Source organism: Aquabacterium sp. G14 (genome assembly GCF_037482285.1).
Taxonomy (GTDB): domain Bacteria; phylum Pseudomonadota; class Gammaproteobacteria; order Burkholderiales; family Burkholderiaceae_C; genus Aquabacterium.
Window position 1 is genome coordinate 1 of sequence record NZ_JBBEYB010000003.1, and the last position, 113,272, is coordinate 113,272.

At 63.6% G+C, this 113,272-nt stretch carries 104 protein-coding genes and 1 tRNA gene (1 of these 105 cut by a window edge); 66 read left to right on the forward strand and 39 right to left on the reverse strand.

Annotated elements, in window-relative coordinates; translation table 11 throughout:
- The 5 genes from WIT60_RS04445 to WIT60_RS04465 form a co-directional block, all read right to left on the reverse strand.
- Positions 1–1,276, reverse strand: a 1,276-nt coding sequence (locus WIT60_RS04445) for an Ig-like domain-containing protein (RefSeq protein ID WP_339582747.1), incomplete at its 3' end; no start/stop codon positions are given.
- Between the two features lie 287 nt (positions 1,277–1,563).
- Positions 1,564–3,006: an HlyD family type I secretion periplasmic adaptor subunit gene (locus WIT60_RS04450; protein ID WP_339582748.1), complete on the reverse strand. Its 1,443-nt coding sequence runs from the start codon at positions 3,004–3,006 to the stop codon at positions 1,564–1,566.
- Between the two features lie 19 nt (positions 3,007–3,025).
- A complete protein-coding gene (locus WIT60_RS04455) occupies positions 3,026–5,206 on the reverse strand; it encodes a type I secretion system permease/ATPase (protein ID WP_339582749.1) in 2,181 nt (726 codons plus the stop codon).
- Between the two features lie 21 nt (positions 5,207–5,227).
- Positions 5,228–5,773 (reverse strand): NUDIX hydrolase, encoded by a 546-nt coding sequence (locus WIT60_RS04460; protein ID WP_339582750.1) that lies wholly within the window; start codon positions 5,771–5,773, stop codon positions 5,228–5,230.
- Positions 5,774–5,832: 59 nt separating this feature from the next.
- Positions 5,833–6,342 carry a chorismate--pyruvate lyase family protein gene (locus WIT60_RS04465; protein ID WP_339582751.1) on the reverse strand — a complete coding sequence of 170 codons (510 nt, stop codon included), beginning with the start codon at positions 6,340–6,342 and terminating at the stop codon, positions 5,833–5,835.
- A 154-nt stretch (positions 6,343–6,496) separates the two neighbouring features.
- On the opposite strand from WIT60_RS04465, the gene pgeF reads away from it, so the two are divergent.
- Positions 6,497–7,339, forward strand: coding sequence for a peptidoglycan editing factor PgeF (pgeF, locus tag WIT60_RS04470; RefSeq protein WP_445207648.1), 843 nt, complete (start codon positions 6,497–6,499; stop codon positions 7,337–7,339).
- Here pgeF and WIT60_RS04475 read toward each other — a convergent pair.
- Positions 7,271–7,672: a hypothetical protein gene (locus tag WIT60_RS04475; protein WP_445207649.1), complete on the reverse strand. Its 402-nt coding sequence runs from the start codon at positions 7,670–7,672 to the stop codon at positions 7,271–7,273. The two genes, pgeF and WIT60_RS04475, sit on opposite strands and share 69 nt — an antisense overlap.
- A gap of 397 nt (positions 7,673–8,069) precedes the next feature.
- Between WIT60_RS04475 and WIT60_RS04480 the strand changes: the two genes are divergently transcribed.
- The 3 genes from WIT60_RS04480 to phbB are packed head-to-tail and all read left to right on the forward strand — an operon-like array spanning position 8,070 to position 11,769.
- Positions 8,070–9,761: a PHA/PHB synthase family protein gene (locus WIT60_RS04480; RefSeq protein ID WP_445207658.1), complete on the forward strand. Its 1,692-nt coding sequence runs from the start codon at positions 8,070–8,072 to the stop codon at positions 9,759–9,761.
- Between the two features lie 47 nt (positions 9,762–9,808).
- Positions 9,809–10,987 carry an acetyl-CoA C-acetyltransferase gene (locus tag WIT60_RS04485; protein WP_339582753.1) on the forward strand — a complete coding sequence of 393 codons (1,179 nt, stop codon included), beginning with the start codon at positions 9,809–9,811 and terminating at the stop codon, positions 10,985–10,987.
- Between the two features lie 44 nt (positions 10,988–11,031).
- Positions 11,032–11,769 carry an acetoacetyl-CoA reductase gene (gene phbB, locus WIT60_RS04490; protein ID WP_339582754.1) on the forward strand — a complete coding sequence of 246 codons (738 nt, stop codon included), beginning with the start codon at positions 11,032–11,034 and terminating at the stop codon, positions 11,767–11,769.
- 110 nt (positions 11,770–11,879) lie between these two features.
- Here phbB and WIT60_RS04495 read toward each other — a convergent pair whose 3' ends face one another.
- Together WIT60_RS04495 and lexA are read right to left on the reverse strand one after the other, a co-directional pair.
- Entirely contained in the window at positions 11,880–12,200 is a 321-nt protein-coding gene (locus tag WIT60_RS04495; RefSeq protein WP_339582755.1) for a hypothetical protein, read from the reverse strand.
- Between the two features lie 122 nt (positions 12,201–12,322).
- Complete coding sequence (gene lexA / locus WIT60_RS04500) at positions 12,323–13,027, reverse strand: transcriptional repressor LexA (protein ID WP_339582756.1); 705 nt, start codon at positions 13,025–13,027, stop codon at positions 12,323–12,325.
- 98 nt (positions 13,028–13,125) lie between these two features.
- On the opposite strand from lexA, the gene WIT60_RS04505 reads away from it, so the two are divergent.
- Complete coding sequence (locus WIT60_RS04505) at positions 13,126–14,166, forward strand: asparaginase (protein ID WP_339582757.1); 1,041 nt, start codon at positions 13,126–13,128, stop codon at positions 14,164–14,166.
- A gap of 148 nt (positions 14,167–14,314) precedes the next feature.
- On the opposite strand, the gene WIT60_RS04510 is transcribed toward WIT60_RS04505, so the two are convergent.
- Complete coding sequence (locus WIT60_RS04510) at positions 14,315–15,064, reverse strand: SDR family oxidoreductase (protein WP_339582758.1); 750 nt, start codon at positions 15,062–15,064, stop codon at positions 14,315–14,317.
- 69 nt (positions 15,065–15,133) lie between these two features.
- Here WIT60_RS04510 and WIT60_RS04515 point away from each other — a divergent pair, with 69 nt between their 5' ends.
- Genes WIT60_RS04515 through WIT60_RS04525 form a run of 3 tightly spaced genes read left to right on the forward strand, consistent with a single transcriptional unit; the run spans position 15,134 to position 19,786 of the window.
- The gene (locus WIT60_RS04515) at positions 15,134–16,351 is read left to right on the forward strand and encodes an efflux RND transporter periplasmic adaptor subunit (RefSeq protein WP_339582759.1); all 1,218 of its coding nucleotides are present in this window, start codon (positions 15,134–15,136) and stop codon (positions 16,349–16,351) included.
- Between the two features lie 4 nt (positions 16,352–16,355).
- Positions 16,356–18,338 carry a MacB family efflux pump subunit gene (locus tag WIT60_RS04520; RefSeq protein ID WP_339582760.1) on the forward strand — a complete coding sequence of 661 codons (1,983 nt, stop codon included), beginning with the start codon at positions 16,356–16,358 and terminating at the stop codon, positions 18,336–18,338.
- A gap of 23 nt (positions 18,339–18,361) precedes the next feature.
- Positions 18,362–19,786, forward strand: a complete 1,425-nt coding sequence (locus WIT60_RS04525; RefSeq protein ID WP_339582761.1) for an efflux transporter outer membrane subunit — start codon at positions 18,362–18,364, stop codon at positions 19,784–19,786.
- Here the strand turns inward: WIT60_RS04525 and WIT60_RS04530 are convergent.
- Both WIT60_RS04530 and WIT60_RS04535 read right to left on the reverse strand, forming a co-directional pair.
- Positions 19,774–20,046, reverse strand: a complete 273-nt coding sequence (locus WIT60_RS04530; protein ID WP_339582762.1) for a DUF2789 domain-containing protein — start codon at positions 20,044–20,046, stop codon at positions 19,774–19,776. The genes WIT60_RS04525 and WIT60_RS04530 overlap by 13 nt on opposite strands.
- Positions 20,047–20,139: 93 nt before the next feature.
- Complete coding sequence (locus tag WIT60_RS04535; RefSeq protein WP_339582763.1) at positions 20,140–21,018, reverse strand: universal stress protein; 879 nt, start codon at positions 21,016–21,018, stop codon at positions 20,140–20,142.
- Between the two features lie 101 nt (positions 21,019–21,119).
- Here WIT60_RS04535 and WIT60_RS04540 point away from each other — a divergent pair, with 101 nt between their 5' ends.
- Positions 21,120–21,809: a glutathione S-transferase family protein gene (locus WIT60_RS04540; protein ID WP_339582764.1), complete on the forward strand. Its 690-nt coding sequence runs from the start codon at positions 21,120–21,122 to the stop codon at positions 21,807–21,809.
- 3 nt (positions 21,810–21,812) lie between these two features.
- Here the strand turns inward: WIT60_RS04540 and WIT60_RS04545 are convergent, their stop codons facing one another.
- Together WIT60_RS04545 and WIT60_RS04550 are read right to left on the reverse strand one after the other, a co-directional pair.
- Complete coding sequence (locus tag WIT60_RS04545) at positions 21,813–22,604, reverse strand: PaaX family transcriptional regulator C-terminal domain-containing protein (protein WP_339582765.1); 792 nt, start codon at positions 22,602–22,604, stop codon at positions 21,813–21,815.
- Positions 22,605–22,720: 116 nt separating this feature from the next.
- Entirely contained in the window at positions 22,721–23,236 is a 516-nt protein-coding gene (locus WIT60_RS04550; RefSeq protein WP_339582766.1) for a hemerythrin domain-containing protein, read from the reverse strand.
- Positions 23,237–23,379: 143 nt separating this feature from the next.
- Between WIT60_RS04550 and moaA the strand changes: the two genes are divergently transcribed.
- From moaA to WIT60_RS04620, 14 genes are all read left to right on the forward strand, one after another.
- A complete protein-coding gene (gene moaA / locus WIT60_RS04555) occupies positions 23,380–24,360 on the forward strand; it encodes a GTP 3',8-cyclase MoaA (protein ID WP_339582767.1) in 981 nt (326 codons plus the stop codon).
- A gap of 67 nt (positions 24,361–24,427) precedes the next feature.
- Complete coding sequence (locus tag WIT60_RS04560; protein WP_339582768.1) at positions 24,428–26,470, forward strand: type IV pili methyl-accepting chemotaxis transducer N-terminal domain-containing protein; 2,043 nt, start codon at positions 24,428–24,430, stop codon at positions 26,468–26,470.
- Positions 26,467–27,213, forward strand: coding sequence for a response regulator (locus WIT60_RS04565; RefSeq protein ID WP_339582769.1), 747 nt, complete (start codon positions 26,467–26,469; stop codon positions 27,211–27,213). Before WIT60_RS04560 ends, WIT60_RS04565 begins: the two co-directional genes overlap by 4 nt.
- 98 nt (positions 27,214–27,311) lie before the next feature.
- Positions 27,312–28,574, forward strand: a complete 1,263-nt coding sequence (locus WIT60_RS04570; RefSeq protein ID WP_339582770.1) for an MFS transporter — start codon at positions 27,312–27,314, stop codon at positions 28,572–28,574.
- 22 nt (positions 28,575–28,596) lie between these two features.
- Positions 28,597–30,048 carry a NarK family nitrate/nitrite MFS transporter gene (locus WIT60_RS04575; protein ID WP_339582771.1) on the forward strand — a complete coding sequence of 484 codons (1,452 nt, stop codon included), beginning with the start codon at positions 28,597–28,599 and terminating at the stop codon, positions 30,046–30,048.
- Positions 30,049–30,081: 33 nt separating this feature from the next.
- Positions 30,082–33,906, forward strand: coding sequence for a nitrate reductase subunit alpha (locus tag WIT60_RS04580; protein WP_339582772.1), 3,825 nt, complete (start codon positions 30,082–30,084; stop codon positions 33,904–33,906).
- Positions 33,903–35,426 (forward strand): nitrate reductase subunit beta, encoded by a 1,524-nt coding sequence (gene narH / locus WIT60_RS04585; protein ID WP_339582773.1) that lies wholly within the window; start codon positions 33,903–33,905, stop codon positions 35,424–35,426. Before WIT60_RS04580 ends, narH begins: the two co-directional genes overlap by 4 nt.
- 2 nt (positions 35,427–35,428) lie before the next feature.
- Complete coding sequence (gene narJ, locus WIT60_RS04590) at positions 35,429–36,151, forward strand: nitrate reductase molybdenum cofactor assembly chaperone (protein ID WP_339582774.1); 723 nt, start codon at positions 35,429–35,431, stop codon at positions 36,149–36,151.
- Positions 36,148–36,849 carry a respiratory nitrate reductase subunit gamma gene (gene narI, locus WIT60_RS04595; protein WP_339582775.1) on the forward strand — a complete coding sequence of 234 codons (702 nt, stop codon included), beginning with the start codon at positions 36,148–36,150 and terminating at the stop codon, positions 36,847–36,849. Before narJ ends, narI begins: the two co-directional genes overlap by 4 nt.
- Positions 36,850–36,863: 14 nt before the next feature.
- Positions 36,864–37,655, forward strand: coding sequence for a peptidylprolyl isomerase (locus tag WIT60_RS04600; RefSeq protein ID WP_445207650.1), 792 nt, complete (start codon positions 36,864–36,866; stop codon positions 37,653–37,655).
- A 4-nt stretch (positions 37,656–37,659) separates the two neighbouring features.
- Positions 37,660–38,361: a carbonic anhydrase gene (locus WIT60_RS04605; protein ID WP_339582776.1), complete on the forward strand. Its 702-nt coding sequence runs from the start codon at positions 37,660–37,662 to the stop codon at positions 38,359–38,361.
- 131 nt (positions 38,362–38,492) lie between these two features.
- Positions 38,493–39,188, forward strand: a complete 696-nt coding sequence (locus WIT60_RS04610; protein ID WP_339582777.1) for a Crp/Fnr family transcriptional regulator — start codon at positions 38,493–38,495, stop codon at positions 39,186–39,188.
- Positions 39,189–39,367: 179 nt separating this feature from the next.
- Positions 39,368–40,222 (forward strand): nidogen-like domain-containing protein, encoded by an 855-nt coding sequence (locus WIT60_RS04615; RefSeq protein ID WP_339582778.1) that lies wholly within the window; start codon positions 39,368–39,370, stop codon positions 40,220–40,222.
- 144 nt (positions 40,223–40,366) lie between these two features.
- Complete coding sequence (locus tag WIT60_RS04620; protein WP_339582779.1) at positions 40,367–40,627, forward strand: hypothetical protein; 261 nt, start codon at positions 40,367–40,369, stop codon at positions 40,625–40,627.
- A gap of 10 nt (positions 40,628–40,637) precedes the next feature.
- Here the strand turns inward: WIT60_RS04620 and WIT60_RS04625 are convergent, their stop codons facing one another.
- Together WIT60_RS04625 and WIT60_RS04630 are read right to left on the reverse strand one after the other, a co-directional pair.
- Positions 40,638–42,209 (reverse strand): methyl-accepting chemotaxis protein, encoded by a 1,572-nt coding sequence (locus WIT60_RS04625; protein WP_339582780.1) that lies wholly within the window; start codon positions 42,207–42,209, stop codon positions 40,638–40,640.
- Positions 42,210–42,221: 12 nt separating this feature from the next.
- Positions 42,222–42,674 carry a putative zinc-binding protein gene (locus tag WIT60_RS04630; protein ID WP_339582781.1) on the reverse strand — a complete coding sequence of 151 codons (453 nt, stop codon included), beginning with the start codon at positions 42,672–42,674 and terminating at the stop codon, positions 42,222–42,224.
- Positions 42,675–42,989: 315 nt separating this feature from the next.
- On the opposite strand from WIT60_RS04630, the gene ubiU reads away from it, so the two are divergent.
- From ubiU to WIT60_RS04680, 10 genes are all read left to right on the forward strand, one after another.
- The gene (gene ubiU, locus WIT60_RS04635) at positions 42,990–44,003 is read left to right on the forward strand and encodes a ubiquinone anaerobic biosynthesis protein UbiU (RefSeq protein WP_339582782.1); all 1,014 of its coding nucleotides are present in this window, start codon (positions 42,990–42,992) and stop codon (positions 44,001–44,003) included.
- 12 nt (positions 44,004–44,015) lie between these two features.
- Positions 44,016–44,918, forward strand: a complete 903-nt coding sequence (locus tag WIT60_RS04640; protein ID WP_339582783.1) for a U32 family peptidase — start codon at positions 44,016–44,018, stop codon at positions 44,916–44,918.
- Complete coding sequence (gene ubiT, locus WIT60_RS04645; protein ID WP_339582784.1) at positions 44,915–45,340, forward strand: ubiquinone anaerobic biosynthesis accessory factor UbiT; 426 nt, start codon at positions 44,915–44,917, stop codon at positions 45,338–45,340. Before WIT60_RS04640 ends, ubiT begins: the two co-directional genes overlap by 4 nt.
- On the forward strand, positions 45,330–46,673 hold the full coding sequence (locus WIT60_RS04650; protein WP_339582785.1) for an NnrS family protein: 1,344 nt from the start codon (positions 45,330–45,332) through the stop codon (positions 46,671–46,673). Before ubiT ends, WIT60_RS04650 begins: the two co-directional genes overlap by 11 nt.
- Positions 46,674–46,864: 191 nt before the next feature.
- The gene (locus WIT60_RS04655) at positions 46,865–47,767 is read left to right on the forward strand and encodes a LysR family transcriptional regulator (protein WP_339582786.1); all 903 of its coding nucleotides are present in this window, start codon (positions 46,865–46,867) and stop codon (positions 47,765–47,767) included.
- A gap of 185 nt (positions 47,768–47,952) precedes the next feature.
- Entirely contained in the window at positions 47,953–48,888 is a 936-nt protein-coding gene (locus WIT60_RS04660; RefSeq protein WP_339582787.1) for an AEC family transporter, read from the forward strand.
- Between the two features lie 309 nt (positions 48,889–49,197).
- Complete coding sequence (locus WIT60_RS04665) at positions 49,198–50,208, forward strand: HlyD family secretion protein (RefSeq protein ID WP_339582788.1); 1,011 nt, start codon at positions 49,198–49,200, stop codon at positions 50,206–50,208.
- Positions 50,209–50,215: 7 nt separating this feature from the next.
- Positions 50,216–52,957, forward strand: coding sequence for a ribosome-associated ATPase/putative transporter RbbA (gene rbbA, locus WIT60_RS04670; protein WP_339582789.1), 2,742 nt, complete (start codon positions 50,216–50,218; stop codon positions 52,955–52,957).
- Between the two features lies 1 nt (position 52,958).
- Positions 52,959–54,083, forward strand: coding sequence for an ABC transporter permease (locus WIT60_RS04675; protein ID WP_339582790.1), 1,125 nt, complete (start codon positions 52,959–52,961; stop codon positions 54,081–54,083).
- 30 nt (positions 54,084–54,113) lie between these two features.
- Positions 54,114–55,706 (forward strand): TolC family protein, encoded by a 1,593-nt coding sequence (locus tag WIT60_RS04680; RefSeq protein WP_339582791.1) that lies wholly within the window; start codon positions 54,114–54,116, stop codon positions 55,704–55,706.
- A 9-nt stretch (positions 55,707–55,715) separates the two neighbouring features.
- On the opposite strand, the gene WIT60_RS04685 is transcribed toward WIT60_RS04680, so the two are convergent.
- The 4 genes from WIT60_RS04685 to WIT60_RS04700 form a co-directional block, all read right to left on the reverse strand.
- Positions 55,716–56,120: a ribonucleotide reductase subunit alpha gene (locus tag WIT60_RS04685; protein ID WP_339582792.1), complete on the reverse strand. Its 405-nt coding sequence runs from the start codon at positions 56,118–56,120 to the stop codon at positions 55,716–55,718.
- An 88-nt stretch (positions 56,121–56,208) separates the two neighbouring features.
- A complete protein-coding gene (locus tag WIT60_RS04690) occupies positions 56,209–58,020 on the reverse strand; it encodes a M24 family metallopeptidase (protein ID WP_445207659.1) in 1,812 nt (603 codons plus the stop codon).
- A 217-nt stretch (positions 58,021–58,237) separates the two neighbouring features.
- Positions 58,238–59,674, reverse strand: a complete 1,437-nt coding sequence (locus WIT60_RS04695; RefSeq protein ID WP_339582794.1) for an NAD(P)/FAD-dependent oxidoreductase — start codon at positions 59,672–59,674, stop codon at positions 58,238–58,240.
- Positions 59,675–59,880: 206 nt separating this feature from the next.
- Positions 59,881–61,146 (reverse strand): GNAT family N-acetyltransferase, encoded by a 1,266-nt coding sequence (locus WIT60_RS04700; protein ID WP_339582795.1) that lies wholly within the window; start codon positions 61,144–61,146, stop codon positions 59,881–59,883.
- On the opposite strand from WIT60_RS04700, the gene WIT60_RS04705 reads away from it, so the two are divergent.
- Positions 61,145–62,854, forward strand: coding sequence for an NAD+ synthase (locus WIT60_RS04705; RefSeq protein ID WP_339582796.1), 1,710 nt, complete (start codon positions 61,145–61,147; stop codon positions 62,852–62,854). The genes WIT60_RS04700 and WIT60_RS04705 overlap by 2 nt on opposite strands.
- A 142-nt stretch (positions 62,855–62,996) precedes the next feature.
- Positions 62,997–63,335, forward strand: coding sequence for a P-II family nitrogen regulator (locus tag WIT60_RS04710; RefSeq protein WP_300155166.1), 339 nt, complete (start codon positions 62,997–62,999; stop codon positions 63,333–63,335).
- A gap of 72 nt (positions 63,336–63,407) precedes the next feature.
- On the opposite strand, the gene WIT60_RS04715 is transcribed toward WIT60_RS04710, so the two are convergent.
- The 5 genes from WIT60_RS04715 to WIT60_RS04735 form a co-directional block, all read right to left on the reverse strand.
- Entirely contained in the window at positions 63,408–64,022 is a 615-nt protein-coding gene (locus WIT60_RS04715; protein ID WP_339582797.1) for an LOG family protein, read from the reverse strand.
- Entirely contained in the window at positions 64,022–64,576 is a 555-nt protein-coding gene (locus WIT60_RS04720) for an RDD family protein (protein ID WP_339582798.1), read from the reverse strand. Before WIT60_RS04720 ends, WIT60_RS04715 begins: the two co-directional genes overlap by 1 nt.
- Positions 64,577–64,691: 115 nt before the next feature.
- Positions 64,692–65,462: a DUF3106 domain-containing protein gene (locus WIT60_RS04725; protein ID WP_339582799.1), complete on the reverse strand. Its 771-nt coding sequence runs from the start codon at positions 65,460–65,462 to the stop codon at positions 64,692–64,694.
- 101 nt (positions 65,463–65,563) lie between these two features.
- Positions 65,564–66,217, reverse strand: a complete 654-nt coding sequence (locus WIT60_RS04730; protein WP_339582800.1) for a DUF3619 family protein — start codon at positions 66,215–66,217, stop codon at positions 65,564–65,566.
- A complete protein-coding gene (locus tag WIT60_RS04735; protein ID WP_339582801.1) occupies positions 66,214–66,897 on the reverse strand; it encodes an RNA polymerase sigma factor in 684 nt (227 codons plus the stop codon). Before WIT60_RS04735 ends, WIT60_RS04730 begins: the two co-directional genes overlap by 4 nt.
- A gap of 282 nt (positions 66,898–67,179) precedes the next feature.
- Here WIT60_RS04735 and WIT60_RS04740 point away from each other — a divergent pair, with 282 nt between their 5' ends.
- From WIT60_RS04740 to ilvC, 3 genes are all read left to right on the forward strand, one after another.
- Entirely contained in the window at positions 67,180–68,919 is a 1,740-nt protein-coding gene (locus WIT60_RS04740; RefSeq protein WP_339582802.1) for an acetolactate synthase 3 catalytic subunit, read from the forward strand.
- 182 nt (positions 68,920–69,101) lie between these two features.
- Positions 69,102–69,593 carry an acetolactate synthase small subunit gene (gene ilvN / locus WIT60_RS04745; RefSeq protein WP_339582803.1) on the forward strand — a complete coding sequence of 164 codons (492 nt, stop codon included), beginning with the start codon at positions 69,102–69,104 and terminating at the stop codon, positions 69,591–69,593.
- Between the two features lie 87 nt (positions 69,594–69,680).
- Positions 69,681–70,697: a ketol-acid reductoisomerase gene (gene ilvC, locus WIT60_RS04750; protein ID WP_339582804.1), complete on the forward strand. Its 1,017-nt coding sequence runs from the start codon at positions 69,681–69,683 to the stop codon at positions 70,695–70,697.
- A 121-nt stretch (positions 70,698–70,818) separates the two neighbouring features.
- On the opposite strand, the gene WIT60_RS04755 is transcribed toward ilvC, so the two are convergent.
- Together WIT60_RS04755 and WIT60_RS04760 are read right to left on the reverse strand one after the other, a co-directional pair.
- Complete coding sequence (locus tag WIT60_RS04755; RefSeq protein WP_339582805.1) at positions 70,819–72,222, reverse strand: bifunctional enoyl-CoA hydratase/phosphate acetyltransferase; 1,404 nt, start codon at positions 72,220–72,222, stop codon at positions 70,819–70,821.
- A gap of 129 nt (positions 72,223–72,351) precedes the next feature.
- The gene (locus tag WIT60_RS04760; protein ID WP_339582806.1) at positions 72,352–72,891 is read right to left on the reverse strand and encodes a GNAT family N-acetyltransferase; all 540 of its coding nucleotides are present in this window, start codon (positions 72,889–72,891) and stop codon (positions 72,352–72,354) included.
- A 143-nt stretch (positions 72,892–73,034) separates the two neighbouring features.
- Between WIT60_RS04760 and WIT60_RS04765 the strand changes: the two genes are divergently transcribed.
- From WIT60_RS04765 to xerD, 3 genes are all read left to right on the forward strand, one after another.
- Positions 73,035–73,784 carry a hypothetical protein gene (locus WIT60_RS04765; protein ID WP_339582807.1) on the forward strand — a complete coding sequence of 250 codons (750 nt, stop codon included), beginning with the start codon at positions 73,035–73,037 and terminating at the stop codon, positions 73,782–73,784.
- Between the two features lie 188 nt (positions 73,785–73,972).
- Positions 73,973–74,545 carry a chalcone isomerase family protein gene (locus tag WIT60_RS04770; RefSeq protein WP_339582808.1) on the forward strand — a complete coding sequence of 191 codons (573 nt, stop codon included), beginning with the start codon at positions 73,973–73,975 and terminating at the stop codon, positions 74,543–74,545.
- Positions 74,532–75,476 carry a site-specific tyrosine recombinase XerD gene (gene xerD, locus WIT60_RS04775; protein ID WP_445207651.1) on the forward strand — a complete coding sequence of 315 codons (945 nt, stop codon included), beginning with the start codon at positions 74,532–74,534 and terminating at the stop codon, positions 75,474–75,476. The genes WIT60_RS04770 and xerD overlap by 14 nt, the downstream gene beginning before the upstream one ends.
- Before the next feature lie 33 nt (positions 75,477–75,509).
- Here xerD and WIT60_RS04780 read toward each other — a convergent pair whose 3' ends face one another.
- Together WIT60_RS04780 and WIT60_RS04785 are read right to left on the reverse strand one after the other, a co-directional pair.
- Entirely contained in the window at positions 75,510–76,331 is an 822-nt protein-coding gene (locus tag WIT60_RS04780; RefSeq protein WP_339582809.1) for a ferritin-like domain-containing protein, read from the reverse strand.
- Positions 76,332–76,380: 49 nt separating this feature from the next.
- Positions 76,381–77,223 carry an undecaprenyl-diphosphate phosphatase gene (locus WIT60_RS04785; RefSeq protein WP_339582810.1) on the reverse strand — a complete coding sequence of 281 codons (843 nt, stop codon included), beginning with the start codon at positions 77,221–77,223 and terminating at the stop codon, positions 76,381–76,383.
- A 132-nt stretch (positions 77,224–77,355) separates the two neighbouring features.
- Between WIT60_RS04785 and WIT60_RS04790 the strand changes: the two genes are divergently transcribed.
- Genes WIT60_RS04790 through WIT60_RS04810 form a run of 5 tightly spaced genes read left to right on the forward strand, consistent with a single transcriptional unit; the run spans position 77,356 to position 81,200 of the window.
- Positions 77,356–78,960, forward strand: coding sequence for a protein adenylyltransferase SelO (locus WIT60_RS04790; RefSeq protein ID WP_339582811.1), 1,605 nt, complete (start codon positions 77,356–77,358; stop codon positions 78,958–78,960).
- Positions 78,957–79,361 carry a peptide-methionine (R)-S-oxide reductase MsrB gene (gene msrB, locus WIT60_RS04795; RefSeq protein ID WP_339582812.1) on the forward strand — a complete coding sequence of 135 codons (405 nt, stop codon included), beginning with the start codon at positions 78,957–78,959 and terminating at the stop codon, positions 79,359–79,361. Before WIT60_RS04790 ends, msrB begins: the two co-directional genes overlap by 4 nt.
- A gap of 41 nt (positions 79,362–79,402) precedes the next feature.
- Positions 79,403–80,050, forward strand: a complete 648-nt coding sequence (locus tag WIT60_RS04800; RefSeq protein WP_339582813.1) for a septation protein A — start codon at positions 79,403–79,405, stop codon at positions 80,048–80,050.
- Between the two features lie 24 nt (positions 80,051–80,074).
- The gene (locus tag WIT60_RS04805; RefSeq protein ID WP_339582814.1) at positions 80,075–80,350 is read left to right on the forward strand and encodes a BolA family protein; all 276 of its coding nucleotides are present in this window, start codon (positions 80,075–80,077) and stop codon (positions 80,348–80,350) included.
- 28 nt (positions 80,351–80,378) lie between these two features.
- Positions 80,379–81,200, forward strand: a complete 822-nt coding sequence (locus WIT60_RS04810; protein ID WP_339582815.1) for a peptidylprolyl isomerase — start codon at positions 80,379–80,381, stop codon at positions 81,198–81,200.
- Between the two features lie 101 nt (positions 81,201–81,301).
- Here WIT60_RS04810 and trmB read toward each other — a convergent pair whose 3' ends face one another.
- Entirely contained in the window at positions 81,302–82,039 is a 738-nt protein-coding gene (gene trmB, locus WIT60_RS04815; protein ID WP_339582816.1) for a tRNA (guanosine(46)-N7)-methyltransferase TrmB, read from the reverse strand.
- 122 nt (positions 82,040–82,161) lie between these two features.
- On the opposite strand from trmB, the gene WIT60_RS04820 reads away from it, so the two are divergent.
- Positions 82,162–82,235, forward strand: a tRNA-Gly gene (locus WIT60_RS04820).
- Between the two features lie 51 nt (positions 82,236–82,286).
- Here WIT60_RS04820 and WIT60_RS04825 read toward each other — a convergent pair.
- From WIT60_RS04825 to WIT60_RS04840, 4 genes are all read right to left on the reverse strand, one after another.
- A complete protein-coding gene (locus WIT60_RS04825; RefSeq protein WP_339582817.1) occupies positions 82,287–84,095 on the reverse strand; it encodes a PHA/PHB synthase family protein in 1,809 nt (602 codons plus the stop codon).
- 77 nt (positions 84,096–84,172) lie between these two features.
- Complete coding sequence (locus WIT60_RS04830; protein WP_339582818.1) at positions 84,173–85,651, reverse strand: NAD-dependent succinate-semialdehyde dehydrogenase; 1,479 nt, start codon at positions 85,649–85,651, stop codon at positions 84,173–84,175.
- 69 nt (positions 85,652–85,720) lie between these two features.
- Complete coding sequence (locus tag WIT60_RS04835) at positions 85,721–86,794, reverse strand: porin (protein WP_339582819.1); 1,074 nt, start codon at positions 86,792–86,794, stop codon at positions 85,721–85,723.
- A gap of 165 nt (positions 86,795–86,959) precedes the next feature.
- Positions 86,960–88,492: a BCCT family transporter gene (locus WIT60_RS04840; protein ID WP_339582820.1), complete on the reverse strand. Its 1,533-nt coding sequence runs from the start codon at positions 88,490–88,492 to the stop codon at positions 86,960–86,962.
- A 263-nt stretch (positions 88,493–88,755) separates the two neighbouring features.
- Between WIT60_RS04840 and alaS the strand changes: the two genes are divergently transcribed.
- The 6 genes from alaS to dut all read left to right on the forward strand — a co-directional run bounded on the left by alaS (position 88,756) and on the right by dut (position 96,559).
- Positions 88,756–91,383: an alanine--tRNA ligase gene (gene alaS / locus WIT60_RS04845; protein WP_339582821.1), complete on the forward strand. Its 2,628-nt coding sequence runs from the start codon at positions 88,756–88,758 to the stop codon at positions 91,381–91,383.
- A gap of 182 nt (positions 91,384–91,565) precedes the next feature.
- Complete coding sequence (locus tag WIT60_RS04850) at positions 91,566–92,450, forward strand: metal-dependent hydrolase (protein WP_339582822.1); 885 nt, start codon at positions 91,566–91,568, stop codon at positions 92,448–92,450.
- Between the two features lie 73 nt (positions 92,451–92,523).
- On the forward strand, positions 92,524–93,588 hold the full coding sequence (locus tag WIT60_RS04855; RefSeq protein WP_339582823.1) for a helix-turn-helix domain-containing protein: 1,065 nt from the start codon (positions 92,524–92,526) through the stop codon (positions 93,586–93,588).
- 197 nt (positions 93,589–93,785) lie between these two features.
- The gene (locus WIT60_RS04860) at positions 93,786–94,808 is read left to right on the forward strand and encodes an AraC family transcriptional regulator (protein ID WP_339582824.1); all 1,023 of its coding nucleotides are present in this window, start codon (positions 93,786–93,788) and stop codon (positions 94,806–94,808) included.
- A gap of 72 nt (positions 94,809–94,880) precedes the next feature.
- A complete protein-coding gene (coaBC, locus tag WIT60_RS04865; protein ID WP_339582825.1) occupies positions 94,881–96,113 on the forward strand; it encodes a bifunctional phosphopantothenoylcysteine decarboxylase/phosphopantothenate--cysteine ligase CoaBC in 1,233 nt (410 codons plus the stop codon).
- Positions 96,110–96,559, forward strand: coding sequence for a dUTP diphosphatase (dut, locus tag WIT60_RS04870; protein ID WP_339582826.1), 450 nt, complete (start codon positions 96,110–96,112; stop codon positions 96,557–96,559). Before coaBC ends, dut begins: the two co-directional genes overlap by 4 nt.
- An 87-nt stretch (positions 96,560–96,646) precedes the next feature.
- Here dut and WIT60_RS04875 read toward each other — a convergent pair whose 3' ends face one another.
- The gene (locus WIT60_RS04875; RefSeq protein ID WP_339582827.1) at positions 96,647–97,168 is read right to left on the reverse strand and encodes an FKBP-type peptidyl-prolyl cis-trans isomerase; all 522 of its coding nucleotides are present in this window, start codon (positions 97,166–97,168) and stop codon (positions 96,647–96,649) included.
- Between the two features lie 137 nt (positions 97,169–97,305).
- On the opposite strand from WIT60_RS04875, the gene WIT60_RS04880 reads away from it, so the two are divergent.
- The 3 genes from WIT60_RS04880 (at position 97,306) to WIT60_RS04890 (ending at position 99,461) form a co-directional block, all read left to right on the forward strand.
- Positions 97,306–98,541 (forward strand): JmjC domain-containing protein, encoded by a 1,236-nt coding sequence (locus tag WIT60_RS04880; protein ID WP_339582828.1) that lies wholly within the window; start codon positions 97,306–97,308, stop codon positions 98,539–98,541.
- A gap of 27 nt (positions 98,542–98,568) precedes the next feature.
- On the forward strand, positions 98,569–99,120 hold the full coding sequence (locus WIT60_RS04885) for a hypothetical protein (protein ID WP_339582829.1): 552 nt from the start codon (positions 98,569–98,571) through the stop codon (positions 99,118–99,120).
- A gap of 116 nt (positions 99,121–99,236) precedes the next feature.
- Positions 99,237–99,461, forward strand: coding sequence for a hypothetical protein (locus WIT60_RS04890; RefSeq protein ID WP_339582830.1), 225 nt, complete (start codon positions 99,237–99,239; stop codon positions 99,459–99,461).
- Between the two features lie 164 nt (positions 99,462–99,625).
- Here the strand turns inward: WIT60_RS04890 and bamC are convergent, their stop codons facing one another.
- The 5 genes from bamC to fliE all read right to left on the reverse strand — a co-directional run bounded on the left by bamC (position 99,626) and on the right by fliE (position 103,508).
- Positions 99,626–100,771, reverse strand: a complete 1,146-nt coding sequence (gene bamC / locus WIT60_RS04895; RefSeq protein ID WP_339582831.1) for an NlpB/DapX family lipoprotein — start codon at positions 100,769–100,771, stop codon at positions 99,626–99,628.
- A gap of 58 nt (positions 100,772–100,829) precedes the next feature.
- Positions 100,830–101,711 (reverse strand): 4-hydroxy-tetrahydrodipicolinate synthase, encoded by an 882-nt coding sequence (gene dapA / locus WIT60_RS04900; RefSeq protein ID WP_339582832.1) that lies wholly within the window; start codon positions 101,709–101,711, stop codon positions 100,830–100,832.
- 63 nt (positions 101,712–101,774) lie between these two features.
- A complete protein-coding gene (locus WIT60_RS04905; protein ID WP_339582833.1) occupies positions 101,775–101,909 on the reverse strand; it encodes a hypothetical protein in 135 nt (44 codons plus the stop codon).
- Between the two features lie 5 nt (positions 101,910–101,914).
- Positions 101,915–103,135: an MFS transporter gene (locus WIT60_RS04910; RefSeq protein WP_339582834.1), complete on the reverse strand. Its 1,221-nt coding sequence runs from the start codon at positions 103,133–103,135 to the stop codon at positions 101,915–101,917.
- A gap of 22 nt (positions 103,136–103,157) precedes the next feature.
- The gene (gene fliE / locus WIT60_RS04915) at positions 103,158–103,508 is read right to left on the reverse strand and encodes a flagellar hook-basal body complex protein FliE (RefSeq protein ID WP_339582835.1); all 351 of its coding nucleotides are present in this window, start codon (positions 103,506–103,508) and stop codon (positions 103,158–103,160) included.
- Positions 103,509–103,717: 209 nt separating this feature from the next.
- Here fliE and fliF point away from each other — a divergent pair, with 209 nt between their 5' ends.
- From fliF to WIT60_RS04965, 10 genes are all read left to right on the forward strand, one after another.
- Positions 103,718–105,451, forward strand: coding sequence for a flagellar basal-body MS-ring/collar protein FliF (fliF, locus tag WIT60_RS04920; protein ID WP_339582836.1), 1,734 nt, complete (start codon positions 103,718–103,720; stop codon positions 105,449–105,451).
- A gap of 15 nt (positions 105,452–105,466) precedes the next feature.
- Positions 105,467–106,462 carry a flagellar motor switch protein FliG gene (gene fliG / locus WIT60_RS04925; protein ID WP_339582837.1) on the forward strand — a complete coding sequence of 332 codons (996 nt, stop codon included), beginning with the start codon at positions 105,467–105,469 and terminating at the stop codon, positions 106,460–106,462.
- Positions 106,449–107,501, forward strand: a complete 1,053-nt coding sequence (locus WIT60_RS04930; protein ID WP_339582838.1) for a FliH/SctL family protein — start codon at positions 106,449–106,451, stop codon at positions 107,499–107,501. The genes fliG and WIT60_RS04930 overlap by 14 nt, the downstream gene beginning before the upstream one ends.
- Positions 107,498–108,919, forward strand: a complete 1,422-nt coding sequence (gene fliI / locus WIT60_RS04935) for a flagellar protein export ATPase FliI (protein ID WP_339582839.1) — start codon at positions 107,498–107,500, stop codon at positions 108,917–108,919. The genes WIT60_RS04930 and fliI overlap by 4 nt, the downstream gene beginning before the upstream one ends.
- A gap of 41 nt (positions 108,920–108,960) precedes the next feature.
- Positions 108,961–109,443: a flagellar export protein FliJ gene (gene fliJ, locus WIT60_RS04940; RefSeq protein ID WP_339582840.1), complete on the forward strand. Its 483-nt coding sequence runs from the start codon at positions 108,961–108,963 to the stop codon at positions 109,441–109,443.
- A 10-nt stretch (positions 109,444–109,453) separates the two neighbouring features.
- Complete coding sequence (locus tag WIT60_RS04945) at positions 109,454–110,830, forward strand: flagellar hook-length control protein FliK (RefSeq protein ID WP_339582841.1); 1,377 nt, start codon at positions 109,454–109,456, stop codon at positions 110,828–110,830.
- 138 nt (positions 110,831–110,968) lie between these two features.
- The gene (locus WIT60_RS04950) at positions 110,969–111,607 is read left to right on the forward strand and encodes a flagellar basal body-associated FliL family protein (protein WP_339582842.1); all 639 of its coding nucleotides are present in this window, start codon (positions 110,969–110,971) and stop codon (positions 111,605–111,607) included.
- Between the two features lie 45 nt (positions 111,608–111,652).
- The gene (gene fliM, locus WIT60_RS04955) at positions 111,653–112,654 is read left to right on the forward strand and encodes a flagellar motor switch protein FliM (protein ID WP_339582843.1); all 1,002 of its coding nucleotides are present in this window, start codon (positions 111,653–111,655) and stop codon (positions 112,652–112,654) included.
- 46 nt (positions 112,655–112,700) lie between these two features.
- Positions 112,701–113,138, forward strand: coding sequence for a flagellar motor switch protein FliN (gene fliN, locus WIT60_RS04960; protein ID WP_339583001.1), 438 nt, complete (start codon positions 112,701–112,703; stop codon positions 113,136–113,138).
- A gap of 45 nt (positions 113,139–113,183) precedes the next feature.
- Positions 113,184–113,272, forward strand: the 5' portion of a protein-coding gene (locus WIT60_RS04965) for a FliO/MopB family protein (RefSeq protein WP_339582844.1). 271 nt of this gene lie beyond the right edge of the window; 89 of the gene's 360 nt are visible here — the first part of the coding sequence; the start codon lies at positions 113,184–113,186; the stop codon falls past the right edge of the window.

Here is a 113,272-nt window from a genome sequence, read left to right on the forward strand (position 1 = left end):
CAGGGCCGGTGCCCAGGGCGTAGCTCAATGCGTCGCCATCGGCATCGGAGCCGATGACCTGACCGGACACAGCGGTGTCTTCCTCGGTCGTGACGCTGTAGTTGCCAGCGACGGGGTCGAAGCCCGGACTGTTCGGATCGATCACCGGCACGTCATTGGCCGGTGTCACACCGACGTTGACCGTGGCGGTGGCAGTGCCACCCTTGCCGTCAGAGACGGTGACGGTGAAGCTGTCAGCACCGTTGAAGTTGGCGGCAGGTGTGTAGGTCCAGCTGCCGTTGGCATTGACCGAGACAGTGCCGTTGGCGGGGCCGGTGCCCAGGGCATAGGTGAGGGCATCGCCATCGGCATCGGAGCCAACGACCTGGCCGGACACGGCGGTGTCTTCTTCGGTCGTGACGCTGTAGTTGCCAGCGACAGGGTCGAAGCCCGGGCTGCTTGGATCGATCACCGGCACGTCGTTGGCCGGTGTCACGCCGACGTTGACCGTGGCGGTGGCGGTGCCGCCCTTGCCGTCGGAGACGGTGACGGTGAAGCTGTCCGAGCCGTTGAAATTGGCGGCAGGCGTGTAAGTCCAGCTGCCGTTGGCATTGACCGAGACGGTACCGTTGGCGGGGCCGGTGCCCAGGGCGTAGCTCAATGCATCGCCATCGGCATCAGAGCCGACGACCTGGCCGGACACAGCGGTGTCTTCTTCGGTGGTGACGCTGTAGTTGCCAGCAACGGGGTCGAAGCCCGGGCTGTTCGGGTCGATCACCGGCACTGAATTGCCTGGCGCATCACCGCTGATCACGCCACCAGACAACAGTTCGGTGCGCGCAGCGAGTGTCGCCGTCTCGTACTCAAACTCTTGAGAACCCACCGATTCCTGTACGCGGCCAACGCGCAAGCCCTCTCCAAGCGCCCCTGCTGCCCCGCCGGCCAGTCCGGCCGCAGGCGCGTCATCCTCTCCCGCGTCATTCAGCCGCGCCACAGCTTCATCCAGATTGGCCTGCCCTTGCGCGAGCAAGGTCGCGCGTGCACCAGCCACGCCACTTTCCTCCGCCACGCTCAATGCCAAATCCGCGGGCAGTCCCTCCACCGGCGTGACCCACAGCTGACCGTCTGCTTCTGTCAACTGGAGACTGGCACCGGCCGATGCCAGCACGGTATCGCCCTGATTCAGAGCATCGCCCACTTTCAGAACGCCGGCTGCCTTTCCACCTGCACGGATCACGCGAACCGAGCCCTCAATTTTCGAGACGACGCCGGCGGGAATAGGGGTGGAAACAGACATGCGGACCTCTGCATGTTACATTTGTAGCAATTCAAGCATACCTTATTTGAGGGGTCCGATTCATGCGCTCACCGAAGAAGATTCGTGAAGCAGTTCATGACTGTGGCCGTGCTTTCTCCTATTTGGCGCTTTGCGTCCCTTACAGGGGTGGCCGCCCTCGTCAATCAGGCGGGGCTGTTACATGGAGCCTCGGCGCAAAAGATCGCCCAGCGAACCACTTTGCGTGACCAAGTAAACAAAAGGCGCCCTCGAAAGGGCGCCTATGCGCATTGGGGTGCTGGTCGGACTCAGCGCTCTCTCAGCGCGTATGCATGTGCCTTGAGCACCGGTTTCAGCAGGTACGACAGGACCGTCTTCTTGCCAGTCAGAACGTCCACTTCCGCGGTCATGCCCGGCAAGATGGGCATCTTCTCGCTGAAGTTGGCGGCCTTGGTGCGCACCCTGACCACATAGAACGTTTTCTGCCCGCGCTCGTCGGTGACCGTGTCCGGACTGATGTTCTCCACCACTGCATCCAAGCCGCCATAGATCGAGAAATCGTAAGCACTGAACTTCACGGTGGCGGCTTGTCCGGGGTGGATGAAAGCAATATCGCGCGGCTCAATCTTGGCCTCCAACACCAGGGCATCATCCAGCGGCACGATCTCAACAATGTCCTTGCCGGGCGTCACCACCCCTCCTACGGTGTTGGCCAACAAGCGTTGCACCCGTCCGCGCACGGGCGATTTCACCTGAGACTTGTCCACCTTGTCTGCCAAGGCCACGGCGCCTTCATTCAAGGCGCTCAAGCGGGCCAACACTTCCGACAATTCCTTGCGAGCCTCATTGCGGAAAGCCAGATCCGTTTCCTGGATCTTGCGCGATGCTTCCAAGATCGCGGCCTGCGCTCGTGCACTCTGAGCGCCAGCCTGTTCCATGTCCCCGCGTGCCCGGGTCACGTCACGCTCCAGCCTCAACACGTCCACTTCCGAAACGGCACCTGTGGCCAGCAGTGGGCGAGTTTTGTTCAATTCCTGCTGCGACAGGTCCAGGCTGCGTGCAGCTGATTCACGCTTGAACCGGGCCTCACTCAGCTCCTGCCGCCGCTGAGCCAGTTGCTGCTCGCTGATGCCCACCAGCGCGCTCAGCTCCGAGCGCCGGGCATCGTAAAGTTGCCGCTCTTCATCCACGATGCGCTGCGCCTCGGCATCATCGATGGCGGCCGCGGGTGGCGTGAAGCTGGTGCCCTCTGCCAAGGCTTTCAGACGTGCCTGTTTGACCTGCAATGCAAACACCTGCGCTGCGCTTTCACGCACGCCCGAGGTAGCCCGGGTCTCGTCAATCTTCAGCAGCAATTGGCCCGCTTCGACGACATCGCCTTCCTTCACCAGAATCTGCGACACCACACCACCATCGAGCGACTGCACCACCTGCAGTTGCCGCGACGGAATCACCTTCGCCTCGCCCTTGGTGACCTCGTCGATCTCGGCCAGTGCCGCCCACACGATCAGCAGCACGGTGACCAGCAGGGCAGAGCGCACCAGCGTTTGCGCACGAAAGGTCGCGCCCCGCGACATCACCGCGTCGGCCTCGAGCTCGAAAGGGTGCATCCCTGCCTGCGAGGCCGCTTCCGGCGTGACACGCGCCCCCCCCAATCGGTCCAGAAGGCGGTCGGTCCAAGGTGCCAGGCGAACACGCAAGCGCTCCAGCCCGTCCACCAACTTTTGGCCCATCTTGAGCAAGGTTTTCATCTCTGTGCTCCTGGCCTGATCACGCTGCGCGCGAAATGCGACCGGCTGCCAGCGCCTGCATGATGCGCTCACGCGGGCCGTCGGCCACGATCTTGCCCTGGTCGACCACGATCACGCGGTCCACAAACGACAGCATCGACGTCCGGTGCGTCACCAGCACGACCGTCTTGCCTTCTGTGAAGGCCTGCATGCGCTGCGTCACCAGGGCTTCCGTCGAAAAGTCCATCGCGCTGGTCGGCTCGTCAAGCAAGAGCAGCGGTGCGTTGTGCAACACGGCCCGGGCAATGCCCACGCCCTGACGTTGCCCGCCAGACAGCAGTTCGCCACGTTCGCCCACCGGCATGTCAAAGCCCTGGGGGTGCCGCTGCACGAACTCGCTCAGCCCGGCGACGTCAGCCGCTGCCACGATGGCATCGTCGCGTGCATGAGGCATCCCGAAGGTGATGTTCTCGCGCAGCGAGCCGTAAAACAGCGTGATGTCCTGCGACACGCAACCCAGGTTGCGCCGCACGTCGGCCGGATCCAGCTGACGCATGTCGATGCCATCGAACAAGATGGCGCCCGCGGTCGGCTGATACAGCCCCATGATCAGCTTTTGCAGCGTCGTCTTGCCCGAACCCACCTTTCCGATCAGGGCCACCCGCTCACCGGGGTTGATCTTGAAGCTCACGTCGTCCAGCGAATGGCCCTGCTGACCCGGGTAGGCGAAGGACACATGGCGGAACTCGATCTCCCCCTTGAACTCCGGGCGCTGAATGAAATGGCTGCCCTCAGGACGCTCGACAGGCTGCGCCATGATCTGCTCCAGTGAGGTCATCGCCGTGCGGGCCCCCTGGTACTGCATCAACAGACCGACGATCTGACCCGCAGGCGCCAGGGCTCGACCCGCCAGCATCGTTGCGGCGATCATGCCCCCCATGGTCAGCTGCCTCTCCGAGATCAGATACACCCCGATCAGGATCACGCACACCGACACAAACTGCTGCAGCGTGGCCGTGGAGTACATCGCCGTGGCCGACATGCTGCGCATCTTCACGTTCAGCGCCGAGAGGTACTGGTTCGCCCGCTCCCAGCGCGACTGGATCAGACTCTCTGCCCCCTGGGACTTGATCGTCTCGATGCCCGTCAGGCTCTCGATCAAGGTGGCGTTGCGCTGCGCCGCCGCCTGGTAAGAGCTTTGCGACAGCTCATGCAGACGATGCTGGAACACATAACCCGACACCAGGATCAGCACGAACACCCCGATCACTGGCAGGACCAGCCACGGTGAAATCCAGGCCATCACCACCACGAACAGCAGCGCGAAAGGCAGGTCGATCAGTGCCGTGACCGTGCTGGATGCGATGAAGTCCCGCACTTGCTCGAAGCCCCGCAGGTTCGCGGCGAACGAGCCCACCGATTGAGGGCGGTTCTCCAGGCGCATGCCCAGCACCCGTTCCATCAAGCTTGCCGAAATCTGCACGTCAATGCGGGCGCTGGCCTCGTCCACAAAATGGCTGCGCAGCAGGCGGATGAACAGGTCGCTGCACAACACCAGCGTCACACCAATGGCCAGCACCCACAGCGTCTCGGTGGCGTGATTGGGCACCACGCGGTCGTACACGTTCATCGAGAAAATGGGAAAGGCCAGCGCAAACAGGTTGATCAGCAGCGCGGCCCACAGCACATCGCGGTACACAAAGCGCTGCGCCAGCACCGGTCCCCAGAACCAGTGCCCCGAACGGGTGGCCTTGACCTCGGGGGTGCGCTCGTCAAAGCGGAAATGGGGGCGTGCAAACAGCACCACGCCGCTGTAACGAGACTGGAGAGCCTCGGTGCTCAACGTCACGGCGCCTTGGCCAGTTTCTGGCAGCAGCACGCGCCAGTGCTCGCTGTCATCTCGGCCCAGCAACACACAGGCCTTGTTACCGTGCAGGATCAGGATGGCAGGGAGGGTCAGCGCGTCGATCTCGTCCAACGCCAGGCGTTGCACCCGAGTGGCCAAGCCGGCGCGTGATGCTGCGCGTTCCGCCAGCGAGAGCGGCAGAGACTCTTGCGGTTGAAGCGGCAGGCCTGCCGACAAGGAAGCCCGGGTCGCCCCCTGTCCGTGCAGACGGGCCACCTCCACCAGGCAATCGAGCAGGGGATCCGGACCGACAAGGTCGTCACGCACGCGCGTGGTTGTGGTGGACGCTGAAACGTTTTCCTGGGGTGCGTTCATGACGAAAGGTGTGAACCAGACTCACCGAAGATCGGCACAGTAGACGTCAAACTGACCCCGCTTGCGATCTTCAAAATAGCGCTCCAGTGTCATTCGCACGGTTCTGAAGGCCAGATCGGCCCAGGGAATCTCGTGCTCGTGGAACAGGCGGGCTTCCATGGTCTCAGGGCCGGGGGCAAAGTCGGTGTCCAGCAAGCGGGCGCGGTAAAAGAAATGCACCTGACCAGCGGTCACGACATTCAGCACGCTGTAAAGACCTTGCAACTGGATGCGTGCGCCAGCCTCTTCGTCGGTTTCGCGCGCTGCACCTTCGTCGGTGGTTTCGCCCAGCTCCATGAAGCCGGCCGGCAGGGTCCAGAAGCCCTTGCGTGGTTCGATGTTGCGCTTGCACAGCAGCACCTGCTCACCCCATACCGGTAGCGTCCCCACCACGTTGAGCGGGTTGACGTAGTGGATGTGGCCACAGGAAGGACAAACCGCGCGTTCACGGTTGTCATCGGCCGGCACTTTGTGCTCGACCGGGGTGCCGCAGACCTGACAGTGCTCGATTCGACGTGAGAACAACATGCAGCCAGTGTAGGGCAACAAACCCTGGGCACACGGGCGGAGTCGCCCTCAGCCGCGCTTCAAGGTGAGGTCCACAGTTTGGTCACCCACGGGGCAAAGCTCTCCATCACCTGAACAGGGTGGCCGTTACGCCAAAACACCGAGCGGCGGCACCAGACCGGTGCGGGGTCGACCTCCGTCAGGCCCAGCTTTTGCCACTCGCGCACCATGTGTTGGCGCTCGGCCGAGTGTCGCGGCAGTCGCTCTCCCACCAAGGGGTCGCGCTGCACCTGACGTCGCGTGAACAGCAGCTCGGCCAGAGGGCGTGTGCCGAGTCCTTTCATGGCTTGCCACGGGCCCTTGACGGCGCCCAAGGGCGTCACGCTGCGCGCCCACACCGCCGGTCGCCCGTTGATCAACAACACCACCTCTCGGACATGACCATGGCGCACCCCCAGGGCTGAGCGCTCCTGGGGCCAAAAGGGCAGTCTTCCTTGCCGCGTGACCACCAGCGTCACCGTGCCGTGCGCACGCAGGCGCGCCGTCAGCGAGCCAGGGGCTTGCAGCCAGCGCCGCAAAGATGCGGACACGCAGCCCCTGGGCCACTTGCCGACCGATGTGGCCGACGACGACACGCGCCGGCGCTGCGGGCACGCAGAGGACGCGCTCAAGGCGTTGGCAGCACTGGAGACAGGGCGAGGTAGCATCGGGGCTGGATCATAGCGGCCCTTGTCCCCCTCCATCATGTCGCCTTGTGTCGAAAGCGCCTCGTCAGCCATGCCCTTGCCTGTGGGGTGGACATCGGTCAACCTGGGTGAGCGGGTGGGCGCGCTCATGAGTGCCCGTGCGGGCGGCGTCAGTCAACCCCCCTATGACGCGTGCAACCTGGGGGATCATGTGGGGGACGACCTGGCAGCGGTGGCTGATAACCGAGCGCGATTCGCCGCCATCCTCCAGGCAGATCCGGTATGGCTCACTCAGGTGCATGGCAACCGTGTGGTGCGGCTCAGCCGCACCCCCGATGCTTCTGACCCTGCCCGAGTCTGCTGGACTCCTGGCGCACCTCAGCCTCGTGCCGACGGTGCCTTCACCACCGAGCGTGGCTTGGCCTGCACGGTCATGGTGGCTGACTGCCTGCCGATCTTGCTGGCTGCGCCTGACGGGCGAGGCGTTGCAGCCCTCCATGCCGGATGGCGGGGGCTGGCCGGCGCGGGAGACATGGCGGGGCAGGGCATCGTCCACACCGGTGTGCGTGCGTTGTGCGAGGCCACTGGCTGTGCCCCCGGAGAGTTGCAGGCCTGGTTAGGCCCCTGTATTGGCCCCAGCCAGTTCGAAGTGGGGGCCGACGTGTTGCGTGGGTTTGGTCGAGACCCCGAGGCGACTTGGGCGCAAGAGTGCTTTGTGCCTCGCTCACCCGGCAAGTGGTTGGCCGATCTGCCAGGGCTGGCGCGGGAAATTCTCTCGGCGCAAGGCGTCACGCTCATCCAGGGCGGCGGCGACTGTACCGTCAGCGATGCCTCACGGTTCTTTTCGTTCCGCCGGGACGCCATCACCGGTCGTCAGGCCGCCAGCATCTGCTTGCGCTGATTCCGTTGCGGCTTGTTCGGCTGCCACCTGCGCGCGCCATTCGGCTTCTTCCCTCGCCCGGCGTGCGCGCCGACGTGCTGGCGTGCCCAACAAATACAAGACCAGCGCCAGGGGGCCGATGCCGTACATCACGAAAGTGATGATGGCACCGAGCATCGAGCCCTGAGGGCTCGTGGCTTCGGCCACGGCCATCATCATGGCCACGTACATCCAGGCAATCGCAACAATCCACATGGGAGCGGTACTCAATAAATCAGAAAACCAAGGGTAAACGAGCATGCCTGGCATCGAGCTTGCTGCAATCGATGGAGGCAAGATGGGACTATCGGTCACGCCGGACCACCAGGCGGGCCGCGTGATGGGTCGAGTTGGCGTCTTTGCAACACTTTGATGTCGTCAGAATAACGCCACATGATTCGGCCATCATGTTGTGAACAAGTGGCCAGTTCAAATCAGGAGATGTATGGCTGTACCTCAAAAGCCGCGCGCCACGCGCGGGACCGCAAAAGCGAAATCGGTCCCCCAGGCCGACACACAGAACCAGAAGCCCACAGACACCCAGGCCACCGCCGAAGCAGCCCCTCACGTTTCTGCTTTCGAGCAGATGGGCGCGGCTTTCCGCATGCCCGGTGTCGACTTGGACGCTCTCAAGGCGCAGTGGCACGACCAGCTGAGCAAGTTGCCAGGCTTTTCGCCCACGCTCTTTCAGTCGTGGCTGCAGCAGTCGCCCATGGCCGGCCTGAATGTGCCAGGGCTCCAGCCGGTTCAGCAGGCGGTCGAGGCCGTCGGCCACAGTGTCAGCGACGATTTGAAGTCGCTGGCGGCGCTCAAGGTCGAGCCCGACACCCTCAAGAGCATCCAGAGCGAGTACATCCAGCGCGCCACCGAGCTTTGGAACCAGGCGCTCACCAAGCCTGAAGCCATGACGGTGTCCGACCGCCGTTTTGCCGCACCCGAGTGGACGCAAAGCCCGGTCAGCGCCTTCATGGCTTCGATGTACCTGCTCAACGCGCAGACCATGCAGCGCTTGGCGGACAGCCTCAACGGTGCCGAGAAGGCGCGTGAGCGCGTGCGTTTTGCCGTCCAGCAGTGGTCGGCCGCGATGTCGCCCAGCAACTTCCTGGCGCTCAATCCTGAAGCCTTGAAGAAGGCGGTCGAGACCAAGGGCGAAAGCATTCAGCAGGGCATCCAGCATCTGATGGGTGACATCCGCCAGGGCCACCTGTCGATGACCGACGAGAGTGTGTTCGAGGTCGGCAAGAACGTTGCCACCACGCCCGGCACGGTCGTGTACGAGAACAGCTTCTTCCAGTTGATCGAGTACGCACCGATCACCGACAAGGTGCACGCCAAGCCCTTCCTGTTCGTGCCACCGTGCATCAACAAGTACTACATCCTTGACCTTCAGCCCGACAACTCGGTGGTGCGCCACCTGCTGTCCGAAGGTCATCGCGTGTTCATGGTCAGTTGGGTGAACCCGGACGAGAGTCTGGCCAAGGCGACCTGGGATGACTACATCGAGCACGGTGTCATCCAGGCCATCGAGGTCACGCGCGAGATCACCGGTGCCGAGCAGATCAACGCCCTGGGCTTCTGCGTGGGCGGCACGATGTTGGGCGTGGCCTTGGCCACCTTGGCTGCCAAGGGCCGCAAGCCCGTCGCCAGCCTGACCCTGCTGACGTCCTTCCTCGACTTCGCGCACACCGGCATCCTGGACATCTTCATCGATGAGGCCATGGTGCGCATGCGCGAAATGACCATGGGCCCGGACAGCCCGCAAGGTGGTGGCTTGATGAAGGGCGGCGACCTCGCCTCGACCTTCGCTTTCCTGCGCCCCAACGACCTGGTTTGGAACTATGTGGTGGGCAACTACCTCAAGGGCGAAATGCCCCCGGCGTTCGACCTGCTCTACTGGAACAGCGACAGCACCAACCTGCCGGGCCCTTACTACGCCTGGTACCTGCGCAACACCTACCTCGAGAACAACCTGATCAAGCCCGGTGCGGTGACGGTGTGCGGCGAGCCGCTCGACCTGCGTCGTCTGGACATGCCGACGTTCATCTACGGCTCGCGTGAAGACCACATCGTGCCCTGGGAGTCGGCCTACGCCTCGACCCAGGTGGTCACCGGCCCGCGCACCTTCGTGCTCGGTGCCTCGGGTCACATCGCTGGCGTGATCAACCCGCCCGCTAAGAAGAAGCGCAGCCACTGGGTCACTGGCGCGAAGGTCAAGCAGTTGCCGACTGACGCCAACACCTGGCTGGCCAGCGCAGAAGAGAAACCGGGTAGCTGGTGGACCGTGTGGGCCGACTGGTTGCGCGACCACGCTGGCCCGATGGTGGCCGCACCCAAGCAAGCTGGCAGCCGCAAATACCCTGCGATTGAAGCTGCGCCAGGACGATACGTTCTGCGCAAAGCCTGACAACGTGCCCGCACAACGGGCACCTATCTTGACTGAAGGAGAAGATCTTGACTGACATCGTCATCGTTGCCGCCGCGCGAACCGCAGTGGGCAAATTTGGGGGCACCCTGGCCAAAACCCCGGCCAGTGAACTGGGCGCCGTGGTGATCAAGGACCTGCTACGCCGTACCGGTCTGTCGGGCGACCAGATCAGCGAAGTCATCCTGGGTCAGGTACTGACGGCCGGCTGTGGTCAAAACCCGGCGCGCCAGGCGGTCATCAAGGCCGGTCTGCCGCAAGGTGTGCCCGCCATGACCATCAACAAGGTCTGCGGCTCGGGTCTGAAGGCCGTGATGCTGGGCGTGCAAGCCATCCGTGATGGCGATGCAGAGATCGTGATCGCCGGTGGCCAGGAAAACATGAGCCTGTCGCCCCACGTGGTGCCCAACTCGCGTGACGGTCAGCGCATGGGCAACTGGCAAATGGTTGATTCCATGATCAACGATGGCCTGTGGGACGTGTACAACCAGTACCACATGGGCATCACTGCAGAGAACGTGGCCAAGCAGTACGGCATCAGCCGTGAAGAGCAGGATGCCCTGGCCCTGGCTTCTCAGCAGAAGGCAGCTGCTGCGCAGGATGCTGGCAAGTTCAAGGACGAGATCGTGCCTGTGGTCATTCCGCAGAAGAAGGGCGATCCGCTGGTGTTCGACACCGACGAGTACCTGAACCGCAAGAGCAACGCCGAAGCCCTGGCCGGTCTGCGCCCCGCTTTCGACAAGGCCGGCAGCGTCACCGCTGGCAACGCCTCGGGCATCAATGACGGCGCTGCCGCTGTGGTGCTGATGACCGCCGAGAAGGCGCAGCAACTGGGCCTGAAGGTTCTCGGTCGCATCAAGTCGTACGCCAGCGCCGGCCTGGATCCCGCGTACATGGGCATGGGCCCTGTGCCCGCCTCGCGTCGTGCACTGGAGCGTGCCGGTTGGCAGGCTTCCGAGCTCGACTTGCTGGAGATCAACGAAGCCTTCGCCGCCCAGGCCTGCGCCGTGCACAAGGAAATGGGTTGGGACACCAGCAAGGTGAACGTCAACGGGGGCGCCATCGCCATCGGTCACCCCATTGGTGCATCAGGCTGCCGCATTCTGGTGACGCTGCTGCATGAAATGGCCCGTCGCGACGCCAAGAAGGGCATTGCCTCGCTGTGCATTGGCGGTGGCATGGGCGTTGCATTGACCATCGAGCGCTGAGGCGCCGCGTCAGCCCGCGATAGAAACATAAAGAGGAGCCTTACATGACTCAAAAAGTTGCATACGTCACTGGTGGTATGGGTGGGATCGGAACCGCCATTTGTCAGCGCCTTCATCGTGACGGTCACAAGGTGATCGCCGGTTGTGGCCCCAGCCGCGACTACACCAAGTGGTTGGATGAGCAAAAAGCCTTGGGCTACACCTTCTACGCATCGGTCGGTAATGTGTCCGATTGGGACTCGACGGTCGAAGCGTTCAAGAAGACCAAGGCGGAGCATGGCCCGATTGACATCCTGGTGAATAACGCCGGCATCACCCGTGACGGCATGTTCCGCAAGATGACCAAGGCCGACTGGGATGCCGTGATCAGCACCAACCTGGACAGCATGTTCAACGTCACCAAGCAGGTGATCGACGACATGGTGGACCGTGGTTGGGGCCGCATCGTTAACATCAGCTCGGTCAACGGTGAAAAAGGTCAGTTTGGCCAGACCAACTACTCGGCGGCCAAAGCCGGGATGCATGGCTTCACCATGGCGTTGGCACAAGAGGTGGCCAACAAGGGCGTGACCGTCAACACGGTGTCGCCCGGCTACATCGGCACGGACATGGTGCGCTCGATCCGTCAGGACGTGCTTGACAAGATCGTCGCCACCATTCCGGTGAAGCGCCTGGGGACGCCTGATGAGATCGCATCGATGATTTCTTGGGTGGCCAGCGACGAGGCCGGATTTGCCACCGGCGCTGACTTCTCGGTCAACGGCGGTTTGCACATGGGTTGATCCCCTGGGCCCGGTGCGGCACCACCGGGCGTCTCACCACACCCTCCGGTTCAGGGTGTCACGACCATCCCGCTGCGCAGCAATGCCAGCGGGATGTTTTCTTGGTGGTATCAGGCCGCGGCTTCCTGCTCGCGCACCAGGCGGTCGAGCGCCGCGCAGACCTCGGCAAAACGCCCGGCAATCACGGTGCGGCGCGCATCGCTGGGGTCGGTGCTGATGCGCACTCGGGTGGCGGTGCCGGCACCGCTGCGCAATGGGATGACCTGGGCCGCCCGCGTGCCATGGCCAGACGTCTGGGGTGCACGCCACGGAGTGAGGGGGCGTGGCTTGATGGGGCGCGCAGATGGTGCCGTCGCAGGGCGTGGGTCGTTGGCGTTATCAGCGAGGACGGCCTCGCGGACATGGAAAGCACGGGCCAGGTGATGAATCATGATGAACTCCCAGAAACAACGTTGAAGTTCGGCAGGATTCCATTGAAGGATCACCACGCGGGATTGCATCATCGGCCTGATGATGCGAATGCCCGCCACCCGCATGGTGAGGAAGAAAGGTCTCAGTTCAGGGGTTGGTTACGGATCAGGCCCACGGCCAGTCCTTCGAGCTCGAAATCGGGATGATCGGAGGACACCACGATGGGCTCAAAATCGGGGTTCTCTGGCAGCAGGGTGATGCCCTTTGGCGTCCGCTGAAAGCGTTTGACCGTGACTTCATCGCCCAGGCGAGCCACAACGATTTGGCCATTGCGTGCTTCGCGTGTGCGCGCCACGGCGAGCAGATCGCCATCCAGGATGCCGGCATCTTTCATGCTCATGCCGCGGACACGCAAGAGGTAATCGGGGCGCTTGGCAAACAGACTGGGCTCGACAGCGTAGCTTTGCTCGATGTGTTCCTGCGCGAGAATGGGGTGGCCTGCGGCCACACGCCCGACCAGCGGCAAGACGAGTTGCTCCAGCCCCGGCAGGGGAAGGTTGAAGGGCAGGCCCGATGACTCGGTGTCGCCCCGTTTACGGGTTTCGTTCACGGTGCGCAAGGTGCCCGCTTTCAGGCGAATGCCGCGCGAGGTGCCCCCCACCAGTTCGATGACCCCTTTGCGTGCCAGGGCTTGCAGGTGTTCTTCGGCAGCATTGGCCGAACGGAAACCCAGTTCGGCCGCAATCTCGGCACGCGTCGGAGGCGCACCTGTCTTTGCGATGGCACGCTGAATCAGCTCGAAAATCTGCTGCTGGCGTGGCGTGAGTTTGGGTTTATCGTTCGTCATCGTGTGTCGTGCCTTGAACTGAGGGTGTCGACGTTGACTGTCATTCTATACAGGGCTGTTTGTTTGTCCAGTATTTTATTTGTGGGCTGGGAGCGACGATGCGGCGGGTGGTGATTCTGGGAACCGGGGGCACCATTGCCGGCACGGCGCAAGATCCGTCGCGGCAATGGGCTTACCGGGCTGCGCAACTGTCGGTGTCGCAATTGGTCGAAGCTGTGCCGGAGTTGGAAGGGGTGCCGCTCGAAACGGTGCAGGTCGCGCAGGTGGACAGCAAGGACATGAGCTGGTCGGTCTGGCGGGCCTTGGGGCGTGCCTTGCACGAGCATCTGGAGCGTGACGAGGTGGCCGGGGTGGTGATCACCCATGGCACCGATACGCTGGAAGAAACCGCTTACCTGCTTCAGGCACTGCACGATGGCGCCAAGCCGGTGGTGTTGACGGCCGCCATGTTTCCTGCGACCTCGCCTCATGCCGATGGCCCGACCAACCTTCGAGACGCGGTGCGGGTGGTGCAAGAGGCGGCTCAGCGCTGTCTGGGAGGTGTGGTGGCCGTGATGCACGGGAGAGTCTGGTCGGCCGGCGCTGTACGCAAGTCGCACACCCACGCCCCCGATGCCTTTGATGGCGGGGATGCGCCCCCACTGGTCACATTGAAGCGGGAGCCAGTGGAGCTCGAGGAGGATGTGGTCAAGGCTTTGTCGAGATTGGGCTTTCGGGCGCAAGGGGCAGGGGCGGCTGAGCCTGCCGAGGAGTCCTGGACGTCGGTCTGGCACCGTTGCGGTCGTTGGGGCTGGGGTTATCTGGAAGCAGACCCACCACGGGTTGAGATCGTCTGCAGCCATGCCGATGCCGATGGCTGGATCGTGCGTGCCATGCTGGCTCAAGCACAGACGACCACCAGACCGCTGCGTGGCATCGTGGTGGCTGGCACCGGGCACGGCACCATCCATGCGGGCTTGACCGAGGCGCTGCGCGAGGCTGCGTGTCAGGGCGTGACCGTGTGGCGCAGCAGCCGTGTGGCTCGAGGTGGCGTGCTGCCGCGGGAGGGCGACGAGTGGCCGGGGGTGCCGCACCTGACGGCGGCGCAAGCCCGTGTGGCACTCATGCTGTCACTCTTGGGCGTCTCGTTCATGGCGTAAATGGTTTGGGGGCGTGGGCGTTGTCCTGACTGTGGTGACCAGCATGTCAGGACAGGCTTTGCTCCCTCCGGGTGCATCGCAGACGCCCCGGAACAGCGTGCATTGTGTCGGGTCGGTGTGAAAGGCTGATGACAGTGCGCGCGCGGCATCAGCGGCCGCCGGTGACATCCAGAATGGCGCCCGCTGTGTAGCTGGCAGCATCGGAGAGCAGCCACACAATGGCCTGTGCCACCTCTTCAGGGTGCGCTGCACGGCCCATGGGCAGTGTGGGGCCGAGTCGATCGGCTCGGTCCGGCTCTCCCCCAGTGCCGTGGATGGCGGTGGCGGTGATGCCGGGGCGTACCGCGCACACGCGCACGCCTTCGCCGGCCACCTCTTTGGCCAGCCCGTGGGTGAAAACGTCGATGGCGCCCTTGCTGGCAGCGTAATCCACATACAGTGCAGGCGAGCCGGTTCGCACCGCACTGCTGGACACGTTGACGATCACGCCGCCGCGACCGCCATGACGGCTGGACATTCGCTTGACTGCCTCTCTGGCGCAAAGCATGGGGCCCACGACATTGACCGAGAACATCCGCGTCATGCGCTCGGCGCTCATCTCGTCGAGGCGGGAGGTGCGGTCGATGATGCCTGCATTGTTCACCACGCCGGTCAAAGGTGGCAGAGAGGCGTCTGCCTTGGCGAACAGCTGAAGAACATCGGCCTCGCAGGCCATGTCCGCCTGGGCGATGATGGCACGCGGCGCACCCAGTTGCAGGCATTCGTCTGCCACCGCTTGCGCGAGATCGAGGCGGTGAGCGCAGTGAATGAGGAGGGAGTGGCCTTGTGCAGCCAGCAGGCGCGCGGTGGCCGCGCCAATGCCTTGGCTGGCTCCGGTGATGAGGGTGACGGCATTCATGGGTTTGACTTTACATTTCCTTTACGGGCGGCACGCAGTAGAGACACCGTCCACCAAGACACTGTGAACATGAGCACAATAAAACGCAATCGATGGTTGTCAGGTTGGCGCCTGACAATGGGGGTGGTCTTGCTGGCTGCGGCCGGCTGGGGCATCAAATCGGTGTATTTCAAACCTCCCAGTGCGCCCCAGGTCATCACGGCCGAGGCCACGATCGACGACATCGAAGACACGGTGCTCGCCAGCGGCACCATCGAGGCCTCGCAGGAGGTCAGTGTGGGCGCCCAGGTCTCGGGCCAGATCAAGCGCCTGCATGTGGCCCTGGGTGACCGGGTCAGCAAGGGTCAACTGGTGGCCGAGATCGACTCCACCACGCAGACCAACACCCTGCGCAATGCCGAAGCCCAGGTGTCGCTGCTGAGTGCTCAGCGCCAGGCACGTCATGCCCAATTGCGCCAGGCCGAGTTGAGTTATCAGCGCAAGAAGGAATTGTTCCAACTGGATGCGGGCTCCAAGGCCGATCTGGACGATGCCGAGGCCACACTGGCAACCACCCGTGCCGAGATCGCCGCCCTGGATGCGCAGATCCGTCAGGCCAACATCTCGGTGGACACCGCACGGGTCAACCTGGGCTACACCCGCATCATGGCGCCGATTGATGGCGTGGTGGTGGCGGTGGTGGCCGAAGAAGGGCGCACCGTGAACGCGATGCAGTCGGCGCCCACCATCATCAAGCTGGCCAAGCTGGACAAGGTCCAGATCAAGGCGCAGATTTCCGAGGCGGACGTGGTGCGCGTGAAGCCGGGCTTGCCGGTGTACTTCACCATCCTCGGTGAGCCTCAGCGCCGCTACGAGGCCAAGTTGCGGGCCATCGAGCCCGTACCCGAGTCGGAGCAGACCGACACCAAGACCACCACGGCGTCGTCCACCACCAATGCCATCTACTACAACGGCCTGTTTGACGTGGACAACCCCGAGGGCAAGTTGCGGGTGGCGATGACGACCCAGGTGTTCGTGGTGCTCAACCGCGCAGACAAGGCCCTGGTGATTCCGGCAACCGCCTTGGGCCAGCGCGACCGCAAGCTGGGTACTTACGAGGTGCGGGTGCTCGAAGGCGAAGGCAAGGACGCGCAGGTGAGCACGCGCCAAGTCAAGGTGGGCCTGAACAACCGTGTGCAGGCCCAGGTGCTCGAAGGCCTGAAGGCCGGTGAGAAGGTGGTGGTGGGTGAGGGCGGTGCCAATGGGGCGGGTGGCTCCGGCGCAGGCCGCATGCCACGGATGTTCTGACGCCATGAGTGAATCGCAGTCCATCGGCCCGAAGGCCCAGCCCGTCTTGCTGGAAGTGCAGGACCTGTGGCGGGAGTTCCCGTCCGGTGAGGGCACGGTGGCCGTGCTCAAGGGGGTCAACCTGCGCATCGAGGCCGGCGAGATGGTCGCCATCATCGGCGCCTCGGGTTCAGGCAAGTCCACCTTGATGAACATCCTCGGTTGCCTGGACCGGCCCAGCCGAGGCGTTTACAAAGTGGCGGGCCAGGCCACGGGCGACCTGCCGCCCGACGAACTGGCGCGCCTGCGCCGCGAGCATTTCGGCTTCATCTTCCAGCGCTACCACCTGCTGAGTGATCTCAGTGCGCTGGGCAACGTCGAGATTCCCGCCATCTACGCGGGCCACAACACCACCGACCGCCACACCCGCGCTGCCGCCTTGCTCGGCCGTCTGGGCCTGGGCGAGCGCATCGAGCACAAGCCGGGCCAGCTGTCCGGCGGCCAGCAGCAGCGCGTCAGCATTGCGCGCGCCCTGATGAACGGAGGGGACGTCATCCTGGCCGACGAGCCCACGGGCGCGCTCGATACGGCCAGTGGCGACGAGGTGATGCGCATCCTGCGTGAGCTGCATGCCGACGGGCACACGGTCATCATCGTGACCCACGACCCCAAGGTGGCGGCCCACGCGCAGCGCATCATCGAGGTGTCAGACGGTGAGGTGGTCGCCGATCGTCGCCAGGCCGGAGGCGATCAACCGAGCGCGGTCAAGCGCGTCCGTGAGCAGGCCACACCCCACCCCTGGCGCGCCAACTGGGACCGCTTCACCGAGGCCTTCACCATGGCCTTGCGCGCGATGGCGGGCCACCGTCTGCGCACGCTGCTGACCATGCTGGGCATCATCATCGGCATTGCCTCGGTGGTGTCGATGGTGGCCCTGGGCGAGGGCTCACGCCAGCGCATCCTCAAGGACATCAGCGCGATGGGGACGAACACCATCGACGTGTTCCCCGGGCAGAACTTTGGCGACCGGACCGCAGGACGCATCCGCACCCTGGTGCCGGCCGATGCGGACGCGCTGGCCAACCTGAACTTTGTGGACAGCGCCACGCCCAGCGTGAACACCAGCGTGACGCTGCGCCGCGGCAATGTGGAGGCCTCGGCCAATATCAATGGCGTGGGCGACCAATTCTTCCGCGTCAAGGGCTACACGCTGGCGAACGGGCAGGCGTTTGACGCCAGCGGCGTGCGCCGCCAGACCCAGGAGGCGGTGATCGACCCGAACACGGCCAAGGCCTTGTTCAAGCCGGACGAGAACCCGGTGGGCGAGGTGATCTTTCTGGGGAGCGTGCCGGTGCGCGTGGTGGGTGTGACCGCGCCGCAGGAAAGCGGCTTCATGGTCAGCGACAACCTGAACGTGTGGGTGCCCTACACGACGGTGATGCGGCGCATGTTAGGGCAGCAACACCTGCGCAGCATCACGGTGCGCATCAGCGACACGGCACCGTCTGCGGCGGCCGAGCAGGGCATCGTCAAGCTTCTGACTCAGCGCCACGGCACGAAGGACTTCTTCGTGCGCAACAGCGACAGCATCCGCCAGACCATCGAAAGCACCACGCAGACCATGACGCTGCTGATCTCGTCGATCGCGGTGATCTCGCTGATCGTGGGCGGTATTGGCGTGATGAACATCATGCTGGTATCGGTGACCGAGCGCACCCAGGAGATCGGGGTGCGCATGGCGGTGGGTGCGCGCCAGAGCGACATCCTGCGCCAGTTCCTCATCGAGGCGGTGCTGGTGTGTCTGCTGGGCGGCATCCTGGGGATTGGCCTGGCGCTGGGCATCGGCGCGGTGTTTGCCCAGATCGGTGGCACCTTCCAGATGGTGTATTCCGTGAGCTCCATCGTGGCCGCCTTCGGGGTGTCGTCCCTGATCGGCGTGGTGTTCGGCTTCCTGCCGGCACGCAACGCAGCCCGACTCGATCCCGTTGATGCCTTGTCGAGGCAGTGAACGTGGCAGCCAAGAACATGACCATGAATTCCGTATCGAAGCATACCCATCCTGCCGGGCACCGCGTGCCGTCAGCCTTGCTCGCCCTGGTGGCTGCGCTGGCCTTGAGCGGCTGCGCCATGCGTGGCGATCTGCCCCAAGCCGACTTGCAGGTGCCGGGCACCTGGCAGCAAGGGCAGGGCGGCGCGCAGACCAGCACAGCCACGCTCAGCCCCTGGTGGCCGGAACTGAACGACCCGAACCTGACCCAGCTGATCGAGCAGGCGCTCGCGCGCAACAACAACCTGGCGCAGGCGGCCATCAAGGTGCGTCGGGCCCAGTTGGTGGCCGGCCAGGCGGCCAGCGACCGGCTGCCCAGCGTCAGCGTGCGCGCCAACACCAATGCCTCTCAAGCGATCGACGGTGGCCCGACGTCGCGCAACCAATCCTTGACCGCCAGTGCCAGTTGGGAGGTGGACTTGTGGAATCGCCTCGGCTCGCTGCGTGACGCGGCCGAGTGGGAAGCCCAGGCCACCGAGCAAGACCGCCAGGCTGCTGCCATGGCCCTGGTGGGCACGGTGGCCAGCCAGTACTGGCAGGTGGCCTATCTGAACCAGCGCGTGGCCGCCAGCGAGCAAAGCATCGCTTATGCTCGCCAGACCCTCCAACTGGTGCTGGGGCAGTACCGTGCCGGCAGTGTGTCGGGCCTGGAGGTGGCGCAGGCCACGCAGTCTCTGGCGGCCCAAGAGGCCAACCACACGCAGTGGCTGCAGCAGCGTGTGCAGGCGCGCAATGCCCTGGCCATCTTGTTCGATGGCCCACCCGGTGTCGCGCTCAACGAAGCCATGCGCTTGCCGGAAGGGGCTTTGCCCACGGTGGCCGCCGGACTGCCGGCGTCGATGCTCAACCGTCGACCCGATCTGCGTGCGGCAGAACTGCGCCTGCGCAAGAGTCTGGCCAATGTGGACGCCACCCGCGCCAGCTTCTACCCTGCGCTGACCCTCACCGGCAGCGTGGGCGGCAGCAGCACCGCCTTGTCCGACGTGGTGCGTGACCCGGTCGGCACTCTGGGGGCTGGCTTGCTGCTGCCCTTCGTGCAGTGGCGTGACATGTCGCGCAGCGTGGCGATTTCCGAGGCCGACCACGAGATCGCTGTGCGCGGCTACCGCCAGACCTGGTACGAGGCGCTGGCCGACGTGGAAGACGCCCTGTCCGCGCGGGTGCAATACGAGACCCAAGGCGAACGCCTCGTCGAGGCGCTGAAGGCCGCGCAAACTTCTGAGCGTCTGGCTGAAGTGCGCTACCGTGCTGGCGCCACAGCCCTCAAAACTTGGCTGGACGCGCAGGAGACGCAACGCCAGGCCGAAAACAACCTGGCGCAAAACCGTCTGAACCGGCTCAATGCGCTGGCCACCTTGTACCAGGCTCTGGGGGGTGGACTGGCTGCCGCACCGGCTCAGGGCGACTGAGGATAGGCATGTCCGGGCTGAGGCCCCGGGTGGCGCAGGCTGGCGTCAAGCGTGTCGATCAACTCGGCCCAGTCGGCATCGTCCTGTAGCTCTTCACGCAGAAAACGAGCTTGTTCCGGGCGCCAGAATGAGGCTTCAGCCAATGTCACCTCCGGTGGCAAAGGGCGATGCACGGCAATGAAGCGGGAGACATCGGCGCGTGTGTCGGGCAAACCCAGTTGGCGAAACAGGTCACTGATGGTGTGAACAGCTGTGTCCATCTCGGCACCTCCTGTGCGTGGCGGATGCGTTCTTTGTACTGCGATGGGCTGCTGAGCGTCAACCCGAAACCCTGCGCAAGGTGTGAGCAAACGTCAGCGCAGCACGAGCACACTGGCCGGGGTGCGGCGCAGCAGGGTCGATGTGGTGGTGCCGAGCAGTTTCTGGCGCCAACCGTCGTGGGTGAAGGCGCTCATCACCAGCAGCGGCAGTTGCTGAATCGTGAGGTGCCGAGCCATGACCTGGGCCACATCGCCAGATTCGACCACGAGGTGGGTGCTGAATCCCGCGTCCGCCAGACGCTGGGCGGCTTGGGTCATCTCTGCCTGCAGGTCTGCGGTACGGTTACCCACATGCACCAGATGACAGGGCATGCCCTGCAGCAGTTCGCATTCGGCCACAGCATCGACCAGGGCCAGTGATTCTGGGCCGCCGTGATAAGCCAGGGCAAAGGCCGTGGGCGGCGTGAAATGGGAGCGCGTGACCACGAGCATCGGCTGTTGCACGGTGCGCAGAGCCTGTTCTACGTGGTGATCTCCCTGGCGCCAGGGGGCATCCAGGTGATGCGAGTGCAGCCCCATCACCACGAGCCGGATTTCTTCGCTCAAGTCGAGCAGGGCGTCAGTGAGTTGACCTTGGCGCAGGCTGAGTTCCACCATGGTGTGGCCCAGATGCAAGGCGCGTGCGCGCACGCCTTCAAGCAGTTGCTGGCTGTGAGATTGCCCACCGATGATGTGAGAGCCGGGCATGGCGTCCAGCGCCTGCGTGCGCGTGGGGCCTGTGTCGTAGCCAGTGAGATCGCTGAAGCGGGTTTCGCCGGTGTGCGCCTCCCCCTCGTCGATCACCTGCAGAAAGTTCAAGGGTGCGTGCAGGCGGCGGGCCGCCCAGGTGGCGCCGTCACACACTGCCGAGGGGTGGCCTTGCGCATGGACGCAGGCCAAAACGGTGTTCATCGTGAGCGCAGGCTGAAACATGTCCGAAATTGTAGGTGGCTGTGCCATGCTTCGGGGTATGACAGTGCGTTGCAAAAACCCTTCGGCATCGTCATGAATCCGGGCCGGCTATGCTGCGGGGCATGATCACCGTACACCACCTTGAAATGTCGCGCTCACAGCGGGTGCTGTGGCTGCTGGAAGAGCTGGGCCTGCCTTATGAGCTCAAAGTTTATCAACGCGACCCCAAAACCCGCTTGGCGCCGGCGGCCCTCAAACAGGTTCACCCGATGGGCAAGGCGCCAGTGATCACCGACGGTGATCTGGTCGTGGCCGAATCCGGGGCGATCCTGGAATACCTCATGGAGCGCTATGGTCAGCAGGCTGCGCACGCGGACGCCCCCGTTCCGACCCAGCCTGGCACGCCAGAACATCTGCAATGTCGCTACTGGATGCATTTTGCAGAGGGCTCCCTCATGAACTGGCTGGTGATGAAGCTGGTGTTCATGACCATCCCCAAGCAGCCCATGCCGTTTTTCGTGCGTCCCATTGCCCGCGCGCTGTGCAAGCAGGTGCAGGATCGCCTGATCGATCCCAATGTGGCGGGTGCGACAGCGTTCATAGAGTCTCACCTGAGCCAGAACGCCTGGTTCGCGGGCGAGCGATTCACCCTGGCGGATGTGCAGATGAGTTTTGCCGTGTCGGCACTGATGGCCCGTGGAGACCAGGCCGCGCGGTGCCCGGCAATTGCCGCCTACGCGCGCAAGATGGAAGCGCGCCCAGCCTACCAGCGTGCACTGGCCAAGGGTGGACCCGTCATCATGTCGAGCTGAGCATCACAGGCTCATCGAGGGCAAGAGCTTTCGCCAGATTTCGTGGCCGGTCTGGTCGAAAGTCAGCACGCTTTGCGTGAATTCGCGCCGTACCTGCCGGTCCACCAAGGGGTCGGGCAGCAGGGGGTCAAAGATCAGCTGGCGAATGGCTTCATTACCCAGCAAATAGCACTCGCGTGCTGCCACTTCCAGCTCCAGATCCTGCCATCGGCTCAGCCAGTTTTCCAGCTTCTGGCGCGTCTGGAGATAGCCCTGTGTCAAAGCCTCGCCTTGCCACAAGTCGCGCGCCTTGGCGTCGAGTTCGGCATCCAGATCGGTGGCGGTGAACACAGGTGCCGTGCTTTCGAGCCCGAGCCGGCGCAGGCGCTCGCGTGCGCCTGCGCTGCGACCTTTGAGGTTGTCGGGGCGGACATACAGGCCGCTGTCCAGGGCCTTGAACCCGAGCAAGGCCAGGGCGCGGTCGCGGCGGCGCAGCGCCACACGGTCGCTGCGGCCCAGTGCGCCAGTGCTGACCATGATCCATGCTCCGGACCAGTCGATGACGCGCTCCTCACTGTGGCGCCAGCCCGAGAGGTCATGTGCCAGATCGGCTGCTTGTGGTCCGAGTTTGTAGGTGCCCCGGCCTGCCGATTCAATCAAACCCGCAGCCGCCAGGCGAACGAGGGTGACGCGCACGCTGTTTTCGCGGATGCCAAAGAGTGCGGCTGACGTCACCGCGTCGGCGGCGGTGACCGGGCGGCCTTCGGCGGCGCGCATCAAATTGAGAATCAGGGATTTGGGTGCGGGAGAAGACATGAAAACGGTATGCAAAAAACGCCCATGCAAGGGATGGCGCACATCATACGTTCTGTGATTGGTGGAGCTGTATGCGGTAAACGCGGAGCATTCATGCCCTCGCCCTGCCAACGTCTTCAAGGGGCTGTACGTCGCCGCACCATGGCCTCGCTGATGCGTTGCACGGTGGCGGCACTCAGCTGAGACGCAGCGGGGTAGATCTCCGACTCTTCGCGAGCGGCATGAGCGGGGTATGCCATGGCAAAGTCGTCCGCCTCGGCCGGGATCTCGTGGGTTTGTCCGGCAGAGACGGCCATCAGCCATGGTCGCAATGCCTGCCAGAGCCTTCCCAGGCTGTCGTGCTGGGCTTGCAGTTCATCAATTCGGGCGTTCAGATCGGTTTGCCCCAGTGCACGAAGCGCCGGGAACAAGTCCATGTCTTCATCTTCGTGGTGCAGGGGGGCGGCCACGTCAAAGTACCGCAGGATGGACTTGGCTGCTTCCTGAGCCTGATCGTCCGCACCCCGGTCGGCAAGGTGGGCACGCAGGCGCACCGTCAGGCCGGCAAATCGGCGAACCTTGTCGTGGCAGGCTTGCAGCAATTCGATCGGATCGTCGATGCTGGGGGCGACGGGTTGAAGAGGGAGACGCATGTCGCATTGATAGCACGTCTGCGGCACATCTGGATGTCCACAATGAACTACTCCTTCCGATCGATAGGCAAAATGGGGCGACTTCCCTAGAGTGATCGTCAAGCTGCCGTCCGTCCATCTGGGCGACCACCGAGCCTCATAACATGACCCGTCTGATTGATTCGTTCCAGCGTCGCATTGATTACTTGCGCGTGTCGGTGACCGACCGGTGCGACCTGCGGTGCACTTACTGCCTGCCAAAAGGCTTCAAGGGGTTTGAAGAGCCGGCGCATTGGCTGCGCCACGATGAAATGTCCCGCCTTGTCGGGCTGTTCGTCGGCTTGGGCGTCAGCAAGGTTCGGCTGACTGGGGGCGAGCCTTTGTTGCGTCGGGGGGTCACGGATCTGGCGCGTCAGATTGCCGCCTTGCCGGGTTTGCGTGACCTGTCGGTCTCCAGTAACGGCACGCAACTCGCGCGTCATGCGGCGGGTTTGCGTGAGGCGGGTGTGAGTCGTCTCAACATCAGTCTCGACTCGCTCGATGCCGATTGTTTTGCCCGCATCACGGGGCGGGATTGCCTGTCTGATGTGCTGGATGGTTTGCGCGTTGCTCGCGAGGTGGGTTTTCGGCCGATCAAGCTCAACATGGTGGTGCAGGCCGACGTCAACGTGGACGAGGTGCAGCGCATGGTGGCTTTTGCCATCGAGCAAGGCTTTGTGTTGCGTTTGATTGAGCCCATGCCTGTGGGGGATACCGGCCGCGCCACGCGAGGGGTTGACCTCAGCAAGTTGGGTGAGCGCCTGGCCGAGCAGCATGGCCTGCTGCCGGAGATCATGGGGCAGGGGGCAGGTCCGGCACGGTATTGGTGCACCCCCGATCGGCAAATGAGCCTGGGGGTCATCACCCCGATGTCTCAACACTTCTGCGAGGCCTGCAACCGCGTGCGGCTGGGCGTGGATGGGACGCTCTACCTGTGCCTGGGGCAGAACGATCAGGTGCCACTGGGGCGCATGATGAGGGACGGCGCGAGCGACGAGGAGTTGGTGGCCGCCATTCACGAAGGCATCCGTGTCAAACCCGAGCGTCATGAATTCAACGAGCGTCCGCAGCAGATTGTGCGTTTCATGTCACAAACCGGGGGCTGATCATGAGCACGGCCCGCCAGCGCCATCATGATCTGTGCCCAGGGCCCGTGCCCTGACGGAGTCCGGATTGCCCATTTACCTCAAAGATCAGACCATTCCAACTGCCGATGCGCCGCTGCAAAGCCTGCATCGGCGTTGGCGTTCGCGCTTTGGGGGCATGCGCCTGGCAAGCAAGCTCATGGCGATTGGCGGGGTGTTTCTGGTGCTGGCGCTGGCCTCCATTGGTTTGACGCTGTGGGTGACCTGGCAACTGGAGGGTGGTGCGGCCGCCGTCAATGAGGCGGGGCGCATGCGCATGCGCAGTTACCAGTTGGCGCTCAGCCTGCAGCAAAAGCCTGTGGATGCTGTGAAGTTTTCTGCCGAGGTGTCTGCGCAGTTGGCCGAGTTTGATCGGAGCGTGGCCTTGTTGCGGCGCGGAGACTCCACGCGTCCGTTGGCGGTGCCTTGGGACCGACACACCCGTGCGCAGTTCGAAGGCGTGGTGAGGGATTGGCAAAGGCTGCGTGCGCAAGCGTTGTCGATTGCCAATGGGGCGGCGCCACCGGGCAGTTTGAGCGCGCACGTGAGTGATCTGGTTGGACAGGTGGATTTGTTTGTGTCCGCGGTCGAGCGCCATCTCTCGGGGTGGACCACGCTGTTGCGGACCTTTCAGCTGGCCATGATGGTGTTGGCCATTCTCAGTGCCTTGGCGCTGATGTACGCGGGCTATGTGGTCATTCTGGAGCCGGTTTCCCGTCTCAAATCGGCTTTGCGTGACATCGAGCAGGGCGACTTCGCCACACGCGTCATCGTCGATGCGGGGGACGAAATGGGCTCGCTCGCCGACGGCTTCAACAGCATGGCGGAGAACCTGCAGTCGCTCTACGGCAACCTTGAGGCCAAGGTACGTGAGAAGACCGCCAGCCTGGAGACCAAACAGCAGCGTCTGAGTGCGCTGTACGAGGTGGCCGCTTTCGTGGCCAGTGCCGAGACCCTGGAGGAGTTGGCACACGGCTTTGCCAAGCACATGCGGCGCATTGCGCAGGCCGACGCGGTGGCCATTCGCTGGTCGGATGTGGCCAATGAGCGCTACGTGCTGCTGGGCAGCGATTGCCTGCCGCATGTCATGACCGAAGAGGAGCAATGCGTCCTTTCCGGTGACTGCCTGTGCGGCGCCAAGGTGGAGGCAGGCACCATGCCCAGCGTGAGGGTGATTCCCATTCTGGACGCCACGCGCAGCCTCTCGGGACAGTCGGCCGCACTGCGCGTGCACGATCATTGTGAGCGTGCGGGCTACACCACCCTGATCACCGTGCCTTTGGGCCTGCACATGCGCGTGCTGGGCGAGGCGGAGCTGTTTTACCGCGGTGATCCGGCTTTGAGTGAGGAAGAGAAGGCGCTGTTCGAGGCCTTGGCCAGCCACCTGGCCGGCGCCATGGAGAGCTTGCGGGCGGCCGCATTGGGTCGGGAGGCCGCGATTGCGTCCGAGCGACAGCTGTTGGCGCAGGAGTTGCACGACTCCATTGCCCAGTCGCTGGCCTTCCTGAAGATCCAGATGCAGCTGCTGCGCGATGCCATGGCCCGTCATGATCAGCCAGCCGTTGATGCGGCCATGGACGAGTTGGACGTGGGCGTGAGAGAGAGCTACAGCGACGTGCGCGAGTTATTGCTCCATTTCCGTGTGCGTACCCACACCGACGACATCGAGCCGGCCTTGCGCGAGACCATCTCCAAGTTTGAACTTCAGTCCAAGATCAGGGCGCACCTGAGTGTCGAGGGCCACGGTCTGCCGCTGCCTCCGGATGTTCAGATTCAGGTTTTGCACATCGTGCAAGAAGCGCTGTCCAACACCCGCAAACATGCCAAGGCCACCCAAGTGTGGGTGGATGTGCAGACACAGCCGCATTGGCGGGTACAGGTGCGCGACAACGGTTGTGGTTTTGACCTGAAAGCAGGGCCGCCCGACCATACCCATGTGGGCATGAGCATCATGTGCGAACGCGCACAGCGCATTGGCGCCGACTTGCACTGCGAGTCCGGGCCGGGTGGCACGCTGATCGAGCTGCGGCTCCCCAATCTGGCGGCCAGCCGTTCAGGCGCTTCCACGACCCAACCCGGTGTTTTGACATGAACGATTTCTGCACGGTCCGCCTGATGGTGGTGGACGACCACAACCTGTTTCGACGCGGCTTGATCGCCTTGCTGTCGCGCGACGAACGCATCAAGGTCGTTGCCGAGGCGCGCGACGCGGGCGAGGCGCTCAAGCTGGGTGCGCAGCATCGCCCCGATGTGATCTTGCTCGACAACCACTTGCCTGGCGTTCATGGGGTGGAGGCCTTGCCCCAGTTGTGTGCGACCGTGCCGGAAGCGCGCATCGTGATGCTCACAGTGAGTGAGGATGCCAACGACCTGGCACAAGCCCTCGCGCGGGGTGCGGCCGGCTACCTTCTCAAGACCGTGGAGGGGGAAGAGTTGGTCGATGCGGTGTTGCGTGCCACGAGGGGTGAATCGGTGTTGTCACCCGAGATGACAGGCAAGTTGATGGCGGCCTACCGGCAGGTGGTTGCCAGCACACCGGTGACTGCCGATGCCCCCACCGGGGCCGCTGTGGCCGAAGTGCCTGCAGACGATGCGGGCAGCACCGATCGGACCAAAGATGAAGGCAGCAGCGCGGTTTCACGGCTGTCGCCGCGGGAGCGCGACATTCTCAGGGAGATCGCACGCGGTGCCAGCAACAAGGAGATCGCTCGCACCTTGAGCATTGCCGAAACGACGGTCAAGATCCATGTGCAGCACATTTTGCGCAAGTTGAACCTGACCTCACGGGTGCAGGCGGCGGTGTTTGCCGTGACTGATCTAAATCAAGGAACGTGACGGACTACTCCTTTTGACCGATTCCGCCTGACCAACGGAAGGATGTTCACAGAAGGGTTATTTTTGAACACTGTGAGACATAGGAATAGGAGCTTCCCATGTCTCAGAGAGGTAAGGCCTTATCGGTCTTGGTAGTCAGCACACTGGCCTTTACCGTGTGCTTCATGGTCTGGATGATGTTCGGCGTCATCGGGATCCCCATCAAGAAAACCCTCGGTCTGACGAACGCGCAGTTCGGCCTGCTGACAGCCATGCCCGTGCTCACGGGCTCTCTCGTACGGGTGCCTTTGGGTGTCTGGACGGACCGCTTCGGTGGTCGCATCGTGTTGTTCATCACGATGATGCTGTGTGTGGCGCCCATCTACCTGATGGCCTACGCCACCCAGTACTGGCAGTTCCTGGTGCTGGGCATGTTCGTGGGCCTGGCCGGCGGCTCGTTCTCGGTCGGTACGCCTTACGTGGCCCGCTGGTTCCCGAAGGACCAGCAAGGTTTCGCGATGGGCGTGTTCGGTGCGGGTAACTCGGGCGCCGCGGTCAACAAGTTCATCGCCCCGGCCATCGTGGTGGCTGCAGGCTGGACGATGGTGCCGCAGGTCTACGCTGCCATCATGCTGGGCACAGCCCTGCTGTTCTGGTTCTTCAGCTACTCCGACCCCACCCATCTGGTCCAGTCCAAGGCCAGCTTCAGCGACCAGCTCAAGCAACTCAAGGACCCGCGCGTTCTGAAGTACTGCCAGTACTACTCCATCGTGTTTGGCGGCTATGTGGGCCTGAGCCTGTGGATGGTGCAGTACTACGTGGGCGAGTATGGCCTCGACATCCGCGTCGCCGCCTTGTTGGCTGCCTGTTTCTCTCTGCCCGGTGGGGTGCTGCGCGCCATCGGTGGCTATCTGTCTGACAAGCACGGCGCGCACAAGGTCACCTGGTGGGTGCTGTGGGTGTGCTGGATCTGCCTGTTCATCCTGAGCTATCCGCAGACCGATTTCACCATTGCCACCGTCAACGGCTCGCAAACCTTTCACATTGGCCTGAACGTCTACGCCTTCACGATCGTGATGTTCACCTTGGGCATCGCCATGGCTTTCGGCAAGGCCAGCGTGTTCAAGTACATCAGCAACGACTACCCCACCAACATCGGCGCCATCTCCGGCATCGTCGGGCTCGCTGGCGGCCTGGGTGGCTTCGTGCTGCCGATCATGTTCGGTTACCTGCTGGACCTCACCGGTGTTCGCTCCAGCGCCTTCATGTTGCTCTACGGCGTCGTCTGGGTCTCGCTGATCTGGATGTACATGACCGAAGTTCGCTCGCGTGACGTGGTGGGCGGTGAGCCCCAGCACGCTCCCGTCGGCAAGCGCGCCTGATTTCCCTCCTCAAGGACACATCATGTCAACCTCCCATACCTCGGCGGGCAAGGCCCGTCCAGGCACGACCCTGACGGTCTGGACCCCAGAAGACAAGGCCTTCTGGGAAGCAGAAGGCCAGGCGATTGCCAAGCTCAATCTGTGGATCTCGGTCCCGGCCTTGTTCCTGGCGTTTGCCATCTGGCAAATGTGGAGCGTGGTCGCCGTCAACCTGCCGTTGATGGGCTTCAACTACAGCACCAACCAGCTGTTCTGGCTGGCCTCGGCTCCCGCCCTGTCGGGTGCCACGCTGCGCATCTTCTATTCCTTCATGGTGCCGCTGGTCGGTGGTCGTCGCTGGACGGCGATCTCCACCGCCTCCCTGCTGATCCCTGCCATTGGGATCGGCTTTGCGGTGCAGGACCCCAGCACGCCATATCCGACGATGCTGATCCTGGCGCTGCTGTGCGGCTTTGGCGGCGGCAACTTCTCGTCCTCCATGTCCAACATCAGCTTCTTCTTCCCGAAGGAGCGCAAGGGCTCGGCGCTGGGCGTGAACGCCGGGCTGGGCAACCTGGGCGTGTCGGTGGTGCAGTTTTTGAGCCCCATCATCATCTCGGTGGGCTTGTTCGGCGTGCTGGGCGGTGAGTCGCAGACCATCGTCAACAAGGCCGGTCAGTCGTCCGAGATCTGGGCGCAGAACGCCGCCTTCGTGTGGGTGCCCTGGATCGTCATCGTGAGCCTGGCCGCGTGGTTCTTCATGAACGACATCGCGGACGCCAAGGCTTCGTTTGCGACGCAAGCGGCCATCTTCCGCAACAAGCACAACTGGCTGATGTGCATCCTGTATCTGGGCACCTTCGGCTCCTTCATTGGCTACGCCGCAGGCTTCCCGCTGCTGATCAAGTCGCAGTTCAAGGATGTAAATCCGCTGGCCTACGCCTGGATCGGCCCTCTGGTGGGTGCCTTGATTCGCCCGGTGGGTGGGTGGCTGTCTGACAAGTTGGGCGGTGCCCGCGTCACCTTCTGGAACTTCATCGTCATGGCCCTCGCTGTGGTGGGGGTGCTGTTCTTCCTGCCCAAGGGCACCGGCAGCGCCTTCGCCTTGTCCATCGGCCCGGCCGAAGGCAATTTCACCGGCTTCTTCCTGATGTTCCTGGTGCTGTTCCTGACCACCGGCATCGGCAACGGCTCGACCTTCCGCATGATCCCGGTGATCTTCCTGAACCTCAAGACCAGCAAGGTCAAGCGCAACGACGAGGCAGGCATGAATGCCGCCATCAAGGAAGCCAACACCGAAGCCGCCGCCGTGTTGGGCTTCACCGCAGCCGTGGCGGCCTACGGCGGCTTCTTCATCCCCAAGAGCTATGGCACCTCGATCGGTGCCACAGGCGGCCCGGAGCTGGCGCTGATGGCGTTCATCGCCTTCTACCTGCTGTGCATTGCGACCACCTGGTGGTACTACGCCCGCAAGGGTGCCGAGCAGCCTTGCTGATCTCTCACACGTGAATCTGACAGGAGTCAACACATGAGTCACTTTCTTGACCGCTTGACCTTCTTCGCTCAACCCAAAGAAGAGTTTGCAGAAGGCCACGGCGTCACCACGGGCGAGGATCGCACCTGGGAAGACGCTTACCGCAACCGCTGGCAGCACGACAAGATCGTGCGCTCCACCCACGGCGTGAACTGCACGGGCTCCTGCTCGTGGAAGGTGTACGTCAAGGGCGGCATCGTCACCTGGGAAACCCAGCAGACCGATTACCCGCGCACCCGCGACGACCTACCCAACCACGAGCCCCGTGGCTGCGCCCGTGGCGCCAGCTATTCCTGGTATCTGTACAGCGCCAACCGAGTCAAGCACCCGATGGTGCGTGGTGAGTTGCTGAAGCATTGGCGTGCGGCACGTGCCGTCGCCAAGTCGCCGGTGGACGCATGGGCTGCTTTGATGAGCAACCCGGACACCCGTCGCAGCTGGCAAAAGGAGCGCGGCCTGGGTGGTTTCGTGCGCGCCAGCTGGGACGAGGTCAATGAGATCGTGGCGTCTTCCAACGTCTACACGATCAAGCAATACGGTCCGGACCGCATCATCGGCTTCTCGCCGATCCCGGCCATGTCCATGATCAGCTACGCCGCCGGTACGCGCTACCTGAGCCTGATCGGTGGCGTCGCCATGTCGTTCTACGACTGGTACTGCGACCTGCCGCCCGCCAGCCCGCAGATCTGGGGCGAGCAGACCGACGTGCCTGAATCGGCCGACTGGTACAACTCCAGCTACATCATCGCCTGGGGTTCGAACGTGCCCCAGACCCGTACCCCTGACGCGCACTTCTTCACCGAAGTGCGCTACAAGGGCACGAAGACGGTGGCGGTCACCCCCGATTACGCCGAAATCTCGAAGCTGGCCGACATTTGGATGCACCCGAAGCAGGGCACCGACTCGGCCGTGGCCATGGCCATGGGCCATGTGATCCTCAAGCAGTTCTACTTCGACAAGCGTTCGGCCTACTTCGACGACTACGCCCGTCGCTACACCGATCTGCCGATGCTGGTGATGCTCGACGAGCAAGATACCCCGGCTGGCAAGGCCCTGGTCCCCGGCCGCTACCTGCGCGCCAGTGACATGAGCGGCGACATCGGTGCCGGCACCAACACCGAATGGAAGACCCTGGCCTATGACGCCGACGGCTCCATCGTGGTACCTAACGGCTCCATTGGCTTCCGCTGGGGCGCCGCAGGCCGTGCCGACGAAGGCAAGTGGAACCTGGAAACCAAGGAAGGCGTGAGCGACCGTCTGGTCGGCCTGAAGCTGTCGGTGCTGGAAGATGCCGCCAAGGCTGAGAACCAGACGGCTGATGTCAACAAGGTGGCCTTCCCGTACTTCGGTGGCATCGACACCCCGAACTTCCCGAGCAACAAGCAAGGCGACATCCTGCTGCGCAATGTGCCCATGAAGCGCATCACCGTGCAGGACAAGAACGGCCGGACCCGCGACGTGTGGGTTGCCACCGTGTTCGACCTGCAGGTGGCCAGCTACGGTGTGCACCGCGGTCTGAAGAACGCCGCCGGTCAACTGGTGGACGATGGGGCGAAGTCGTTCGACGAGAACGTGCCTTACACCCCCGCCTGGCAAGAGCAGATCACCGGGGTGCCGCGCGCTCAGGTCATCACAGTGGCCAGCCAGTTCGCCGACAACGCCGACAAGACCAAGGGCAAGTCCATGGTCATCATCGGCGCGGCCATGAACCACTGGTACCACTGCGACATGAACTACCGCGGCATCATCAACATGCTGATGATGTGCGGCTGTATCGGTCAGAGCGGTGGCGGCTGGGCTCACTATGTGGGCCAGGAAAAGCTGCGTCCGCAAACCGGCTGGACCGCGCTGGCCTTCGCCCTGGACTGGTCGCGTCCGCCCCGTCAACAGAACTCCACCAGCTTTTTCTACGCCCATACCGACCAGTGGCGTTATGAAAAGCTGGGCGTGGAAGAGGTGCTCTCACCGCTGGCCGACAAGAGCCAGTTCGGCGGCAGCATGATCGACTACAACGTGCGCGCCGAGCGCATGGGCTGGCTGCCTTCGGCACCGCAGCTGCAGACCAACCCTCTGAAGGTCGTCAAGGACGCGCAGGCCAAGGGCATGGACCCCAAGGACTACGCTGTGGGTGCCCTGAAGGACGGTTCGCTCAAGCTGTCGTGCGAAGACCCGGACAACCCGCTGAACTGGCCGCGCAACATGTTCGTGTGGCGCTCCAACATCCTGGGCTCGTCGGGCAAGGGCCACGAGTACTTCCTCAAGCACCTGCTGGGCACCACCAACGGCGTGCAGGGCAAGGACCTGGGCGCGGGCGATGCCAAGCCGCAGGAAGTCAAGTGGCACGACCAGGCCCCCGAAGGCAAGCTGGACCTGCTGGTCACGCTCGACTTCCGCATGAGCACCACCTGTCTGTACTCCGACATCGTGCTGCCCACGGCCACCTGGTACGAGAAGAACGACCTCAACACGTCCGACATGCACCCCTTCATCCACCCGCTGTCCGCAGCGGTGGACCCGGCTTGGGAAGCGCGCTCTGACTGGGAGATCTACAAGGGCTTTGCCAAGACCTTCTCCGAAGTCTGCGTGGGCCACCTGGGCGCCGAGAAGGAAGTCGTGATGACCCCGATCATGCACGACACGGCCGCCGAAATGGCCCAGCCGTTCGACGTGCAGGACTGGAAGCGTGGCGAGATCGACCTGATCCCCGGCAAGACTGCGCCGCAGATCACCGTGGTCGAGCGCGATTACCCGAACACCTTCAAGCGCTTCACCTCGCTGGGTCCGCTGATGAACAAGCTGGGCAATGGCGGCAAGGGCATCGGCTGGAACACGGACGACGAAGTCCATGCGCTGGGCGACCTCAACGGCCGCGTGCGTGAGGAAGGTGTCAGCCAGGGCTTCCCGAAGATCGAGTCCGACATCGACGCCACCGAAGTGGTGCTGATGCTGGCGCCCGAGACCAACGGCCACGTCGCCGTCAAGGCCTGGGACGCCCTGAGCAAGCAGACCGGTCGGGATCACACCCACCTGGCCCTGCACCGCGAAGACGAGAAGATCCGTTACCGCGACATCCAGGCGCAGCCGCGCAAGATCATTTCCTCGCCGACCTGGTCGGGCCTGGAAAGCGAAAAGGTGTCGTACAACGCCGGCTACACCAACGTGCATGAGCTGATCCCATGGCGCACCTTGACCGGGCGTCAGCAGTTCTACATGGACCACGCCTGGATGCGCGCCTTCGGCGAAGGCTTCGTCTCCTACCGTCCGCCGGTTGACTTGAAGACCCTGCATGAAGTGCAGGATCGCAAGCCCAACGGCAACAAGGAGATTGCGCTCAACTTCATCACGCCGCACCAGAAGTGGGGGATCCACTCCACCTACACCGACAACCTGTTGATGCTCACGCTCAACCGCGGTGGCCCGGTGATCTGGCTGAGTGAAGACGACGCGAAGAAGGCCGGCATCGTGGACAACGACTGGGTCGAGCTGTTCAACACCAACGGCGCCATCGCGGCCCGTGCGGTGGTGAGCCAGCGCGTGAACCCCGGTATGGTCATGATGTACCACGCTCAGGAAAAGATCATCAACACCCCGGGCTCGGAGATCACCGGCACCCGCGGCGGGATCCACAACTCGGTGACCCGGATTGTGCTCAAGCCCACCCACATGATCGGCGGCTACGCCCAGCTGAGCTACGGCTTCAACTACTACGGGACCATCGGTACCAACCGTGACGAGTTCGTGGTGGTCCGCAAGATGAACAAGGTTGACTGGCTGGACGGTGAAGGTTCCGCCACCAGCGCACAAGGAGCACACGCATGAAAATCCGCGCTCAAATTGGCATGGTCCTGAACCTGGACAAGTGCATTGGTTGCCATACCTGCTCGGTGACCTGCAAGAACGTCTGGACCAGTCGCCCTGGCGTCGAGTACGCCTGGTTCAACAACGTCGAAACCAAGCCTGGCATTGGTTATCCCAAGGAATGGGAAAACCAGGACAAGTGGAATGGTGGCTGGGTGCGCAAGGCCAACGGCAAGATCGAGCCCCGCCAAGGCGGCAAGCTCAGCTTGCTGATGAAGATCTTCGCCAATCCGAATCTGCCTGAGATCGACGACTACTACGAACCCTTCACCTTCGACTACGAGCACCTGCAAAACGCGCCCAAGTCGAAGGCCGCGCCCACCGCGCGTCCCCGCAGCCTGATCACCGGTCAGCGCATGGAGAAGATCGAGTGGGGTCCGAACTGGGAAGAAATCCTGGGTGGCGAGTTCAGCAAGCGCAGCAAGGACAAGAACTTCGACGATGTCCAGAAGGACATTTACGGCCAGTTCGAAAACACCTTCATGATGTACCTGCCTCGCCTGTGCGAGCACTGCCTGAACCCCGCCTGCGTGGCATCGTGCCCTTCGGGCTCGATCTACAAGCGCGAGGAAGACGGCATCGTCCTGATCGACCAGGACAAGTGCCGCGGCTGGCGCATGTGCGTCTCGGGCTGCCCCTACAAGAAGATTTACTACAACTGGAAGTCGGGCAAGGCCGAGAAGTGCATCTTCTGCTACCCCCGCATCGAAGCCGGCCAACCGACGGTCTGCTCCGAAACCTGCGTGGGCCGCATCCGCTACCTGGGCGTGCTGCTGTATGACGCAGACGGCATCCAAGCCGCGGCCAGCGTCGAGCACGACCGTGACCTGTACCAGGCCCAACTCAACCTGTTCCTGGACCCGAACGATCCGAAGGTGATCGAGCAGGCTCGCAAGGACGGTATCCCAGAAGCCTGGCTGGTGGCTGCCCGCCACAGCCCTGTCTACAAGATGGCCGTGGACTGGAAGGTCGCTCTGCCGCTGCACCCCGAGTACCGCACGCTGCCGATGGTCTGGTACGTGCCGCCTCTGTCTCCCATCCAGGCTGCGGCCAACGTGGGCGACCTGGGCGTCAACGGTCAGATCCCTGACGTCAAGCAGCTGCGCATCCCGGTCAAGTACCTGGCCAACCTGCTGACTGCCGGCGACACCTTCCCGGTGACTCGCGCGCTGGAGCGCATGCTGGCGATGCGCGCTTACATGCGCAGCCGCCACGTGGACGGCGTCGAGAACAAGCAGGTGCTGGACCAGTTCGGGCTGGACAAGCACACCGTCGAGGACATGTACCACGTGATGGCCATTGCCAACTACGAAGACCGCTTCGTGATTCCGTCGGCTCACCGCGAGTACGCCGAGAACGCGTTCGACCTGCGTGGCGGCTGCGGCTTCTCGTTCGGCAACGGTTGCTCGGATGGCGCCAGCGAGGCCAGCCTGTTCGGTGGCACCAAGAAGCGCACCATTCCCATCAAGTCGGAGGTGTGAGCATGACGTCGTTTTTCCAACGTCAACCCGACGTCACACCCAGCTACACGCTGCGGGCCCTGGCCCATTTGCTGAGCTACCCCGGCGCCGAGCTGCGCGCCGTGGTGCCCGAGCTGCAGCAGGTGCTGGCCAATGAAGGTGCGGTGAGCGACCAGCGTCTGCTGGGCCTCAACAAGCTGCTCGGCACCCTGGTCAACCAGGACCCGTTTGCGGTGGAAGAGGCCTACGTCGAGCTGTTCGACCGGGGCCGCTCCACCTCGCTGCACCTGTTCGAGCATGTGCACGGCGACTCGCGCGACCGTGGCCCGGCCATGATCGACCTGATCAAGACCTATGAGCAGGCCGGCCTGATGCTGGACCCGAACAAGGTCGGCGGCGAGTTGCCTGACTACCTGCCCGTGGTGCTGGAGTTCGTCTCCACCTTGACAGCCGCGCAGATGCGCGACTTCATCGCTGAGATCGCCCACATCCTGAACGCGGTGCACACGGCACTGGTCAAACGCCAGAGCTTGTATGCCCACGTGCTGGCTGCGGTGCTGGAGATCGGCAAGCAGGACATCGAAACCGTGGCTGTGGTGGCCGAGGAAGACCTGGACGAGAGCTGGGCCGAGCCTGAAGCCTTTGCGGGCTGCAGCAGCAAAGGCCAGCAAAGCCCTGATCAGCCACAACCCATCCAGATCGTGCGGCGTTCCGCATCGACCCCCCAACGAGGAGCATCAGCATGAGCCTCTCTCATCAATTCATCTTCGGCATCTATCCCTACATCTGCGGCGCCCTGTTCATCTTGGGCAGCCTGATGCGCTTTGACCGCGAGCAGTACTCGTGGCGCAGCGAATCGAGTCAGATGTTGTCCACCGGCAGTCTGCGCGTGGGCTCCAACCTGTTCCACATCGGGATCATTGGCCTGTTCTTTGGTCACTTTGTGGGCATGCTGACGCCGCATTCGATCATCCACGCGCTGGGTGTGACGCCAGCACAGAAGCAGATGCTGGCCGTGGTGGCCGGTGGCATCTTGGGCACGATCGCCCTGATCGGCCTGATCCTGCTGATTCACCGTCGCCTGACCAACGCCCGTGTCCGTGCCACCTCGCGTGGCCGCGATTTCCTGGTGTTGTTCTGGATCCTGGCCACGCTGCTGCTGGGTCTGTCCACCGTGCCGCTGTCCGTGCAGCACAGCGACGGCGCCACCATGCTCAAGCTGATGTCGTGGGCGCAGCACCTGGTCACCTTCCAGGGCGATGCTCCCAGCTTCATCACCGACGTGTCGATCGTCTTCAAGATCCACATGTTCATGGGCATGAGCTTGTTCGCCATCTTTCCGTTCACCCGTCTCGTGCACGTGTGGAGCGGCTTCGCTTCGGTGGGCTACATCGCCCGTCCGTGGCAGGTCGTGCGCAGCCGCAAGATCGGTCTGAACAAGTAAGGGGTATCGGCATGATGAGCGTGAACCTTTCCACCGCGGGGGCACGCCCCCTGCGCGTCGGTGACGTGCTGCTGGCTGATGACATCGGCAGCCTGACAGAAGCCGAGTGCCGCCAGCGTGCCAGCCTGGAGTTGTTGCGCCAGGCGGCAATCGACGCCGGTCTGCTCTCGGCTGACGATCCACAGCCGGTTGAGGGCGTGATGTCCGAGGCAGCCGCCGAGGCCATCGACCTGTGGTTGGCGCAAAACCTGCGCGTGCCCGATCCCGATGAGGCGTCTTGCCGCCGGCATTACGCCGCCCATCCGTCGAAGTACGCGCTGGGTGAGCGTGTGCAGGCGCGCCACATCTTGTTCGCGGTCACGCCTGGCGTGGACGTGCAGGCGCTGCGTCAGCGTGCCGAGCAGGCCTTGCTGGACGTGCGTGCCGAGCCGCGTCGCTTTGCCGAGGTGGCCCGTGACCTGTCCAACTGCCCCAGCTCGACGCAGGGCGGTGATCTGGGATGGTTGCGTGCCGAGGACTGCGCACCCGAGTTTGCCCGCGAACTTTTCGGGCAAGATGAGGGTTCGGCCAATGTGGGGGTGCTGCCGCGTCTGGTGCACAGCCGCTTTGGTTTGCATGTCGTGGAGGTGCTGCAGCGCGACCCCGGTCAGATGCAGCCCTTCGAAGCCGTGCAAGAGGCGGTCGCCCAGTCTCTGCGTCAGCAGGTGTGGGTGACGGCCTTGCGCCAGGCCATGCAACTGCTGGCCGGCCGTTGGGAGGTCCACGGTGTGGATCTGGATGCTGCTGACTCACCCCTGCTGCAATAAGCCCATGGATGACGAACTGCTCAAGCGGATCCGCCGCTTCAGAACGGACTACTTTCCCCAGTATCAGGGGCAGTTCAAGGAGTTGGTTGAGCAGGGCCAGCACCCCACGATCCTGTTCGTGGGGTGTTCCGACTCCCGCCTTTTGCCTTACATGTTGACGGGGGCAGGGCCGGGTGAGTTGTTCATCGTGCGCAACGTGGGCGCATTGGTGCCACCCTACAACGGCCTGCACGGTTTGCATGGCACTGCAGCGGCCATTGAATACGCGGTGCTCAACCTGCATGTGAGCCACATCGTGGTGTGCGGGCACTCGCACTGCGGCGCCATGAAGGCGCTCTACGAAGAAATCTCTCCCGAAGCGCAGAACCTCAACGCCTGGCTGGACCTGGCCCGTGAAGCAGCTTTGCCTGTGCAGGTGACGCAGGAGGCCTTGCGCCGCACGGAGCAGCGCTCTGTGGTGCTGCAACTCGAGCGTCTGATGGAGTACCCGATGGTTCGCCAGCGGGTGGAAAAACGCCAGATCGCCCTGCATGGCTGGCATTACGTCATCGAAGAGGGCGAGATCCACGTCTTTGATGTCAAATCGGGCAAATTCGTCCCGGCCTCGGACGCGGAGCACAGCGGCACCGGCCCCTATCACGACATGGACGTCGACAGCAGCTCGATCTTCAACGAGGTCGATTCGTCCTGGTATCCGCCCTGCTGAGGGCCTAAGCCTTTAGAACGAGGGGATAACGAGCGTATCCTCCTTAAGGTGGGCTTTGCGCCGCATCAAATCCACGTCCGTGACTTATACCCAGAATCCACTGCAGCGAATTGGATTTGGAGGAAACAATCATGGTTTCACGTCGGCTGGATGTGGTGTCTTATCTGGGCAGTCAGGTTTTGTTTCAGAACATGCCTGAGGCGGAGTTGCAACGCATCGCCGCTGCATCCATCGTTCGTCGCTTGCCAAGAGGTACCGAGATCTTTGCAGCCGGCGATACCTGCGAAGGCCTCTACCTGGTGGTCGATGGCATGGTCAAGCTTTATGCCAAGGGTCCTCAAGGACATGAGAAGGTGATCGAGGTGGTGGGCGAGGGCGGGTGCGTGACCGAGGCACTCTTGTTCAGTGACTGCCCCCACAGTGTCAACGCCAGTGCGCTGAGCGACTTGCAGTTGGTCGAGGTGCCCAGGGCGGTGTTGATGTCGGAACTGAACCGCAGCCCGGAGTTGGCTTTGCGTTTCATCACGGACCTTTCTCGCAGGTTTACCGGTTTGGTGCGAGACATCGAAGCCCTGACCCTGCATTCCGGCATCAAACGCGTGGTGGACTATCTCGTGCATTCCCCCGACGTGGGCCAGGTACCCGCCTCTCAGCGCGACGCAACGGTGTCACTGCCAGCCAGCAAGGGCACCATCGCCTCGCTGCTCTCCGTCACGCCCGAGCATTTCTCTCGCATCCTGCACGAGTTGCAGGCCAACGGTCTGATTGCCGTGAACCGTCGGCAGATCCACATTCCGGATGTGCAGCGCTTGGCGTGTTACGGTTGATGCGTTGTTTCGCCCATGGCCTGAAGTTGTCGGAAACTTTAACAGTCACCTTGTCTTGAATACATTGATTGGGTGAAAACCATTAAAAATCAATGGGTTGAGGTGATGGCTTGATGTTTGCTTTGTCTTGTCCCGGGTGCTGATTGGATGCGCCCTCATTCAATGGATTAGGGATCAAGATGAACATGAAACAAGCGATTTTCGGCGGCAAGCTGTTCCAGGCTGCGACGCTGGCCCTGTTGATGACGGGTGGCGCAGCGCACGCCGCTCTGGTCACCATTCCTTCTTCGTCACTGCAAAGCTCGCCCGGCAAGTACACCGCTGGCGGCTATTACACCGACACGCTCGGTCCCAACATCGTCACCACCGGTGGTGGCAATGCTGCCAACGTGGGCAATGCCACGGGCCGCAATGATGATGGCTACATGGCGCTGAGCCTCGGTTTTGACGTGACCTTTTTCGGCACCACCTACAACAGTCTGTTCATCAACAACAACGGCAATGTCAGCTTTGGCGCTGGTATTTCGGCGTTCGAGCCTACCGGCCCGATCGGTGTCAGCGCACCGATGATTTCGCCATTCTTCAGTGATGTGGACACCCGCAACAGTGCTTCTGGCGTGGTTCACTACAACTTGACGGCGAACCAGTTGGTCGTAACCTGGGACAACGTCGGCCGCTACAACACTCTGGGTGCTCCGACGGACAGTTTCCAGCTCGTTCTGCGCGGTGATGATTACGTGGCGCCAACAGGAGAGGGCCTGATCGGTTTCTTCTACCAGACGATGGGGTGGTCGGCATCCCAAACCAATACCGTTGCAGCGGCTGGTTTTGGCGATGGGGCTGGAGAAGGTCAGGTCCTCGAAGGTTCGCTGGCCACTGACTTGCATCTGGTGCTCCAGAACAAGTACATCTGGTTTGACGCCAACCTGGATGTGGTCGATCCTGGGCAAGTGCCTGAACCCGCCTTGTTGTCTCTGATGGGCTTGGGTGTGTTGGGTGCTGGCTTGGCCTCGCGCCGCAAGCGTGCTGCCTGAGATTGGCGCTGCCTGCTTATGAAAGCCCCGACCATGTCGGGGCTTTTTTATTGCCGGACCGGCAGGATCTGCGTAGCCGTTCGGGCTGAAACTTCGCCGCACTAGAATGGGGCGCAATGGTCCATTGCATCTTACGGAGACCCCATGCTGTCCGAAGACAAAAAGCAGGAGTTCATCGCCGCGCTCACGGAGAAGATCCGCGCGAATGGTCAGTCTGAGGCGTGTCCGATGTGCGGCAATGAAAAGTTTCTGATGGTCGATGCCTGCCTGGTCAACGTGCTACAGCCCGACGTCAGGAGTGTCACCCTGACCGGCGCCTCCATCCCCACGCTGGCCATCATCTGTGACAACTGTGGCTATTTGAGCCAGCACGCCGTGGGCGCACTGGGTGTGTCGCCGACTTGAGTGGATGGGCTCAGGCCAGGGCCAGGGAAGCGTGTTCTGGCCGCAGTTTGAAGACGTCCACTGTTTGCACGAGGGTGTTGGACTGGCTTTGCAGTGACTGTGCTGCAGCAGCTGCCTGCTCCACCAGAGCGGCATTGCCCTGCGTCACCTGATCCATTTGGCCCATCGCCTGGTTGATTTGTTGAATGCCGGCGGACTGCTCTTCACTGGCTTGTGCGAGGGCGTCCATGATGTGCGCCACTTCGCTCACGCTGGTGACCACATCCTGCATGGTGCGGCCGGCCTGCTCCACGAGGCGGCAGCCTTGCTGTACGTCACCGACCGAGGATTCGATCAGCTTCTTGATCTCTTTGGCCGCGTCCGCAGAGCGCCCAGCCAGGCTGCGCACCTCGTTGGCGACCACGGCGAATCCACGTCCCTGTTCACCGGCCCGAGCAGCCTCCACGGCTGCATTGAGGGCCAGTAGATTGGTTTGGAATGCGATGCCATCGATCACGCTGATGATGTCGGCGATCTGGTTGGAAGAGGCGCTGATGGCTTGCATGGTGTGCACCACATCGTTGACGACCTTGCCGCCGCGATCTGCCACTTCGGCCGCGCTGGAGGCCACCACATTGGCGTGGCGTCCGTTGTCCAGGTTTTGCTGAACCGTGGCGGTCAGTTGCTCCAGAGAGGCTGCGACCTGTTGCAGCGAGCTGGCTTGTTCCTCGGTGCGTTGCGATAGGTCCAGATTGCCCATCGCTATTTGGCTGGTGGCGGTGGAGATGGTTTCCGAGCCGCGGCGCACGTTGTCGACGATGCCGACCAGGCTGTTGTTCATGGTTTGCAAGGCGGTGAGCAGTTGCCCCATCTCATCGTGCGACTGGATATCAACGTGTCCCGTGAGGTCGCCCTGGGCTACTTTCTGGGCCAGATTCACAGCCTGTGCAATCGGGCGCTGGATGGAGCGGGTGATGCGGTAGGCCGTGAGCGTGCCAATGGCCAAGGCGGCGCCTGTCAGGCTCAGGATCAGAATCAAAGCCGTGTCGATGGCTGACTGCGCGGCTTGACTGCGCTCGTTCATCAGCCGGCTTTGCAGAGCCGTGAGCGCGCTGATGGGGGCTTGCAACGCGTCGATGGCCGGCAGGGTGTCGTCGTTCATCACACGAACGGCTTCGTCATGCTGACCTTGGGCACGCAGTTCGCGTACACGGTTGAATGAGGCGACAAATGCCGTCCGTCGGGTTTTGATCTCTTGCATCAGGGCTTTGGCCTCAGGTCGGTACACCAACTCGTCCAGCGTCTGCATGGCGGCATCAATGCGCGCCCTGTTGTCGTTGATGGACTGATTGAGCTGGGCACGACGCTGTGGGTCGTCCGTGAGCAGGAGGGCCATTGTGTGGCGCGCGTTGGTGCGGGTGGTCGCGTCCACGAAGGCGGCGGCTTCCGATTTGCGCCATTCCACTTCCATGATTTGTTGGTTGTTCTCGCTGATGTGCTGAAACTGCAGGCCCGCGATGATGGCCGCCATGCCAAGCATGAGCAGCAGCATGCCGAAGCCGAGGGCCAGTCTCTGGCCAATGCTGAGGTGGAGGGATTTCATGGTGGCTTCCTTTCAGTGCCGGTCTGTCTCGGTGGGCGAGGCGGGAGCGGCCGGTGGGCGCGCGTGGCGCGCTGCGTACTGCATGTTCAGGGTGAGCACTTGATCCCTCAACTCGGACAGCAGGACATGGGCCTGCGCCTCATCGAAGTCAGTGCGGTAGACCTTCTTGACCCCCCGATGAGCCAGCTGGATGTGCACGGTAGGTGCCAGTCCGTGCTGGGCCAGCGATGCCTGCACACAGCTGAGCGCACATCCATCGATCGCGATGATGGGGCGACCTGTTTGCGCGGCTTCCTGGGCTGTCCGGACGAGTTTGGGCACATGTCCGCCGACACCGGCAATGCAAGACATCTCTGCGTTGCCCTCTCGGTCCAGCCGTACGGCGAGGTGATTGGCAAGTTGCGCGGCACTGGAGCAGCCTGAGCAGGCATACACCAGGGAGAGTTGTTCGTGTTCGCGAGCCATGGCGGGGACCGAATGGTTATCGGGTTCGGGTTAACGATGGGTGCACGGATGATGAGCTTGCGAGACGGATTTGTGGAGGGGTTTCGCTTGCAAAGCGGGCCTTTCTTGTCGTGCATCAAGACTGGCTGATCGGACGATGTGCTAAGGCCCCATCGTTCTTTGGAACGATGGGGTGCGCGGGTGAGGTCGTCCGGTCGGCTTGCTTTGCGGCATCTCAAAGTGGGGTGTGTGGGCTGTGCTCAGAATCCGGCCGGTGAATCGGATCAGGGTTTGCCCGTGGGGTGCGCGCGTCCGGTTGGAGATGAAAGGCTGGAGATGAATGCCACTCGAAGCCCGGAACTGGTGTGTCCGGCAGGGTCGCTGCGTTCGCTGCAACTGGCGGTGGATGCCGGTGCCGACGCGGTCTACATGGGCTTGAAAGATGCCACCAACGCACGCAATTTTGCGGGCTTGAACTTCGACCCAAGGCAGGCGAGACAGGGTGTGCAGTACGCGACCGACCGCGGTCGCAAGGTGCTGATGGCCCTGAACACCTATGCCCAGGCCGAGCAGCCGCAGCGCTGGTTCGATGCGGTGGACATGGCGGCTGACATCGGGGTCCACGCCCTGATCCTGGCCGACCCGGGGGTGATGGCCTATGCGCGGCGGGTGCATCCCGAGCTGCGCTTGCACCTGTCGGTACAGGCTTCGGCTACGAATTACGAGGCCATCGAGTTCTACCGTGAGCGCTATGGCATCCAGCGTGCGGTGTTGCCGCGCGTGCTGACGCTGTCTCAGGTGGCGCACCTGATTCGCAACACGAAGGTCGAGATCGAGGTCTTTGGCTTTGGCAGCCTGTGCGTGATGGTGGAAGGGCGCTGCGCGCTGTCCTCCTACGCCACGGGCCAGTCGCCCAACAACGCAGGCGTGTGCTCTCCGCCATCGGCGGTACGCTGGGACCAGTGCGGCGACCGGGTGGACGCGCGCCTGGGCGGCATCCTCATCGACCGCTTCGAGCCCGATGAGCCGCGCGGCTATCCGACGCTGTGCAAGGGCCGTTTCGATGTGGACGGCACGGTGGACTACGCCATCGAAGAGCCGACCAGCTTGAATACCCTGGGCATCCTGCCCGAACTGATGCAAGCAGGCGTGTCGGCCATCAAGATTGAAGGGCGCCAGCGCAGTGCAGCCTATGTGGAGCAGGTGACGCGCACTTGGCGGCAGGCCATTGACGCGTGCAAGGCACAGCCCGAGCGTTACTCGGTGCAGCCCGCCTGGACGACCGCCCTGGGCCGCCTGGCCGAGGGGCAGCAGCACACCTTGGGCGCCTTCTCGCGCCCCTGGCAATGAGGCGAGAGAACGATGAGCATGTTCCAACTGAGTGTGGGGCCGGTGCAGTATTACTGGTCCCGAGATACCTTGACGGCGTTCTATGCCGAGGTGGCCGATTCGTCGGCGCACACGGTGTGCCTGGGCGAGGTGGTGTGTTCGCGCCGGCATGAGATGAAGCCGGAAGACTGGCTGGCCTTGGCGCGTGAGCTGAAATCGGCAGGCAAGGAGGTCGTGATCGGCACCCAGGCCCTGCTGGAAACCGAAGCCGAGTTGCGCAGCCTGCGCCGCTGGGTGGAGCAGGGCGACTTCATGCTGGAGGCCAATGACACCGCGGCCGTGCGCCTGCTGGCCGGGCACACGCCCTGGGTGATCGGCCTGCATGTGAACGTGTACAGCGCCCCGTCTTTGGCCGAGTACGCGGCCCTGGGCGCCACGCGCTGGGTGGCGCCGGTGGAGATGTCCTTGCCCGACGTCGGCAAGGTCTGCCCGCCCGGCTCGGCGGTGCAAAGCGAGGTGTTTGCCTTCGGACGCATGCCGCTGGCCCTGTCGGCGCGGTGCTTCACGGCGCGCCACCATCATCTGCAGAAGGACCACTGTGAGTTCCGTTGCATGGACGACCCCGATGGTCTGGCCCTGCGCACACGCGAGGGGCAGGACTTCCTCACGCTCAATGGCATCCAGACCCAGTCGGGCACGGTGCAGTGCCTGCTGGGTGAGCGCGAGGCCTTGCAGGCTGCGGGCGTGGAGCGCTTGCGCCTGTTGCCCACCTCACAGGACTTTGCCGAGGTCCTGCGTCAGTTCGATGCCGTGATGAACCACGGTGCCCCCAGCGCTGAGGCGATCGAGGCGATTCGCTCGCTGCGCATGCCGGGGCCTTTGTCCAATGGGTACGCCCGGTCCCAGCGCCCGGGCATGGTGTGGATCAACTCATGAAACAGATTCTGCGTGAAGTCGTGCGGCGCCTGCCGGTATGGCCGCCTTCCATGGTGATGGCGCAGGCGCTCAACCGACTGTGGTGGCCCTTGGTGGACGAGACCACCCGGGCCGAACTCTCTGGCCGTGTGGTGGAACTCGTGGTGGACGATCTGGGCATCACCTGCCGCTTGCAGGCGGGGCCGCGGGGCCTGTCACCGGCCTCGGCAGGGCAGCCTGTGGCGCTGCGTCTGAAGGCCACCGCTCAGGTCTATTGGCGACTGCTGCAAGGGCAGGATGATCCGGATACGCTGTTCTTCGATCGGAGGATGGTCATGGAGGGGGACACGGAGTATGGTCTCCTCCTCAAGAACACGTTGGACGCCGTGGGCCCACCTCGTTGGCCGTTTGCCGGGCGCCCGAACACGCACCATGCCCGCTGACAAGCCGAATCGCCCCGTCATTCCTCTCAAAGCCCAGGCGGCTGCACCTTCGACCCCGACGCCTGCGCAAGCTCGTGCGCAGGCAAAGCTGCACCCTGCGCCGTGGCGCTGGGCCTTGCTGCTGCATGCGCCGCACCGCCTGGCGTTTGCCAGCGCGGTGGCCGTGATGACCCTGGCCAGCTTGTGGTGGTGGCTGGTGATGGCCGGGCGGGGCACCGGGGCCTTTCACATGCCCATGGTGGTGCCCGAGACCTTTGTGCACGCGCTCTTGATGAGCTTTGGCTTCATGCCCTTGTTCTTCACGGGTTTTCTGTTCACGGCTGGCCCCAAGTGGCTGCGGATGCCGGAGGTGAGTGCGCGGCAGGTGCTGCTGGGCGTGCTGACCATGGTCATAGGCTGGGCGGGGCTGTTGGTGGGCGCTTATGTGCACCACCGTCTGGCCGCGTTGGGTGTGGGGGTGGCCACCTTGGGCTGGGCGATGCTGTCGGGCCGCTTTGTGGGCATGGTGCAGCGCAGTCCGGCACCGGATCGCCTGCATGCCAGCTTGATTGCCGCCGCCAGCGTGGTCGGCCTGTTGTGCCTGATGGCCGCTGCCGTGGGCCTGTCTACTCAGGCTTATCTGATGGTGCGCGTGGCCGCGCTGCTGGGCTTGTGGCTCTTCATCGTGCCGGTGTATGTGGTGGTGGCTCACCGCATGATTCCGTTCTTCTCGGCCTCGGCCGTGCCCAGCCTGGACGCCTGGCGTCCCAACTGGCTGCTGTGGACCATGTTGGGCATGGTCGTGCTGCAAGGCGGCTGGGTGTGGGCGGAGGCACGCAGCCTGGCGATGCCTTCCAGGCTGTGGATGCTGCGCTTTGGCACGGCCCTGGTCTCGGGCGTGCTGATTCTGGCGCTGGCGGTGCGCTGGGGGCTGTGGCGTAGCCTGCGCAACCGCTTGTTGGCCATGCTGCATCTGGGCTTCGTCTGGCTGGGTGTGGCCTTCTGCCTCGACGCCTTCACCGTGTGGATGCGCGCCCAGGGCGCAGACATCCCGACCTTGCTGCCGCTTCACGCTTTGACCATGGGCTTCCTGGGCAGTGTGCTGCTGGCCATGGTCACCCGCGTGAGTTGCGGACACAGCGGGCGTGTGCTGGCCGCTGACAGCATGGCCTGGGGCCTGTTCTGGAGCTTGCAACTGGCAACGCTGACCCGGTTGGCGGCCACGCTCTGGCCCGCACACGCCAACACGCTGTTATTGGCTGCCGCTTCGTTGTGGCTGCTCACCCTGGGGGCGTGGAGCGCGCGTCACTGGCGCTGGTATGGCCAACCGAGGGTGGATGGCCGCCCCGGTTGAGTGCAGGTGCCCACCTGCACTGAGCGTCGCGACGGATCAAACGGCGAAATCGGACGCACCGTCATCCTGAGCACTGCGACCGGACAAACCATATCGCGGGCAAAATAGGGCTCGACTTCAGGATCGTTACGCTCACGGCTGGTGGACGTCATGTCTTGATCTCTTGAGAAACGCCTACACAAAAGCTGCCGATGTCTCTACGCGCGTTGCGCACCCTGGTTGCCATAGCCCAGCACGGGTCCTTTGTCCGCGCGGCTGAGGCGGTCTGCCTCACTCAGTCGGCGGTCAGTCTGCACGTCCGAAGCCTCGAAGAGGACTTCCATGCGGCCTTGTTTGACCGTACCCGGCGCGTTCCCGTCTTGACCGAAGCGGGCCATCGTGCCGTAGAGCGCGCGCGCGAAATTCTTGCCCTATACGATGGGATTGCCTCAGAGCTGGGTGACCAGGGCGAGCTCGCCGGTCGCCTGCGGATGGGCGCCATTCCGACAGCGTTGGCGGGCCCCTTGCCTGCTGCCCTCGCTGCGTTGCGAAAGGCCTACCCCAGGTTTCGCGTCATGGTGAACTCCGGGATGTCTGCAGAACTGGCGATTCGGATCGATGCGGGAGAGTTGGACGCAGCGGTCACGACCGAGCCGGTGAAACCCCATCCAGCAGGATTGGCCAGCACGCCTCTGTACCAAGAGGGCTTCTGGATTGTCGCGCCGACCGGGATGGAGAGCCACGACGCCAGAAGTCTGCTCCGCGAGAACGCTTTCATCCGGTTTGATCGTCGATCTTGGGCGGGACGAAAGATCGATGCCGAGTTGCGGCGCATGCGGCTGCCAGTGCAAACCGACATGGAGTTGGACAGTCAGGACGCCATCGTTCAGATGGTCGCTTCCGGTCTTGGCGTCGCCGTCATCCCGCTCTCGCAGCGTGAGCGGGCCAGGTTACCGGAGCTGACTTGCATCCCGTTCGCGTCCCCTCAGGCGAAACGCACGGTGGTGCTGCTGGAGCGAGAGGACCGGCCTGCTGGTCGCCTCGCCGCCGCCTTGGCCGCAGCGATCCGAGTGCAAGCTGGCGACGAAGCCATCCATGAGGAAAAATCAAGCTAATCGACATTTAATATCGATTTTCTTTATCAAAGGGGCTCGTTATCGTAGCGCCATGTTCCTCATGACAGGTGCGCCATGCCCTCCCACACTGCCCTGCGATCGCCCACTCTCCTGATGGCCCGCCATGCCGCGGCGATGCCGGCCGAAAGGGGCAAGAGGCTTGTCGCCAAGCAGGAGGTCACCGCATGATCACCAGTCTCCTGTTGGCGCTTGCCCCGATCGCCTTGCTGTTTGCCCTCGGCACCGGGCTTCGGCGCAGCCATTTCCTGGCCGAGACGTTCTGGCCGCAGGCCGAGCGCCTGGGCTACTACGTTTTGCTGCCCTCGCTGTTTCTGCATGGTCTGGCAACGGCACGCATGGATGGCGTGCCTGTCTGGGCCATGGTGGCGACCTTGGTCTCTTCGACGGTGTTCGTTGCCGCGACGCTCGTGGGGCTCAGACGCCGGCTCGCGGTCGACGACCCCGCGTTCACGTCTGTGTTTCAAGGTGGCGTACGGTTCAACAACTACGTGGGTGTGTCGGCGGCGGCAGGCATTCTGGGTACACAGGGCGTTGCGCTGGCGGCGGTTGCCAACGCGACGATCGTGCCGACCGTCAATGTCCTGTGCGTGCTCGTTTTTGCACGTTATGGCAGCCAAGGACGGCTGTCGGCGAAGAAGGTCGCACGGCAACTCGCGACGAACCCGCTGGTGGTGGCCTGCGTGGCAGGCATCACTTTGCAGGTCTCTGGCGTGAGCCTGCCCCCGATGATGGAGCCCGTGTTGAGAGCCCTGGGGCTGGCATCGTTGCCGCTTGGACTGCTCTGCCTGGGTGCTGCGCTGGACTTCTCGGCTGCAAAGCGCTGGCTGCGCCCCGTGGGGGTGTCGTCAGTGGCCAAGTTCGGCCTGATGCCGCTCGCAACGCTGCTGGCCTGCCATGCCTTTGGCCTGGGTGGGCCGGCGGCCATGGCTGCACTGCTGTTCCAGACCCTTCCAACGGCTTCGTCGTCCTACATCATGGCCAGGCAACTCGGTGGAGACGCCCCTTTGATGGCGGGGATTGTGGCGGTTCAAACCCTGCTCGCTGCGATCGCGATGCCACTTTCCGTATGGGGGCTCTCGGGGTTCACGCATGCCGCATGACGCACGGCATCGCATCTCCTGCTGCCGATCAAGACCAGTGACTTCATGAGGATGCTTAGGGTCGAAGGCTGCCGTCCCAGGGGCAGCACGACCGGCGGCTCCCAGCCTGAAACTGCCCGGATTTTGCGCTCTAAGGTGCTTGTTTGCTTTGGATCGGGCAAACCCTGGGGCGCCTGAGACGCCTGTCTGACACGTGGTATTCCTGCGCGACAGACCGCTTGAATCCGCAGGACGGCATCTGATCTACTTCAATGTCCGAGCATTTTGCTGGGTCGATCATGACCTGAACGAACCAGCAAAGTGACGACCATGAAGTTCTCCCTCCATCCCTATCGCGGTTTCATCTTGGGCGCTGTGGTGTCCGCGTTGACGGTGTCTGGCGCCTGGGCCACCTGGGGTGCCTTGCGCTCCGAGGAGGCGGCCCCGAAGATCGTCTCCGGCAACGGTCGACTGGATGTGCAACGCATCGAGATCGCCACCAAGTTCCCGGGCCAGGTGCAAAGCATCGCCGTGCACGAGGGGGACATGGTCAAGGTGGGCGACATGATCGCGCAGATGGACACCACCGACCTGCAACGCCAGCTTGATGGGGTGGTGGCCATGCGCCAGCGTGCAACCCAGGCCATGGCCCGCGCGCAAGGCGAGGTGCGCGTGCAAAGCCTCAAGGCCAAAGTGGCGCAGATGGACTATGACAACGCCGTGCGGATGCGCGACGACACGCTCATCTCCGAATCCGAGCTCATGAAGCGCCAGGCCCAGCGTGATGGCGAATCCAGCGGGGTCAGCATTGCAACCGCCGCAGTGGGCGAGGCCAAAGCCGCCCAGGCCGAAGCCGAGGCCGGCATCGAGCGCCTGAAGAACGCGATTGCCGACCACACGCTCAAAGCACCGGTGGCGGGCCGCATCGAATACCGCGTGGTCGAGCCGGGTTCCGTCATCCCGGCCGGAGGGCGTGTGGCGACGCTGGTGGACACCTCACAGGTCCACATGACCATCTTCCTGCCCACCAAGGTAGCCGGCCAGGTCCGCGTGGGTGATGAGGCCCGCATCGTGCTGGACGCCGCACCCGATCTGCGCCTGCCGGCGAAGGTCAGCTTCGTGTCGGCCGATGCCCAGTTCACGCCCAAGCACGTCGAGACCGCCAGCGAGCGCGAAAAGCTGAGCTTCCGCGTGAAGCTGTCGCTGTCGCCCGAGGTGGCCTTGGCCCATGCGGGTCTGCTCAAAGGGGGCCTGACCGGCAACGGTTTCGTGCGCTTGAGCGAGCCGCCCGCCAGCATCGACAGCAAGACCGCCGACGCCCGCACCGCCAGCGCCTGGTGAGCCGCTCATGCAGTCCGCGATCATCGTCGAGTCGGTGAGCCATGCCTACGACGGCAAACCGGCGCTGGATCAGGTCAGCCTGACGCTGCCCATGGGCAAGACCGTCGGCCTCGTGGGGCCGGACGGGGTGGGCAAGTCCACCTTGCTGGGGCTCATGGCAGGTGTCAAGAAACTGCAGTCCGGTCGCTTGACCGTGCTGGGTGGGGATGTGGCCGATGCTGCCTTTCGCCGTGAACTGGCGCCCCGCGTGGCCTACATGCCGCAGGGCCTGGGCCGCAACCTGTACCGCTCGCTCTCCGTCTACGACAACATCGATTTCTCGGCGCGCCTCTTCGGGGTACCGTCGGCCGAGCGTGACGCGCGCATTCAGCGCCTGATGCGTGCCACCGCGCTCGACCCTTTCCATACCCGTCCGGCCGGCAAGTTGTCGGGCGGCATGAAGCAGAAGGTCTCGCTGTGCGCCGCCCTGGTGCACAACCCCGACCTGCTCATCCTCGACGAACCCACCACGGGCGTGGACCCCTTGTCGCACCGGCAGTTCTGGGCACTGGTCGAGAGCCTGCGCACCGAGCGCCCACACATGACCGTCCTGGTCGCCACCGCCTACATGGAAGAGGCCGAGCGCTTTGACCACCTCGTCGCCATGGACGAGGGTCGCGTGCTGGTGTGCGCGCCCACCATCGGCGTGCTGGAGCAGACCCGCTCGGCCAGCCTGGAAGAGGCCTACATCAAGCTCTCCCGCAAGGGTGATACCGCGCCGCTGCTGATCCCGCCTTTGCCCGCACACGACGGACCACCCGCGATGGAGGCCGAAGGCCTGACCCGTCGCTTTGGCGACTTCGTGGCTGCCCGCGACGTGAGCTTCTGCATCCCCCGCGGCGAGATCTTCGGCTTCCTGGGCTCCAACGGCTGCGGCAAGACCACGACCATGAAGATGCTCACCGGCCTGCTCGACATCACCGAGGGCTCGGCGCGGCTGCTTGGCAAGCCAGTGGATGCGTCCGATCTGCGCACCCGCCTGCACATCGGCTACATGTCGCAGCTCTTCTCGCTGTACGAAGAGCTGTCCGTGCGCCAGAACCTGCAACTGCACGCCCGCCTGTACCGGATGGACCCGGCCACCGCCGACCAGGCCATCGAGGGTTCGCTCGACACCTTCGAGCTGCGCCCCTACGCCGAGACCATGCCGGCCAGCCTGTCGCTGGGCATCCGTCAGCGCCTGCAGCTGGCCGCCGCCTGTCTGCACAAGCCCGAGGTGCTGATCCTCGACGAGCCCACCTCCGGCGTGGACCCGGCCGCCCGCGACATGTTCTGGCGCCACATGATCCGCCTGTCACGGGAGGAGGGCGTCACGCTCTTCGTCTCCACCCACTTCATGAACGAGGCCCAGCGCTGCGACCGCATCTCGCTGATGCACCGCGGCCGCGTGCTGGCCGTGGGCAAGCCGGACGAACTGTGCGTGGAGCGGGGGTGCGAAACGCTGGAGCAGGCCTTCATCGACTACCTGGAGGCCGATCAGGAGGCCGAGCACCTGCCGCACACGCCCATCGAGCACGACCCGCTGGACGCCCCGCTCACCCCGCCTGCATCGACCAGCAAGCCGCCGTCGGCCGCCACCCTGTGGTTCAGCCGCATGTGGGCCTTTGCCCAGCGCGAGGCCATGGAGCTGCGCCACGACAGCATCCGCCTGGCCTTCGCCATCATCGGCCCCATCATCGTCTTGTGCGCCGCCACCTGGGGTCTGAGCTTCGACGTGGAAGACATCCGCTTCTCGGTGCTCGACCGTGACCAGAGCACCGACAGCCGCCGCTTCGTCGAGCACTTCGCCGGCTCACCTCACTTTGTCGAGCAGGCCCCCCTGAGCGACACCCAGGAGATCGACGCCCAATTGCGCTCCTCCCAGTCCTGGCTGGTGATCGACGTGCCCCCGGGTTTCGGCCGTGACCTGATCGGGCAGAGACAGCCCGAAGTTGGCTTCTATGTCGATGGCGGCAGCCTCGTGCGCGCCGCTCACACCGTCAATTCGATCAAGGCCGTGGCCATCGAGCACGCCGTGCAACTGGCCCGGTCCACCCCCGGCGCCGAGACCCCCACGGTGCCGATCACCGTCGCCCCGCGCATGGCCTACAACCCCTCGTACCAAAGCATCTTCGTGTTTGGCCCCAGCAACCTGATGCTGGCCCTGACGCTGATCCCGGCCATGCTCACCGCCCTGGGCGTGGTCCGCGAAAAGGAAATGGGCACCATGGTCAACCTCTACGCCTCACCCGGCGCCATCAGCGAGTTCCTGGTCGGCAAGCAACTGCCCTATGTGGCGCTGACCCTGTTGAGCTACCTCACCCTGGTGGCCGTGCTCATCTGGGGCCTGGGCGTGCCGCTCAAGGGCAGCTTCCTGGCGCTCACGCTGGGCGCCACGGCCTACGCCTTCGCCATCACCGCCATGGGCCTGCTGATCTCGGCCTTCGTGCAAACACAGGTGGCCGCGCAGTTCCTCACCGCGATCCTGTGCGTGATCATCACCACCAACTTCGCCGGCGTGCTCAGCCCCGTCTCCACGCTCGACGGCGTCAACTTCTACATCGCCCAGGGCTTCCCCGCTTCGTGGTTCCAGAAGGTGAGCCTGGGCGTGTTCACCAAGAACTGGCAGCTGCAGTGGCAGACCCTGGGCGTGGCCTGCGTGGTGATGATGGGCTTTGCGGTGGCCTACCTCAGCGCGGCGCGCCTGTTCGTGCGCAAGCAGGAGCGTTGACATGATCTGGTTCCTCAACGTCTTCCACCTCAGCCTCAAAGAGCTGCGCTGCGTGCTGCGCGACCGCACCATGATGGGCGCCATCCTCATCTCCTTCACGGTCGCCGTCTACGTGGTGGCCGTGGGCGCCAAGGCCGACGTCACCCACGTCACCATCGGCATCATCGACCACGACCAGTCCGGCCTGTCCCAGCGCATCCGCGCGGCCTTGCAGCCCCCCATGTTTCAGACGCCGGTGGACCTCACGCCCACAACCGCGCAAGCTGCCATGGACGAGGGCCGCTACCTCTTCATCCTCGACATCCCACGGCAGTTCGAAGCCGACATCCACGGCCAGCGCCCCACCACCGTGCAGCTCACCGTGGACGCCACCGCCATGGCTCAGGCTCAGCTCGGCATCGCCTACATCACCGAAATCGTGCTGCGCGAAGCCCTCAGCGAGTTCAAGGTCGACAGCTTGGACAAGCGCCTGCCCACCCGGCAGGTGGTGCACGTGCTCTACAACCCCAACACCACCACCAGCTGGTTCACCTCGGTCATGCAGCTCATCAACAACGTGACCGTGCTGTCGGTGGTGCTGGTGGGCGCAGCGGTCATCCGCGAGCGCGAGCGCGGCACCATCGAACACCTGCTGGTCATGCCGGTGCGCCCCAGCGAAATCGCCGTGGCCAAGATCGCCGCCAACGGCCTGGTCATCCTGATGGCCGTGGCCGTCTCGGTGCTGGCCATCATCGAAGGCGTGCTCGGTGTGCCCATCGAAGGCTCGGTGGGCCTGTTCCTGCTGGGCACCGGGCTCTACCTGTTCTCGCTGACCGCGCTCGGCATCCTGCTGGCCACGGTGGCGGCTTCCATGCCGCAGTTCGGCCTGCTGGCCGTGCCCGTCTTCGTGATCATGTACATGCTCTCGGGCTCGGCCACGCCCTTCGAGAACATGCCGATGTGGTTGCAGCACCTGATGCAGCTCTCGCCCTCCACCCACTACGTCCAGCTCACCCAGGGCATCTTGTACCGGGCCGCCGGGGTAGACATCGTCTGGCCTCAGATGCTGGCCGTGGGTGGCATCGGCATCGCCTTCCTGGCGCTGGCGCTGATGCGCTTTCGCTCCATGCTCGCCCGTCAGGACTGACCCCTCTCTCTTGTTTGATCGGAGTGACACATGCGTGCCCATCGCCGTCTGGTGAACCGACCCACCTCCCGTCCCGCAGCCCTGCGCCTGCTGGTGGCAGCCACCGCGACCCTGCTGGCCTCGGCCTGCACCACCGTGAAGGTGGACATGCCGCCGCTGGCGGTGCAGGTGCCGGGGCAATTCGACTCCGTGGACCCGGCCACGGCCCAGGCCACTGACGACGTCGCCCATTGGTGGAAGCAGCTCGATGACCCGGTCTTGAGCGGTTACATCGAAGAAGGCCTGCGCCAGAACGTGGATGTACGCATCGCGCTGGCCCGCATCAAGGAGGCGCGGGCCTTCCACGGCATGGCCGAGTCGGCCTACTACCCTACGGTGGAATTGGCGGCCGGGGCAGGGCGCTCGCGCGAGAGCGGGGCCATGCCCACCGGGTTGGGCAACACCGGCATCCCCGGCTGGCCGGGCAACATCCCCATCCCACTGCCAGGCAATGTCACCCCGTCCTTGCCGCAGAACGTCAGCATGCCCCAGGGCAACACCCATGCCTACGGGCTGGCCGCCACCTGGGAGGTGGACATCTTCGGCGCCCGCCACGCCGATGCCGAAATGGTCCACCAGCTCATCCTGGGCGCGCACGAGCAGCAGCACGGCGCCCAGCTCATGGTGGCCGCCGACATCGCCACCCGCTACTTCGAGGCCCGCGGCGTGGAAAAACGCCTGCGTCTGGTCGACCGCGCCATCTACGTCGCCGAGCGCGGCGTCAAGTACGCCCGAGGTCGCTTCCAGTCCGGGCAAACCGAGGCCGCCGACGTCGCCCGCGCCGAAATGCACCTGCGCGACGCCCAATCCAAGGTCGAACCGCTGAAGGCCCTGCTGGCCAGCCACCTGCGCCGCATCGCCGTGCTCATGGGCCAGCCACCGCAAAGCCTGACCGAACTGCCACCGCTGCCACCCGGTGCCCAACGCCCGCCCAGCTTGCCCAAGGTCTTGCCCGGTGATGTGCTGGCGCGCCGCCCCGATGTGCGCGGCGTCGAGCGCAAGGTGCGCTCGCAGGCAGCCAAGCTGGGCTCGGCCCGTGCCGAGCTCTTTCCCAAGTTCTACATTGGCCTGGGCGCATCCGCAGGCCGTGCCCATCCGGATGACATCGAGGGCTACAACTTCGGCACCCAGTCGCTGGGCGTGGGCCTGCGCCTGCCCATCTTCACCGCGGGCCGCATCCGCGCCAACATCGCGGCCAACGAGGCCCAGCTCGAAGGCGTCGCCCTCGAATATGAAAAGACCGTGCTGGGCGCGCTGGAAGACGTCGAAAACGCCTACACCGCGCACCGTGCCTTCACCTCACGCGTGGCCTACCTGACCCAGACCGCCGACCTGGCGCACCAGTTCGCACGCGAGCGCATGGCGCACTTCGGCGCCGGACAGGCCTTGCTGCAGGCTGCGCTGGAAGCCCAGGCCGACGCGCTCAAACGCGAAGACGAAGCCCTGCTGGCCGAGATCGAACTCAACACCCACACGGTGCTGCTCTACAAAGCACTGGGCGGTGGGTGGTCGCCCGACCCGACGCCCAAGTCTCAGCCTGATTCCGAGCCGATCCCGGTCGCGCAATGGCTGCCGACCGAGTGAGGCGTCGCCTCAGTTCAAGCGGATGGCGTCACCATCCAGGTTGAACGGGATGAAGTTGTCGATCTGCCCCACCTTGATCGCATCGACCATGCCTTGCAGGTGCTGCTGGGCATCTTCGCTCGACGGCGCACGCGGACCGATGCCCGACATGCCAGCCACGAACACCACGGCCCAGTCATGGCCGAACTGTTCGGCCTCGCTCACCAGCTTGTCGAAGCTGCCGATCTCGTCGGGCGTCTTGTCCACGCACATCAAGGGCGTCAATTCGCCACCGTGCCCGGCGTCAAAGGCTGCCTGTTGTTCAGGCGTGGCGTCGTCGGGCAGACCGGCGCCGGCAAACACCAGCAGCAGGCGCTGGGCATCGGGTTGCTGACGGGCTGCTTCCAGCAGGTCGTTGAAATGCGAAATGTTCATGGTGTCCAGGAGAAATGCGGTTCTGTCCGCAGTCTAGCGAGACACCGTCCTTTGGCCTATCGGTCAGATGGACGAGGGCGGCGGGCGATCACAGCGGTTCGGTGCGCCGTTGCAGCCAGGCCAGCGCCTCGCCGCTCACCAGCGGGCTCAGACGGCGGCGCACCCCGGCGTGGTAATCATTCAGCCATTGCACCTCGTCGTCGCGCAGCAGGCTGTGGTCGATGCAGCGCGTGTCGATCGGGCACAGGCTCAGCGTCTCGAACGCCAGATAGCGGCCATATTCCGGCGTGCCCGGTTCGGCGTTGGGCACGGCAGGCGTCACCGGCACATTCAGCACCAGGTTTTCGATGCGGATGCCCCATTGCCCAGGTCGATACAGCCCCGGTTCGATCGAGGTGATCATGCCCGGCAGCATCGCCATGTCCGGCACCGGCACCGCCTTGGAGATCGACTGCGGTCCTTCGTGCACGTTCAGGAAATAGCCCACACCGTGGCCGGTGCCGTGGCCAAAGTCCAGCCCTTCGGCCCACAGGGGGGCGCGCGCCACGGCATCGAGCATCGGCGCCAGGGTGCCCTGCGGAAAACGCATCCGCGACAGGCCCAGCGTGCCCTTGAGCACCAGGGTGTAGTCGCGCTTTTGCGCCGCCGTCGGCGTGCCAATGGCCCACACCCGGGTGATGTCGGTCGTGCCGCCCAGGTACTGGGCCCCGGAGTCGATCAACAACAGCCCCTCGGCCGTCAGCCCGGCCGGGGTGCTCAGCACCGCATAGGCCTCGGGCGTGGCTCGGTAATGGGGCAGGGCGCCGTTCGCATTGAAGCCTGCAATCGTCGGGAAGCTCAGCGACACATAACCCGGCTGCGTGGCCCGCTCGGCGGTCATGCGCTCGTCAATCGTCAGTTCGCTCACGTGCTCGCGGCCCAGCGCCTGCTCCAGCCATGCGTAAAACGCGCACATGGCGGCACCATCACGCTCCATCGCTTCGCGGATGAACACGGCTTCCGCATCCGTCTTGCGCGACTTCGCCAAGGTGCTCGGGTTGGTCGCCTCCACCACCTTGACGCCCGTGGGCACCGCCTCACGCAGCCCCCAGGTCACGCGCTTGGGGTCCATCCACACCACGCTGTCGGCGGGCAGGGCCGCCAAGGTGGGCAGCGCCTCGGCATAGGGGCGCATGGTCACGCCATCTTGCGCCAGCTTGGCAGCCAGGGCCACATCCACCTTGCCTTCGCCCACGAACAGGCTCACCTCGTCCAGCGTCACCAGGGCGTGGCCCAGGAACACCGGGTTGTATTCCACATCGGCGCCTCGCAGGTTCAGCAACCAGGCCAGGTCATCCAGCGTGGCAATCCAGTGGTGGGTGGCGCCCTGGGCGCGCATCTGCTCGCGCACCCCGGCCAGCTTGTCGGCGCGCGCCGTGGCGGCGTAGGGCAGGGCGTGTTCGTACACCGGCGCCGTGGGCAAACCGGGGCGGTCAGGCCAGATGCCGTCCAGCACATCGACCTGGGTGAACAGTTGCCAGCCGGCCGCACCCAGCGCGTCACGCAGTTGCTGGGTTTGCGCCAGGCCCATCACCGCGCCGTCCACGGCCAGGGTGGGTTGCGCGGAACCGTTCGTGCCGGCGGCCTCGCCCAAAGCCTTCAACCAGCTCACATAGGCGGGCGTGGCCGCACCTTCCAGCTTCACCAGGGCCACGCCGCTGCCGGCCAGTTCGGCCTCGGCCTGTTCCCAGTAGCGGCTGTCGGTGAACACCGCCGCCTGCGTGGCCGACACCAGCAGCGTGCCCGACGAGCCGGTGAAGCCGCTCAACCACACCCGGCCTTGCCACCGCTCCGGCAGGTACTCCGACAAATGCGGGTCGCTGCTGGGCACCAGCACCGCCTGCCAGTTCTGCTGCACCATGCGTGCGCGCAAGGCTTGCAGACGAGGGGCGATGGAGGCTGGGGAGGCGGCAGAGGAGTCAGTCACGGCGAACAGGCCAACCGGTCAGGCGGCATCAAGGCATAAAACCCGATGTTGCCACGACCCGCACAGCGATCTCGCAGGCCATGCCAGCAACCCCACCTCGCACACAGCCAAAGCCGCTCCCCCGTGGGGGCTGTGCGGCATGCATCCGTTGTTAGTCGGGCTTGTCCACCCGCACGAGGCGGGTGTTGGGCTCCAGCGCATGCGGGTCCGGGAACACGCGGGCATGGCGCTGCGAGGTGAAGTAGGCCCAGGCCCAGTCCATCATCACCACGGTACGATTGCGGAACCCGATCAGGAAGTACACGTGCACGAACAGCCAGAACAGCCAGGCCGCAAAACCGCTGAAGCGGATTTGCTTCTTGGTGAACGGGATGTCGAGCATCGCCACCGCCGCACGCTTGCCAATCGTCGCCATTGAGCCGTAGTCGAAATAGCGGAAGGCCTGGGCATCCAGCCCCTTGAGCTTGCGCATGATATTGAACGCCGCCTTGCGCCCCATCTGCTTCGCGCCTGGGCTCACGCCGGGCACGGGCGTCGGGTTCTCCGGATCCAGATAGCTCTTGGCCGAGGCCAGGTCACCCACCACATAGATGTTCGGGTGGCCTGGAATCGTCAGGTCGGGCTGCACAACCACGCGCCCCGCGCGGTCCAGCTCGCACCCTGTGCTCTTGGCCAGGGCCTTGCCCAGCGGTGAAGCGGCGACGCCCGCCGCCCAGATCACCGTCCGGGTGGGCAGGAAGTGCGACACCGCGCGGCTGCTGCCGTCGGCCTGCTTCTCCATCACGTCGTAATGGATGCCGAAGGCGGTGATGTTGGTCACCTTGGCGCCCGGCAGCACCTCGGCGCCCAGCATCTCCAACTGTTCCTTGGCACGCTGTGACAGGTCTTCCGTGAAGGTGCCCAGCACCCGCTGCGCGCCTTCCAGCAAGATGACGCGCGCCATGCGCGAGTCGATGCGGCGGAATTCGGCGCTCAGGGTCTGCTGAGCAATCTCGGCCAGCGTGCCAGCCATCTCGACGCCAGTGGGGCCTGCGCCCACCACGGCAAAAGTCAGCCAGGGCTCGCGCTTGACCGGGTCGGTCTCGCGCTCGGCCTGCTCGAAAGCCGTGAGCACCCGGCGGCGGATGCTGAAGGCATCGCCCAGGGTCTTGAGGCCGGGCGCGTACTTGGCCCAGTCATCACGCCCAAAGTAGCTGTGGGTGGCGCCGGCCGCCAGAATCAGGTGATCAAAGTGGATGTGCTCCCCGCCATCCAGCACCACGCAGCTTGATGCGGTGTCGATCGAGGTCACTTCGCCCATCAGCACCGTCAGGTTGCCCTTGGCAATCTGCTTGCGCAAAATGTGGCGGATCGGGCCGGCAATCGCGGGCGCCGGCAGGCCGGCTGTGGCCACCTGGTACAGCAGGGGCTGGAACAAATGGTGGTTGGTCCGGTCGATGACCACGATTTCCACGTCGGCGTCCGACAACGCCTTGGCGGCCTCCAGCCCACCAAAGCCGCAACCAATGATGACGACACGCGGCTTGCCAGCCTGGGTGACAACGGTGCCTGACGCGGTGACGGTGGAGGGGGAAGCGGTAGAGGCCATGCGGGCAGGGAGGAGGCGGAGAAAAGTCAGCGTTTATACCAGGGTCGAGCGACTCATGACGCTGCGGCACGGAATTGGTGCACCCCTGTAACACGGGGGTAACTGCTGTCATCACCCCGTCTCGTGCATTCAGCTGTTGTTTTGTGAGCCGAACTTGTCAAAGCCTTGTCAATCTCGAACGGACGCCTCGCTCCCCATGCGTCTGTTCATGGCAGTTCCTGCTCTTCTCCTGCGCGCGGTTCGAATTTGAAGGGCGCACGGGCGTCCAGGTGCTCCCGGTACTGGTCCACCCCTTGTGCCTCACGGGTCAGAAAGCGCGCCACGGCGTCGCGCAAACCGGTGTGGGCCAGCCAATGCACCGAATGGGTCGCCACGGGCAACAGCCCCCGCGCCAGCTTGTGCTCGCCCTGCGCGCCGCCCTCAAAGCGCTGATATCCCTCGGTAATGCACCATGCCAGCGGCTGGTAGTAGCACGCCTCGAAATGCAGACACGGCACCTGCGCCACGGCGCCCCAGTAGCGCCCATAGGCCACGCGACGCGCCGGGTCCACAGCCAGCAGGGCGCTTGCAATTGGCGCCCCCTCACGCAGGGCCGTGAACAAGACCCAGTTGCCCGGCAAGGCCTCGGCCACCCGCGCCCAGAAATCTCGGCTCAGGTAGGGCTGCTGGCCCCGCTCCAGATACGTTTGCGCATAGCAGCGGTAGAAGAAGTCCCAGTCTGACGCGCGGATCTCGCCGCCTTGGCGCACCTCGAAGCTCACCCCCGCCTCGCGCACCTTGCGCCGCTCCTGCTGGATCTTCTTGCGCTTCTCGCGCTGCAGGCTCGCCAGGAAGTCCTCGAAATCGACATAAGGCGTGCCCGCCCGGTTCTCCCAGTGAAACTGCACGCCGTGGCGCCGCAGCCAGCCCGCCTGCTCGGCCACCTGCGCCTCGCGATCCGACACAAACAAGGCGTGGGTCGACGACCAGCCCTGCGCCACGCAGCGCGCCTCCATGGCGTCCAGTAACTGCCGGCGCAGCGCGTCCTGGGTTGCCACCGGCAAACCCGCTTGCACCAGCAAGCGTTGCCCTGGAATAGGCGAAAACGGCACCGCACTCAGCAGCTTGGGGAAGTAGTGCACCCCTTGCGACGCCAGCGCCCGGTCATGGGCATCGGCCCACGCCCAGTCAAACACATACTCCCCGTAGGAGTGCTCCTTCACAAACAAGGGGCAGCCCGCCAGCAACTGGCCAAAGTCATCCTGCACCGTCAGAAACAAGGGGTGCCAGCCCGTGTCCGGGCAGGCGCTGCCGCTGTCCACCATCGCCCGCAAAAAGCCCAGGCGTAAAAACGGGCTGCCGCCATCCACGCCGGCGGCCAACGCATCCCACTGCGCCGGGTCGATCTCTGACAAGTCGGTGTGCCAATGCACGTTCAGGCCCGCTACCATGCTCACCTGCGCATCTGCGCTGTCCGTTTGAATGCTGCTCATGAATCCTGTGTCGTCTCCGGCCGCCCCAGCCTCTGCGCTGTCCGTGGCCCTGCTGCAATTCAACCCTGTCGTCGGTGACCTCCAGGGCAACGCCCGCGCCATCATCGACGCGGCTCGCCAAGCGTACGCCGAAGGCGCGCGCCTCGTCGTCACGCCCGAAATGGCCCTGTGCGGCTATCCCCCGGAAGACCTGCTGCTGCGCCCGGCCTTCATGCAGGCCTGCGACGACACCACCGCCCACATTGCGAACAGCCTGGCCGACCTGCCCGACCTGCATCTGGTGCTGGGTCACCCCCTGCAAGCCCTGGGTGACGACGTCCGTACCCGCTCCTGGTCGGTGCCCCGTCGCCTCAACGCCGCCAGCCTGATCCGCGGCGGCCAGATCGTCGCCAGCTACGCCAAGCGAGAACTGCCCAACTACCAGGTGTTCGACGAGCGCCGCTATTTCATCAGCGGCCGCGAAGCGGGCCTGGGCCCCGTCGTGGTCGACGTGCTCGGCTGGCGCGTGGCCTTGCTGGTGTGCGAAGACGCCTGGTTCGACGAGCCTGCAGAATCGGCGCTGGCCCAAGGCGCACAAGCGCTGGTGGTTCTCAACGCCTCGCCTTTCCACGTCGCCAAGCGTGCCGAGCGCGAAGCCCGCATGGGCGCGTTTGCCCGCAAGCTGGGCCTGCCCCTGGTCTACGCCCACATGGTCGGTGGCCAAGATGAGGTCGTGTTCGACGGTGCGTCCTTTGCCGTCAACGCCCAAGGTGAGGTCGGTGCCCGCGCGCCCAGCTTCGAAGTGGCCACGCTGCCCGTCACGCTGCAGCCGGGTGGCGCCGTCAGTGGCCGCGTCGCCGCGCCCCTGTCCGAAGAAGCCGAAATCTGGGCCGCCCTGGTCTGCGGCGTGCGCGACTACATCGGCAAGAATGGTTTTCCGGGTGCCATCATCGGCCTCTCGGGCGGCATCGACTCCGCGCTGGTGCTCGCCATCGCCGTGGACGCCTTGGGCGCTGACAAAGTGCGCACCGTGATGATGCCGTCGCCTTACACCGCCGACATCTCCTGGATCGACGCCCGTGACATGGCCGACCGCCTGGGCGTGCGCCACGACGAAATCGCCATCGCTCCCGAGTTCGAGGCCTTCAAAACCTCCTTGGCCCCGCTGTTTGTGGGCCGCGCCGAAGACACCACCGAAGAGAACATCCAGGCCCGCATCCGCGGCACCCTGCTGATGGCCTTGTCCAACAAGACGGGTGCCCTGGTGTTGACCACCGGCAACAAGAGCGAAATGGCCACTGGCTACTGCACGCTCTATGGCGACATGGCGGGCGGTTTTGCCGTCATCAAGGACGTGGTCAAGACCATGGTGTACCGCCTGTCGCGCTGGCGCAATGAACAGGCCGTGGCCGCCGGCCAGGTCGAGCCCATCCCCGAGCGCATCATCACCCGCCCGCCCTCGGCCGAGCTGCGCCCTGACCAGACCGACCAGGACAGCCTGCCCGAGTACGACGTGCTCGACGCCATCCTCGAGCGCTACATGGAGCAAGACCAGTCCATCGACGAGATCGTGGCCGCCGGTTTCGAGCGCGCCGACGTCGACAAAGTCACTCGCCTGCTCAAGATCAACGAATACAAGCGCCGCCAGGCGGCCGTCGGCATCCGCATCACCCACCGCGCCTTCGGTCGTGACTGGCGCTATCCCATCACGTCCCGATTCCGTGCCTGATGCGTGCGGAAGCTGTGGTTTTGCGTGCGCAGTTCGTGACGATATGGCGACAGCCGTGATTAAATATCCACATTGCGCTGCAACATGGCGTCGGCCATCGCCCCTTTTTTGCTGACCTACCCGGAGTATCCCCACCATGTCCATGAAACAGATTACCGCCGTGATCAAGCCCTTCAAGCTCGAAGAGGTGCGCGAAGGCCTGGCTGAAGTCGGGGTCACCGGTCTGACCGTCACCGAAGTCAAGGGTTTTGGCCGTCAGAAGGGCCACACCGAGCTCTACCGTGGTGCTGAGTACGTCGTGGACTTCCTGCCCAAGGTCAAGATCGAAGTCGTGGTCAAGGGCGACGACGTCGAGCGCTGCATCGAGGCGATCATCAAGGCCGCCAAGACCGGCAAGATCGGTGACGGCAAGATTTTCGTCACCCCGGTGGAGCAGGTTGTGCGCATCCGCACTGGCGAAACCGACGAGTCCGCCGTCTGATGCGGTGACCATCACTGCGCTGGCAAGCGCAGGCCGATGTGACAAGGGGTGCCTCGGCACCCCTTCGTGTTTTCAGATCTCTGGAGAAATGCCGCCGGGTCCCGCTTCGGCCTGACCCGGCAGTGTCTGCACTTTCAAGCGCTGGTGCTCATCGGCAAGCCGGTCGAGCAGGGCGTCGATGTCGTCGTCCACCAGCAGCAATTCCTGCACATCAGGCCACAGGAACCCGCCGTGCTGGCTCACTTCCAGAAAGCGCAGCAGGTGATCGTAATAGCCCGCCACGTTCAGCAGGCCCAGGGCCTTACGGTGGTACCCGAGCTGACGCCAGGTCCAGGCCTCGAAAATCTCTTCCATCGTGCCGATGCCACCGGGCAGGGCGATGAAGGCGTTGGCGTGCATGGCCATGCGGTGCTTGCGCTCATGCATGCTGTCCACGACTTCCAGGCTGGTCAGCCCCGGATGCCCCAACTCCTTCTTCACCAGGCGCTCGGGAATGATCCCGATGGCTTCCGCACCATGCGCCAGTGCCGCATCGGCCACGGCACCCATCAGGCCCGTGCTGCCACCGCCATACACCAGGCGCCAGCCGCGCTCGCCAATCTGTCGGCCTACTTCACGCGCCGCAGCCAGGTGGGCAGGGTCATCTCCGTCACGCGAGCCGCAGTACACACACAAGGTCAAACTCATCAGGCCACCTGCTTGCGGTTGTCGATCACGCGAGTGCCGCTGATCACATCATGGAGGAACTGGCGCGAGGGCAGCGCCCAGGTCAAGGACACGTAAAACGCCATCCAACCCAGCACCGCAGCGGAGATCGTGCCCTTGTCATGCCAGCCTCCCAGCCATGTCAGCAGCATGGGCGGGATGAACCACAGCCAACTGGTGAGGTATCGCACCAATGCCAGCATCGGTGTCAGCGGCCCCCCTTCCGGCGTGACCAAGCGCAACTGCCAGGTTCTCAGCGCCAGTGTCTGTCCACCACGACTCCATTGCCAGACAAAGTACACCGCCAGCGCCAGAAACAACACGACCATCATGCCTTGGCGGCCATGCAGACCATGCCGCTGGTTGACTGCGATGCTGTAAACCAGCGCCACCACCATCACCAACCCAAACAGCAACACGCCTTCGTACAAGAAAGCCGCCAGGCGACGGCGCAAGGTGGGGGCAGTGCCGCGAGCGCGCTCGGCACACGCTTGCGCACTCAGGCCGCCCTGTTCGGGGATGGTGAGTAAAGACATCGGACAAAAAAGACAGAAATCGGCTCGGGCACAACGCCCTCAGACCGAACCATACACCAGCAGTGGGTGCGCTATCAGGGGGACTCGTGAGCGAGTCCGCTCGCCCGGCTTACCTTCAGCGCTTGGGCGGCTCACTGCGAGGGGGCGGTGGCGTGATCGCTGCACCCTGGGCGCCCTTGCGAGGCAACAGGGTCACGGGATCGACAAAAGGCCCAGCGCTGTTGATCTTGGGCAGTCCTGCCTGCTGATGGGCGGGAGGGGAGGGGGGCTGCGTCAACAAGCGTGTCGTCGCACCTGGCCCCGCCTTGATCACGGCAGGTGCAACCACCATCGGGCCGGGTCGACCTGCATCTGGGGTGCGCGGCACCACGTTCGATTTTTGATTCGAATGAGCCGGATCGCGGCCTTGCTGCGTGGCATATACCTGACGCGCCTCCCTGGGCCCCGCCATGTCACGAGACAGCTCTACTGGTTTCGCCTGGCGTTGGGCGCGGCGGCTGAGCGCTTCGCGTGTCTCGGGCGGCAGCGACTGGTAAGCCTCCCACTTGCGCTGACGCTCCTCGGCGGGCAACTGCCGCGACTGCTGGAAGCGCAGCCGAGCCTCACCACGAGCTTGGGGAGGGAGGTTGGACCACTGGGCCATGCGTTCGCGTACCCGGCTTTGCTCAGCAGGCGACAAGCGCTTGTAACGATCTGCCACGTTCAGCCATTTTTCACGCGCCGTATCGTCCATCTGCCCCCATTGCCGAGCCAAGGGGGCCAGTACCTCGCGCTGGGTGGGCGTCAATTCACGCCACTGCGCAGGCGCATCTTCGGTTGTCGTGGCAGCGCGGGCACCGCCGCGCGCGTGGCCGCGCTCGGCCAGTGCCGAGTGCGAGAGCAGCATCGCCAGGCAGCATCCGAGTGCCAGCACTGGTGCACCCCCCGGGCGCACGACAGGCCCCCGATCAGCGACCTCACCGAGCAAACGCCATCGATGCCAGATGCTCACTGCGGAGCCCCTTCCAAGTCACTGATCGTCGGCGCAGCCTCGGTGGTGCTCAAGTCTCCGTCCGCCTCAGGCGGGGCATCCACCAAGCGTTCCAGATCCGGGTCTGTGTCCTGGTTCAGATAGGCTTCGAACCCAGGGTCCGCGTAAGCGTCTGGCGGCAAGTCGTCGGTCAGCAGTTGCATGTCCACTGCGGTGGTTGCCTCCACATGTTCCAGACGCTGGTAACGCTGAATGCCCCACAGGCCCAGCAACAAGGCCAGCACTGGCAGCAACAATGCCAGACGCCAACCCCATCCCATCGGTGGCTCCGGCGTCTGGCTTGCCTGCCGGACTGTTCGGGCGGCCTCGGCTTCGTGCCACAAGTGGGTGGGCAAAGGAAGGTCTGTCGTGCTGCCATGACCGCCGGCCAAGCTCATGCCGGCCTGCGTCAAGGTGACCGTGGCAGGCGCCGCATCGGTGACCAGTGCCGCAGCACGTGCGCTGCGGGCCGCCCGCATGGCCTGCTCACGGGCTACCCGAAGGCGCTCACTGATGTCATGGGGCAGGTCTTGCGCACCTTCATCCAGGCGCGCGCACACACGCAACGCAAAGCGCGCCTCAAGGGCTTCGCGTTGCGCTGCGGACAGCGAGGAGTTGGATGACTTGTTCACAATGAAATACCGCGTGTTTGAAGAGCCTGTGCCAGCGCATGGACGGCGCGGGAGCAATGCGTCTTGACGCTGCCTTCCGAGCAGCCCATCGCAGCCGCCGTCTCTGCAACATCCAGTTCTTCCCAGTAACGCAACAGAAACGCTTCACGTTGACGCGCTGGCAATTTGTTGATTTCCTCTTCGATCTGGGCCAGAACTTCTGCCCGACTCGCGCTGGCATCAGCACTTTCCGTGCCCACATCGTCCAGGTTGAACACCGCCAGCAGATCGAAGTGCCCATCTTCGTCGCTGTGACTGGCTTCCAGATCCCCCAGATTGGTGAACACCGCGTTGCGGGTCTTTTGACGGCGGAACCAGTCCAGGATGGCGTTGGACAAGATGCGCTGAAACAGCATCGGCCACTCGCTCTGGGGACGCTCTGCGTAACTCTGGCTCAGTCGGATCATCGCGTCCTGCACGATGTCCAGGGCCGCATCGTCGTCGCGCACCGCATAAGCGGCGCGTTTGAATGCGCGGCGCTCGACGCTTATCAAAAAGTCGTTGAGCGCGTCTTCCGTCGAAGAGGGGGGCAAATCGGACACGGTTGGGACGCGTGAGGGAGCAGCGGATCGGCGGGCGATTATGGCATCCGGTTCAGGCACCTCATTCCGGCGTCGAATTGGATGCATCCAGCCGTCCAAGGCTGGTGCGCGAGGATTTCGCAAGGGCAGCCTGATCGGCCGTGATCGGAATTGGCACGAAGGGTGCGATAATGCCCGTTTTGCGTCATCTCGATCTGGCCTGAGTCTGGTGTGTTCAAACCGTACCAGTGGCAGGCCGCGCAGGCTCCAAATCCGCCTCATGAGGGCGAGCACGCTGGCAATCCGTTGCCGCAGTGCTGCGGCCACGGTCCTCGGACTGTGGTGGTGTAGAGGGGCACCGATCGTTTTTCGTTAGAGAAATTCGGAAAGGTTTCATTCACCATGGATACGACTCACGCCCAAAGCGGCGACATCCTCAACGGTTCCGACATCCTGGTCCGCTGTCTGCAGGCCGAGAACGTCAAGTACATCTGGGGCTACCCAGGCGGCGCAGTGCTGTACATCTACGACGCGCTGTACAAACAAGATTCCATCGAGCACGTGCTGGTGCGCCACGAACAGGCCGCCGTCCACGCTGCTGACGGCTACGCCCGTGCCACTGGCGAAGTGGGCGTGGCCCTTGTGACCTCGGGTCCGGGCGTCACCAACGCGATCACCGGCATCGCCACGGCCTACATGGACTCGATCCCCATGGTCGTCATCACTGGTCAGGTGCCCACGGCCGCCATTGGCCTGGATGCCTTCCAGGAGTGCGACACCGTCGGCATTACCCGCCCCATCGTCAAGCACAACTTCCTGGTCAAGGACGTGGCCGACCTGGCCGAGACCATGAAGAAGGCTTTCCACATCGCACGCAGCGGCCGTCCCGGCCCCGTGGTTGTGGACATCCCGAAGGACGTGTCCCTCAAGACCACCGCTTTCCACTACCCTGAGTCGGTGGAAATGCGCTCGTACAACCCGGTGCGCAAGGGCCACGGTGGCCAGATCCGCAAGGCCGTGCAGCTGCTGCTCACCGCCAAGCGTCCCTACATCTACACCGGCGGCGGCGTGATCCTGGGTGAGGCCTCCAACGAACTGCGCGAACTGGTGAACCTGCTGGGCTACCCCAGCACCAGCACCCTGATGGGCCTGGGCGCCATTCCCGCTTCCGACAAGACCTTCCTGGGCATGCTGGGCATGCACGGCACCTACGAAGCCAACATGACCATGCAGCACGCTGACGTGGTCATCGCCGTCGGCGCCCGCTTCGACGACCGCGTGATCGGTAACCCCAAGCACTTCGCCCAAGTCGAGCGCAAGATCATCCACATCGACATCGACCCCTCGTCGATCTCCAAGCGCGTCAAGGTCGACATCCCCATCGTGGGCGACGTCAAGGACGTGCTGATCGAAATGATCGCCCAGATCAAGGAGTCCACACAGCGCGCCGAGCCCAAGGCTCTGGAAGCCTGGTGGAGCCAGATCAACGAGTGGAAGAAGCGCGAGTGCCTGAAGTTCAAGACCTCCACCGAGGTCATCAAGCCGCAGGCCGTGGTCGAAAAGCTGGCCGAACTCACCAAGGGAACCGACTACTACATCACGTCGGACGTCGGTCAGCACCAGATGTTCGCTGCGCAGTACAGCAAGTTCGAAGAGCCGCGTCGCTGGATCAATTCCGGCGGCCTGGGCACCATGGGTGTGGGCCTGCCTTACGCCATGGGCATCAAGCTGGCCAAGCCCGACGCCGATGTGTTCTGCATCACCGGCGAAGGCTCGATCCAGATGTGCATTCAAGAGCTGTCCACCTGCAAGCAGTACAACACGCCTGTCAAGGTCATTGCACTGAACAACCGCTACCTGGGCATGGTGCGTCAGTGGCAGCAGCTGGAGTACTCCGGCCGCTACTCGCACAGCTACATGGATGCGCTGCCTGACTTCGTCAAGCTGGCCGAGGCCTATGGTCACGTCGGTCTGCTGATCGAGCGTCCGGAAGACGTCGAAGGCGCGCTGAAGGAAGCCATCAAGCTCAAGGACCGCACCGTGTTCCTCGACATCCGCACCGACCCCACCGAAAACGTGTGGCCGATGGTCAAGGCGGGCAAGGGCATCACCGAGATGCTGCTGGGCTCCGAGGAACTCTGATCCACAGACATTGAGCGAGACCCGGCGAGGGTGATGCGCACAGCAGGCCGACACTTGCCGGTGTCTGCCGAACTGTGTGGCGAACCCCGTCGGACACCCCTGACAACGCATTCATCGCACTACGAGGCCACGGCGCTGCGGTTACCGCCACAGTGACTCAAGAGCCCGCAAGGACGATCACCATGAAACACATCATTGCCCTTTTGGTTGAGAACGAAGCTGGCGCCCTGTCGCGCGTGGTTGGCCTGTTCTCTGCCCGTGGCTACAACATCGAAAGCCTCACGGTCGCCACGACCGAAGACCCGACCCTGTCGCGCATGACCATCGTCACGCGCGGCTCCGACGATGTCATCGAGCAGATCACCAAGCACCTCAACCGCCTGATCGAAGTGGTCAAGGTGGTGGACCTGTCCGAAGGCCCGTACACCGAGCGTGAGCTGATGCTCATCAAGGTGCGCGCGGTGGGCAAGGAGCGTGACGAGATGAAGCGCATGGCCGACATCTTCCGCGGCCGCGTCATCGACGTGACGGACAAGACCTACACCATTGAACTGACTGGCGACGCCTCGAAGCTCGATGCCTTCATCGAAGCCATCGACCGCGCTGCCATCCTCGAAACCGTGCGCACCGGGACCAGCGGGATCGGGCGCGGCGAGCGCATCCTGCGCGTCTGACTGCCCTCAGTCTGACATTCCCGCTTTTCCTTTGAACAACCTGCCCGGGGATCCCGGGCATCAACAGCTACCGACGGAGCAAAAAACATGAAGGTTTACTACGACAAGGACGCCGACCTGAGCCTGATCAAGGGCAAGAACGTCGCCATCATCGGCTACGGCTCGCAAGGCCACGCCCACGCCCAAAACCTGCGCGACTCTGGCGTGAACGTCACGGTCGGTCTGCGCAAGGGTGGCGCTTCGTGGTCCAAGGTCGAAGCCGCTGGCATCAAGGTTGCCGAAGTCAACGACGCCGTGAAGGGCGCTGACGTCGTCATGATCCTGCTGCCGGACGAGAACATCCCCGAGGTGTACAAGAACAACGTCGAGCCGAACATCAAGCAAGGCGCTGTCCTGGCTTTCGCTCACGGCTTCAACGTGCACTACAACCAGGTCGTGCCCCGCGCTGACCTGGACGTGATCATGGTCGCGCCCAAGGGCCCTGGCCACACCGTGCGTTCCGAGTACCTGAAGGGCGGCGGCGTGCCTTCCCTGATCGCTGTGTACCAGGACAAGTCCGGCAAGGCCAAGGACATCGCTCTGTCCTACGCTGCTGCCAACGGCGGCACCAAGGGTGGCGTGATCGAAACCAACTTCCGTGAAGAAACCGAAACCGACCTGTTCGGCGAACAAGCCGTTCTGTGCGGTGGCGCGGTCGAACTGGTGAAGATGGGCTTCGAAACCCTGACCGAAGCTGGTTATGCTCCGGAAATGGCCTACTTCGAGTGCCTGCACGAGCTGAAGCTGATCGTCGACCTGATGTACGAAGGCGGCATCGCCAACATGAACTACTCCATCTCGAACAACGCCGAGTATGGTGAGTACGTGACCGGTACCGAAGTGATCAACGAGAAGTCGCGCGAAGCCATGCGCAACGCTCTGAAGCGCATTCAGACCGGCGAATACGCCAAGATGTTCATCCAGGAAGGCAAGACGAACTACCCGAGCATGACCGCTCGCCGTCGCCTGAACGCTGTTCACCCGATCGAAACCGTGGGCGCCGAACTGCGCGCCATGATGCCTTGGATCGCCAAGAACAAGCTGGTTGACCAGTCCAAGAACTGATGACGTGGCCGGCTCTGTGCCGGCTCGATTCAGACAAAAAAGCCGCCGTGGTGCAAACCACGGCGGCTTTTTTCATGGACGCCCGCCAGGCCCCAGCGGCCGGGCTGGGCGTCGGAGTAGCTCAACTCTTCTTGTTGCAGGAGCGGATCATCAAACGCCCCAGTGCCGCGGACGCCAGGCGGGTGCGCGGCGTGTCGATCGGGTTGGTGAGGATGACGGGTACCTTGGCACCCAGCACGATGCCGGCGATGTCGGCGTGTGCGAAGTGTGCCAGTTGCTTGACCAGCATGTTGGCGGCTTCCAGGTTGGGCACCATCAAGATGTTGGCCTGACCTGCCACCGGGGAGTTGGGGTACTTTGCGCGGGCTACCTCAGGGTGCACGGCCGCATCAAAGGTCATCGGGCCATCAAGTAGCGCGCCGGTGATGTGGCCTCGCTCATGCATCTTGCACAGCACGGCGGCCGTGGTCGACGACTCGAGGTTGCTGTTGAAGTCTTCAGCAGCTGACACCACGGCCACGCGAGGTTCGTTCAGCTTGAGTCGATGCGCCAGATCGATCGCGTTCTGGACGATGTCGCGGCTCTCGTCCACATTGGGTCGCACGTTCACTTCGGCATCGGTGATGATCAGCGGCTGTGGATAGCTGGGGACATCGGCCACATAAGCGTGCGACACCCGACGCGAAGTGCGCAGTCCACCGGCATGGCGCAACACACGTTTCATCAGCACGTGGATGGGGATGCTGCCCTGCATGATGGCTGCGACTTCGCCATCGCGGGCCATCTCCACAGCGATGGACGCAGCCTGTACGGCACACTCTGCCTCGCGCCACAGGCAGTCGATCAGGTCCAGCTCCAGCTGCTGACCCAGGGCGCTGATGCGCTCGCGTGAGCCAATCAGCACGGGCATGATCAGCCCTTGTTGTGAGGCATGGAGTGCCGCCTTGAGCGTCGCCGCATCTTCCGGAAACACCACGGCGCATCGCACGGCGGGCTTGTCTTTCACGAGGCTCATCAGCTGCTCGTAGCGCTCCAGACGGTGCAGGTGCATGCGTGGCAGCGGGGCCTGTGGGCGACGTACCTTGGCGGTAGGGGCCATGATCTCGGCCTCGCCGACGATGACCGGCTTGCCAAGCTGGTTGGTGCAACTGCACTCCAGCACGACCATGTTCTTGGGCTTTTTCTCTTTCACCGTCAGCGTCACGGTGATGGTGTCACCCAGGCTGACGGGGCGCATGAAGCGCATGTTCTGGCCGACATAGATGGTGCCGGGGCCGGGCAGCTGGGTGCCCAGCACGGTCGAGATCAGGGTGCCGCCCCACATGCCGTGGGCGATCACCTTCTGGAAAGGGGTGTCTTTGGCGTACGCGTCGTCCAGGTGAGCCGGGTTCACGTCGCCGCTGAGAATGGCGAAGGCGTCGATGTCGTCCTTGGTGAGGGTGCGAGTGAGGCTGGCACTGTCTCCGACCTGCAGTTCATCGTAGGTCCGGTTTTCCAGCATCACGGGTGTGTACTCCTGGTTCATTCAGTCTCGGCAAACAAGTCATCAAGGGACTTTCAATGTGCCACGAGGTTTTGGCAGGGCCTGGCCGAAAATGCCAGGGTATTCCCTGGACATTCGTCCAGCACGGTGTCGATCCGCATGAACGAGGGGTCAGGCTCCCCCGAGATTGTGTGCAAGTGTGTGTGACATGAGCATGGCATCCGATCCGAAAGAGGCCAGCTTGTCAGCGACCTGCTGCGAGGTCGGCTGGCGGGCATGGAAGCCCTGGCGCATCCAGAAGCTTGCAGAGTTCTGCACGGCAATCAGGCTGAGGCGTTGCAGGCCCATGCTGTGTGCCTGCTCGATCGCCATTTGCAAGAGCCGGCGGCTGGCACCGCGGCCTCGCAGGACGGGCGAGATGGCCATGTCATGCAGGTAGAGCTCGTCCGGCAGTGTGCTGGCATCGCACTGGCTGGCATGCAGGACAGGATAGGCCTCATCGGCGACAGGCAGGCTGACCAGATAGGCCTGTACGCTGGCATGCCCGGCCGAGATCACCCAGCAGGTGTCCGGGGCGGCGCGTAGCTTGCTCTCGAAAGCATCCAGCGGCTCGTGAAAGTCGGGTTGGTAGCAGATGTGCTGCAAGGCCAGGACATGAGGCAAGTCCGCGTGCGTCATGGCTCGGCATTGCAGTTCAGCGGTGAGGGGCATGATGGGAAGAATCAGGGGCAGAGCGACCGACCCCCCATAATAGGGCAGGGGTAAAACCCGCACTCGGGGTGATCAGGGGGCGTGGTCAGGGGGCATTCCTGCCAGAATGGATTGCACTGTCCTTGAACCGTCGCTGTCTGTCCATGTCCAAGATCCTCTATCAGCCATCCTCCTCCAAACTGGTGCTGGCAGCTGCCGTCGCAGTGGCCGTCATCGGGGCTGGGGCGTATTGGGTGACAACCGGTTCTGCCACCTCAGGAGAGGGAGGCGTGGTGTTGTCATCCGACTCTGGCCTGCCAGGTTGGCCTCAGGCCTCGACGGGGCAACCTCAGCAGACCGAAGCACTTCAACCCGCGGTACTGTCCGACGGGCGACCCAGTGACGTTTCCACCGGTGACTGGGCCGCATTGCAGGCCGCGCTGGGCAAGGTGGGGATGACGGCAGCCGATGCTGAGCGCATCGTCAACTACAACCGCTACCAGCGCAGCTTTGAGTCCTGGCAGAACTTGGATCAGGCGGACGATGCGGCCCGTCGTCGGCGCATGGCACAGTCACTGATGAACGAGTTGCCCAAGCACGTCAGCAAGGGGGATTTCACCCTGCTGGAGGCGATGTTGATCGGATCGGCATTGATTGCAGAGATCGAGCCTGACAATGCTCGCCGCACTGCGCGCCTTGATGCCTGGCAGGCTGAGGTGCTCACGGTGATGCCCGTACAGAGTGAGGATGAGGGGCAGTCCAAGGCGTCGACGCGAGAAACCGAACTCAAACGGCGGCAGGCGCTGGCCTTTGCTGAATGGCAGGCGCTGACCGACCCAGCTCAGCGCACGCCCGCTCGCCTGGAGCAGGCTTTCGAAGAAGTGCGCCGCGCTTACAACGCCATGAGCTTTTGAGCTTCTAGCCTGAGTGACCGGTGTCCGACCGACGCCGGGACAAGGAATACCGTGCATTGATACCATCGGGGCCCGTAACAGACGGACGTCGGCGGGGTGTACACGGAGCTTCCATGAGTCAGCGCAGAAATGTTTGGTCGTTTATCCCCTTCCGCGGGTCAGTGTCGAGAGGATGGCGTTGCGCTGCCTTGCGTGCCTGTTTCGCGGGTGTGGTGGGCGTGACGGCCTGCGGCATGTCGTGGGCTGCCACGCTGGAAGGCCAGCACTTTGACGACACCGTGGTGCTGGGACAGCAGAAGCTGCAACTCAATGGCTTGGGGGTGCGTGGCGTGGCCTGGGTGAAGGCCTTCGTGGCGGGCTTGTACGTCACCACGCCCAGTCAGGATGCGGCGACCTTGCTGGCCGAGTCCGGCCCGCGCCGCTTGCGCCTGAAGATCATGCTGCAGGCACCCAGCAGCGAGCTGACCAAGTCCCTCTTGCGCCGGGTGAAGCGCCATGAAACGCCCGAGTCGCAGGCACGCCTGGCCGAGCGTCTGGCTCAGTTCGCGGCCCAACTCGACGGGTTGGGCGAGTTGATGCCTGGGGATGCGGTGGACATGGATTACCTGCCGGCCAAGGGCCTGGTTTTGTCGCGCAACGGCAAGGCGGCGGGCAAGCCGGTGGCCGGCGAAGACCTCTACCGGGCCGTGTTGCAGATTTTCGTGGGCGCGCACGCCATCGACCCGCGCATGAAACAGGGCTTGCTCGGTGTCCCGGCCTGAACCTCAGACGGCGCGCGCAGCGCCGTCATCAGTCACAGTCCAGGCCGATCCGCATCTGGATCGCTTCATTGACGCGCTGTGGCTGGAAGACGGCCTGAGCGCCAACACGCTGTCGGCCTATCGCCGTGATCTGCAGGCGCTGGCGGGCTGGTTGCGTCAGCAGCCCGAGGAGCGCACCCTGGTGGCCGCGTCGGAGTTGGATCTGGCCAGTTATGCGGCGGCGCGCCATGCGGGCTCCCAGCCTTCGTCGGCCGGGCGCCGTCTGAGCGTGTTCCGGCGGTTTTTTCGTTGGGCCGTGCGCGAGGGCCTGTCCCAGGTCGATCCGACGGTGCGCATGGATGCGCCGCGTCAACGCATGCGCCTGCCCGGCACCCTGACCGAGGCGCAGGTGGAGGCCCTGTTGGCCGCGCCCGATACCGATGAGCCACTCGGCCTGCGCGACCGCGCCATGCTGGAGCTGCTCTACGCCAGCGGCCTGCGGGTGAGTGAGTTGGTGACCTTGAAGTCAGTGCACGTGGGGCTGAGCGAGAACGTGCTGCGCATCACCGGCAAAGGCAGCAAGGAACGTCTGGTGCCCTTTGGGGTGGAGGCCTCGGACTGGTTGCAGCGTTACCTGCGCGAGGCCCGCTCGCAGATTCTGGGTGGGCAGGTGAGCGACGCACTGTTTGTCACCGCGCGGGGCGATGCCATGACGCGCCAGATGTTCTGGAAGCTGATCAAGAAGTACGCCGTGCAGGCTGGCATCACCCAGCACCTGTCACCGCACACCTTGCGTCACGCCTTTGCGACGCACTTGCTCAACCATGGCGCCGACCTGCGCGTGGTGCAGATGCTGCTGGGGCACGCCGACATTTCAACCACACAGGTCTACACCCATGTGGCGCGTGAGCGCTTGCGTCAGTTGCACGCCAAGCATCACCCGCGCGGGTGAGGTGGCAGCCCGCCCCGATGTGGGGGATGCGGCTCAGTCCTCGCCGAGCAGGAAGGCGATCTCGGCGTCGGTGAAGCCGGCGGCCTTGCGGGCGGCCTCGTTGAACGGTGGGCGCAGGCGCGGGGCTTCGTAGCGCTTGACCAGCTCCGGGTAGAGCGTGGTGGCGTCGAGCTGGCGGGCCTGACACAGGTGGTGAAACCAGTGGTTGCCGATGCGCACATGGCCCACCTCGTCGCGCAAGATGATGTCGAGGATCTCGACGGCACGCAGGTCGCCGGCGCGGGTGAGCTTGTCCTGAATCAGTGGGGTAGCGTCCAGGCCACGCGCTTCCAGCGTCCGGGGAACCAGCGCCATGCGGGCCGGGATGTCTTCGCGCGTCTTGTGGCACATGGTCCACAGACCGTCATGCGCGTCGAAATCGCCGTAATGCCAGCCCATCTCTTCCAGGTGGGTGCGCAGCAGGGTGAAGTGGTAAGCCTCTTCGCCAGCCACCTGCAGCCAGTCACGGTAGAAGTCGGCGGGCATGCCGTCGAATCGCCACACGGCATCGAGAGCCAGATTGATGGCGTTGAACTCGATGTGGCAGATGGCGTGGAGGAGGGCAGCGCGGCCTTCCAGGGTGAAGGGCGAGCGAGATGGCACCTGCTTGGCGGGCACCAGGTGAGGGCGCTCAGGCCGGCCGGGCATGGCGGCTTCTTGTGCGGCCGTCAGTTGCAGCACCTCGGCACGCTGGGCCGCGTCGGGCAAGAGGGTGGGATCAGATTGAATTGCCTCCCACAGGGCGGCCGCCTGGGAGGCTTTGACGACGGGATCGGCCTCCAGCAGCACGACCAAGGCTTGATGACGGCAGTTCATGCCGCCATTGTGCCAAGGCCTGGTTGCCTGCTGGCGGTGCCCGAGCCGATCACTCGGCCCAGGTGATCCAGCCCATGTGGGCTGTGACCAGGATCAACACCCCGAAGGCGATGCGATACCAGGCAAAGGGCATGAAGTTGTGGCTGGACACGTAGCGGATCAGCCAGCGCACGCACACCCAGGCCGACAGGAAGGCGAAGACCAGGCCGGTGAGGAACAGGGGCAGGTCAGCCAGGGAGAGCAGGGCGCGCTCCTTGTAGAGGCTGTAGGCCCCGGCGCCCACCAGCGTGGGGATGCCCAGGAAGAAGCTGTAATCGGTCGCGGTCTTGCGCGACAGGCCCATCAGCATGCCGCCAATGATGGTCGCGCCCGAGCGGCTGGTGCCGGGCACCAAGGCCAGGCACTGTACGAGGCCGACCTTCAGGGCGTCCAGCGGCGTCATGTCGTCCATCGACTCAACGCGAGAGGTCTGATAGCGCGCGGTGAGCTTTTCGGCCAGCATGATGAAGAAGCCACCGATGATGAAGGTGGTGGCCACCACGGTGGGGGAGAACAGGTGCTCCTTCACCATCTTGCCCAGCAGCAGCCCCATGACCACCGCCGGCAGGAAACCGATGACGACATTGAGTGCGAACCGCTGCGCCTTGGGGTCAGTGCCCAGTCCGGTAACCGTGTCCTTGATGCGCTGCATGTAGACCAGAATGACCGCGAAGATGGCGCCGGTCTGGATGGCGATCTCGAAGACTTTGGCCTTCTCAGCCCCGGCCGAGCCGCCAAAGTCCATCAGCGCGTTGGCCAGAATCAGGTGGCCGGTGCTGGAGATGGGCAGAAACTCTGTCAAGCCCTCCACGATGCCCATCACGGCGGCTTTCAGAAACAACACAATGTCCACGGTCAACGTCCTTGCAGAGCCCAATCAAGACCGATCCTCGCGGTATCGGCGTGCGCGCATCTTAGGACATGGCCATGACCGCATTAGCCCGACACCCTTCAGGGGCAGGGTGGCTTGTCTACACTGAGCCACATGTCTGACACCCTTCTTCCTGATCTGGGCGCTGGCGCCGCGGCGCTGGCTTGGCCGCCGCAACCCGAGCGCTGGCTCAACCGCCTGGCGAGGCGCAGCCTGACCCTGCAAGAGCGTTTGCAGGTGCCCTTGGGCACGCCCTGGGAGGGAGACCCGATGCCCCAATTGCGCTGGGTCGCGGTCAATGACCATTTGGCACAGGCCTTGGGTTTGCCTGCGAATTGGCATGAGGCTTCTGACGTGAACGGCGCGAGTACCCTGCACGTGCTGAGTGGCAATGCCCTGTGGCCCGGCATGGCCCCGATGGCGACCGTGTACAGCGGCCATCAGTTCGGGCACTGGGCGGGGCAGTTGGGTGATGGCCGTGCGCTTTTGCTGGGTGAGGTGGACACCCTCTTGGGGCCGCAAGAGATTCAGCTCAAGGGTGCCGGGGCGACCCCGTACTCCCGCCGCGCCGATGGCCGTGCCGTGCTGCGCTCGTCCATCCGCGAATACCTGTGCAGCGAGGCCATGCACGGCCTGGGCATCCCGACCACCCGGGCGCTGGCGCTGAGTGCTTCGCCCCTGGCCGTGCGCCGTGAAACCTTCGAAACCGCTGCCGTGGTCACCCGTGTGGCGCCCAGCTTCCTGCGCTTCGGCCATTTCGAGCATTTCGCGCATCACCCCCATCCGCGCCACCACGAGGTGCTGGCCGATCTGGTCGACTTCGTCATCACCCACCATTACCCGGAGCTGCAAGACGCGCCCAACCGCGCTCTGGCGCTGCTGGAGGCCGTGCTGCAACGCACCGCCCGCCTCATGGCCGACTGGCAGAGCGTGGGCTTCTGCCACGGGGTGATGAACACCGACAACATGTCCATCCTGGGGCTGACGATCGATTACGGCCCCTTTGGCTTCCTGGATGCCTTCGACCCCGAGCACATCTGCAACCACTCCGACGATCACGGCCGTTACTCGTGGAGCAACCAGCCCCAGATCGGCTACTGGAACCTGCGCGCCCTGGCCCAGGCCTTGGTGCCGCTGATTCCGGAGGCGCAAGACGACCCGCAGGTGGTGGTCGAAGTGCTGCAAACCTACGAGACGCACTTTCCGCAGGCCATGAGCGAGCGCTGGTGCGCCAAGATCGGGTTGAGGCCCCTGTCCACCGAGCCGGATGCGGGCCGCACCGACGACACACGCCTGGCGCTGGATTGGCTGACCCTGCTGGCGCGGGGCCGCGTCGATTTCACGATCGCCTTCCGGCGCCTGGCTGGGTTCCGCTCGGACCTGTCGCCCGATGCCCCTGAGAATGCCCCCATCCGCGACCTGTTCCTGGATCGCGAAGCGTTCGACGCCTGGGCCCTGCGTTATGCCCAGCGCCTGCGCACCGAGCAGAGCGTGGATGCCGAGCGCGCTGCCCGCATGAACCGCGTCAACCCCTTGTACGTGCTGCGTAACCACATGGCAGAGACGGCCATCCGCCTGGCGCAGCGTGGGGACGACAGCGAGGTGCAGCGCCTGCACCGTCTGCTGCAGCGCCCCTTTGACGAACAAGCCGGCTGCGAGGCATATGCAGACTTCCCGCCCGACTGGGCGCAATCCATCGAGGTGTCCTGTTCATCATGAGTGACTACAAAGTTCAGAAATCCGACGCCGAGTGGCGCGAGCAACTCGCCCCCATGGACTACCAGGTGACCCGTCAGGCGGCCACAGAGCGCCCCTTCAGCGGTCGCTATTGGGATCACTTCGAGAAGGGCGACTACCGCTGCGTGTGCTGCGGCGTCAAGCTGTTCCAGTCGGAGACCAAGTTCGACGCCGGCTGCGGTTGGCCCAGCTATTGGCAGCCAGCCGATGACAGCCTGATCGAGCGCGTGCGTGACACCAGTCACGGCATGATCCGCGTGGAGGTGCGCTGCCAGAACTGCGGCGCCCACCTGGGCCATGTCTTTGAAGATGGCCCCTTGCCCACGGGGGAGCGCTACTGCATCAACTCCGCCGCGCTAGACTTCGAACCGCGCCAGCCCTGAGCGCGCCAACCTGCGGCCGCTGAACCCGTGCCCGACTCTCCATGAAGATCTTTTTTGACCTGCTGCCCATCATCCTGTTCTTTGCCAGCTACAAATGGGCCGGTAGCAACGCGGAACAGGCCATGCAGTGGCTGAACCATTACCTGGGTTTTGCGGTATCGGGCGGCAGCGTGGGCCTCACCGAGGCGCCTGTGCTGCTGGCCACCGTCGTGGTCGTGGCCGCCACCCTCTTGCAGATCGTGGTGCTGAAAGCCTTGCGCAAGCCCGTCGACAAGATGCTGTGGGCGGGCCTCGTGGTGGTGGTCGTCCTGGGCGGCTTGACCCTGTGGTTCCACGATGAAACTTTCATCAAATGGAAGCCCACCGTCATTTACTGGCTGATGGCCGCCGGTTTCCTGATCACCGAAATCGTGCTGGGCAAGAAGATGCTGCGTCAGATGATGGGTGGCCAGGTGCATGTCCCTGATCCCGTCTGGCGCAAGCTGGGCTGGGCCTGGGTGCTGTTCTTTGCCAGCATGGGTGTGCTCAACATCTGGGTGGCCTACACCTTCCCGACCGACACTTGGGTCAGCTTCAAGATGTGGGGCAGCCTGGGTCTGACCCTGGTTTTCACGCTGGCACAGGGTGTGTACCTGAGCCGTCACATGGCGCCAGAAGAAGGGGCTGCCGAGGCCTCCAATCAAGGCTGATCGACGTACAGGAGCCCGCACACCATGACCACCGGATCCGTTTCCGCTAGCCAGATGCAAGCCGTGCTGCAGCAGGCTCTGCAGCCAGAGTCCGTCATCGTCACCGACGACACGGCCGACCACATCGGTCATGCTGGACACAGCGGCGCCCCCACAGGCACGCATTTCACCATTCAGATACGGGGCCGCTGCTTTAACGGTTTGTCGCATGTGCAGCGTCATCGCCTTGTGTATGATGTTTTGCGCGATTTGATTCCGCAGGGCGTGCATGCCCTGGCCATCAAAGCCGAGCCCGTCTGAACTATCTACAGAAAGCTTTTCGCTCATCATGAAGATCTCTCGTATCGCCAAGGCTGCTGTGCTGGCCGCTACCGTCACGCTGGCCGCACCTTCGGTGTTCGCGCAAAACATCGCCATCGTCAACGGCAAGGCCGTGCCCAAGGCGCGCGCCGATGCCATGATCGAACAGATCCTGAAGAACCAGCAGCCTGGTCAGCCGCCGCAAGCACGCACGCCTGACCTGGAGCAAAAGGTCAAGGACGAGATCGTCATGCGCGAAATCTTCATCCAGGAAGCCGAGCGCCGCGGCCTGAACACCTCGCCCGACTACAAGGTGCAGATGGAGTTCGCCCGTCAGTCCATCCTGATCCGCGCGCTGTTCCAGGACTTCGAAGCCAAGAACCAGATGACCGAGGCCGAAGCCCGCGCCGAGTACGACAAGATCAAGGCCGCCAATGGCGCCAAGGAACTGCGCGCTCGCCACATCCTGGTCGAGAACGAAGCCGAAGCCAAGGATCTGCTGGCCAAGATCAAGGGCGGCGCCAAGTTCGAAGAGCTGGCCAAGAAGAACTCCAAGGACCCTGGCTCGGCCGAGAACGGTGGTGACCTGGATTGGGCCAACCCCAGCAACTACGTCCCCGAGTTCTCCCAAGCACTGCTGAAGCTGAAGAAGGGCGAAATCACCAGCGCACCGGTGAAGTCGCAGTTCGGCTGGCACATCATCAAGCTGGAAGACGAGCGTGCTGCTCAGTTCCCCGAGTTTGACGAAGTCAAGGCTCAGATCATCCAGCGCGGTACGCAAGCCAAGATGGCCAAGTTCCGCGACGACCTGAAGGCCAAGGCCAAGACCGACTACAAGTTCAGCAACTGAACTTGGTGAGGACGGCGGCGTTCACGTCGCCAGCCTTGCAAAGCACAAAGCGCCCAGAATGACTTTGGGCGCTTTGTTGTTTCTGGGGTGCAGCGGGGGCGTCAGTCGCGCTTGCGGAACACCAGGTCCCAGACGCCATGGCCCAGGCGCAGTCCACGGTTTTCGAACTTGGTGAGCGGCCGGTAGGCGGGCTTCTCGGCATAGCCTTCAGCCGTGTTCACCAGGCCGGGCTCGGCCGAGAGCACTTCCAGCATCTGCTGAGCGTAAGGTTCCCAGTCGGTGGCGCAGTGCAGGTAGCCGCCCGGGGCCAGACGCGAGGTCAGGTGGGCCACCAACGGCGCCTGGATCAGGCGGCGCTTGTTGTGGCGCTTCTTGTGCCACGGATCAGGGAAGAACACGTGCACGCCGGCCAGGGAGGCGGGCGGGATCATGTGTTCCAGCACCTCGACCGCGTCGTGGCGCAGGATGCGCAGGTTGCTCAGTCCCATGTCGCCGATGTGCTTGAGCAGCGCACCCACGCCGGGTTCATGCACTTCGCAGCCGATGAAATCGGTGTCGGGCAGCGTTTGCGCAATCTTCGCGGTGGCATCACCCATGCCGAAGCCGATCTCCAGCACGACCGGGGCGGTGCGGCCGAAGGTGGCGGTGTAGTCCAGCGGGGCCTTGGCGAAGGGCAGCACAAAGCGCGGGCCCAGTTCGGCCAGTGCGCGGGCCTGGCCCTCGGTGGTGCGCCCGGCGCGCATCACGAAGGTCTTGATGGTGCGGTGATGCGGTGCGCCGCCTTCGGCGTCGGTCGCAGACGATTCAGGATCTTGAGGGGCGAGGTCGGGTTGAGACATGCGAAACAGCTTCTGGCCGGGATGGATCAAGGGCGAGAGTGTGCCTCACTCTGAGGTGCGTCGCAAACATCCGACGGTCTGCTCCTGGGGTTGCGCAGCTTGCCGCTACAATGCGACCGAGCGCGGGTGTCGTTCAATGGTAGGACTCTTGCTTCCCAAGCAAATAACGTGGGTTCGATTCCCATCACCCGCTCCACATTCAAAAAGGCCGCTGGGTATTCACCTTGCGGCCTTTTTCTTTGATGCTTCAGCTTTCCTGGACGTAGGTGCCCGGCGCTGGCGCCAACTCTGGGAAAGCGGCGGTGGCGGAGGGCCGTGCGTTCACCAGCTTACCCGCCCGAGGCTTGAGCCATGCCATCCAGTCTTCCCACCATGAGCCTTCGTGCTGTTCGGCACGTTTCAACCAGGCCTCTGGCTTGTCGGACCGGTGAGCTTCCGCCGCGCGGTAGCTGCGCTTGGGCGGCTTCACGATCGGGTTGACGATGCCCAGGATGTGGCCCGAGGTGGACAGCACATAACGTTTCGGACCGGTGAAGTGGTTGTTGACGTGGAAGGTCTGTTTCCACGGCGCCACGTGGTCGTCCTCGGCGGACACTGCATACAAAGGCTGATTGATCCGGGCGAGGTCCAAAGGCTCGCCCGCCACGGTGAGTGCATCGGGCTGAATCAGGCGGTTCTTCAGGTAAAGCTCTTTCAGATACCAGCTGTGCATGGCTTGGGGCATGCGGGTGGCATCCATGTTCCAGTACAGCACGTCAAACGGTGGCGGCGGCTCGCCATTGAGCCACCCTTGTTCCACGTAGTGCCAGATCAGGCTGTTGGAGCGCAGCAGGCGGAAAGAGGCTGCCATGTCCTTGCCGTCCAGATAGCCGGTGCGCGCCATCTTGCGGGTCAGGTAGTTCACACTCGACTCGTCGATGAAGACGTTGATGTCGCCGGGCGCGTGGAAGTCGACCAAGGTGGTGAAGAGCGTGACGTCGGCCACCGGCACGTCCTCTGGGGCGAAGTGCTTGTTCGCCCAAGCCATGTACATGCTCAGACCTGTGCCGCCGATGCAATAGCCCACAGCATGGACCTTGTCGGCGCCACTCATGGCGCGCGCGGTTTCGATGGTGGCGTGAATGCCCTCCATCAGGTAGTCGTCAAAGCGGATGTCGCGCATGGACGCATCCGGGTTCTTCCAACTGGTGATGAACACGTCGAAGCCCTGGTCCAGCAGGAAGCGCACCATGCTCTTCTTGGGCGTCAGATCCAGTACGTAGAACTTGTTGATCCACGGCGTGACGATGACGATGGGCTGCGCATGCACTTTGGCCTGCGTGGGCGCGTAATGGATCACCTCGATGAGGTGGTTGCGCATCACCACCGAGCCCGGCGTGGTGGCCAGGTTCTCGCCCACCTTGAAATCGTCCGGGCTGGTCATGCGGATGTTGCCCGCCTTCATGTCCTCCAGGAAGATCTGGAATCCCTTGCGCAGGCTTTCGCCCTTGGTCTCGATGGCATGCTTCATCGCGACTGGGTTGGTCAGCAGGTAGTTCGACGGCGCCATGGCGTTGAGCCAGTTGCGCCACCAGAACGCCGCCTTGCGCCGCTCACGGGTGGACATGCCGGGTGTGTCGTGCAGCATGTCCTGCGTGTGGTGGGTGAAGGCGAGGTGCCACTCTTTGAGCAGGTCCCAACTCGGTGCTTCGGTCCAGATGGGGTCGGCAAAGCGGACGTCTTCGTCGTTGACCTTGATCGGATCCTCGCTGGGCAGCCCCAACATTCGGTTGAAGGTGTGCCATTGAAGACGCCACAAGTCGGTGGACAGCCGCAGCATGCGGTCCGTCAGTTCCTGAGGATGAGCCAGCCAGGCGAGTTGAGCGTGGGCAATCGGCGCGCTCATGCCCAGCGGGTCGACGGTGTCCTCAACCACGTGATGGAGTTGCTCCAGGGTGTCTGCCACCACCTCGCCAGGTGCTTTGAAAGCAGGCTGCAGGCCAACTTTGGGGCTGGCCGTTTCGGTGGCGGTTGGCTGGGTGGGTTTGGTGCGCGCTGCGCGGGTCGTCTTCGCCATGAGCACGGACTCCTGTCGGTTTCACGTCGGTCACACTGTCTGACCAACAGTATGACCGACGATCCGCGCCAGCAGCGTCAGCTGTTCAGGCCGCCCAGACAGAGGTACTTGATCTCCAGGTAGTCGTCCATACCCTGGCGGGCGCCCTCGCGACCCAGGCCGGATTGCTTGACCCCGCCAAACGGCGCCTCGCAGTGCGAAATCATCCCGGTGTTGACGCCCACCATGCCGTACTCGAGCGCTTCGCCCACGCGGAAGATGCGGCCGATGTCACGGCTGAAGAAGTAGCTGGCCAGGCCAAATTCGGTGGCGTTGGCGGCGGCAATCGCCTCGGCCTCGGTCTCGAACTTGAACACCGGTGCCACCGGCCCGAAGATTTCCTCCCGGGCCACGCGCATGTCCTGGCTCACATTCGCCAGCACGGTAGGTTGGTAGAAAGAGCCACCCGCGACCTGGGCCGGGGCACCGCCGGTCAATACCTTGGCGCCCTTGGCCACCGCGTCGGCCACCAGGGTCTCCACCTTGTTTAGGGCCTCGGCATCGATCAGCGGGCCTTGCACCACGCCTTGCTCGAAGCCATTGCCCACCTTGATCTCGGCCACGCGGGCAGCCAGTCGGGTCACAAACGCGTCGTAGATGCCAGCCTGCACATACATGCGGTTGGCACACACGCAGGTCTGACCCGAGTTGCGGTACTTGCTCGCCAGCGCGCCTTCGACCGCCACGTCCAGGTCGGCATCGTCAAACACGATGAGGGGCGCATTGCCACCCAATTCCAGCGACAGCTTCTTGACCGTCGGGGCGCACTGCTGCATCAGGATGCGACCCACCTCGGTGGAGCCGGTGAAGGACAGGTGTCGCACCGTGTCGCTGGCGCACAAGACCTTGCCCACTTCGATGGAACGCTGTGCGTCGGCCGTGATGACGTTGAGCACGCCAGGCGGCATCCCGGCACGCTGGGCCAACTCGGCCACGGCCAGGGCCGACAGGGGCGTGGCCTCGGCCGGCTTGATGACGACCGGGCAGCCGGCCGCCAGGGCGGGCGCCACCTTGCGGGTGATCATGGCAACCGGAAAGTTCCAGGGCGTGATCGCTGCGCACACGCCCACCGGCTGGCGCAGCACCAGCAGACGCTTGCTCGCATCCGGGCTGGGAATGGTCTCGCCATACACACGGCGGGCCTCTTCGGCAAACCATTCCACAAAGCTGGCGCCGTACAGCACCTCACCCTTGGCCTCGGCCAGTGGCTTGCCTTGCTCGGCCGTCATGATGCGTGCCAGGTCAGCAGCGTGCTGGTTCAGCAGGTGAAACCACTTCATCAGGATGTTGGCGCGGGCCTTGGCCGACATGGCCCGCCAGGCAGGCCAGGCTGCATCTGCAGCGGCAATGGCGGCTTCGGTCTGTTCGGCCCCCAGGTTGGGCACCTCGGCCAGCAGGGCGCCCGTGGCGGGATCGGTCACGGCAAAACGCTGCGGGCCGTCTAGCCATTGCCCGTTGACCAGGGCTTGCGTCTTGAGGAGGCTGGGGTCGTTGAGCTGGGTCAGCGGGGAGGTCATGGTGTTTTTCTCCGGAGAAGGGGTCTCAGCGCCGTCCATCATAGACTTGAGAAGAGGCGGGGCAGTGGCTCAGAAATCGCGACGCAGGCCCAGCAGCCAGGCATGTCCGCCGCTCGTCGCGGCTCGGAAACCCGACAGTCCGTCGCCGCGTGTCGTGATGGCGGCGGTTTCAGCCTCGCTGTAGAACTCGGCAAAGAACTTGAGTTGCGGGTTGTACTGGTGGTCAATCCCCAGGTGAACGATGTTCTCGCCATATCCCTCGACCCGGGCCAGCATGACCTTGATGGTGTTGTCACCCCGTTGGTGGGTTACCAGCAGATTCACGGCTTCGTTGCCATCGCGGCTGAAGCTGCCTGGGTTGTGGTTGCCCGTGTCAAAGCGCTCATACTTGGCGGCCATCTGCCAGGCACCTGCCCGGTGAGTGGCCGACAGGCCATAGAGGCGGTTGCGACCGTAGCCGGCGTCTCCCCGGTCGTCCAGCGCGTCTGCCAGACGGGTGGCACCGAGGTCGTAGCTCAGTGCCACTTGCACCCGTTCGTCATCAATGCGGGAGGTGGAGCGCCGATTGCCTTTGGCAGGCGCATAAGCCGCCGACGCGCTGAGCCCCCGAAAAGACGGGCTGGTGTAGGCGACGGTGTGCCTGACTCGGAAAACGGTGTACGTGGCAAAGCCGCTGTAGTAGCTGCTGAATGCGTCGACAGGTGCCGACACGGCGTTGTAGTAAGGCATCCACTGCTGCCCCCAATGGACGGCCCCCCAGTCGCCTTGCAGTCCGATGCGGGCAATGCGCAGGCGCTCCGGGTTGTCACGCCCGTTGTCTCCCTGGTCATAAGGGTCCTGCACAGACAAATTCGCCATGTCCAAAGGCAGCTCCAGTTGCCCGTTCAGCGTCAGAGCGGGAGACAGGGCATGCTGAACCGAGACACCCACACGTGAGTAGGCATCGCGCAGGCCGGTATAGCGGCTGGCCGCGCTGCGCTCGTCCGGGTGCACTGACTCCGCCTGCAGTCTCAGCGAGGCATACCAGTCGACCTGCGTGGTGTTTGGGCGGGCATCCAGAGCATGGGCCGCACCTGTCCACATGACAGATGTAACCAGGGCGATCACCCGGCAGGTGTGCAGTGAACCAATTGACATGGACATGTCACTCAACCTCCTCGTTCGTGATGGATGGGGCACAAACGCCGTGAGGCGGTTTGCGCCCCAGGGTGTGCAAGAGCGCTGTGGCTGTCTATTTCAGGCGTGGTCGCATGCTGTCCGCCAGCACGAACAGGAAGCTCTTGCCCCGAGCCATCAACAACTCGACGGTCATGTGTCGCTTGGTGGCCTCTCGGCAAGCTGGCGCAGGCGCCGATTCAAGGCCTTGTGGCGCACATCCTGTGCGTGCCAGTCATCGTGGATGGCGCGCCACAGGGCGTAGGTCATCAGGACGATGACCACCGCAAATGGCAGGGCGAACACGATCGTGGCGGTCTGCACGGCTTTGACGCCACCCGCCAACAACAGGATGGCGGCAATCCCGCCCACCAGCAGGCCCCACATCACCTTGATCTTGCTGCTGGGGTTGGGCTGGCCGCCGGTGCTCATCATGCCCAGCACCAGGGTGGCCGAGTCGCCCGAAGTCACGAAGAACAGCAGCACGAGGGCGGTGGCCACCAGCGACATCACCGTGCCGAAGGGCAGGGCTTCGAACATGACAAACAGTGCCGTCGAGATGTCGGTCTTGACGGCTTCGGCCAGCGGCACCTGTTGCCAGATCTCCATGTGCAAGGCAGCCCCTCCGAACACAGAGAACCAGGCGAAACCCGCCAGGGTGGGGGCAGCCACCGTGCCCAGGATGAACTCGCGGATGGTGCGGCCCCGGGACACACGAGCGATGAACAGGCCGACGAACGGCGACCATGCAATCCACCATGCCCAGTAGAAAATCGTCCAGCCGCCCACCCAGCCGCTGTCGCGGAACGGGGTCATGCGCAGGCTCATGCGCACGAACTCACTGGCGTAAGCGCCCAGCGTGTTGGTGAAGGTGTCGATGATGGCCACCGTGGGTCCCACCATGAACACAATCAGCATCAGGATCAGCGCCAGCATCAGGTTCATGTTGGACAGCCACTTGATGCCCTTGCTCACACCCGTGAGGGCCGAAGTCAGGAACAACGCCGTGGTCACGGCGATGATGGCCAACTGCGAGGCGATGCCCACCCGCAAGCCGAACACGGCGTGCAAACCACTGTTGATCTGCAAAGCGCCGATACCGAGTGAGGCGGCCACGCCAAAGGCGGTGGCGACGACGGCCAGCACGTTCACGACCACGGTCAGCTTGGGCGCCCAGGCAAAAGGCAGTGCCTCGGTCGCCGAGCTGATCAGGGCCGGCTTGCCGCGGCGGAATGAAAAGAAGGCAATGGCCAGCGCCACCACGCTGTACACCGCCCAGGGGTGCAGGCCCCAATGGAAGAAGCTGTAGCGCATGGCCGCATTGGCTGCCTCTGGGGTGTTGGCCGTGATGCCCGGAGGCGGGGCGCCGTAATGGGAAATGGGCTCGGCCACCCCCCAGAACACCAAACCGATGCCCATGCCTGCCGCAAACAACATGGCAAACCAGCTACCGACGGAGAACTCGGGTTCTTCGTCTTCATCACCCAGTTTGAGGTCGCCGTAGCGGCTGAAGGCCAGCAAAGCGGCCACGATCACCAGGCCAAGCACCACCCAGAGGTAAAGCCAGCCGAAATTGGTGGTGATGGTTGCCAGAGCCTGATCAAAGAATGCGCCAAGAGAGCTTGGTGCGAGGATGCCCCAGGACATGATGATCAGGATCAGTCCCGCAGACAGCAGCAATTGCATGGGATGCTCCTGTGAAAAAGTAAAACGCTTTTGCGCAGAGAGCGACCGAGTCTAGCCGCCAAGGAAAATCAAACTGCTGCGTAAAACCATGCCCTTAAGGCGGTTATCGTGTTTCATCACGCCTCAACAAGGAACAGCGAGTGTGGTCGTGAAATCTATAATGCAAAGTTTTGCCGCGTACGCAAGCGGCCCGACCGAGCATGCCCCGATTCGCCCGGAAAGGTCCTTGATTCGTCTCACCGTAGCGTCCTGAAAGTCGTCGAATGAAAGCCGCAGACATCCGCAAGACCTTCCTGGAGTACTTCCAGTCCAAGGGCCACACTATCGTGGCATCCAGCCCCGTCGTGCCGGGCGATGACCCGACCCTGCTGTTCACCAACGCCGGCATGAACCAGTTCAAGGACGTGTTCCTGGGCTTTGACAAGCGTCCGTACAGCCGCGCCACCACCTCGCAAAAGTGCATCCGCGCTGGCGGCAAGCACAACGACCTGGACAACGTCGGCTACACCGCCCGTCACCACACCTTCTTCGAGATGCTGGGCAACTTCTCGTTCGGTGATTACTTCAAGCACGACGCCATCAGCTACGCCTGGGAACTGCTGACCGAACAGTTCAAGCTGCCCAAGGAAAAGCTGTGGGTCACCGTCTATCACGAAGACGACGAGGCTTACGAGATCTGGAACAAGGTGGTGGGCGTGCCTGCCGAGCGCATCGTGCGCATCGGTGACAACAAGGGCGGCCGCTACATGTCCGATAACTTCTGGATGATGGGCGACACCGGCCCCTGTGGCCCCTGCACCGAGATCTTCTACGACCACGGCCCGGACATCGCTGGCGGCCCTCCCGGCAGCCCTGATGAAGACGGCGACCGCTACATCGAGATCTGGAACAACGTCTTCATGCAGTTCAACCGCACCGAAGACGGCGTGATGCATCCGCTGCCCAAGCCCTCGGTGGACACCGGCATGGGCCTGGAGCGCATTGCCACCGTGCTGCAAGGCAAGCACAGCAACTACGAAATCGACCTGTTCCAGGCGCTGCTGGCTGCGGCCAAGACCGCCGTGGACGCCGCCGGTGGCGAGAACTGCGATGCCGCCAGCCCCAGCCTGAAGGTGATTGCCGACCACATCCGCGCCTGCTCGTTCACGGTCGCCGACGGCGTGATCCCCAGCAACGAAGGCCGTGGCTACGTGCTGCGCCGCATCACCCGCCGCGCCATCCGCCACGGCTACAAGCTGGGCGCCCGCACCCCCTTCTTCCACAAGCTGGTGTCGGCCCTGGTCGAACAGATGGGCGAGGCCTACCCCGAGCTGCGCCAGAACGAAAAGCGCATTACCGAGGTGCTCAAGACCGAAGAAGAGCGCTTCTTCCAGACCATCGCCCACGGCATGGAAATCCTGGAAGGCGCCCTGGCAGCGGGCGAGAAGCAGATCGACGGCGAAACCGCCTTCAAGTTGCACGACACCTACGGCTTCCCGGTCGACCTGACCGCCGACGTGTGCCGTGAGCGCGACGTCACCGTGGACCAGGCCGGCTTTGACGCCGCCATGGCCCGCCAGCGCGAGCAGGCCCGCGCCGCCGGCAAGTTCAAAATGGCCGCTGGCCTGGAATATTCGGGCGTGCCCACCGGCTTCCACGGCTACGAGCACCTGACGGTGGACGCGGCCAACGTCACCGCCATCTATGTGGACGGCGCCCAGGTGCAGGAAGCCCAGGCCGGTGACGACGCCGTCATCGTGCTGGACCACACGCCGTTCTACGCCGAGTCCGGCGGCCAGTGTGGCGACAGCGGCGACCTGCGTAACGCCACCAGTCGCTTCATCGTCGAAGACACGCAAAAGATCCAGGCCGACGTGTTCGGTCACCACGGCCGCGTGGTCGAAGGCAGCATCAAGGTGGGCGACAAGCTCAACGCCAAGGTCGATGCCGACGTGCGCGCCAAGACCGTGCGCAACCACAGCGCCACCCACCTGATGCACAAGGCCTTGCGCGAAGTGCTGGGCGACCACGTGCAGCAAAAGGGTTCGCAGGTCACCGCCGACCGCACCCGCTTCGACTTCGCCCACAACGCGCCCATGACCGCCGAGCAAATCCGCGAAGTGGAAGAGCTGGTCAACGCCGAAATCCTGCTCAACGCCGAAGCCCAGGCTCAGGTGATGGCACTGGACGACGCGCAGAAGTCGGGCGCCATGATGCTGTTCGGTGAGAAGTACGGTGACACCGTGCGCGTCCTGAGCATCGGTTCCTCCAAGGAGCTGTGCGGCGGCACCCACGTGCAGCGCACCGGTGACATCGGCCTGTTCAAGATCGTGGCCGAAGGCGGTGTGGCCGCTGGCGTGCGCCGCGTGGAAGCCATCACCGGCGCCAACGCCTTGGCCTACACCCAGAACCTGGAAAGCACGCTGGAAGGCGTGGCCGCCTTGCTGAAGGCCACCCCGCACGAGGTGCCGGCCCGCGTGGCCGCGGCCCAAGAGCAGATCCGCGCGCTGGAAAAGGAAATCGCCGCCCTCAAGGGCAAGCTGGCGTCCAGCCAGGGCGACGAGCTGATGGCCAAGGCCGTCGATGTGAACGGCATCAAGGTGCTGGCCGCGACGCTGGAAGGTGCCGACGCCAAGACCCTGCGCGAGACCATGGACAAGCTCAAGGACAAGCTCAAGACCGCCGCCATCGTGCTGGCGGCGGTGGAGGGCGGCAAGGTCCAGATCGCGGCCGGCGTGACTGCCGACACCACTGGCAAGGTCAAGGCTGGCGAGTTGGTCAACTTCGTTGCCCAGCAAGTGGGTGGCAAGGGCGGTGGCAAGCCCGACATGGCCATGGCCGGTGGCACCGAGCCGGCCGCCTTGCCGGCCGCACTGGCCAGCGTCCAGGCCTGGGTGACCGAGCGCGTCTGACGTTTTCATCGTTCACCGACATGACCTTCAGGGCTCCTTCGGGAGCCCTTTTTCATGGCATCAGGGGTAAGCACCAACGTGAAGATGTCGCGTACGAAACCCTGCTGTCACCTTTCATCCTGTGGCTGAGGCTGCTGTCTTCGTACCATGAGTCCATTGCGGAATACCTGCGAGGACGACAGATGAGCCAACAATTCGACAAGCAACACCCGATCGTGCCCCGTGAAAAGCTGGACTTTGGCTTCGACGAGAGCATCCCGAAGCACTGGTTCGGCGGCGATCCGTTCCGTACGCGTTTCTTCGACGCCATGTCGCTGATCTTCCCGCCTGGCGAGAAGTTCTTCATGGTCACCGTGCGTGACTATCGCGACCAGGTCACCGACCCCAAGCTGTTGCAGGACATCAAGGACTTCAACCGTCAGGAAGCCCAGCACAGCATGGTGCACAACCAGTACAACGAGTTGCTGCGCAAGCAAGGCATGCCCGTGGACGAGTTGATCGGCTGGCTCGACAACCTGCTGTTCACGAAGTACCGCAACCGTTTCAGCCGCAAGTACACCCTGGCCATCACCGGTGCGCTGGAGCACCTGACTGCACTGGGCGCCCACGCCATGTTCGACGAGCGCGACATTCTGGGCGACGCCCACCCCAAGGTGCGGGCCATGTACGCCTGGCACGCCATCGAAGAGGTCGAGCACAAGGGTGTCGCCTACGACGTCATGATCGACTACGCCAAGGTGGACTACGTTCGCCGTGTCACGGCGCTGGTGCACGCCACCGTCATGTTCCCCCGCGTCATCCTGAAGTTTGCCAACCGCATGCTCAAGGAAGACGGCTTCAGCTTCTGGGAGCGCGTCAAGCTCAACATCAACGGCATCCACTGGCTGCTCAAGCCTGGCGGCTTCCTGTGGCCAACCCATAAGCACTACATCCAGTACTACAAGCCGGGCTACCACCCCTGGCAGGAAGCCGATCAACCGGGCTACGAGGAGTGGCTGGCCGGTTTCAACCGCCACCGTGATCCCATCGAGGCGAGCGAAATGGCCCGTGCGGCCATGATGCGGTGAACCCTCGCAGGCACGTCCTGCCATTGTGGTTAGACTTCGGCACACCCTGACTGTGGGTGTGCCGATTTCGTCCATGCGTATCCCTCTGCCACCTCCTGCCGTTCTGGAAGCCATGGGCATCAAGCCCATCCCCTTGTTCATGCTCTCTGCGTGGATCAAGGCGGCCACCAAATGTGGCTTCAACGTTCAGCCCTTGTTCAAAGAAGCCGGTATCAAAATCGACCTGATTCGGCTGGAAGACGCGCGGGTGTCTCCCTTGCAGCTGATCTCGCTGCTGGAGCAGTGCGTGGCGCTCTCGCCGGACCAGTACTTTCCGCTGGTGCTGGGCGACACCTTCGCCTTCGAGTCCCTGCCCGAGTTCGAGACCCTGCTGACCACCAGCCCCAGCCTGCGTGATGCCCTGCGAGCGGCCGATCTGGCTCGCATGATGGTGCTGCCCTGGTTGACGCTGGAAGTGCAAGAGCAGGGCGACGAAGCCAGGGTCTGCGTGGCGTTCGACCTGCCCTTGCAAAAGCTTGTCGCGCACGCCTTGCCCTTGCACCTCGTCATCCACGCCACCTTGGCGTGCATTCGCAAGTTCGGGCGCACCCTGCAGGGCTCTGAAACGGGCTTCATCGGCATCGACCTCAAGGGGCCTCCCGTGCCACACGCAGCCCAGATCGAGGCGTTCTTTGGCGTCCCCGTGAACTTCAACGCCCCCGCCGACGCCCTGAGGTTCGAGCGTCACCTCTTGGACCTGCCCTTGGAAGGTGCCTTTCCGGCATTGCACGAGCAGGCCCAGTTCCTGGCTGAGCAACGCCTGGGCCGTGAGGCTCGGCGTCAGGGTGTGGCGGCCGAGATCGAGGCCCTGTTGCAGCGCGAGCCCGAGTTGCTGGCCTTGGGTGTGGAGGACATGGCCGAGCGCCTGAACCTGCATCCCCGCACCCTTCAGCGTCGCCTGAAGGACGAGAACGACAGCTATCTGGCTGTCCAGGCGCGGATGCGACACCGTCTCGCCTGTCAGTGGCTCAAGCAGGGCCAGCCCTCCATCGACGAGATCAGCTTGCGTCTGGGGTTTTCAGACCGCCGTGCGTTCACCGCCGCTTTCAAACGGTGGGAAGGATTGACGCCCAGCGCCTGGCGAGAGCAGCAACATTGACACCATACGCCCCCTGAATGCAGGGGTATCGTGCGGGTTTTCACGACAACCACATGGGTGCCTGTGGCGTGAAATGATCCTTATCGAGGGTGACCCTTCCTTGTGCACCCCTGGGCGACGGCATAGATTTGAGCTGTCCAGACGCGACTCAGCAGTCTTGAAATGCGCCTGTTTTGATGCCCACTATGCAACGCTCCTTGTCCACATCGTCCGTGCCCGTTCCGTCTCTGGGAAGCTGGCGCCAAGCCGCCTCCGTGTGCGGCTTCACGATCGACCCGGTTTTGCGCGAACTGGGGATCAGTCAGCATGATCCACACGCCCAGTTGCGGGTGTCTCCAATCAACCTCTTCAAAGCTTTCACGCTGTGCGTCGAGCGCGCCCGTGGACATCACTTTCCGTTCGCGTTGGGCGAGAATTTCATGTTCGAGCACTACGCCGAGTTCGATGCGTTCGTGAGCTCCAGCTCCAGCATCCGCGAGTTGCTGGAACTCGCTGGCTGGGCCCGTGAACTGCTGGTGCCCTGGATGTCGTTGCGACTGGATGAGTTCGGCGCCGAGGCCCACCTGCGTGTCGTGATGGATGTCCCGGACATTGATCCCCGGGAGATGTGCCATGTGCGTGAGGTCGTGCTGGCCGCCGTCAATCAGTTGATCAAGCGTGCCACGCGTGGCTCGCACTGGCTGCTGTCCGTGCGCATGGCCATGCCCGCGCCAGCTCATCAGCAGCGCTTTGCCGACCATTTCGGCGTGCCGGTCTTCTTCAACGAAGGGGCCGATGCCCTGGTGATGGATCGCCGCTGGCTGGACATGCCCTTGAACGCCCCCTTGCCCGAAGCACTGAGTCAGGCGCGTCAACGCATTGAGCGTCGCTTGAGCCAGGAAGGGGGCGAGCGCCGCATTGTCGATGAGGTCCGCTGGGCGCTGGAGCGTCGCCCTGAGTTGCTGCGTGAGGGGCTGGAGGCCACAGCCAATGCCCTGGGCCTGCACCCTCGCACGCTGCAGCGCCGCTTGCAAACCGAAGGCGTCAAATACGTGGACATCCAGTCTGAGGCCAAGTGCAATCGCGCTCAGGTGATGCTGCGTCGCCGTGCCATCAGCATGGAGTCCATCAGTGATGAGCTGGGCTTTTCCGATCGCCGGGCCTTCACCTTCGCGTTCAAGCGCTGGACCGGTATGTCGCCCAGTGCTTATCGCAGTCAGCTCGGGGCCGTCAAAGCCTGAATGTAAGGCGCAGGTGCCTTGTGTGCTGACGGTTGACGGGCAGGGCGCTCAGACCCTGCTAGAGTCCGAGCCATGTCCGAACCCTCAGAACTCCAGGGCAAGCACATCGTGCTGGGCCTGACAGGCGGCATCGCCTGCTACAAATCGGCCGAATTCGTGCGCCTTCTCACCAAGGCAGGGGCCACCGTGCAGGTGGTCATGACCGAAGCGGCTGCGTCCTTCATCACGCCGGTAACCATGCAGGCCCTCTCGGGCCGTCCGGTGGTGACCAGCCAGTGGGATGCGCGCGAGCCCAACAACATGGCGCACATCAACCTGGGGCGCGAGGCCGACGCCATCGTGCTGGCCCCGGCCAGTGCCGATTTCATCGCCCGCCTCGTTCAAGGCCGTGCCGACGAACTCCTCAGCCTGACCTGCCTCGCCCGCCCTCGCGAGCGTTGCCCCCTGCTGGTGGCGCCCGCCATGAACCGCGAGATGTGGTCCCACCCGGCCACGCAACGCAATGTCGCGCAACTGCAGGTCGATGGCGCCGTCATCCTGGGCCCCGGCTGTGGTGACCAGGCCTGTGGCGAGGTGGGTGACGGCCGCATGCTCGAGCCCGCCGAGTTGCTGGAAGACCTGATCGCCTTCTTCCAGCCCAAGGTGCTGGCGGGCAAGCGCCTGCTGATCACGGCCGGCCCGACCTTCGAGCCCATCGACCCGGTGCGTGGCATCACCAACCACTCCAGTGGCAAGATGGGTTTTGCCATCGCGCGGGCTGCGCGAGAAGCCGGCGCCGAGGTCACCCTGGTGGCCGGCCCGGTGCACCAGCCCACCCCGCGTGGCGTGCGTCGCCAGAATGTGATGACGGCGCAGCAGATGTTCGATGCCGTGGTGCCCCAGGCGCAGCAGCACGACGTTTTCATCGCCACCGCCGCGGTGGCCGACTGGCGGCCGGCCAATTCAGCCGAGCACAAGATCAAGAAAGAGGGCGGCAAGGACGTGCCGACCTTCGAGCTCACCGAGAACCCCGACATCCTCGCCGCCGTGGCAGGCCTGAGCGACGCCCCTTACTGCGTGGGCTTTGCCGCCGAAAGCGAGCGTCTGCTGGAGCATGCCCGCGCCAAGATGCTGCGCAAGCGCATCCCGCTGATCGTGGGCAACCTCGGACCGGCCACCTTCGGCCGGGACGATAACGCGCTGCTGCTGATCGACGCGACCTCCGATCGCGCTTTACCCCCGGACGGCGGCCGCGCCGACAAACTCACCCTGGCCCGGGCCTTGATGCAAGACATCGCCCAACGACTTCAAGCTGTGAACCCATGACCATCGTTGACATCCGCATCCTTGACACCCGCGTGGCGGACGCCTTGCCAGCTTACGCCACCCCAGGCAGCGCCGGATTGGACTTGCGTGCCTGTGTGGACGCACCAGTGGTGCTGGAGCCTGGCCAGGCGCAGCTGATTCCCACGGGTCTGGCCATGCACCTGGGCGACCCCGGTCTGGCCGCGATGATCCTGCCGCGCTCTGGCTTGGGGCACAAGCATGGCATCGTGCTGGGAAACCTGGTCGGCCTGATCGACTCGGACTACCAGGGGCCGCTGATGGTGAGTTGCTGGAACCGAGGCAGTGAGGCCTTTACCATCCAGCCTTTGGAGCGCATTGCTCAGCTCGTCATCGTGCCCGTCGTTCAAGCCCAGTTCCGCCAGGTGGAGAGCTTCGATGCCAGCGAACGAGGGGAGGGTGGTTTCGGCTCAACCGGCCGAGGCTGACCGGCTGGCATCTGCCCGCGCGCGTGCCCGGCACAGCGCGCAAGAAAATGGCCGCACAAGGCGGCCAGACAAGCAGGGGAATGAGGGTCAGTGCAGTGTTTCGCCAGGCGGGGCAGAGGGTGTGAAGCCCAGCAGGGCCTCTGACACCGAGCCCTGCTCGATTTCCTCTTCGGTTGCGGGGCGCACGTCCAGAACTTTCAGGCTGATGCGCACGGCCAAGCCGGCCAAGGGGTGGTTGCCGTCGAGCACCACGTGGCTGTCGTACACCTCGGTGACGGTGTAGATGGCGTCGGGGTTCAGGTCCGGCGTTTTCGAGCCTTCGGGCGGGCCTTCGAACTGCATGCCTTCGGCGACTTCGGGCGGGAAAATATCGCGCTCTTCGAAGAACACCAGGTCGGCGTCATAGTCGCCGAACGCGTGCTCAGGCTCCAGATGCAGGTGGGCCTCAAAGCCCACGCTCTGGCCCAACAGCGTCTCTTCAACCTTGGGGAGCAGGTCTTCGCCGCCCAACAGGAATTCCATCGGCTCGTTGAGCTCGTCTACCAAGTTGCCTTGGGCATCTTCCAGACGCCACACCAGGCTCACGACACAGGGTGAGGTAATGATCATGCCGCGATCATCTCACGAGGTAGCGGGGGGCGTGCAATCGGCTTGTGCGTCAGCCCTGTGGGGGCGCCTGCCAAGCAGGGTTGTTTTCGTTGAGCGGAATCATCCTCAATAGGTACAGATGGCGCCACAATGCGGGCATGAAATCGACCAAAACCTCTGCATCCGTGACGGCCACGTCGGCCGCACCGGCCGGCCCGCTGCCCGTCGACCAAATCACGCCTTTGCTGGGCGGCATGTCGCCCGAGACCTTCATGCGGAAGTACTGGCAGAAGAAGCCTTTGCTGATCCGCCAGGCGATACCCGGTGTGCGCAGTCCCATCGAGCGCGCCAAGCTGTTTGCCTTGGCGGGGCAGGACGACGTCGAATCGCGCCTGATCGTACGTGAACACGCCACAGGTTCTGCGGTGCAAAAGAAGGCTCGCAGCAAGACAAGCGCTGTGCCGGGGCAATGGCAGTTGACCCACGGCCCCCTGAGCCGACGCAGCCTGCCTCCGGTGGAGCAGCCGGGTTGGACTTTGTTGGTGCAAGGGCTGGACCTGCACGTGCCCGCTGCCTACGACTTGTTGCAGCAGTTCCGCTTTGTGCCCGATGCGCGCCTGGACGACCTGATGATCTCCTACGCCACCGATGGCGGCGGCGTGGGTCCGCATTACGACTCGTACGACGTGTTCTTGCTGCAGGTGCACGGACAGCGCCGTTGGCGCATCGGGCCACTGAAGGATGCCCGCCTGCAGGACGATGTGCCGCTCAAGATCCTGACCCATTTTGTGCCCGAGGAAGAGCACGTGCTGGAGCCCGGCGACATGCTGTACCTGCCGCCTCGCTGGGCGCACGATGGCATTGCCCAAGGTGAGTGCATGACCTGTTCGATCGGTTTCCGCGTGCCGGAGTCCACCGATCTGGGGCGCGAGGTGCTGATTCGCTGGATGGAGGCCATGGACACGGTCGACAAGGCGCGCCTGTACCAAGACCCGAAGCAAACGGCGACGAAGAACCCGGGCCTGATCCCTGAGGCCTTGCAGAAGTTCACCGCCGATGCCGTGGCACGCCTGATCAAGGACGAAGCCGGCCTGCAGTCGGCGTTGGGTGAGATCCTGACGGAGCCCAAACCGCGGGTGTGGTTCCAGCCCGGAGAGCCCCTGCCTGACGGGGTGGGCGTGAAGTTGGACCCGCGTACCCGCATGATGTACGACGGGCAGCGCGTGTTTGCCAACGGTGAATCATGGCGCGCGGGCGGCAAGGATGCGCGGCATTTGCGCGAACTGGCCGATCAGCGCTTCCTGCCGGCTGCATCGGTGGCGAAGGTCAGCGAGGCGGTGCGCGAGTTGTTGAACCAGTGGGCGGAAGATGGGTGGTTGCACCCCTTGGCTTGACGTCTTGAGCGTGCAAAGATCCGAGGCATGAGCGGAAATATCCCGAAGCCGACCGAGGGGCGCGCGGCCAGTGCCGAGCTTCACCCCGTATCAGAGCTGTCTGGCCGAATCGGCAGTTGGCGTGATTTTGCCGATCGCGTCAGTGCGGCCATGGCGATGGCAGCTGCCGAGCCAGGATGCATCACCCTCAGCGATCGTGATTTCACACACTGGCCTCTCGGCCATCGGGAGGTGGTCGAGGCGTTCCAGCAATGGGTTCTAGGGTCGGCCCGGGAGATTCATTGTCAGGTTTTGGCTGCCAACTTCGATGGCTTCGCGCGCAGTCATCCGCGATGGGTCCAGTGGCGCAAAGTCTGGTCGCATCGGGTGTTGTGTCGCCAGGCTCCTGAGGATCTGGCGTCATCGGTACCCACCCTGCTGGTGTTGCATGAGAAATTGGCTTTGCGCGTCATGGAACCCCTGGTAGGCAGGGGCCTGTGGACGCGAGACCCGGCTGTCATCGGCGATTGGTTGTCGGAAGTTGATGTAATTTCGCAACGATCCCACGATGCTTTGCCACCAACCACGCTGGGGCTATAAGGGTTAGCCTGATCCGCCGTATAATTCACAGCTGAATACTGAGCGAAGCCAATGTGTGGCGTCGCACATATTTCCAATATCACCGGTTTTATTGACACTCCATTGAGGATAAAAGCATGAAAAAGTCGCTCCTGCTGGCTTCGCTGATCGCTGCCGTTGCCCTGGCCGCTTGTGGTAAGAAGGAAGAAGCCGCTGTTGAAGCCGCTTCCGCTGCTTCCGAAGTCGCTTCCGAAGTCGCTCCCGCTGTTGAAGCCGCTTCTGAAGTCGCTTCCGCTGCTTCCGAAGGCGCTTCGGCTGTTGTTGAAGCTGCTTCCGAAGTTGCTTCCGCTGCTTCGAACTAATCTTAGTTCAGCCGCAGAAAAACCGCTCTTCGGGGCGGTTTTTTTTCGTCAGTACTTCTCGAAATGGCGTGCTGTTCATGCCCGCCATGAAAAAAACCCGGAGGCTAACTGCCGTCCGGGTTTGCTTTTTTGAGGGGCGCCGTGAGCGACCCAGTGAGCATGATTCAGTTGAGCTCGGTCTGCAACTGCTTGGCAATACGTTTGGCCGTTGCGCTGGTGGCAGGTTTGCCTTGCTCATCCAGAACGCTCACGATGCTGCTGTTGCCCTGACCTTGTACCATCACCTGATAGCGGCTCAGGCTGCCTTCGCTCTTGTCTCCAGCCCCAAACAGGCGTGAGAAGAAACCCGGCTTGGCGGCAGAGGGGTCGTTGGCCGACAGGCGTACCTCAAAGCTGCCTTGACGACGATCACGGTTCTCGACCGTAAAGCCGCTGCGATCAAGGGCAAGCCCCACGCGACGCCAGGTGGTGTCTGCGTCGGCGGCCACCGTCAGGCCGTTGCCTTGTGCATTGAGTTGGGCCAGGCTGGCTGCTGCCACCGTGGGCGCAGGCGCTTGTGCCGATTCACGTTTGAGTGCATCAGCTTCCTCTTGCGTGCTGCCCAGGACGAGCATCAGGCGAGACAGCATTTCCGCTTCAAGACCGGGATCGCTTGGCCGAGCGCGCCAAGTGGTGCGCTCCTTCTTGCTGTCTTCATACTCTTCGCTCATGCCGCGATGACTGATGTAGACCTCAGTGCCATTGGCGGTGCGTTCGATGCGGGTGCGGTACATGTCACGCTCACCGGTGTCGTAGAGCATGTCGAAGACGCGGCCCAGGGTCTCGCGAATCAGGCCATCTTTGGGAACCTTGGCGCGGTTCTCGGCCCAGGTGGTTTCCATCACGCCGATTTCGGGCTGGTTGACGGACAGGCTGAAACCGTTGTCTTCCCAGAACTTGCTGACCTGATTCCACACCTTGTCAGCTGGCTGATCAACCACCAGCCAGCGGCTTTGCCCTTGTCGCTCCAGCTTCACGCCACCCTTGTTGGCGACGGCCACGCTGGCTTGTGAGCTGGCCGCGGCTTCTGCGCGGTTCAGGCTGCTGGCACTGATGGACGAAGAGGAAAGCTGGCTGTAGCGAACCTGACCCGGCAACTGGCTGAGATCGGGGGGGACATCAAGGCGCACGGTTTTCGCACCGCTGGTGCGGTAGTCCACCTTGTCGCCACCCAGGGCGTCGTTGATGGTCGAGCAGCCGGAAACCAGCAGCAGGGACGCCAAGGTGGCGCCCAGAACGAGGGGAGTCGATTGACGAGGTGTATTGGGCATGTGCTTGGAAGTCAGATCCCGACGCCTGCGTGTCGGGAGAGGGTCAGGATCGGAGGGGTTACAGCACCCCGGATTCGTGCAAAGCAGCCTTGACCAGCTCTTGCGATGCAGGAGACAGGGGCGTCAGAGGCAGGCGCAGGGCACCGCCAGCTTTGCCCATGTGAGCCAGGGCCCACTTGACTGGAATCGGGTTGGGTTCAACGAAGAGTTGCTTGTGCAGCGGCAGGAGTTTCATGTGCAACTCGATGGCGCGCTTGGCGTCCTGCGCCATGGCGGCCTTGCACAACTCAGCCATGTCGCGCGGGGCGACGTTGGCGGTGACACTGATGTTGCCGTGGCCGCCCATGGTCATCAGGTGCACGGCTGTAGGGTCGTCTCCTGAGAAGATGGAGAAGCCCTTCGGGGCCTGCTTGATCAGCCAGGCAGCGCGATCGAGGTTACCGGTCGCTTCCTTGATGCCGATGACGCCGGGCAACTGGGCCAGGCGCAAGGCAGTCTCGGGCAGCATGTCGGCGACCGTGCGGCCGGGCACGTTGTAGAGCACCACCGGGATGTCCACAGCTTCGACGATGGCCTTGAAGTGCTGGTAAATGCCTTCCTGGGTCGGCTTGTTGTAGTAAGGCACGACCTGCAAAGTGCAGTCTGCGCCAACCTTCTTGGCGAATTGGCTCAGTTCGATGGCTTCGCGGGTGGAGTTGGCGCCGGCGCCAGCCATGATGGGCACGCGGCCTGCAGCTTGCTCGACCGTAACGCGGATGATCTCGCAGTGCTCCTCCACCGACACGGTCGGGGACTCGCCTGTGGTGCCGACCACGCCGATGCAGTTGGTACCTTCAGCGATGTGCCAGTCGATCAGTTTGCGCAGGGTGTCGTAATCGACGCTGCCGTCTTCAAACAGGGGGGTGATCAGGGCGACGATGCTGCCAAAAATGGGTTTCATGGTGTTTCCTTCTATTTGTTCATTCTAATAGGCTGAAAGCATGGATATCGGCAGCTGGCGAGCTCAGAAGCAACTCCAAAGGCGTCCAGCCAGATCGATGACCAGGTCAGGCGAAAAGTAGAGCGAGAACACCAGGCCGAGCGCCAGTGCGGCGGCGAGGTAGCTCAGCGCGACAAGGGCGCGGCGGGGCGCAGGCATGAGGCTCAGGGCGCAACCGTGCGGGGCACGGGGGCACGGTGTTCGCGGATGGGCAGGTTCAGGGCGCCGGCAATCACGCCGAGGGCAATGGCGAGCCACCAGACCACGTCATAGCTGCCGCTGGCGTCGTAGAGCCGCCCGGCCAGCCACACGCCCATGAAAGAGCCAATCTGATGAGAGAAGAACACGATGCCGCCGAGCATGGAGAGGTGGCGTACACCATGCATTTGTGCGACCACGGCGTTGGTGGGCGGGACCGTGGAGAGCCACAAAGTGCCCATCACGGCCGCAAAAATGCCCACGCTCAGGGGGCTCAGTGGCAGGCTGATGAAAACGATCATCACCAGGGCGCGCGACAGGTAGATGCCTGAGAGGATCCAGTTCTTGCGCAGACGCTGGCCAAGTGCGCCTGCAGCATAGGTGCCAATGACGTTGAAAAGCCCAATGAGCGCCAGGGCGGTTGTGGCCACTTCTGGGCCAAGTTGCTGGTCTTTGAGGTAACTTGGTAGGTGAATGCCGATGAAGGCAACCTGAAAGCCGCAAACAAAGTAACCCGCCGTCAGGAGCAGGAAGTCACGGTGCCCCAAGGCATCGCGCAGGGCCGCCGAGGCCGATTGGGGTGCGGGGCTGCCTTTTTGGGGGGCATCCTGGGGAGACTCTCGCAAGCCGAACGCGATAGGTCCGATCAGCAAGGCCGACAGGGCCAATGCCAGCAGCGCGGCAGACCAGTCCATTCGGTGCAGGAGGGTGCTGGCGAGTGGCACCATGAGGAACTGGCCGAAAGAGCCTGCTGCTGCCGTGATGCCCATGGCCCAGGATCGTTGCTGGGCGCTGATGTTGCGACCAATGATGCCGTAGATGACAGAGTAGGTGCAGCAGGCTTGTGCCAGACCGATGGTCACGCCCGTGGTCAACAAGAAGGGGAGGTGCTCCGTGGTGGTTGCCATGCCGAACAGGCCCAGTGCATACAGGATGCCGCCTGCCCAAAGTACTTTGAATGCACCGCTTCGGTCGGCCCACCAGCCCACAAACGGGCCTGCCGCGCCCCAGACCAAGTTCTGGAGCGCCAGGGCGAGAGAGAAATGCTCGCGGCTCCAGCCATGCGCCTGCGTGATGGGTTGCAACCACAGGCCAAACGCGTGGCGAATGCCCATGGAGAGGGTGACAACGAGGGCTCCGCAGAGCAGGAGTTGCACCAGCGGCAGGGGGCGGGAGGAGGTGGTCATGACAGGCAGGGGAGCGTGGGGCTCAAACCTGCATGTTCATGATATCGGTATACGCCTGAACGAGCTTGTTGCGCACCTGAACGGCTGACTGGAAACCCAGTTGTGCCTTTTGCATCGCGATCATGGTTTCCTCCAGGCTGACGGTGGGGTTGTCAAACTGGACTTCGCGCTGCATGGTGGAGGCAGTTGCTTGCGCCCGGCTGATGGAGTTCAGCGCGCCGGTGAAGGCATTCTGAAAGCTGGGTTTCTCGACTGCGGCAGTGTCTGCCGTGCTCCCGAGGCGTGTGTTGGCCTCGACCCGGCGCGCGACGTCGGCCATGCCAGCTTTGGCGGCGGCCTGAGCGAAGTCGAAGGGTTTGAGTTTGAGGTCCATGATGTGGGGGATGCCAACTGAGGCGTGGTGTCGACCACCACACTTCGCACTGTACTCATGCGTTCGGAGGCTGATGCGCTGAAGAAGTTGACAAATCGGGCGCTGTTTCGGGTACAGGGGGGCTGGGAAGTCTCAATAATCAGCATCAGTCAAGGTGGGTTGAGGTGCCGAGTCGGTTCGGTGCGCAATCCCATGCATCATGTCGCCCCATGGAAGTCTCTGTTGCCAACCCTCAGTCCGTTGCGCCACTGTCACCGAGTCAGGTGATTGAGGCCAACGCGTCCCAGCCGCCCGGCTTTGCTCAGCGGGTGATGGCTTTGCCTGTGCAGCGCAAGCTGATGCTGGGCGGTGGGATTGCCGCCATCGTTGCGATTTTTGTGGCGATGATGTTGTGGGGGCGGGAGGGCGATTACCGCGTGCTGTACACAAACCTGTCCGACAAGGACGGGGGGGCCATCTTGGCCCAGCTGCAGCAGATGCAGGTGCCTTACAAGCATGCGGATGGGGGCGCAGCGATCCTGGTGCCGGCCGACAAGGTGCACGACGTGCGCTTGAAGCTTGCGTCAGCGGGCCTGCCCAAGGGCTCGGTGGTTGGGTTCGAGCTGATGGAGAACCAGAAGTTCGGCACCACACAGTTTCAGGAGCGGCTGAACTTTCAGCGCGGTCTGGAGGGCGAGTTGGTGCGCTCGATCCAGGCTTTGTCGAGTGTGCAGAGTGCCCGGGTGCACCTGGCATTGCCGAACCAGAATGGCTTTTTCCGTGAGCAGCAAAAGCCCTCGGCGTCGGTGGTGCTGACGCTTTTCAGTGGCCGCACCTTGGACCGCGGGCAGATCGCCGGCATCGTGCACCTGGTGTCTTCGAGTGTCCCCGAGATGTCACCCAAGGCCGTGAGCATCGTGGACCAGACGGGTGCGTTGCTGTCGGGGCCGCAGGAGGGGGTAGACCACGCCGGTCTGGATGCACAGCAGCTGCAGTACGTTCGTCAGATTGAGGCCAACTTTGCCCAGCGCATCCGTGACATTCTGGAGCCGGTGGTGGGCAAGGAGAACTTGCGCGCGCAGGTGACGGCCGAGTTGGACTTTTCGCAAACAGAGTCCACGGCTGAGGAGTACAAGCCCAATCAGGGCGCAGACGCGCAGGTCACCGTCCGCAGTCAGCAGACCAGTGAGCAGTCTGGCAGTGCCAGTGCCACGCCCGCAGGCGTGCCGGGCGCAACGACCAATCAGCCACCCGTGCCGGCGACCGCTCCCATCAACGGTGCAGCAGCCCCTCTGCAGGCGGCACAGCCCAACGGCAGTGCCCTGACCAATGGCCGGCGTGAGGCGGTGACGAACTACGAAGTGGACAAGACGGTGAGGGTGACGCGCAGCGCCACGGGCAACATCAAGCGTTTGAATGCCGCGGTGGTGTTGAACCATCGCACGATCACGGATGCCAAAGGCAAGACGACCACGCAACCCATCCCCGATGAGGAATTGGAGAAGCTCACAGCGCTGGTGCGCGAAGCCATTGGTGTGGATGAGCGGCGCGGTGACTCGATCAAGGTGGTGAACACGCCCTTCCAGGTGGTGAAAGAGGAGCCGGTGGACACGCCCCTGTGGCAGCAGCCGGAGACTGTGGACCTGATTCGCACACTGGCCGTGCCTGCAGCACTGACCTTGGCGGCTTTGATTGTGGTGTTCGGGGCGATTCGCCCCGCCATCAAGGCAGCGCAGCCTGTGCCGCCCGAGGGCGCAGAACAGGGTAAGCTCAGCGCTGTCGTCGACGACGTTCAGGAATTGCCTGCCTTGCCCGGAAGTGGCGTGGCGCTGGGGCCTGATGGTCAGGCTCTGGCCGCGCTGGAGCCGCCCGGGGTGGATCGTCGACTGGAATCGGCGCGTGCCCTGGCTCGTGGCAATCCGCAGGCAATGGCACAGGTGGTGCGCGGCTGGATGAACAATTGAGCGAGGACGCGCGCGATGGATGAAAAAGGTGTGGAAGATGCAGCCATCCTGCTGATGTCGATGGGGGAGGAGGAGGCCGCCGAGGTCTTCAAGCATCTGGAACCCAAAGAGGTTCAGCACCTGGGTGAGGCGATTGCTCGCATGCGTTCGGTGACGAAGGAGCGCATCGGCAATGTTCTGGACCGGTTCGCCCAGGAGTCCACCGACATGGGTGTGCTGGTGGCCGACAACGATGAGTACATCAAGGCGGTGTTGCGCAAGGCCTTGGGGGACGACAAGGCAAACCTGCTGATCGATCGCATCATCCAAGGCAGTGACATCACGGGCATCGAGAGCCTGAAGTGGATGGACCCTGGCTCGGTGGCCGAGTTGTTGCGCAATGAGCACCCGCAGATCGTCGCGGCGATCTTGGTGCATTTGGACCCGGATCAGTCATCGTCCGTTCTGAAGTGCTTCCCTGAACGGCAACGCAACGAAGTGATGGTGCGCATTGCCACGCTCGACGGCATTCAGCCTTCCGCGTTGAAGGACCTCAATGAGGTGCTGTCGAAGGTGCTGGCCGGTGGTCAGCAGGTTCGCAAGTCGTCGCTGGGTGGGGTCAAGCCCGCTGCGGAGATCATCAACATGATGGGCTCGAGCATCGAGACTTCGGTGCTGGACTACATCCGTGAAGCCGATGGGGATCTGGCGCAGCGGATCATGGACAACATGTTCACCTTCGATGACCTGATCAAACTGGACGACAAGGGCTTCCAGTCTCTGCTCAAGGAAGTGCAGACCGAGTCGCTCATCATCGCCCTCAAGGGTGCATCGCCCGAGATCCGGGACAAGGTTTTCAAGAACATGTCCAGCCGTGCGGCCGAAACGTTGCGTGAGGATCTGGAGTCGCGTGGCCCGGTGAAGCTGTCCGAGGTTGAGGCCGAGCAGAAGGAATTGCTGAAGATCGTGCGTCGTCTGTCCGATGAGGGGCAGATCGTTCTGGGTGGCGGAGGCGACGATGAGTACGTCTAAGCCGGGACAGCCGGGCGGAGGTGGGCCATCCAACCCTTACGCTCGGTTCATTCCTCGCGAGGAACTGGGCTCTTTTGCCGCTTGGCATCCTGAAACATTCGAGCAACCGGCACCGGCCGCGGCGACCGACGAGGGCGGGGTGCGCAAGCCTACCTTGGCAGAGCGCGCGGCGGCCGAGATCCGCCCTGCCATGAAGTCAGGGCAAGGGGCGCAGGGGGCGGGCAAGCCCAAACAGCCTCCGCCAATGGCCCAAGCCGGTCAGTCGAGTGGCCAAGCGCCACGTCCGCCGAACTGGCGTCCGATTGTGGGAGGTGTGCCGGGGCAGGCTGAAGCCGAAGCCCAGGCGCAGGCTGAAGCTGCAGCCCGCGCGGCTTCGCAGGCGGCGCAGCCAGCTCCGGATGTGGAGGCCATGGTGGAGGCGGCGCGGCAGAGCGGTTATCAGGATGGTTACCGCAACGGTTTGGCCGCGCTGGAGAGCTACAAGCAGGCTCAAGCCGAGCAGATGGCTCACTACATGAACGAGCAGGTCGGTGCATTGGTCGAGTCCATGCAACAGCGCCTGGATGCCCTGGAGCAGCAACTGGCCGGCCGCGTGGCAGGGGTCTCCTTGGAGCTGGCGCGCCAGGTGGTCCGCAGTGAGTTGATTGATCGCCCGGAATTGGTGGTGGACGTGGCCGAGCAAGCGTTGTCGGCGCTGTTGAGTTCGGCTCGCCATATTGTGCTGCGCTTGCATCCGGAGGACCATGCGCTGGTGCACGGTCAGCTGGATGAGCTCTTGCAATCGCGTGGTGCACGCTTGGTGGCAGACACCTCGATCACACGGGGGGGGTGTCTGGTCGACTCCGACATTGCCTTGGTGGATGCCACGGTCGAGTCACGCTGGGAGCGTGCTGCGGGCGCCATGGGGCATCAGGCGCCTTGGCAAGGTGGACATGAGAGTCGCGTGCCGACAGCGCGTCAGCCGAGTCGGCTTGATGAAGGGGTGCGAGGCGAGTGGGATTCACACGCGTCACCCCAGGATGATGCAGGCTCGGTATGAACGCTCGGGCCAAGAGTTCGCTGCTCGATAGCTGGAACCGGTATCTGGATGATCTGGACCGGTGTGCGGCGACGCCCATGCCTTTGGAGAGTCAGGGAAAACTGGTTCGGGTGGCTGGATTGGTTCTGGAGGCCGCAGGTTTGCGTTTGCCGGTGGGGGCCGTCTGTGAGATCCATTCGGAAAGCCGCCTGGAGAAGACGCCCGTGCTGGCCGAGGTGGTGGGCTTTGCCGGTGACCGCGCTTATCTGATGCCCACCGCCGAGGTGCATGGTCTGGCGAGTGGGGCGAGGGTGGTGCCGGTGAGTACCCCTGTGAATCCGCCGGTTTTGGGACGGGTGAACCACCCTTGGCGGCGCAGTGAAGACCGCACGCGCCACATGCCGATTGGTACTGGCCTGCTGGGGCGCGTGGTCAATGCCCAAGGGGAGCCGATGGACCGCAAAGGTCCCCTGCAGGATGTGCGCAGTGAGCCGCTCGTGCGGCGCGCCATCAATGCCATGGACCGGGACCCCGTGCGTCAGTCTCTGGATACGGGGGTGCGTGCGATCAATGCGATGCTCACGGTCGGACGTGGGCAGCGGTTGGGCCTGTTCGCGGGCTCGGGGGTGGGCAAGAGTGTGTTGCTGGGGATGATGGCCCGCTACACCCAGGCCGATGTCATCGTGGTGGGTTTGATTGGGGAGCGTGGCCGCGAGGTCAAGGAGTTCATTGAGGACATCCTGGGTGAGGAGGGGTTGGCCCGCTCCGTGGTGGTGGCTGCACCCGCGGACGCCCCCCCTTTGACGCGGATGCAGGGCGCCAACTATGCGACGGCCATCGCAGAACATTTCCGTGATCAGGGCTTGCATGTGCTGTTGCTGATGGATTCACTCACGCGGTATGCGATGGCACAGCGTGAAATTGCTCTGGCAATCGGCGAGCCTCCCGCCACGAAGGGCTACCCGCCGTCGTGCTTTGCCAAGCTGCCTCAATTGGTGGAGCGCAGCGGCAACGGTTTGAATGGCCACGGTTCGATCACGGCTTTCTATACCGTGCTGTCCGAGGGAGATGACCAGCAAGATCCGATTGCCGATGCTGCCCGCGCCATCCTGGATGGGCACATTGTTTTGTCCCGCGAACTTGCGGAATCCGGACATTTTCCGGCAATTGACATAGAAAGGTCCGCTTCTCGGGTGATGACCAATGTCGCAGAGCCTCAACATATCGACGATGCGCGGAGATTCCGCCAGTTGTGGTCCAAGTACAGCAAAGCCCGTGATCTGATTCAGTTGGGTGCGTATGTGCCTGGTCACGATCACGATCTGGATCTGGCTGTGCGAGCTCACCCTGCAATGGTGAGGATGCTTCAGCAGGGCATGCACACACCGGCATACATGCCTGACAGTGTGGATGCCCTTCACCAGATCGTCGCGCAGTGATAGGCTGAGAAAAGCCCCTGATGGGGGCAGGAGACAGGTTCATGAGTGCCACGCAATCGCTGCTGATCGTGCTGGAGGCCGCAGAGAAGGCCCGCGACGAGGCTGTCGCGGCGCACGAGGCCCGACGCAAGGCCTACGAGGCGGCGCGCCAGCAGGCGCAGTCGCTCGCCGACTGGCGTCGTGATTATCAAAATCGTTGGCAGGCGCAATTTCGTCAGTCTGGCGGCATGGAAATCGTGCGTTGTTACCAAGATTTCATGCAGCGTCTCGGGGATGCCGTGGGGGCACAAGACCAGCAGGTGGCGCAGGCACAGGCCTTGATGGAGCGCAGCCGATTGGAGTTGGTTGAGCGTGAACGTCGCGTGGCTGCGGTATCCAAGCTGATTGACAAGCGTTTGTTGGAGCAACGCGTCCGACAGGATCGGCAAGAGCAGAAGGCAACGGACGAGATGGCCTCGCGTGCCGCGCGCCTTTCCGCCTCGATGCCCGGCGGTGGCAACCCCATGGCCAGCACCGCCCTGTGAGGATCCTGACATGAGCACACCGATCAAGTCATCCACATCCACTGTGTCGTCTCAAGGGGCTGTGTCTGGCGCCGGCGAGATACTGGCCCGTTTGCAGGCTCAGGTGCGTGGCGCAGAGGGGCAGGCAGCCCCCCAGAGTTTCGCCAGTCTGATGAACCAGCAGGGGCAAGCATGGCAGTCGCCGCCAACGCCATCTCAGGCGACAACCCCGAAGGCCGCTCCGCGTCAGGCTGCCTCGCAAGATCCAGCGGCCCGAGCCCAGGCCGCCGCACGTGCCAATGAGCAAGCGCTGGCGCGTGTGCGTCAGCAGGCTTTGGCCACTCAGAAGACCCCTGTGCAGCCTGAATCGGTGCCGAGCGAGCCCGCCAGTACGTCGTCGCCCGTCAAGTCCGAGCGTGGTGGGGAGCGCGGCGCTCGCGCTGGTTCTGTGTCCGACGGGGGTGAGGCACGCGCTGCCAATGAGTCCGAACGTGTGGAGGGGGAAGTCAAAGAAGGGCCCGCGGAGGATGTGAAGCCAGTTGCCGATTCGGTGAGCATGATGGCCTGGCTGGCCGGTTTGCCCGTGGAAGCCAAGCCCGACACTGTGACCGGCGCAGAGGCGCTTGCCGCCGGAGCGGAGGATTTGCCTCAGGACGAGGGGCATGTGACCGAACTGCTGGCCACGGATGCAGACGCGCTGGCTCAGGAGGCGGCAGGGGTGGAGGCAGACCCGGGGTCTGTGGCCCTGGACCTGACACAGTGGCAGCAAACCACCACTTTGGCTGGGTTGCAGTTGGAGGGCTTGTTGGGGCGCGCCGGTTCGGGCGATTTGGGTGCCGAACTTTCTCGCAGCGACGCGACACCCCTGGCAGGTTTGAGTGCCGGGGTGAACGTCCGCCCAGGTGGTTTGCCCTCGGCAGCGCCGGTTCGTCATGAGTCTGCCACCTTGCCCACGCCTTTGGGGCATGCTGATTTCGGCCAAGCCTTGGCCGAGAAGGTCAGCCTGTGGGTGAACACTGCACGCACCGATGGCCCGATGACCGCCGAGTTGCATCTCAACCCAGCGGACATGGGGCCCATTCAGGTGAAGATCGCACTTGAGGGACAATCGGCACAGGTCGATTTCGCTGCTGCGGCAGCTGAAACGAGAAAAGCCATCGAAGCCAGCATGTCTGCGCTGTCGTCGGCCTTGAGCGATGTGGGTCTGAATCTGACGGGCGGTGGGGTCTCATCCCAAACCGCGCAGCAGTCATTTGGGCAACAGTCCGCCCCTTCTGATGGGGCACGTGGCGTGTCTGCCGGATCGTCGGCCTCTGCTGGGGCGGGCGAAGAGGGGGATGGGTCTGGTACGCGTGAGGTGAGAGCCCCGCGTGTCGGGCGACCGGGTGGACTGGACCTCTACGCTTGAGGCGGTGACGCCTCGGTGAAGAATCAGGCGTGTTTCACGTCGCTTATTGATTCTTCACTGGCGCGCTGACTTCGAATAATCCACCTATGGGTGCGTGCCTTTCCTGGGTACGTGTCCTCTCACCCAGGAGATACGCGAATGTCAGCTGCCCCCGCAGCCAATCAGGCCGAAGGCAATGCCCCGAAGAAGGGCTCCAAGAAACTCCTCATCATCGTGGCGGTGGTTGTGGTGGTGTTGCTGCTCGCCGGCGTGGGGGCTTTTCTGCTGATGAAGAAGAACATGGCCCACGAGGAGGGCGATGAGGGTGATGCTGCGGCGCAGGTCGAAGAGGCCAAAGCACCCACCAAGAAAAAGCCCGCATCCGATGCGCCGCCGATCTTCGTGCCACTGGATCCGTTCATCGTGAACCTGGCCGATCGCGAAACCGAGCGTTTCGCTCAGATCGGGATCAACCTGCAGGTGGATGATGCCAAAGTGGGCGAGGACATGAAGCTCTACATGCCTGCCATCCGCAATGCCATCTTGCTGATCCTGTCGCACAAGACGGCCGAGGAATTGTTGACTGCTGAGGGCAAGGTCAAGTTGGCAGGCGAAATTCAGCGGGGCGCAGCACGTGCCATGGGGTACGAGATTGAGGAGCCCGAACCTGAGGGCGATGCAGCGTCGGCGGAGGACGGTGAGGCTGAAGCACCCGCGCCCAAGAAGCGCAAGAAAAAGAAGGTGGAAGAATACAACCCCATCCTCCAAGTGCACTACGCGAACTTCATCATCCAGTGAGCGGCGGTCGAATTCCTTGATCACCGTTCAAAGCAGTCACCGGCCATGAATCAGCAAATCCTCTCTCAAGACGAAGTTGATGCCCTGCTGCAGGGCATCACAGGCGAAAGCCAGAAGCTGGAGCAGGAAGAGGCGCCCACCGAGGGCGTGCGCGATTACAACCTGGCGCAGCAGGAACGGATCGTGCGTGGGCGCATGCCCACGATGGAAATCGTCAATGAACGGTTCGCGCGCAACATTCGCATTGGCTTGTTCAACTTCATCCGCAAGTCGCCCGAGGTGTCGGTGGGGGCCATCAAGGTGCAGAAGTACAGCGCCTTCTTGCGTGAAATCGTGGTGCCCACCAACTTCAACATCATGGCCGTGCGTCCCCTGCGGGGCTCTGGCCTGATTGTGTGCGAGCCCACCTTGGTGTTCTCGGTGATTGACGCCTTGTTTGGCGGCGCCGGCAAGTTCCACACCCGCATTGAGGGGCGTGACTTCTCGGCGACCGAGCAGCGCATCATTCGCCGACTGGTCGACGTGATCACCGAGGAATACAAGAAGTCGTGGCAAGGCATCTACCCGATCGAGTTGGACTACCAGCGTTCGGAGATGCAACCTCAGTTCGCCACGGTGGCCACGCCGGGTGAGATCGTGGTGTGTTGCTCGTTCACGCTGGAAATTGGTGATTCAACGGGCACCATCCATTTCTGCATTCCGTACGCGACTTTCGAGCCCATTCGCGACATCCTTTTCTCGTCGATTCAAGGCGATTCGGTGGAGCCCGACCGCCGTTGGGTGAAGTTGTTGACACAGCAGATCCAGTCCGCCGAGGTGGAGTTGGTGGCCGAGTTGGGGCATGCACCGGCCACCGTCGAGCAGTTGCTGGCGCTGAAGCCGGGGGATTTCATCGAACTGGACTTGGAGAAGGTCATCCAGGCCAAGGTGGACGGGGTGCCGGTGTTCGACAGCTACTACGGTACGTCGAACGGCAAGTACGCGTTGCGTGTGAACAATTTACTGACCTCCGGCCACACGGGCTGGATTGGAGACAACAATGTCTGACCCTGCAGAATTCCCGCCTTCGGGCGCCGACGCCGAGCAGGACGCCATGGCGGCCGAATGGGAGGCCGCACTCGCTCAGCAAGCAAGTACCTCCTCTGGTTCGATGGCTTCTGATCCTTTTGCAGAAGCCGCGAGCGAGGTGAGCAATCCTGTGCAGCAGGCCACACCTGCCGCGTTCGCGAACTTCGGATCGTCTGCGCCAGCCATGCCGGCGGGCAACGACATCAACATGATCCTCGACATCCCTGTCCAGCTGACGGTGGAGTTGGGGCGCACGCGCATTCCCATCAAGAACATCCTGCAACTGGCGCAGGGTTCGGTGGTGGAGTTGGACGCGCTGGCGGGTGAGCCCATGGATGTGTTGGTCAACGGGTTTCTGATCGCCCAGGGTGAAGTGGTGGTGGTGAACGACAAGTTTGGTATCCGTCTGACCGACATCGTGACGCCTTCCGAGCGCATGCGTCGCTTGAGCCGTGGTAACTGAGAACGCGGTGAGCGCGCGCGCGCCGCAGGGGTACAGAACGTGAACATGGCGTCAACAGGGCTGCTGATTGTCTGGTTTGTGGTGATCGTGGCTTTGATCCCGGTGAGCCTGTGGTTGTTGAAGCGCTCGGGCCT

Excerpts from the sequence above, each read along its gene's own strand:
- WIT60_RS04800 (WP_339582813.1), top strand. The coding sequence starts at position 79,403 with ATGAAGATCTTTTTTGACCTGCTGCCCATCATCCTGTTCTTTGCCAGC.
- fliF (WP_339582836.1), top strand. The coding sequence starts at position 103,718 with ATGGAAGTCTCTGTTGCCAACCCTCAGTCCGTTGCGCCACTGTCACCG.
- WIT60_RS04650 (WP_339582785.1), top strand. The coding sequence starts at position 45,330 with ATGCCCGCTGACAAGCCGAATCGCCCCGTCATTCCTCTCAAAGCCCAG.
- WIT60_RS04825 (WP_339582817.1), bottom strand. The coding sequence starts at position 84,095 with ATGGCGAAGACGACCCGCGCAGCGCGCACCAAACCCACCCAGCCAACC.
- WIT60_RS04950 (WP_339582842.1), top strand. The coding sequence starts at position 110,969 with ATGTCAGCTGCCCCCGCAGCCAATCAGGCCGAAGGCAATGCCCCGAAG.
- WIT60_RS04850 (WP_339582822.1), top strand. The coding sequence starts at position 91,566 with ATGAGCCAACAATTCGACAAGCAACACCCGATCGTGCCCCGTGAAAAG.
- WIT60_RS04740 (WP_339582802.1), top strand. The coding sequence starts at position 67,180 with ATGGATACGACTCACGCCCAAAGCGGCGACATCCTCAACGGTTCCGAC.
- ilvC (WP_339582804.1), top strand. The coding sequence starts at position 69,681 with ATGAAGGTTTACTACGACAAGGACGCCGACCTGAGCCTGATCAAGGGC.
- WIT60_RS04905 (WP_339582833.1), bottom strand. The coding sequence starts at position 101,909 with ATGCCTGCGCCCCGCCGCGCCCTTGTCGCGCTGAGCTACCTCGCCGCC.
- WIT60_RS04665 (WP_339582788.1), top strand. The coding sequence starts at position 49,198 with ATGAAGTTCTCCCTCCATCCCTATCGCGGTTTCATCTTGGGCGCTGTG.
- WIT60_RS04570 (WP_339582770.1), top strand. The coding sequence starts at position 27,312 with ATGTCTCAGAGAGGTAAGGCCTTATCGGTCTTGGTAGTCAGCACACTG.
- WIT60_RS04805 (WP_339582814.1), top strand. The coding sequence starts at position 80,075 with ATGACCACCGGATCCGTTTCCGCTAGCCAGATGCAAGCCGTGCTGCAG.
- fliI (WP_339582839.1), top strand. The coding sequence starts at position 107,498 with ATGAACGCTCGGGCCAAGAGTTCGCTGCTCGATAGCTGGAACCGGTAT.
- WIT60_RS04620 (WP_339582779.1), top strand. The coding sequence starts at position 40,367 with ATGCTGTCCGAAGACAAAAAGCAGGAGTTCATCGCCGCGCTCACGGAG.
- lexA (WP_339582756.1), bottom strand. The coding sequence starts at position 13,027 with ATGACGAACGATAAACCCAAACTCACGCCACGCCAGCAGCAGATTTTC.
- ubiT (WP_339582784.1), top strand. The coding sequence starts at position 44,915 with ATGAAACAGATTCTGCGTGAAGTCGTGCGGCGCCTGCCGGTATGGCCG.
- dut (WP_339582826.1), top strand. The coding sequence starts at position 96,110 with ATGACCATCGTTGACATCCGCATCCTTGACACCCGCGTGGCGGACGCC.
- narI (WP_339582775.1), top strand. The coding sequence starts at position 36,148 with ATGAGCCTCTCTCATCAATTCATCTTCGGCATCTATCCCTACATCTGC.
- ilvN (WP_339582803.1), top strand. The coding sequence starts at position 69,102 with ATGAAACACATCATTGCCCTTTTGGTTGAGAACGAAGCTGGCGCCCTG.
- WIT60_RS04910 (WP_339582834.1), bottom strand. The coding sequence starts at position 103,135 with ATGACCACCTCCTCCCGCCCCCTGCCGCTGGTGCAACTCCTGCTCTGC.
- WIT60_RS04625 (WP_339582780.1), bottom strand. The coding sequence starts at position 42,209 with ATGAAATCCCTCCACCTCAGCATTGGCCAGAGACTGGCCCTCGGCTTC.
- WIT60_RS04830 (WP_339582818.1), bottom strand. The coding sequence starts at position 85,651 with ATGACCTCCCCGCTGACCCAGCTCAACGACCCCAGCCTCCTCAAGACG.
- WIT60_RS04525 (WP_339582761.1), top strand. The coding sequence starts at position 18,362 with ATGAATTCCGTATCGAAGCATACCCATCCTGCCGGGCACCGCGTGCCG.
- WIT60_RS04720 (WP_339582798.1), bottom strand. The coding sequence starts at position 64,576 with ATGTCTTTACTCACCATCCCCGAACAGGGCGGCCTGAGTGCGCAAGCG.
- fliN (WP_339583001.1), top strand. The coding sequence starts at position 112,701 with ATGGCGGCCGAATGGGAGGCCGCACTCGCTCAGCAAGCAAGTACCTCC.
- bamC (WP_339582831.1), bottom strand. The coding sequence starts at position 100,771 with ATGCCCAATACACCTCGTCAATCGACTCCCCTCGTTCTGGGCGCCACC.
- narJ (WP_339582774.1), top strand. The coding sequence starts at position 35,429 with ATGACGTCGTTTTTCCAACGTCAACCCGACGTCACACCCAGCTACACG.
- WIT60_RS04600 (WP_445207650.1), top strand. The coding sequence starts at position 36,864 with ATGAGCGTGAACCTTTCCACCGCGGGGGCACGCCCCCTGCGCGTCGGT.
- narH (WP_339582773.1), top strand. The coding sequence starts at position 33,903 with ATGAAAATCCGCGCTCAAATTGGCATGGTCCTGAACCTGGACAAGTGC.
- WIT60_RS04655 (WP_339582786.1), top strand. The coding sequence starts at position 46,865 with ATGTCTCTACGCGCGTTGCGCACCCTGGTTGCCATAGCCCAGCACGGG.
- WIT60_RS04675 (WP_339582790.1), top strand. The coding sequence starts at position 52,959 with ATGATCTGGTTCCTCAACGTCTTCCACCTCAGCCTCAAAGAGCTGCGC.
- WIT60_RS04885 (WP_339582829.1), top strand. The coding sequence starts at position 98,569 with ATGAGCGGAAATATCCCGAAGCCGACCGAGGGGCGCGCGGCCAGTGCC.
- msrB (WP_339582812.1), top strand. The coding sequence starts at position 78,957 with ATGAGTGACTACAAAGTTCAGAAATCCGACGCCGAGTGGCGCGAGCAA.
- WIT60_RS04455 (WP_339582749.1), bottom strand. The coding sequence starts at position 5,206 with ATGAACGCACCCCAGGAAAACGTTTCAGCGTCCACCACAACCACGCGC.
- WIT60_RS04710 (WP_300155166.1), top strand. The coding sequence starts at position 62,997 with ATGAAACAGATTACCGCCGTGATCAAGCCCTTCAAGCTCGAAGAGGTG.
- WIT60_RS04580 (WP_339582772.1), top strand. The coding sequence starts at position 30,082 with ATGAGTCACTTTCTTGACCGCTTGACCTTCTTCGCTCAACCCAAAGAA.
- WIT60_RS04495 (WP_339582755.1), bottom strand. The coding sequence starts at position 12,200 with ATGATTCATCACCTGGCCCGTGCTTTCCATGTCCGCGAGGCCGTCCTC.
- WIT60_RS04505 (WP_339582757.1), top strand. The coding sequence starts at position 13,126 with ATGCGGCGGGTGGTGATTCTGGGAACCGGGGGCACCATTGCCGGCACG.
- WIT60_RS04760 (WP_339582806.1), bottom strand. The coding sequence starts at position 72,891 with ATGCCCCTCACCGCTGAACTGCAATGCCGAGCCATGACGCACGCGGAC.
- WIT60_RS04530 (WP_339582762.1), bottom strand. The coding sequence starts at position 20,046 with ATGGACACAGCTGTTCACACCATCAGTGACCTGTTTCGCCAACTGGGT.
- fliJ (WP_339582840.1), top strand. The coding sequence starts at position 108,961 with ATGAGTGCCACGCAATCGCTGCTGATCGTGCTGGAGGCCGCAGAGAAG.
- WIT60_RS04765 (WP_339582807.1), top strand. The coding sequence starts at position 73,035 with ATGTCCAAGATCCTCTATCAGCCATCCTCCTCCAAACTGGTGCTGGCA.
- WIT60_RS04515 (WP_339582759.1), top strand. The coding sequence starts at position 15,134 with ATGAGCACAATAAAACGCAATCGATGGTTGTCAGGTTGGCGCCTGACA.
- WIT60_RS04880 (WP_339582828.1), top strand. The coding sequence starts at position 97,306 with ATGAAATCGACCAAAACCTCTGCATCCGTGACGGCCACGTCGGCCGCA.
- WIT60_RS04725 (WP_339582799.1), bottom strand. The coding sequence starts at position 65,462 with ATGCTGCTCTCGCACTCGGCACTGGCCGAGCGCGGCCACGCGCGCGGC.
- WIT60_RS04630 (WP_339582781.1), bottom strand. The coding sequence starts at position 42,674 with ATGGCTCGCGAACACGAACAACTCTCCCTGGTGTATGCCTGCTCAGGC.
- trmB (WP_339582816.1), bottom strand. The coding sequence starts at position 82,039 with ATGTCTCAACCCGACCTCGCCCCTCAAGATCCTGAATCGTCTGCGACC.
- WIT60_RS04520 (WP_339582760.1), top strand. The coding sequence starts at position 16,356 with ATGAGTGAATCGCAGTCCATCGGCCCGAAGGCCCAGCCCGTCTTGCTG.
- WIT60_RS04510 (WP_339582758.1), bottom strand. The coding sequence starts at position 15,064 with ATGAATGCCGTCACCCTCATCACCGGAGCCAGCCAAGGCATTGGCGCG.
- WIT60_RS04755 (WP_339582805.1), bottom strand. The coding sequence starts at position 72,222 with ATGAACCAGGAGTACACACCCGTGATGCTGGAAAACCGGACCTACGAT.
- WIT60_RS04930 (WP_339582838.1), top strand. The coding sequence starts at position 106,449 with ATGAGTACGTCTAAGCCGGGACAGCCGGGCGGAGGTGGGCCATCCAAC.
- coaBC (WP_339582825.1), top strand. The coding sequence starts at position 94,881 with ATGTCCGAACCCTCAGAACTCCAGGGCAAGCACATCGTGCTGGGCCTG.
- WIT60_RS04540 (WP_339582764.1), top strand. The coding sequence starts at position 21,120 with ATGATCACCGTACACCACCTTGAAATGTCGCGCTCACAGCGGGTGCTG.
- fliG (WP_339582837.1), top strand. The coding sequence starts at position 105,467 with ATGGATGAAAAAGGTGTGGAAGATGCAGCCATCCTGCTGATGTCGATG.
- fliM (WP_339582843.1), top strand. The coding sequence starts at position 111,653 with ATGAATCAGCAAATCCTCTCTCAAGACGAAGTTGATGCCCTGCTGCAG.
- phbB (WP_339582754.1), top strand. The coding sequence starts at position 11,032 with ATGACTCAAAAAGTTGCATACGTCACTGGTGGTATGGGTGGGATCGGA.
- WIT60_RS04835 (WP_339582819.1), bottom strand. The coding sequence starts at position 86,794 with ATGTCCATGTCAATTGGTTCACTGCACACCTGCCGGGTGATCGCCCTG.
- WIT60_RS04715 (WP_339582797.1), bottom strand. The coding sequence starts at position 64,022 with ATGAGTTTGACCTTGTGTGTGTACTGCGGCTCGCGTGACGGAGATGAC.
- WIT60_RS04660 (WP_339582787.1), top strand. The coding sequence starts at position 47,953 with ATGATCACCAGTCTCCTGTTGGCGCTTGCCCCGATCGCCTTGCTGTTT.
- WIT60_RS04855 (WP_339582823.1), top strand. The coding sequence starts at position 92,524 with ATGCGTATCCCTCTGCCACCTCCTGCCGTTCTGGAAGCCATGGGCATC.
- WIT60_RS04610 (WP_339582777.1), top strand. The coding sequence starts at position 38,493 with ATGGTTTCACGTCGGCTGGATGTGGTGTCTTATCTGGGCAGTCAGGTT.
- WIT60_RS04575 (WP_339582771.1), top strand. The coding sequence starts at position 28,597 with ATGTCAACCTCCCATACCTCGGCGGGCAAGGCCCGTCCAGGCACGACC.
- WIT60_RS04480 (WP_445207658.1), top strand. The coding sequence starts at position 8,070 with ATGGCCGGCCTGAATGTGCCAGGGCTCCAGCCGGTTCAGCAGGCGGTC.
- WIT60_RS04810 (WP_339582815.1), top strand. The coding sequence starts at position 80,379 with ATGAAGATCTCTCGTATCGCCAAGGCTGCTGTGCTGGCCGCTACCGTC.
- WIT60_RS04460 (WP_339582750.1), bottom strand. The coding sequence starts at position 5,773 with ATGTTGTTCTCACGTCGAATCGAGCACTGTCAGGTCTGCGGCACCCCG.
- WIT60_RS04450 (WP_339582748.1), bottom strand. The coding sequence starts at position 3,006 with ATGAAAACCTTGCTCAAGATGGGCCAAAAGTTGGTGGACGGGCTGGAG.
- dapA (WP_339582832.1), bottom strand. The coding sequence starts at position 101,711 with ATGAAACCCATTTTTGGCAGCATCGTCGCCCTGATCACCCCCCTGTTT.
- WIT60_RS04615 (WP_339582778.1), top strand. The coding sequence starts at position 39,368 with ATGAACATGAAACAAGCGATTTTCGGCGGCAAGCTGTTCCAGGCTGCG.
- WIT60_RS04700 (WP_339582795.1), bottom strand. The coding sequence starts at position 61,146 with ATGAGCAGCATTCAAACGGACAGCGCAGATGCGCAGGTGAGCATGGTA.
- WIT60_RS04565 (WP_339582769.1), top strand. The coding sequence starts at position 26,467 with ATGAACGATTTCTGCACGGTCCGCCTGATGGTGGTGGACGACCACAAC.
- WIT60_RS04640 (WP_339582783.1), top strand. The coding sequence starts at position 44,016 with ATGAGCATGTTCCAACTGAGTGTGGGGCCGGTGCAGTATTACTGGTCC.
- WIT60_RS04680 (WP_339582791.1), top strand. The coding sequence starts at position 54,114 with ATGCGTGCCCATCGCCGTCTGGTGAACCGACCCACCTCCCGTCCCGCA.
- WIT60_RS04685 (WP_339582792.1), bottom strand. The coding sequence starts at position 56,120 with ATGAACATTTCGCATTTCAACGACCTGCTGGAAGCAGCCCGTCAGCAA.
- WIT60_RS04535 (WP_339582763.1), bottom strand. The coding sequence starts at position 21,018 with ATGTTTCAGCCTGCGCTCACGATGAACACCGTTTTGGCCTGCGTCCAT.
- rbbA (WP_339582789.1), top strand. The coding sequence starts at position 50,216 with ATGCAGTCCGCGATCATCGTCGAGTCGGTGAGCCATGCCTACGACGGC.
- ubiU (WP_339582782.1), top strand. The coding sequence starts at position 42,990 with ATGAATGCCACTCGAAGCCCGGAACTGGTGTGTCCGGCAGGGTCGCTG.
- moaA (WP_339582767.1), top strand. The coding sequence starts at position 23,380 with ATGACCCGTCTGATTGATTCGTTCCAGCGTCGCATTGATTACTTGCGC.
- WIT60_RS04550 (WP_339582766.1), bottom strand. The coding sequence starts at position 23,236 with ATGCGTCTCCCTCTTCAACCCGTCGCCCCCAGCATCGACGATCCGATC.
- WIT60_RS04605 (WP_339582776.1), top strand. The coding sequence starts at position 37,660 with ATGGATGACGAACTGCTCAAGCGGATCCGCCGCTTCAGAACGGACTAC.
- WIT60_RS04790 (WP_339582811.1), top strand. The coding sequence starts at position 77,356 with ATGTCTGACACCCTTCTTCCTGATCTGGGCGCTGGCGCCGCGGCGCTG.
- WIT60_RS04945 (WP_339582841.1), top strand. The coding sequence starts at position 109,454 with ATGAGCACACCGATCAAGTCATCCACATCCACTGTGTCGTCTCAAGGG.
- pgeF (WP_445207648.1), top strand. The coding sequence starts at position 6,497 with ATGTCGCCTTGTGTCGAAAGCGCCTCGTCAGCCATGCCCTTGCCTGTG.
- fliE (WP_339582835.1), bottom strand. The coding sequence starts at position 103,508 with ATGGACCTCAAACTCAAACCCTTCGACTTCGCTCAGGCCGCCGCCAAA.
- WIT60_RS04545 (WP_339582765.1), bottom strand. The coding sequence starts at position 22,604 with ATGTCTTCTCCCGCACCCAAATCCCTGATTCTCAATTTGATGCGCGCC.
- WIT60_RS04780 (WP_339582809.1), bottom strand. The coding sequence starts at position 76,331 with ATGAACTGCCGTCATCAAGCCTTGGTCGTGCTGCTGGAGGCCGATCCC.
- WIT60_RS04695 (WP_339582794.1), bottom strand. The coding sequence starts at position 59,674 with ATGGCCTCTACCGCTTCCCCCTCCACCGTCACCGCGTCAGGCACCGTT.
- alaS (WP_339582821.1), top strand. The coding sequence starts at position 88,756 with ATGAAAGCCGCAGACATCCGCAAGACCTTCCTGGAGTACTTCCAGTCC.
- WIT60_RS04690 (WP_445207659.1), bottom strand. The coding sequence starts at position 58,020 with ATGGTGCAGCAGAACTGGCAGGCGGTGCTGGTGCCCAGCAGCGACCCG.
- WIT60_RS04875 (WP_339582827.1), bottom strand. The coding sequence starts at position 97,168 with ATGATCATTACCTCACCCTGTGTCGTGAGCCTGGTGTGGCGTCTGGAA.
- WIT60_RS04705 (WP_339582796.1), top strand. The coding sequence starts at position 61,145 with ATGAATCCTGTGTCGTCTCCGGCCGCCCCAGCCTCTGCGCTGTCCGTG.
- WIT60_RS04840 (WP_339582820.1), bottom strand. The coding sequence starts at position 88,492 with ATGCAATTGCTGCTGTCTGCGGGACTGATCCTGATCATCATGTCCTGG.
- WIT60_RS04890 (WP_339582830.1), top strand. The coding sequence starts at position 99,237 with ATGAAAAAGTCGCTCCTGCTGGCTTCGCTGATCGCTGCCGTTGCCCTG.